The 112744-nt window shown below is 67.3% G+C and carries 95 protein-coding genes and 1 pseudogene; 36 read left to right on the top strand and 60 right to left on the bottom strand.

Going from position 1 to position 112744, the window contains the following annotated elements; all coding sequences use genetic code 11:
* Positions 1–846: 846 nt before the first annotated feature.
* Positions 847–1746 (top strand): SDR family NAD(P)-dependent oxidoreductase, encoded by a 900-nt coding sequence (locus tag AB0H56_RS28025; RefSeq protein ID WP_357168695.1) that lies wholly within the window; start codon positions 847–849, stop codon positions 1744–1746.
* 87 nt (positions 1747–1833) lie between these two features.
* Complete coding sequence (locus AB0H56_RS28020) at positions 1834–2826, top strand: zinc-binding dehydrogenase (protein ID WP_357168693.1); 993 nt, start codon at positions 1834–1836, stop codon at positions 2824–2826.
* 132 nt (positions 2827–2958) lie between these two features.
* Here AB0H56_RS28020 and AB0H56_RS28015 read toward each other — a convergent pair whose 3' ends face one another.
* Genes AB0H56_RS28015 through dctP form a run of 3 tightly spaced genes read right to left on the bottom strand, consistent with a single transcriptional unit; the run spans position 2959 to position 5947 of the window.
* Positions 2959–4242 (bottom strand): TRAP transporter large permease, encoded by a 1284-nt coding sequence (locus AB0H56_RS28015; RefSeq protein WP_357168691.1) that lies wholly within the window; start codon positions 4240–4242, stop codon positions 2959–2961.
* Complete coding sequence (locus tag AB0H56_RS28010; RefSeq protein WP_357168689.1) at positions 4239–4898, bottom strand: TRAP transporter small permease subunit; 660 nt, start codon at positions 4896–4898, stop codon at positions 4239–4241. Before AB0H56_RS28010 ends, AB0H56_RS28015 begins: the two co-directional genes overlap by 4 nt.
* Complete coding sequence (gene dctP / locus AB0H56_RS28005) at positions 4895–5947, bottom strand: TRAP transporter substrate-binding protein DctP (RefSeq protein WP_357168687.1); 1053 nt, start codon at positions 5945–5947, stop codon at positions 4895–4897. Before dctP ends, AB0H56_RS28010 begins: the two co-directional genes overlap by 4 nt.
* Before the next feature lie 617 nt (positions 5948–6564).
* Between dctP and AB0H56_RS28000 the strand changes: the two genes are divergently transcribed.
* Positions 6565–7788 (top strand): MFS transporter, encoded by a 1224-nt coding sequence (locus AB0H56_RS28000; RefSeq protein ID WP_357168685.1) that lies wholly within the window; start codon positions 6565–6567, stop codon positions 7786–7788.
* A gap of 65 nt (positions 7789–7853) precedes the next feature.
* On the opposite strand, the gene AB0H56_RS27995 is transcribed toward AB0H56_RS28000, so the two are convergent.
* Genes AB0H56_RS27995 through AB0H56_RS27975 form a run of 5 tightly spaced genes read right to left on the bottom strand, consistent with a single transcriptional unit; the run spans position 7854 to position 14634 of the window.
* Positions 7854–9329, bottom strand: a complete 1476-nt coding sequence (locus tag AB0H56_RS27995; protein WP_357168683.1) for an aldehyde dehydrogenase family protein — start codon at positions 9327–9329, stop codon at positions 7854–7856.
* 33 nt (positions 9330–9362) lie between these two features.
* Positions 9363–10379 (bottom strand): alcohol dehydrogenase catalytic domain-containing protein, encoded by a 1017-nt coding sequence (locus AB0H56_RS27990; RefSeq protein WP_357168681.1) that lies wholly within the window; start codon positions 10377–10379, stop codon positions 9363–9365.
* 29 nt (positions 10380–10408) lie between these two features.
* Positions 10409–12355 (bottom strand): hydantoinase B/oxoprolinase family protein, encoded by a 1947-nt coding sequence (locus AB0H56_RS27985; RefSeq protein ID WP_357168679.1) that lies wholly within the window; start codon positions 12353–12355, stop codon positions 10409–10411.
* A 1-nt stretch (position 12356) separates the two neighbouring features.
* Complete coding sequence (locus AB0H56_RS27980; protein ID WP_357168677.1) at positions 12357–14399, bottom strand: hydantoinase/oxoprolinase family protein; 2043 nt, start codon at positions 14397–14399, stop codon at positions 12357–12359.
* A 25-nt stretch (positions 14400–14424) separates the two neighbouring features.
* Positions 14425–14634: a hypothetical protein gene (locus AB0H56_RS27975; RefSeq protein ID WP_357168675.1), complete on the bottom strand. Its 210-nt coding sequence runs from the start codon at positions 14632–14634 to the stop codon at positions 14425–14427.
* A gap of 189 nt (positions 14635–14823) precedes the next feature.
* Here AB0H56_RS27975 and AB0H56_RS27970 point away from each other — a divergent pair, with 189 nt between their 5' ends.
* The 8 genes from AB0H56_RS27970 to AB0H56_RS27935 all read left to right on the top strand — a co-directional run bounded on the left by AB0H56_RS27970 (position 14824) and on the right by AB0H56_RS27935 (position 24462).
* On the top strand, positions 14824–15804 hold the full coding sequence (locus AB0H56_RS27970; RefSeq protein WP_357168673.1) for an AraC family transcriptional regulator: 981 nt from the start codon (positions 14824–14826) through the stop codon (positions 15802–15804).
* A gap of 26 nt (positions 15805–15830) precedes the next feature.
* Complete coding sequence (locus AB0H56_RS27965; protein WP_357168671.1) at positions 15831–16925, top strand: LuxR C-terminal-related transcriptional regulator; 1095 nt, start codon at positions 15831–15833, stop codon at positions 16923–16925.
* A gap of 131 nt (positions 16926–17056) precedes the next feature.
* Entirely contained in the window at positions 17057–19123 is a 2067-nt protein-coding gene (locus AB0H56_RS27960; protein ID WP_357168669.1) for a hydantoinase/oxoprolinase family protein, read from the top strand.
* 9 nt (positions 19124–19132) lie between these two features.
* Positions 19133–21049, top strand: a complete 1917-nt coding sequence (locus tag AB0H56_RS27955; protein ID WP_357168667.1) for a hydantoinase B/oxoprolinase family protein — start codon at positions 19133–19135, stop codon at positions 21047–21049.
* 18 nt (positions 21050–21067) lie between these two features.
* Positions 21068–21328, top strand: coding sequence for a hypothetical protein (locus AB0H56_RS27950; RefSeq protein ID WP_357168665.1), 261 nt, complete (start codon positions 21068–21070; stop codon positions 21326–21328).
* Between the two features lie 34 nt (positions 21329–21362).
* The gene (locus tag AB0H56_RS27945; protein ID WP_357168663.1) at positions 21363–22121 is read left to right on the top strand and encodes an SDR family oxidoreductase; all 759 of its coding nucleotides are present in this window, start codon (positions 21363–21365) and stop codon (positions 22119–22121) included.
* 44 nt (positions 22122–22165) lie between these two features.
* The gene (locus tag AB0H56_RS27940) at positions 22166–23629 is read left to right on the top strand and encodes an aldehyde dehydrogenase family protein (RefSeq protein WP_357168661.1); all 1464 of its coding nucleotides are present in this window, start codon (positions 22166–22168) and stop codon (positions 23627–23629) included.
* Complete coding sequence (locus AB0H56_RS27935) at positions 23626–24462, top strand: SDR family oxidoreductase (protein ID WP_357168659.1); 837 nt, start codon at positions 23626–23628, stop codon at positions 24460–24462. Before AB0H56_RS27940 ends, AB0H56_RS27935 begins: the two co-directional genes overlap by 4 nt.
* Positions 24463–24527: 65 nt before the next feature.
* On the opposite strand, the gene AB0H56_RS27930 is transcribed toward AB0H56_RS27935, so the two are convergent.
* From AB0H56_RS27930 to AB0H56_RS27890, 9 genes are all read right to left on the bottom strand, one after another.
* On the bottom strand, positions 24528–25913 hold the full coding sequence (locus AB0H56_RS27930; protein WP_357168657.1) for an MFS transporter: 1386 nt from the start codon (positions 25911–25913) through the stop codon (positions 24528–24530).
* Positions 25910–26338 carry a MarR family transcriptional regulator gene (locus AB0H56_RS27925; RefSeq protein ID WP_357168655.1) on the bottom strand — a complete coding sequence of 143 codons (429 nt, stop codon included), beginning with the start codon at positions 26336–26338 and terminating at the stop codon, positions 25910–25912. The genes AB0H56_RS27930 and AB0H56_RS27925 overlap by 4 nt, the downstream gene beginning before the upstream one ends.
* A 117-nt stretch (positions 26339–26455) precedes the next feature.
* Positions 26456–27610: a beta-propeller fold lactonase family protein gene (locus tag AB0H56_RS27920; protein ID WP_357168653.1), complete on the bottom strand. Its 1155-nt coding sequence runs from the start codon at positions 27608–27610 to the stop codon at positions 26456–26458.
* Positions 27611–27733: 123 nt separating this feature from the next.
* Complete coding sequence (locus AB0H56_RS27915) at positions 27734–28156, bottom strand: nuclear transport factor 2 family protein (RefSeq protein WP_357168651.1); 423 nt, start codon at positions 28154–28156, stop codon at positions 27734–27736.
* Between the two features lie 103 nt (positions 28157–28259).
* A complete protein-coding gene (locus tag AB0H56_RS27910; RefSeq protein WP_357168649.1) occupies positions 28260–28829 on the bottom strand; it encodes an ATP/GTP-binding protein in 570 nt (189 codons plus the stop codon).
* Between the two features lie 19 nt (positions 28830–28848).
* Positions 28849–29232, bottom strand: coding sequence for a DUF742 domain-containing protein (locus AB0H56_RS27905; RefSeq protein ID WP_357168647.1), 384 nt, complete (start codon positions 29230–29232; stop codon positions 28849–28851).
* A complete protein-coding gene (locus AB0H56_RS27900) occupies positions 29229–29660 on the bottom strand; it encodes a roadblock/LC7 domain-containing protein (RefSeq protein WP_357168645.1) in 432 nt (143 codons plus the stop codon). Before AB0H56_RS27900 ends, AB0H56_RS27905 begins: the two co-directional genes overlap by 4 nt.
* 12 nt (positions 29661–29672) lie before the next feature.
* Positions 29673–32048: an ATP-binding protein gene (locus AB0H56_RS27895; RefSeq protein WP_357168643.1), complete on the bottom strand. Its 2376-nt coding sequence runs from the start codon at positions 32046–32048 to the stop codon at positions 29673–29675.
* Positions 32049–32113: 65 nt separating this feature from the next.
* Entirely contained in the window at positions 32114–33244 is a 1131-nt protein-coding gene (locus AB0H56_RS27890; RefSeq protein ID WP_357168641.1) for a beta-propeller fold lactonase family protein, read from the bottom strand.
* 234 nt (positions 33245–33478) lie between these two features.
* Between AB0H56_RS27890 and AB0H56_RS27885 the strand changes: the two genes are divergently transcribed.
* A complete protein-coding gene (locus tag AB0H56_RS27885; protein WP_357168639.1) occupies positions 33479–34630 on the top strand; it encodes a beta-propeller fold lactonase family protein in 1152 nt (383 codons plus the stop codon).
* Positions 34631–34700: 70 nt separating this feature from the next.
* Here AB0H56_RS27885 and AB0H56_RS27880 read toward each other — a convergent pair whose 3' ends face one another.
* On the bottom strand, positions 34701–35072 hold the full coding sequence (locus AB0H56_RS27880) for a hypothetical protein (protein WP_133734080.1): 372 nt from the start codon (positions 35070–35072) through the stop codon (positions 34701–34703).
* A 100-nt stretch (positions 35073–35172) separates the two neighbouring features.
* Positions 35173–35892 (bottom strand): GntR family transcriptional regulator, encoded by a 720-nt coding sequence (locus AB0H56_RS27875; RefSeq protein WP_357168697.1) that lies wholly within the window; start codon positions 35890–35892, stop codon positions 35173–35175.
* 352 nt (positions 35893–36244) lie between these two features.
* On the opposite strand from AB0H56_RS27875, the gene AB0H56_RS27870 reads away from it, so the two are divergent.
* From AB0H56_RS27870 to AB0H56_RS27850, 5 genes and pseudogenes are all read left to right on the top strand, one after another.
* Complete coding sequence (locus tag AB0H56_RS27870; RefSeq protein ID WP_357168637.1) at positions 36245–36958, top strand: acyl-CoA thioesterase domain-containing protein; 714 nt, start codon at positions 36245–36247, stop codon at positions 36956–36958.
* Positions 36959–37048: 90 nt separating this feature from the next.
* The gene (locus AB0H56_RS27865; RefSeq protein ID WP_357168635.1) at positions 37049–38167 is read left to right on the top strand and encodes an NDMA-dependent alcohol dehydrogenase; all 1119 of its coding nucleotides are present in this window, start codon (positions 37049–37051) and stop codon (positions 38165–38167) included.
* A 24-nt stretch (positions 38168–38191) separates the two neighbouring features.
* Positions 38192–38401, top strand: a complete 210-nt coding sequence (locus tag AB0H56_RS27860; protein WP_357168633.1) for a hypothetical protein — start codon at positions 38192–38194, stop codon at positions 38399–38401.
* Positions 38398–38688 carry a WhiB family transcriptional regulator gene (locus tag AB0H56_RS27855; RefSeq protein WP_357168631.1) on the top strand — a complete coding sequence of 97 codons (291 nt, stop codon included), beginning with the start codon at positions 38398–38400 and terminating at the stop codon, positions 38686–38688. The genes AB0H56_RS27860 and AB0H56_RS27855 overlap by 4 nt, the downstream gene beginning before the upstream one ends.
* Before the next feature lie 14 nt (positions 38689–38702).
* A pseudogene (locus tag AB0H56_RS27850) lies at positions 38703–38843 on the top strand (hypothetical protein); the annotation flags it as partial.
* 651 nt (positions 38844–39494) lie between these two features.
* On the opposite strand, the gene AB0H56_RS27845 reads toward AB0H56_RS27850, so the two are convergent.
* The 7 genes from AB0H56_RS27845 to AB0H56_RS27815 form a co-directional block, all read right to left on the bottom strand.
* Complete coding sequence (locus AB0H56_RS27845) at positions 39495–40850, bottom strand: aromatic acid/H+ symport family MFS transporter (protein ID WP_357168629.1); 1356 nt, start codon at positions 40848–40850, stop codon at positions 39495–39497.
* A 256-nt stretch (positions 40851–41106) separates the two neighbouring features.
* Positions 41107–42051 carry an alpha/beta hydrolase gene (locus AB0H56_RS27840; protein WP_357168627.1) on the bottom strand — a complete coding sequence of 315 codons (945 nt, stop codon included), beginning with the start codon at positions 42049–42051 and terminating at the stop codon, positions 41107–41109.
* Positions 42052–42115: 64 nt separating this feature from the next.
* On the bottom strand, positions 42116–43624 hold the full coding sequence (locus AB0H56_RS27835; protein ID WP_357168625.1) for a sugar ABC transporter ATP-binding protein: 1509 nt from the start codon (positions 43622–43624) through the stop codon (positions 42116–42118).
* Positions 43625–43629: 5 nt separating this feature from the next.
* Positions 43630–44712 carry a hypothetical protein gene (locus AB0H56_RS27830; protein WP_357168623.1) on the bottom strand — a complete coding sequence of 361 codons (1083 nt, stop codon included), beginning with the start codon at positions 44710–44712 and terminating at the stop codon, positions 43630–43632.
* Complete coding sequence (locus AB0H56_RS27825; RefSeq protein ID WP_357168621.1) at positions 44709–46877, bottom strand: SMP-30/gluconolactonase/LRE family protein; 2169 nt, start codon at positions 46875–46877, stop codon at positions 44709–44711. The genes AB0H56_RS27830 and AB0H56_RS27825 overlap by 4 nt, the downstream gene beginning before the upstream one ends.
* Positions 46878–46883: 6 nt before the next feature.
* A complete protein-coding gene (locus AB0H56_RS27820; RefSeq protein ID WP_357168619.1) occupies positions 46884–47957 on the bottom strand; it encodes a substrate-binding domain-containing protein in 1074 nt (357 codons plus the stop codon).
* Between the two features lie 45 nt (positions 47958–48002).
* Positions 48003–49022 (bottom strand): ABC transporter permease, encoded by a 1020-nt coding sequence (locus tag AB0H56_RS27815; RefSeq protein WP_357168617.1) that lies wholly within the window; start codon positions 49020–49022, stop codon positions 48003–48005.
* Between the two features lie 251 nt (positions 49023–49273).
* Here AB0H56_RS27815 and AB0H56_RS27810 point away from each other — a divergent pair, with 251 nt between their 5' ends.
* Both AB0H56_RS27810 and AB0H56_RS27805 read left to right on the top strand, forming a co-directional pair.
* A complete protein-coding gene (locus AB0H56_RS27810; protein ID WP_357168615.1) occupies positions 49274–50317 on the top strand; it encodes a response regulator transcription factor in 1044 nt (347 codons plus the stop codon).
* 105 nt (positions 50318–50422) lie between these two features.
* Positions 50423–51853, top strand: a complete 1431-nt coding sequence (locus tag AB0H56_RS27805) for an MmgE/PrpD family protein (RefSeq protein ID WP_357168613.1) — start codon at positions 50423–50425, stop codon at positions 51851–51853.
* 152 nt (positions 51854–52005) lie between these two features.
* On the opposite strand, the gene AB0H56_RS27800 is transcribed toward AB0H56_RS27805, so the two are convergent.
* Entirely contained in the window at positions 52006–53607 is a 1602-nt protein-coding gene (locus AB0H56_RS27800; RefSeq protein WP_357168611.1) for a helix-turn-helix domain-containing protein, read from the bottom strand.
* A 196-nt stretch (positions 53608–53803) separates the two neighbouring features.
* Between AB0H56_RS27800 and AB0H56_RS27795 the strand changes: the two genes are divergently transcribed.
* The 3 genes from AB0H56_RS27795 to AB0H56_RS27785 all read left to right on the top strand — a co-directional run bounded on the left by AB0H56_RS27795 (position 53804) and on the right by AB0H56_RS27785 (position 57577).
* Positions 53804–54682 carry a helix-turn-helix transcriptional regulator gene (locus tag AB0H56_RS27795; protein WP_357168609.1) on the top strand — a complete coding sequence of 293 codons (879 nt, stop codon included), beginning with the start codon at positions 53804–53806 and terminating at the stop codon, positions 54680–54682.
* A gap of 439 nt (positions 54683–55121) precedes the next feature.
* A complete protein-coding gene (locus AB0H56_RS27790; protein ID WP_357168607.1) occupies positions 55122–56258 on the top strand; it encodes a beta-propeller fold lactonase family protein in 1137 nt (378 codons plus the stop codon).
* 104 nt (positions 56259–56362) lie between these two features.
* A complete protein-coding gene (locus tag AB0H56_RS27785; RefSeq protein ID WP_357168605.1) occupies positions 56363–57577 on the top strand; it encodes a CoA transferase in 1215 nt (404 codons plus the stop codon).
* Positions 57578–57822: 245 nt separating this feature from the next.
* On the opposite strand, the gene AB0H56_RS27780 is transcribed toward AB0H56_RS27785, so the two are convergent.
* The gene (locus AB0H56_RS27780; protein WP_357168603.1) at positions 57823–58995 is read right to left on the bottom strand and encodes a CoA transferase; all 1173 of its coding nucleotides are present in this window, start codon (positions 58993–58995) and stop codon (positions 57823–57825) included.
* A 212-nt stretch (positions 58996–59207) separates the two neighbouring features.
* On the opposite strand from AB0H56_RS27780, the gene AB0H56_RS27775 reads away from it, so the two are divergent.
* Both AB0H56_RS27775 and AB0H56_RS27770 read left to right on the top strand, forming a co-directional pair.
* A complete protein-coding gene (locus AB0H56_RS27775; RefSeq protein ID WP_357168601.1) occupies positions 59208–60689 on the top strand; it encodes an aldehyde dehydrogenase in 1482 nt (493 codons plus the stop codon).
* 24 nt (positions 60690–60713) lie between these two features.
* The gene (locus AB0H56_RS27770) at positions 60714–62108 is read left to right on the top strand and encodes an MmgE/PrpD family protein (protein WP_357168599.1); all 1395 of its coding nucleotides are present in this window, start codon (positions 60714–60716) and stop codon (positions 62106–62108) included.
* 58 nt (positions 62109–62166) lie between these two features.
* Here the strand turns inward: AB0H56_RS27770 and AB0H56_RS27765 are convergent, their stop codons facing one another.
* From AB0H56_RS27765 to AB0H56_RS27720, 10 genes are all read right to left on the bottom strand, one after another.
* Entirely contained in the window at positions 62167–62385 is a 219-nt protein-coding gene (locus tag AB0H56_RS27765; RefSeq protein WP_157101987.1) for a hypothetical protein, read from the bottom strand.
* Between the two features lie 94 nt (positions 62386–62479).
* Positions 62480–63697, bottom strand: coding sequence for an acetyl-CoA C-acetyltransferase (locus AB0H56_RS27760; protein WP_357168597.1), 1218 nt, complete (start codon positions 63695–63697; stop codon positions 62480–62482).
* A gap of 13 nt (positions 63698–63710) precedes the next feature.
* Entirely contained in the window at positions 63711–64859 is a 1149-nt protein-coding gene (locus AB0H56_RS27755; RefSeq protein ID WP_357168595.1) for an acyl-CoA dehydrogenase family protein, read from the bottom strand.
* 36 nt (positions 64860–64895) lie between these two features.
* Positions 64896–65552 carry a GntR family transcriptional regulator gene (locus AB0H56_RS27750; protein WP_357168593.1) on the bottom strand — a complete coding sequence of 219 codons (657 nt, stop codon included), beginning with the start codon at positions 65550–65552 and terminating at the stop codon, positions 64896–64898.
* A complete protein-coding gene (locus AB0H56_RS27745; RefSeq protein WP_357168591.1) occupies positions 65552–66727 on the bottom strand; it encodes a CaiB/BaiF CoA-transferase family protein in 1176 nt (391 codons plus the stop codon). Before AB0H56_RS27745 ends, AB0H56_RS27750 begins: the two co-directional genes overlap by 1 nt.
* On the bottom strand, positions 66724–67515 hold the full coding sequence (locus AB0H56_RS27740) for an enoyl-CoA hydratase/isomerase family protein (RefSeq protein WP_357168589.1): 792 nt from the start codon (positions 67513–67515) through the stop codon (positions 66724–66726). Before AB0H56_RS27740 ends, AB0H56_RS27745 begins: the two co-directional genes overlap by 4 nt.
* An 11-nt stretch (positions 67516–67526) precedes the next feature.
* Positions 67527–68672: a CaiB/BaiF CoA-transferase family protein gene (locus tag AB0H56_RS27735; RefSeq protein ID WP_357168588.1), complete on the bottom strand. Its 1146-nt coding sequence runs from the start codon at positions 68670–68672 to the stop codon at positions 67527–67529.
* Positions 68673–68683: 11 nt separating this feature from the next.
* Positions 68684–69853, bottom strand: coding sequence for an acyl-CoA dehydrogenase family protein (locus AB0H56_RS27730; protein ID WP_357168586.1), 1170 nt, complete (start codon positions 69851–69853; stop codon positions 68684–68686).
* Positions 69854–69855: 2 nt separating this feature from the next.
* Positions 69856–71811 (bottom strand): AMP-binding protein, encoded by a 1956-nt coding sequence (locus AB0H56_RS27725; protein ID WP_357168584.1) that lies wholly within the window; start codon positions 71809–71811, stop codon positions 69856–69858.
* 39 nt (positions 71812–71850) lie between these two features.
* The gene (locus AB0H56_RS27720; protein WP_357168582.1) at positions 71851–72312 is read right to left on the bottom strand and encodes a MaoC family dehydratase; all 462 of its coding nucleotides are present in this window, start codon (positions 72310–72312) and stop codon (positions 71851–71853) included.
* Positions 72313–72442: 130 nt separating this feature from the next.
* Here AB0H56_RS27720 and AB0H56_RS27715 point away from each other — a divergent pair, with 130 nt between their 5' ends.
* From AB0H56_RS27715 to AB0H56_RS27695, 5 genes are read left to right on the top strand one after another with little or no spacing between them, the layout of a single operon-like run.
* Positions 72443–73606: an acyl-CoA dehydrogenase family protein gene (locus AB0H56_RS27715; protein ID WP_357168580.1), complete on the top strand. Its 1164-nt coding sequence runs from the start codon at positions 72443–72445 to the stop codon at positions 73604–73606.
* Positions 73603–74502, top strand: coding sequence for a CoA ester lyase (locus AB0H56_RS27710; RefSeq protein ID WP_357168578.1), 900 nt, complete (start codon positions 73603–73605; stop codon positions 74500–74502). The genes AB0H56_RS27715 and AB0H56_RS27710 overlap by 4 nt, the downstream gene beginning before the upstream one ends.
* The gene (gene fabG, locus AB0H56_RS27705) at positions 74499–75245 is read left to right on the top strand and encodes a 3-oxoacyl-ACP reductase FabG (protein WP_357168576.1); all 747 of its coding nucleotides are present in this window, start codon (positions 74499–74501) and stop codon (positions 75243–75245) included. Before AB0H56_RS27710 ends, fabG begins: the two co-directional genes overlap by 4 nt.
* Positions 75242–76105: a MaoC family dehydratase N-terminal domain-containing protein gene (locus tag AB0H56_RS27700; RefSeq protein WP_357168574.1), complete on the top strand. Its 864-nt coding sequence runs from the start codon at positions 75242–75244 to the stop codon at positions 76103–76105. The genes fabG and AB0H56_RS27700 overlap by 4 nt, the downstream gene beginning before the upstream one ends.
* A gap of 12 nt (positions 76106–76117) precedes the next feature.
* Positions 76118–76570 (top strand): MaoC family dehydratase, encoded by a 453-nt coding sequence (locus tag AB0H56_RS27695; RefSeq protein ID WP_357168572.1) that lies wholly within the window; start codon positions 76118–76120, stop codon positions 76568–76570.
* A gap of 54 nt (positions 76571–76624) precedes the next feature.
* Here the strand turns inward: AB0H56_RS27695 and AB0H56_RS27690 are convergent, their stop codons facing one another.
* From AB0H56_RS27690 to AB0H56_RS27675, 4 genes are all read right to left on the bottom strand, one after another.
* Positions 76625–77518, bottom strand: a complete 894-nt coding sequence (locus tag AB0H56_RS27690; RefSeq protein WP_357168570.1) for a CoA ester lyase — start codon at positions 77516–77518, stop codon at positions 76625–76627.
* Between the two features lie 58 nt (positions 77519–77576).
* The gene (locus AB0H56_RS27685; RefSeq protein WP_357168568.1) at positions 77577–78812 is read right to left on the bottom strand and encodes a beta-propeller fold lactonase family protein; all 1236 of its coding nucleotides are present in this window, start codon (positions 78810–78812) and stop codon (positions 77577–77579) included.
* Positions 78813–78981: 169 nt separating this feature from the next.
* Positions 78982–80481 carry an aldehyde dehydrogenase gene (locus tag AB0H56_RS27680; RefSeq protein ID WP_357168566.1) on the bottom strand — a complete coding sequence of 500 codons (1500 nt, stop codon included), beginning with the start codon at positions 80479–80481 and terminating at the stop codon, positions 78982–78984.
* A gap of 131 nt (positions 80482–80612) precedes the next feature.
* Positions 80613–81326 carry a GntR family transcriptional regulator gene (locus AB0H56_RS27675; RefSeq protein WP_357168564.1) on the bottom strand — a complete coding sequence of 238 codons (714 nt, stop codon included), beginning with the start codon at positions 81324–81326 and terminating at the stop codon, positions 80613–80615.
* A gap of 250 nt (positions 81327–81576) precedes the next feature.
* Between AB0H56_RS27675 and AB0H56_RS27670 the strand changes: the two genes are divergently transcribed.
* Positions 81577–82674, top strand: a complete 1098-nt coding sequence (locus tag AB0H56_RS27670; protein WP_357168562.1) for a helix-turn-helix domain-containing protein — start codon at positions 81577–81579, stop codon at positions 82672–82674.
* Between the two features lie 493 nt (positions 82675–83167).
* On the top strand, positions 83168–84313 hold the full coding sequence (locus tag AB0H56_RS27665; protein ID WP_357168560.1) for a low temperature requirement protein A: 1146 nt from the start codon (positions 83168–83170) through the stop codon (positions 84311–84313).
* Between the two features lie 224 nt (positions 84314–84537).
* Here AB0H56_RS27665 and AB0H56_RS27660 read toward each other — a convergent pair whose 3' ends face one another.
* The 3 genes from AB0H56_RS27660 to AB0H56_RS27650 form a co-directional block, all read right to left on the bottom strand.
* Entirely contained in the window at positions 84538–85473 is a 936-nt protein-coding gene (locus tag AB0H56_RS27660) for an alpha/beta hydrolase (protein WP_357168558.1), read from the bottom strand.
* Between the two features lie 367 nt (positions 85474–85840).
* Complete coding sequence (locus AB0H56_RS27655; protein WP_357168556.1) at positions 85841–87319, bottom strand: aldehyde dehydrogenase family protein; 1479 nt, start codon at positions 87317–87319, stop codon at positions 85841–85843.
* A gap of 26 nt (positions 87320–87345) precedes the next feature.
* Positions 87346–88899, bottom strand: coding sequence for an aldehyde dehydrogenase family protein (locus tag AB0H56_RS27650; protein ID WP_357168554.1), 1554 nt, complete (start codon positions 88897–88899; stop codon positions 87346–87348).
* Between the two features lie 363 nt (positions 88900–89262).
* Between AB0H56_RS27650 and AB0H56_RS27645 the strand changes: the two genes are divergently transcribed.
* Positions 89263–89532, top strand: coding sequence for an antibiotic biosynthesis monooxygenase family protein (locus AB0H56_RS27645; RefSeq protein WP_357168552.1), 270 nt, complete (start codon positions 89263–89265; stop codon positions 89530–89532).
* Positions 89533–89624: 92 nt separating this feature from the next.
* On the opposite strand, the gene AB0H56_RS27640 is transcribed toward AB0H56_RS27645, so the two are convergent.
* The 8 genes from AB0H56_RS27640 to AB0H56_RS27605 all read right to left on the bottom strand — a co-directional run bounded on the left by AB0H56_RS27640 (position 89625) and on the right by AB0H56_RS27605 (position 99629).
* The gene (locus tag AB0H56_RS27640; protein ID WP_357168550.1) at positions 89625–90962 is read right to left on the bottom strand and encodes an SLC13 family permease; all 1338 of its coding nucleotides are present in this window, start codon (positions 90960–90962) and stop codon (positions 89625–89627) included.
* 197 nt (positions 90963–91159) lie between these two features.
* The gene (locus tag AB0H56_RS27635; RefSeq protein WP_357168548.1) at positions 91160–92041 is read right to left on the bottom strand and encodes a LysR family transcriptional regulator; all 882 of its coding nucleotides are present in this window, start codon (positions 92039–92041) and stop codon (positions 91160–91162) included.
* On the bottom strand, positions 92041–93510 hold the full coding sequence (locus AB0H56_RS27630) for an MmgE/PrpD family protein (RefSeq protein ID WP_357168546.1): 1470 nt from the start codon (positions 93508–93510) through the stop codon (positions 92041–92043). Before AB0H56_RS27630 ends, AB0H56_RS27635 begins: the two co-directional genes overlap by 1 nt.
* Complete coding sequence (locus AB0H56_RS27625; RefSeq protein ID WP_357168544.1) at positions 93507–94280, bottom strand: N-acyl homoserine lactonase family protein; 774 nt, start codon at positions 94278–94280, stop codon at positions 93507–93509. The genes AB0H56_RS27630 and AB0H56_RS27625 overlap by 4 nt, the downstream gene beginning before the upstream one ends.
* Positions 94281–94303: 23 nt before the next feature.
* Positions 94304–95767 carry an aldehyde dehydrogenase gene (locus tag AB0H56_RS27620; RefSeq protein ID WP_357168542.1) on the bottom strand — a complete coding sequence of 488 codons (1464 nt, stop codon included), beginning with the start codon at positions 95765–95767 and terminating at the stop codon, positions 94304–94306.
* A gap of 200 nt (positions 95768–95967) precedes the next feature.
* Positions 95968–96192 carry a hypothetical protein gene (locus AB0H56_RS27615; RefSeq protein WP_357168540.1) on the bottom strand — a complete coding sequence of 75 codons (225 nt, stop codon included), beginning with the start codon at positions 96190–96192 and terminating at the stop codon, positions 95968–95970.
* Between the two features lie 2 nt (positions 96193–96194).
* Positions 96195–98579, bottom strand: a complete 2385-nt coding sequence (locus tag AB0H56_RS27610; protein WP_357168538.1) for a hydantoinase B/oxoprolinase family protein — start codon at positions 98577–98579, stop codon at positions 96195–96197.
* 135 nt (positions 98580–98714) lie between these two features.
* The gene (locus AB0H56_RS27605) at positions 98715–99629 is read right to left on the bottom strand and encodes an alpha/beta hydrolase (protein WP_357168536.1); all 915 of its coding nucleotides are present in this window, start codon (positions 99627–99629) and stop codon (positions 98715–98717) included.
* Positions 99630–99942: 313 nt separating this feature from the next.
* Between AB0H56_RS27605 and AB0H56_RS27600 the strand changes: the two genes are divergently transcribed.
* Positions 99943–101163 (top strand): CoA transferase, encoded by a 1221-nt coding sequence (locus AB0H56_RS27600; RefSeq protein ID WP_357168534.1) that lies wholly within the window; start codon positions 99943–99945, stop codon positions 101161–101163.
* Between the two features lie 14 nt (positions 101164–101177).
* On the opposite strand, the gene AB0H56_RS27595 is transcribed toward AB0H56_RS27600, so the two are convergent.
* Positions 101178–101318, bottom strand: coding sequence for a hypothetical protein (locus AB0H56_RS27595; RefSeq protein WP_357168532.1), 141 nt, complete (start codon positions 101316–101318; stop codon positions 101178–101180).
* A gap of 1251 nt (positions 101319–102569) precedes the next feature.
* On the opposite strand from AB0H56_RS27595, the gene AB0H56_RS27590 reads away from it, so the two are divergent.
* Positions 102570–103508 (top strand): alpha/beta hydrolase, encoded by a 939-nt coding sequence (locus AB0H56_RS27590; protein WP_357168530.1) that lies wholly within the window; start codon positions 102570–102572, stop codon positions 103506–103508.
* Positions 103509–103642: 134 nt separating this feature from the next.
* On the opposite strand, the gene AB0H56_RS27585 is transcribed toward AB0H56_RS27590, so the two are convergent.
* Genes AB0H56_RS27585 through AB0H56_RS27560 form a run of 6 tightly spaced genes read right to left on the bottom strand, consistent with a single transcriptional unit; the run spans position 103643 to position 109343 of the window.
* Complete coding sequence (locus AB0H56_RS27585) at positions 103643–104797, bottom strand: CaiB/BaiF CoA-transferase family protein (protein ID WP_357168528.1); 1155 nt, start codon at positions 104795–104797, stop codon at positions 103643–103645.
* A complete protein-coding gene (locus tag AB0H56_RS27580; protein ID WP_357168526.1) occupies positions 104790–105956 on the bottom strand; it encodes a CoA transferase in 1167 nt (388 codons plus the stop codon). Before AB0H56_RS27580 ends, AB0H56_RS27585 begins: the two co-directional genes overlap by 8 nt.
* A 51-nt stretch (positions 105957–106007) precedes the next feature.
* Positions 106008–106430: an OB-fold domain-containing protein gene (locus AB0H56_RS27575; protein ID WP_357168524.1), complete on the bottom strand. Its 423-nt coding sequence runs from the start codon at positions 106428–106430 to the stop codon at positions 106008–106010.
* Between the two features lie 18 nt (positions 106431–106448).
* The gene (locus AB0H56_RS27570) at positions 106449–107654 is read right to left on the bottom strand and encodes a thiolase family protein (protein WP_357168522.1); all 1206 of its coding nucleotides are present in this window, start codon (positions 107652–107654) and stop codon (positions 106449–106451) included.
* Between the two features lie 4 nt (positions 107655–107658).
* Positions 107659–108162, bottom strand: a complete 504-nt coding sequence (locus tag AB0H56_RS27565) for a MaoC/PaaZ C-terminal domain-containing protein (protein WP_357168520.1) — start codon at positions 108160–108162, stop codon at positions 107659–107661.
* Between the two features lie 35 nt (positions 108163–108197).
* Positions 108198–109343, bottom strand: coding sequence for an acyl-CoA dehydrogenase family protein (locus AB0H56_RS27560; protein ID WP_357168518.1), 1146 nt, complete (start codon positions 109341–109343; stop codon positions 108198–108200).
* 337 nt (positions 109344–109680) lie between these two features.
* Here AB0H56_RS27560 and AB0H56_RS27555 point away from each other — a divergent pair, with 337 nt between their 5' ends.
* Both AB0H56_RS27555 and AB0H56_RS27550 read left to right on the top strand, forming a co-directional pair.
* Positions 109681–111036: an AMP-binding protein gene (locus AB0H56_RS27555; protein WP_357168516.1), complete on the top strand. Its 1356-nt coding sequence runs from the start codon at positions 109681–109683 to the stop codon at positions 111034–111036.
* A 79-nt stretch (positions 111037–111115) separates the two neighbouring features.
* Complete coding sequence (locus AB0H56_RS27550) at positions 111116–112057, top strand: LysR substrate-binding domain-containing protein (RefSeq protein ID WP_357168514.1); 942 nt, start codon at positions 111116–111118, stop codon at positions 112055–112057.
* Positions 112058–112744 lie beyond the last annotated feature (687 nt).

Genomic DNA, 112744 nt, shown 5'->3' with positions numbered 1-112744 from the left:
GTGGAGATGGAGGCCGCGCACTACGCTCAACACTCAGCCCAGCACACCGTTGGGCTGTCACACCGATAGGTCTCCGGACTCACCGGGGCGGTTCAACCAGGGGACGACCAGGACGCCGGCAGGATTCACCAACACTTACAGCTCCAGGCGTGCGGCGGCGAGATGACATCCCGACGGATCTACTCGCGGGCGACCCGGCAGTGCCGTTGCCGGTATCAATTGCAGCAGCACCCGCAGTGCCTCACCCACCTCAGCACTCAGCACCGTCGGTAGGCCCGCCCTCTCCAAGCCGCCAGACTTGATCTTGGGGGCGTACTCCAATACGCAGGCGTTGCGGAAAGCATCGGACGCGCGCCGATGCGGTCGCGGGGCACTCCCGGGTTACCACGGGCCGTGGAGCGGTTGTTCTCGGACAAGATCGCCGAGGGCATGCTCCGGCGAAGCCGGTGTCGCAGTAGGAGCAGGGGCTGCTACAGGATCGGTATCGACCGAGATGGCTTGCCGAGCGCAGGCCCGGGACCACCCGCCGTCAAGTCGGCGCGACGGCCGCCATCTTGGGTGTCATGCCAACGGCCGATAGGTGACATCCACCTGCTTGGTCAACCTGCCTCCGACAACCCGCACCGCGCCGCCCGTCGCGGGCCGAGCGACCCGAGCCGATCCAGTAGCGCGACCGTTCGCACCGCGCCGACCTGGTCACCGCGCCGTCTTGTCGGCCGATTTCGCCTGATCCTTGCACCACCATCCTTGAGTCGACATATACTATTAAATATATTTAAACCAGATGGGCCGCCGCGCGACCCGTCGACCTGCGTCCATGCCATGCATGGAGGGAAGTGAGAGACCATGTTGCGTTTCGACGGGAAGGTCGCCATCGTCACGGGCGGCGGCCGGGGGCTCGGCCGTTCGCACGCGCTGCTGCTGGCCTCACGGGGAGCATCGGTCGTAGTCAACGACTTCGGATCTTCTGCCGCCGGGCAAGGATCCGATACCTCTCCGGCCGACGACGTGGTCTCCGAGATCATCGCAGCGGGTGGAAAGGCCGTGGCGAACCACGACAGCGTGACCACCGGAGCTGAGTCGATCGTGCAGACCGCGATCGAGGCGTTCGGGCGTCTCGATATTCTCGTCAACAATGCCGGCATCAACCACATGACCCCTTTCGGGCCGGAGGCGATCGAAGGCATCCGGCAGCACATCGAGGTCAACTTTCTCGGCACCGCGGCCGTGACGGCCGCCGCCTGGCCGCATCTCATCGCGTCGGGCGCGGGGCGAGTGGTCAACACCGCGTCACCGACGCTGGTCGGCTTCGAACAGCAGAGCGCCTACGTGGCCTCGAAGGGTGCGGTCTTCTCGTTCACCCGCACTCTCGCCATGGAGGCGCTCGCGGTCGGTATTCGCGTGAACGCGATCGCCCCCACCGCTTACACGCGCATGGCGGCGGAAGCGGAGATCCCCGATGATCTCAAGAAGAAGCTCGAGGCGACGATGACCACCGAAATGGTGTCTCCGACGGTCGCCTACCTCGCGCACGAGGACTGTTCCATCACCGGCGAGACCCTCCTGAGCCAGGGCGGTCTGATGCAGCGCTTCGCACTCACGATGAACGACGGGTATACGAACCCCGAGGCGACGCCGGAGGACATCCAGGCGAACCTCGACGCCATCCTGGATGATGGCAGCAGCACGCCGGTCGGAATCATCGGGTCCGAGAACGAGGGCTCGCTTCTCGACTTGTTCAACTGATCCTGACCGGGCCGGGGTGGGCATCGACCTCACCCCCGGCCCGAGAGCCGTCGGGCGCCGCTGACCCAGCTATCGCCAGGAGCACGCTTGACCGACACGATGCGCGCACTCGTTTCCGGAATCGGCCCCGACTGGGTACTGCGAGAGGTTCCGCGCCCGCAGCCCGCGGCAGGCCAGATCCTGGTGCGTAATCGGGCCGCCGCCACCAACAATGCCGACCTGCCGATGCTCGCCGCCGCAGACCCGACTCACGGCGGACACGGCAACCAGTTCATCGCCGGTTTCGAATACGCCGGTGAGGTAGCCGCGCTCGGCGACGGCGTGGACGGGTGGCAGGTCGGCGATCCGGTGATGGGGTCGATTCCGGCGTCGTTCGCCGAATACATCGTCGCCGATCAACGCTTCGTTCTCCCCCGCCCCGGCGATCTCGATCCGGCCGTGGCGTGCGCGCTGCCGACCGGTCTACTCACCGAACACGGCGCACTCACCGCCGCGGGATTCACTGCCGGACACAGCGTGCTCATCATCGGCGCGTCCACCGGCATCGGACTCATCGGCGCCCAATTGGCAAAAGCCCTCGGCGCTGCCCAGGTCATCGGCACCACCCGCCGCGCCGCGAAACGCGAGCTGTTGGAGGGGGCGGGGGTCGACACGGTCATCGCCACCGACGAACAAGACCTCACCGAAGCCACCCTCGATGCCACCGACGGTCAGGGCGTCGACGTGGTGCTCGACCACGTCGCGGGCCATACCTTCGCCCGATGTCTGCCCGCGACCAAGGTCGACGGTCACGTCGTCAATATCGGCCGCCTCGCCGGCCCGGCCTCCACCATCGACCTCGACGCCGTGTCCTACCGGCATCTCACGATTCATGGAGTCTCTTTCGGCTTCACCCGCGACCAGGAGATGGCCGAGGTCATCGCCGCGCTCCTGCCCGAGGTGATCCCGGCCGTCGCTCGCGGGCAGATCCGACCGGTGATCGACAGCACCCTGCGCCTGACACAGAGCAATACAGCCGCCGATCGGCTGCGATCCGGCGAAGCCGTCGGAAAGATCGTGCTGGTCATGGGGAACGGCTGAGCACGCGCGCCCCGGTTTCGATTTGCCGTCGTGATCATCGGCGCGGGAGCGCAGGCGCGGCATCGAAGTCGACCTGCCGGCCTGCGCTCACCTCTGGACATCGGTGTCTCCGACAGCCCGTGACGCCGGCAGCTATCGCGAATCCGGTAGCCAGGTCACGACATCGGGCCACAGGATGAAGCCGATGGCGACGATCACCATGGCGACCGCGTAGGGCGCGGCACCCCGGAACACTTCGACGGTGTCGCGGCCGGTCGCGCGCGCGACGACGAAGACGTTCAGTCCGAGCGGTGGGGAGATCAGGCCGATCTCGCCCATGAGGACAACGAACACGCCGAACCAGATCACGTCGTAGCCGATCGTTTCCACCAGTGGCAAGACGATGGGCACGGTGAGGGCGATGATGGCGACCTGGTCCATGAAGAAGCCGAGCACGATGTACATGACCAGCAACGCGAGCATGATCGCGATCGGCGGAACCGGCAGACCCTCGATCCAGGTGACCATCGAGGCCGCGACCTTGGTCTGCGCGAACGCGTAACCGAACACGTGGGCCGCGATCACGATGGCGAAGATCATCGCGCTGGACTTGACCGAATCGATTACCGCGTCGACGAGACCGGTGACGGTCATGCGGCCGCGAATCGCGACGAGCAGTGCGGCGACCAGGCAACCGATGGCCGCGGACTCGGTGGGCGTGACGATGCCGAAGTAGATCAGCCCGACCACCGCCAGGAACACGACCGCGATCGGCAGGGCCTCGAGGATCGCCTTGATCTTGGTCAACCAGGAGGACCGCTCGCCGCGCGGCATCCTGGACGGGTCGCGCAGGGCGGGCAGCAGCATGGCCGCCAGCAGCGCCGCGGCGATGATCAGCCCCGGAACCAGGCCGGCGACGATCATGTCACCGACACTGGTTTCCGCGGTGACGGCGTAGAACACGAGGATGACGCTGGGTGGGATCATGCCGCCGAGCGTGCCGACCGAGGCCACGATGCCGGTGGCGGTGGTCGGGCGGTATCCCTCGTCGATCATGCGTTTGCTGGTCGTCTCGGCGAGTGTCGCCGCGGCGGCGGTCGACGAACCGGAGATGGCCGCGAACCCGACTCCCGCTGCGGTGGAAGCGATTCCGGTGCCGCCCGGGATCCGGCCGAACATCGTTCGCCCGGCGTTGAACAGCGAGTCCATCATTCCCGACATCAGCATCAGATGTGCCATCAGGATGAACAGCGGAATCGCCGACAGGGACAGCGACTGCACCGACCCCACCGGTATCGCCTCCAGGACTCCGAGTCCGGCCCCGACCGACAGCTGTAGCGCCAAGCCCGCCAGACCGGCGCCGAGAATCGCGAACGACACCGGCACTCGGACGGCGATCAGCACGATCAGCAGTACTGCCATGACCAGCGCGATCATCGCGCACCTCCCGCGATGTCGGTACCGGAACGGCTTGTAGCCACCGGGGTTTCAGGGGTGTCGCCTGGGTCGTAGTCGGTGGCGAGGACTGTCCATGGCGCGATCAGCTCGCGGATGAGATCGATGAGCACCACGATCATGCCGAGAACCATCGAGACGGGCAGAATCGCGCGCATGAACCACCCGGGTATGAGCAGTTCCGACGACCCGCGGATCGGTCCTTCGTCGATGGCGATCGCGAACCCCAGGCCTTCGATGCCGGCGACGAGCAGTGCTCCCATGCCGATGAGCAGCACCAGGTACGCCAGAATCAGCAGAACTTTCCGCATCCGCACGCCCAGGCGATAGAAGAGGCTGGTCACGGCGACGTGGGCGCCGCTGCGATAGGCGGTCACCAGTCCGAAGAACGCCACGATGGTGAGCAGGTACATCTCGATGAACGCGACCGCCCAACCCAATGTGACGGAGAAGAAGGTACGCAGGACCACGTCGACGAGCGTCAACGCGACGATCGCGACGATCGCGATGCCGGCGACGACACCGCAGACCGCCGAGATGCCGTTCTGGACGCGGTCCAGTCCGGGGTGTTGCTCGGTGCGATAACCGAACATGGTGCGCTGGGCGGCGCCGTGCCGGAAGGGGTGAACGATACTCATTTCGCCGCTTCCCCGACCCGGGCTTCGATCGCGTCGAGAACCTCGCGGGCGTCCAGGCCGGCTGATTCCAGGTCGCGAACCCATTCTGCGCGCACGTTCGCGAGCGCGGCGTCCCACTGTGGGCGGGTCTGTGGGCTGACCTCGTCGAAGTGGATTCCGGCCGCCCGCATCGCGTCGACGGCCTTCGTGTCGGCCGCGGCGATCGACGTGCAGGCTCCGGCGCGCGCCACTTCAGCGGCTTCTTGTACCACCCGTCGTTGCGCATCGTCGAGCTCGGCCCAGGCATCGGCGTTCATGGTGAACCAGATGCTGCTCGAGCCCAGATTCGCCCGCAGCGTGCCGTACCGCAGCACCTCCTGGAAGCTGTAGGAGAGCACGGCATAGCGCGGCAGCAGCGCACCATCGATCGTTCCGCGTGAGAGCGCCTCGTACATGTCGCCGACCGGCAACGAGACCGGGGCCACGCCAAGGCCTTTCGCGACCCGGTCACCCACGCCACCGGGCGAGCGCACCAACAGCCCGGCGAGGTCGTCGGGTCGGGTGACGCGGCGGTCGGCGGTGAAGACCTCGATCCCGGAGACGGCGGCACCCCACAGTGGCACGACACCGCGCTGCTCGATCTCCTTGTCATAGATGATCCCGCCGGGTTTGACCAAGGGATCGAGCACCTGAACGGTCGTGCACGGATCGTCGGTCAGCCCCGGAAGATCACCCACTCCGGTCAGCGGCAACTCGTCGGCCAGGTAGGCCGGCAGGACGAATCCCATGTCCACCGCGCGGGTTCGGACGAGGGTGAGCATTTCCTGGGTCTTGCCCAGTTGTCCGGCACCGTAGTAGTCCAGGTGCAGGCCGACCTCGGGACCATGCTCTCGCAGATAAGCGAAAAACGGAGCGGAGCCACCTTTGCTGACGGGATGCCCACCGGAGAATCCGTCGGCGACCACCAGTGTGATGCCTTCGTCGGAGCCATGCTCCGCCGAGCCGCAGCCGACGGTGGCGACCAGGATCGCGGCCAGCGCTGCCAATGCCGCTTTCGGACGACGCGTCATGGCTTGCCACCACCCGGGCAAGCTCCGGGCAGCCGTCGAAGCGAGGTAGTCGGCGCTGCCGGATCGCTCCCGGGTGGGGTGGCTCGATGGTTGAAACCCACGCTGGTCTCCGTCTTCATCAAAGGTGGCCGACGCCACAGTTTCGTATAATATATAAAGCACTGTATCAAAGAGTGTGACGTATCACTGGCGATCCGACCAGACTGGCGTCGAAGCCGCGGTTCGGACGAAGTTCTCGAAAACCCGATCCGGAATCGCGCGTAGCGAATATATTATGTTTTCTGCTCCGATCCGCTTGCGGGTTGATGCAGATCTCGCGCTGTCCGGTGGCAGTTTCTGCCCACCAGCAACCGGTCCGACCGCGGCGAGATCCTGGCCGGCGCTCCGGTGGCGATCGCGGCCGTCATCCGATACCAGGACACGGTCGACGCCCCCTTCCCCAGCCAGAAACAGACGGCCGGTGGGCGGCTCATCGGGGCCGCCCACCTCGTGCTGAGTACAGCGACCCCGAGCCCTCGAAGGACACGCACATGACACAACTCGCGCAAGAGCAAACCTCGCCCAGCACACCACCACCGACCCCAGGCCCTGGGATAACCGGGTGGGGTCTGACCGGGATGCTGGTGGTGCTCTACCTCCTCAATGCGTCCGACAAGGCGGTGTTCGGGCTCATCGCGCAGCCGCTGCGCGAGGATCTGGATCTGAGCGCCTCGCAGATCGGGTTCACCGGCAGCCTCTTCTTCCTCGCTTTCACCGTCGGGGGGTTCCTCGCGGGACCGATCAACAAGCTCATGGCGCTGCGCTGGTCGATCGCGCTCATCGCGGTGCTGTGGGGTCTGGTCATGCTGCCGCTGGTGGTGTGGGCGACCTTCGCCGTGCTGCTGCTGAGCAGGATGCTGCTCGGTTTCACGGAAGGACCGACCTCGGCCCTGCTGCACACCGCGGCGTACTCGTGGCATCCGCCGAACAAGCGCGGACTACCCAGTGGGCTCATTCTCACGGGCAGCATGCTGGCCAAGATGGCCGTCGTCCCCCTGCTGGCGCTGGTCGTCGCGGAATACGGCTGGCGCGCGGCGATCATCGTGCTCGCCGCCGCGACCGCCCTCTGGTGCGTCCCATGGCTTTTGACGTGGCGGCCGGGCCCGTATCAGGTGGGCGGAAAGCATGCCGCGCCCGAAGACGCCGCGATCGAACCCGCGGTGCCGTGGCGGCGGCTGCTGACGTCGAAGACCTTCGTGTCGGCGGTCGTCGTCGCGATCACCGCGTACGCCCTGATGTCGGTCGTGTTGACCTGGCTGCCTTCGTATTTCGAACAGGGCCTCGGTTACTCGCGACTGGAGTCGGGCACACTGTTCGCCGCCCCGAGTTTCGTCGGGATCGCCACGCTCGTCGGTGGTTCGTGGCTCAGCGATCGCGGCGTGAGTCGTGGCCTGTCCACCCGGCTGGTGCGGGTGGTCGTGCCGTGTGTCGGTGTCATGATCGCCGGTGTGCTGCTGCTGAGCCTGCCCGTGCTCGGATCGCCACTGCTGGCGGTGATCGCGGTGTCGGTGGCCTACGGCCTGGTGGTGGCGATCTTCCCGCTGCTCAATGCCGCGGTGATCGCGACGTGCCCGCCGCGTCAGACCGCTGGGGTGATCGGCGCGTTCTTCGCGCTGCAAGCGATCGGCGGCATCATCGGTCCGTGGTCGATGGGGATCGTGGTCGACGCGTCGTCGAGCAAGGTCGACGGCTATACGGCCGCCTTCCAATGCCTCGGCGTGGTGGGCGCGATCGCCGCGGCGGCGGCGTTGTTCCTCGCCGATCCGATCCGCGATCGCGAACGGCTGCGCGTGACTCGCTGATCCTCGACGAACAAGACGAACTGCCGGGAGACTTCATCGTCTCCCGGCAGTTCTCGCTGGGCGGCTCAGCCCAGGTTCATGTAGACGGCCTTCGGGTAGAGGTAGCTCTCCACATGTTCGCGGCCGCCCTTCCAGCCGTAGCCGCTCATCTTCGTTCCGCCGAATCCGACCGACGGGTCGAGGATCCCGTAGCAGTTCACCCAGACGGTGCCCGCGTTGATGCCGCGCGATACTTGGTGCGCGGTGCTGAGATCCCTGGTCCAGACCCCACCGGCCAGCCCGTACGGGGTGGCGTTGGCCAGGCGCAGCGCCTCCTCGGTGTCGTCGAACGGGATCACCGTCGCCACCGGGCCGAAGATCTCCTCCTGCGCGATGGTCATCTCATTGGTGGCCGAGGCGAACACCGTGGGCTCGACGAAGAAGCCCGATGCGCGGTCGCCGTCGAGCCGCTTACCACCGCTGACCAGTTCGGCTTCACCGGAACCGATATCGATGTAGTTCAGCACCCGGTCGAGTTGGCGCTGTGAGATCAGCGGGCCCAGTTGGCTGTTCGGCTCGAGGCCGTCACCCACGCGGATCGTCTTGGTGAATTCGGCCATGCGCGAGACGAATTCGTCGTGAATCGAGCGCTGGACGAAGATGCGGGTGCCGGCCACGCAGACCTGACCGCTGTTGGTGTACACACCCATCGCCGCGCCCGGCACCGCCAGGTCCAGATCGGCATCGGCGAAGACGATGTCGGGCGACTTGCCACCGAGCTCGAGTTGCAGCCGCTTCATGTTCCCGGCCGAGGCGCGCACGATGGTCTGGGCGGTACCGACCGACCCGGTGAACGCGATGCGGTCCACACCGGGGTGCTCGGCCAACGCCGCGCCCGCGTCCTTGCCGTAGCCGGTGACCACGTTGACGACACCGTCGGGAACGCCTGCTTCGGTCAGCAATTCGGCCACCCGCAGCACCGACAGCGACGCGTCCTCGGCAGGCTTGAGGACGGCGGTACAGCCGGTCGCCAGGGCCGGGCCGAAGATCCACCAGAGACCGATGAGCGGGCCGTTCCACGGGATGATCCCGCCGACGACGCCGACCGGTTCGCGGTAGCGCAGGGTCAGGAAGTCACCGGGCAGCGAGTTCGGCGGAGTGCTTGCGGTGCCCGCGTCGACCTGGGAGGCGAAGAACTGCAGTACCTGCGAGGTCCACTCGCGCAGGCCGCGGGTGCGGGTCAGCGGGGCGCCCATGTCCAGGGTCTCGATGGTGGCGAGTTCCTCGAAGTTCTCGAGGACCAGGTCGTGGACGCGCAGGATCAGCGAGCGCCGCTGGTGCGGGGTCCAGCGACTCCATTCGCCCTCGAAGGCGGTGCGGGCAGCCGCGACGGCGGCGTCCACATCGGCGGCGCCGCTCGCGGCGATGGTGCCCATGGTGGCACCGGTGGCGGGATTGACGACATCGATGGTCTCGCCGGATGCGGCGGGCACCCAGCGTCCGCCGATCAGGTTGTGTTTGGCCGTGCCGACGAAGGCGGGCACCGGATGGGTGGTGGTCATGGATCTCTCCGAATCAACGAAAGGACGTGGGGGTCAGTCGAAAAGGAAGACGCCCTTGCCCGCGTCCTGCTTGTCGAACCATCGGTAGGCCTCTTCCGCCTGCTCGAGGGTCCAGGTGTGCGAATACAGGTCGTCGACCGGAAGATTGTGCGCCGTAACGTAATCGGCGCAGCGCGCCTGTTCGATCGTCGACATGGTCCAGGACGTCATCAGCGTCCACTGGTTCTTGTAGACGGACTGGGTCGCGAACTCGACGTGTCCGGGCAGGCCGATGAACACGGCCCGGCCGAAGGTGCCGAGCACGGCGAGGGCGTCCGCACCGGCCCGGCCGGAGGTCTCCAGCACGACGTCGGCCTTGCGGCCGCCGGTGTGTTCGGCGACGACGTCGGACACGGACTGCTCGCGGGAGTTGACGACGATGTCGGCACCGAACCGTTCGCTCTCGGCGAGTCTGCGGTCGTCGACGTCGACGGCGATCACGCGGGCGCCCATCGACGCCGCGAACATCGTCGCCGACAGGCCGACCGGCCCTTGGCCCAAGACCACCGTGGTCGTGTCCGCGACGCCACCGGCGCGCTTGATCGCACCCCACGCCGTCCCGGTGCCGCACCCGATGGCCGCGCCTGCCTTGAACGACAGTCCTTCCGGCATCGGCAGCAGCGCCGCCGTCGGCACCAGGGCGAAGGAGGTGTGGCCGCCGTTGACGTGCACCGCCATGGTCTTGCCCGGCGCGGTCTCACACATCTGCGGCCAGCCCGCACGACAACGGCGGCACGTGTTGCAGCCGAAGTAGTGGTGGATCATCACCCGGTCACCGACGCCGAAGCGGGCCGGGTCGACACCGTCGCCGACCGCGTACACCTCGCCGCACGGTTCGTGACCCTGGATCACCCCGTGGTCGAAATCGAAAGCGCCGTGGTAGAAGTGCAGGTCGGAGCCGCACATTCCCGAAGCGCGGATCCTGACCACGACTTCGCCGTAGCCCGGTTCGGGTTCGGGGAAGTCCTTCAGCACCGTGGTGCCGTCTCCCGGGAACAAGATCCCCTTCATCAGTTCTTCTCCTGTCTCGTGCGGGCAAATCAAGCGGAGGGGTGGGCGCGCAGCCGCGCGGTCGCCTCGTGGTCGATGCGCAGTCCTTCGGGGTCGAGATGCGGGTCCCCCTCGATGACGACCCCGTAGTCGCGCGCGGCGCCCGCGACGCTCACGTACTCGTTGCGGACGTCGGCGAGCACCCGTTCGGGATCGCGGTGCAGCGGGTCGCCCCATCCGCCACCACCATTGGTGAGACAGCGCAAGATGGTGTTCGGTCCTGTCGACCACACCTGCTCGGCGGCGAAGTAGTGGTAGCGGCCGTCAACCGGGTCCAGCGCCTTGGTTTCCGGGTCGAGAACTCCGGCGACCGGCACGCTGTCGGCGTAGACATGCGCGTCGGTGCCGAGCAGGCCGGGGGCCGCGCCGTCCGCACCCGGCGGGAACAGCCACATCGCGCCGGTGGGCCCGGCCTGTCCGCCGTTGGCACCGACGCCCGAGGGATGTTTCGTTCGGAACGGTGACAGGTAGTGCGCGCCGGCGGTGAGCCACAGCGCGTCCTTGAGATTGGCCGCGCCGCCGCGAAAGGTGCCCGCGCCGCCGGTGTCGATGGCGTGTTCCTTGCGCAACAGCACCACCGGCGACTCACGTTCGATCGTCTCGGTCGCGGGGTCGAGGTTGTTGAGCGTGAACAGGACGGTGTAGCTGTCGCCGTCGCCGACGTGGGTGGCACCCCAGGGTCCGTGTTCGCCGCCGCACTGGGTGGCCGAGGTCCACGGCGTGCCGTCGGGCCGCAGGCCGGAGGCGTTGTGTGTGTTGGTCGAGCCGTAGTCACCACCGACGCCGTGCTTGCCGAGGACGGGGTTGAGGGCGTCGAAGATCGCGGACGCGACGGCGCCGGAGGCCTCCCAGAACATCATGATGCCACCGTCGGGTGGCAGCGAGGAGACGATGGTGCCCGGGGGAACCGCGAGGTCGACATTGCGCCAGGTGCCGGAGGTGAACGGCACCTTCGGGTCGAGCAGCATCGTGAGCGCTACGCCCACAGCGGTTTTGGCGTCGAGCACACCGCAGTTGATGCAGGTCCTGGCCTGGGGCGAGGTGCCGGACAGGTCGATCTCCATGTCCTCGCCGCGCTTGCGCACGAGCACCCGCACGGTGTAGTCGACGGTGTCGTCGAGACCGTCGGCGTCGATCAGCGCCGAGCCCGCGTAGTCGCCGTCGGGTACCAGGGCGATCGCGTCGCGCATGCGCTCGGCGGAGGTGTCGCAGGAGTAGTCGAGTGTGCCGAGATAGGCTGCGAGTCCGTATCTTTCGATGTTCTCCAGGATCAGCCGCTCCCCCAGCTTCAGCTGCTGGAAGATGCTCTTGAAATCGGGCAGCAACATACCGCCCCAGCGGGTGTTGTCGAAGATCAGGCTGAAGGTGGAGCGCACCGGTTCGTCCTGCGACCACAGCAGCATCGGCGGAATGACGAGGCCGTTCTCGTAGACGTTGCTCTTGGTCGCGGAGAAGCCGCCGGGCACCGTGCCACCCATGTCGAGTTGGTGCGCGCACATGGTGACGAAGGAGACGATCTCCCCGTCGACGAACACCGGGCGGGTGAAGGCCACGTCGTTCACGTGCCTGCCCCCGCGGTACGGATCGTTGCAGATCAACACGTCACCGGGACGCAGGTTCTCGGGCCCGTACTCCTCCACGGCGTTGCGGACCGCGTCACCCATGGTGCCGAGGAACACGACCAGGCTGTTGCTGACCACGGCCATCGGGTAGCCCTTGTTCGCGGGACCGCTGATGGTGCAGGCGAAGTCGTACCAGTCGCGGATGATGGGTGAGAACGCCTCGCGCATGAACCCGGTGGACATGTGCTCGACCACATAGCGCAGCCGGTTGGTGATCACGGTGGCGCTGAATCTGTCGGCGCCGTAGCGCTCACGGAACTGGGCGTCGGTGAGGTCGCGCAGCCGGGGGGTGGTGGGAATGGTCGGACGGGACATGTCACTTCCTCCGGATCACGATTTCGCCGTACTCGCCGACGGTGGCCTGCTGGCCCGCGCCGATATGAGTGGTGGACAGTTCTTCCTCGACCACGGCGGGACCGTCGAGTACGTCGCCTGCGCGCAGGCTCGTGCGGTCGTAGACGTGGGCCTGCTGGGCACCGATACCGTCCGAGTCGAGGTCACCCAGGTACCGCAGCGTGACGGTGCGGCGAGGGGTGAGTGGGCCGTCGCCCGCGGAACGGGCCGGGAGCTCGGCGTATTCGACCTTGGGGGTGTCGAGGATCGCGCGCACCCGGAACGTCACGCCTTCGACGGGCATGATCTCGAAGCGGTTGCCCGAGCGGGCCTCGTAGGTGTCGTGGAACGCCGACACCATGGTGGCGACGGCGGCCTCGTCGATGGTGCCGCTCGGCACGGGCACGAACGGGGTCTCCCAGCTCTGTCCGGCCAGGTGCGCGTCCATGCTGCGCAGCATCCGCACCGAGCCGCCACCGGTGCGCGCCCGCAGCTTTTCCTCCATCTCGGTGAACAACGTGTCGATCGCGGGAGCGGCGTCGCCGGTGAGCATGAGGTAGGCACTGCGGTCGACCGTGAAAACCTGGTCGGTGGACAGCAACCCGACCGCGGAGAACAGGCCGGGATTCGGCGGTACGATCACCTGCTTGCACTGCACGGTGTCGAGCACCGCGGGCAACAGCATCGGGCCCGCCGCGCCGAAGGCCACCAGGCTGTAGTCGCGGGGATCGACACCGTTCTTGATGGCGACGTTGAACACGCCCTCGGCCATGTTGTTGACCGCCATCTCGTAGGCGTAGCGGACCCGGTGCGCCAGGTCCAGCTCGGTATCGAGGGACTCGAACGCCCGCCGCGACGCGTCGGCGTCGAGCTGCAGTTCGCCGCCCGCGAAGTCGTCCGCATCGAGGATCCCGATCAGCAGGCAGGTGTCGGTCGTTGTCGGCTGGGTGCCGCCACGGCCGTAACAGGCCGGTCCGGGCTGTGCCCGCGCGCTGTCGGGGCCGACCTGGATCTCGCCCGCGGCACCGATCGATACGATACTGCCGCCGCCCGCGCCGATGCTGGAGATGTCGTTGGCCAGCGCATTGACCACGAGGTCGTGCTCGAGTTCGAAGGTGGTGTCGACGAACGGTTCGCCACCGCTGACCACGCTGATGTCACACGAGGTGCCGCCCACGTCGGCACACAGCAGGTCGTTCTCCGCGATGAGCGCGCCGAAGTGCGCGCACGCGACGGTTCCGGCGGCAGGGCCGGAGAAGACGATGCGGAACGGCTGCTCCATCGCCTGCGCGGAGGGCACAAGGGTTGCCGCGCAGTCGGCGAAGTTGAGCTGGCCGGCGAATCCGAGTTCGCTCAGGCCCTTCTCCAGGCCGGCGGTGTAGTCGGAGTAGATGATCTTCATCAGTGTGTCGATCACGGTGGTTGACGCCCGGGCGTATTCCTTGGCCAGCGGTGACACCTCGCTCGAAATCGAGCACGGCACGTCGCCGAGCACCTCACGCACCAGCTCACGCAGCCGCAGTTCGTGCACGGGATCGACGTAGGCGTTGATCAGGCAGATCGCGACGCCCGCGACCTCGCAGCGGCGCAGCACCTCGAGCTCGGTCCTGGCCTGGTCCTCGTCGAGGGCGAACAGCACGCCGCCGTCGGCGGTGATGCGCTCGTGGATGCCGCGCCGCAGGTAGCGCTGCACCAGTGGCCGCGAGGCGTCGCCGAAACTGCGCCGCCAGTGCGGGTCGAGGATGGCTTCGGCCGGGCGCCAGACCCGACCCATGTCGAGGATGTCGCGGTGGCCCTCGGTGGTCAGGAAGCCGATCTTGGGCAGCTGGCGGGTGATCACGGCGTTGAGCCCGTGCGTGCTGGCGTGGTTGAACACCGTGGCGTCGGCGACGCCGAGCACCTCCGCGCCGCGCAGTACGGGGCCGGCGACCTCGGTGTAGTCGGTGGAGATCTTGGCGGTGTGGATTCGCCCGTCGCGCCAGGCGACGACGTCGGTGAACGTGCCGCCCACATCGACTGCGATCATGGTGTCTCCTGAGGTGATTCAGTGCTCAGACGAGGTCGGCGAGCAGCTGGATGGGGCCGAGGCGGTGCCAGGGTTCCCGCGACACGGAGTGCAGGCAGCGCTGGCACTTGACCACCTGCACCCAGCCCTGCTCGCCGACGACGGGATACGCGCGAAGTTCGGCGGCGCCACATCGTGGGCAGGCGCCGTCGCGGGGTTCGCGATCCACCTCGAGTGGTGTGGGTGCGTCAGCCATGGCTGGGTCCTCCTACGGCGATGAATGTGCGGCCGGGATGCCGTGAGGACGACGGTAGGATCGGGAGACCTGGGTCACAATCCGCTCGGCGAAGGTGCACTGTCCATCGAGCGAAGCATGACTCGAATCGAAGAAAGTATATTATATTAGTTATGTGATACCCATCACGCCTGAAAGGAGGGTCTGCCGTTGTCGCCAGCACCCGCGGCGTGCGTGAGCGCCTTTCGCACGGAGGATCCGGCCGCCGCACACGATCACGTGGCCGCCGCCTTCGCCCACCACGAACTCGTCCTCGACGAGCGGCACGGGATCGACTTCGCCCTGGAGACGGTCCGGTCCGAGAGCCTGACGGTCGGCCGGATGGCGTACGGCACCGATGCCCGCATCGACGGCCCCCCGATGCAGACGTGCTATCACCTGAATCTGTCCGTAGCCGGCCAGAGCACCGTGGCGCAACACGGCACCCGCCGATCGTTCGGCGCGGGTGAGGCCGGCGTGGCGTTCGTGCACGACGCCCCGGTGTCCATTCGCTGGAGCGCCGACGCTGAGCACTATCACATCAATCTGCGCCGCGTGCCGTTCGAACGCCACGCGGCTCGGCTGCTCGGTCGCCGGGACACCGAGCCGGTCCTGTTCGACCTCACCTTCCCCATCGACACCCCCGCGGGCCGCGCCCTGCTGGCCTCGACCCGGTTCGTCTACGACGAATTGGCCCGCGAAGGCGGTGTGGCGACGATGCCGTTGGCCTGCCGTGAGCTCGAGTCGACGCTGATGACGCAGATTCTGCTCACCGCACCGAGTCAGCTGACCCCGGTCCTCACCGGTTCCGCGCCGAGTATCGGGCACACGCGGGTCCGCGAGGCCGTGGCCTACATCCACGCGCACCCCGACGCCGACATCTCGACCGCCGAGCTCGCCGCCCGCGCCGGGGTCACCGCCCGGGCACTGCAATTGGCCTTCCGCGACGCGGTCGGCATGTCGCCGAGCGCCTACGTCCGCTCGGTGCGGCTGGACCGGGTGCGCGACGAATTGTCTTCCGGCCGAGCCGCTTCGGTGAGTGACGCGGCGATGCGGTGGGGCTTTTTCCATCTGGGCCGCTTCGCCCAGCAGTACCGCGAACGGTTCGGCGAACTGCCGTCGGAAACCGCGAGCCGGACCGGCCTCGATTGAGTGCGGGCGGAGTACAGGAGCCGAACATGGGCAGCGCATCGAATCACGGCGGTCTCGCCGAGCTGAACGCCACCATCGCCGAAATCGCCGAGCACGCCGATGCCGTGCTCGATCGGGATCCGGTAGCGCACCAGCTCGACCCCGGTGGAGAGAGCCTCGGCGCCCTCTGGGACCTGGTCACCACCCACGCATTGCGCGACGCCGCGGCCGCGGGCTCCTCGCCCACCCGGCTGGCCGAACTGATCGGTCTACTCGACCGGATCAGGGCGGCGGAATCGATGCAGGCGCGGCTTCGGCTCGCGAACCGGACCCAGCGGCTGAGCAAGGTGCACGCCGCGCTGTCGGAACTGAGCTCGGTGACCAGCGTGGATTCGCTGCTCACCGCGATCCCGGAGGCGACCTGCGGGCTGGGGTTCGACCGCGCGTTGGTCTCCACGGTGGACGGCGCGTGGCGCCTGCACACGATGCACGTCGTCCGTGATCCGCAGTGGGCGGCCGACATCGTCGCGGTCGGGCGGGAGAACCCGCCGATTCTCGACCACGGGCTGGTCGAGAACGACACGGTCGTCCATGCACGCGCTGTACTCGTGCACCAGGTGCAAGCCAATCCACGGGTGAACCGCCCGCTGGCGGAGATCACCAAGTCCTCCTCGTACGGGATCGCGCCGCTGCTGGTCGACGGTGAGGTGGTCGGCCTCGTGCACGGGGACTGCTATCACCAGCAGCGCGTGCTCGACGACGTCGACCAACTGTTGCTGTCCACCTTCGCTCAGGGGGTGAGCCAGCAGCTGGCGCGCGTGTCGATGCTGGAGGGCATGGCGGCGATCCGCGCCCAGCTCGAGGGGCTGGGGAGGTGGTCGACGCCGGGCCGCACCGTCACCCGATCGATCGCGGTGAGTCGTGACGACGACGAGGTTCTCACCCGTCGCGAGGTCCAGATCGTCCGGTTGCTCGCCGAGGGTGACTCCAATGCCCGCATCGCCCGCAAACTCACTGTTTCCGAGGGCACGGTCAAGACCCACATCACCCGTGTGCTGCGCAAGCTGGGTGCCGCCAATCGGGCGGAAGCGGTGTCGATCTGGTTGCGGAACTCGGAGCCGTCCGGGTCGCTGCGCGCCTGATGCGTCGCGAACCGGCCGAAGGTCGTACGAAACTCCTACCCGCGCCAGATGTCGGCGTGCCCGCCGGGCGGAAAAGTGACGTGTGACATAGAGCGGCAGCACAGCCGCCGCACACGGCACGGAGGCGCGGTATGACACAGAGCGAACGGGAAGCCGACTGGATCGTCGGCATCGACGTCGGTGGCACGTTCACCGACATCATCGGGCTCAACCAATCCACCGGTGAGGTCCGCGACGGCAAGGTGCTGTCCACCACCGAACAGGAAGTCGGCGTCCTCGCGGCGCTGGCGGCGATCGAAGTCGCCGTGCCCGAGGTCGCCGAGATCGTGCACGGGCACACCGTCGGCATCAACGCGCTGCTGAGCCGCACGGGCGCGCCCACCGGCCTGATCGCCACCGGTGGCCACCGCGATCTGCTCGACATCGGGCGCATGCACCGCGAATTCGGTGACCGTTTCTACGATCCGACCTGGTTGCGCCCGCACCAGGAACGCCCGATCGTGCGTCGCGAATCCCGTTTCGGTGTCCCCGGTCGTCTGCGCTACGACGGCACAGAACTGCTCGCGATCGACGAGGACGCGGTACGCCGCGCCGCGCGCGAACTCGGCGCACAGGGCGCCCGCTCGGTGGCGGTGTGCCTGATGAACTCCTACATCGACACCGCCCACGAGCAGCGCACCGCCGAGATCGTCGCCGAGGAACTGCCCGACGCCTACATCCAGACCTCGGCGCTGTACCCGGTGACGCGCGAACACGAACGCACCACCACCGTCGCGCTCGACGCCTACGTCGGCCCGGCAGTCGTCGGTTACCTCGAGCGTTTGATGGCCCGGCTGTCCGAGCAGGACTACCGGGGCACCTTGTGGATCATGATGATGAACGGCGGCGTGGCGACTTTCGCCGATGCGGGCCGCGCACCGGTGTTCCAGCTCGTCTCCGGCCCGGTCGGCGGGGTGAGCGGTAGCGTCAAACTCGCCAACGAGAGCGGCGCGCCGAATCTGCTCACCATCGATGTCGGTGGCACCAGCACCGATGTGGCCGCGATCCGCGGCGGTAAGACCCCGCTCACCGACACCTGGACGCTCGAGACCGGGCTGACGCTGACCATGCCGCTGGTCGACGTCGAGAGCATCGGTTCCGGCGCCGGCAGCCTCATCCGGCCCAGCGCCCTCGGCACCGTCGCCGTCGGCCCGGCCTCGGCCGGATCGAATCCCGGCCCGGTCTGCTACCAGCGCGGCGGCGTGGAACCCACGCTCACCGACGCGTGTGCCGCGCTCGGCATCCTGCAACCGGACCTGTTCGCCAACGGCGCGATCCAGCTCGATGTCGACGGTGCCGTCGAGGCCCTGCGCACGACCGGCAAGCAGTGGAACATGTCGGCGCTCGAACTCGCTTCGGCCGCTTACGAAATCGCCTGCCAGGACATCGCGGCGAAGGTGCGCAGCATCTCGGTGTACCGCGGCCTCAACGTCCGCGAGTTCGCCCTGCAACCGTCCGGTTCGGCGGGGCCTATGCTCGCCGACCGGGTCGGTCAGATCCTCGGGCTGGACAAGGTGATCGTGCCGCGCAGCCCCGGTCAGTTCTCCGCGCTCGGTCTGCTGCGCAGCGATCTGATGGTGACGCGCGCGCAATCCATCATGACGCCCCTGGCGCCCGACCGCGCCGAGGCGGTGGAGGACGCGTTCACGGCTTTGCAGGACAGCATCCGGACCGATCTGCGGGACCAGGGCATCGACGTCTCGCGTCTGCGTTTCGAGCGTGCCGTGTTCGCGATGTACCGCGGCCAGACCTGGGACAACCGCCTGCCGATCGAGGCGGGCGCGATCACCGCCGAGCGGGTCGGTGAGCTGATCCCCCGATTCCACGAGTTCTACCAGGAATCCTACGGTTTCGCGGCCCCCGAGATCCCCGTGGTCGTCTCGACTGTCGAGGTGACCGCGGTGATTCCGCGCGAACTCGGCGCCGCGGACCACACCCCCGAGCAGGGCGAGTCCTTCCTGCGCACCACCCGGCTGACCGTGCCGGGAACCACCGAGCCCGTCGAGGTTCCGATCCACGTCCGCGAACGTCTCGCGCCGCACCACCCGGTGCCCGGCCCCGCCCTGATCGCCGAGAAATTCGCGACCACCCTCGTGCTGCCCGGCCGGGCCGCACACGTGGACGACGACCTCAACCTCATCATCGAGCCGCAGGCCTGAGGAGCAACCATGACCACCATCGAAACCCCCGGCCCCGCCGTCGACGTCGAGCTCGACATCCTGCGCTACGGCCTCGTCGAAGTCGCCCGCGAAATGCTGGATTCGCTGATGCGCAGCGCCTTCTCGCCGGTCTGCCGTGACATCCTCGACTGCACCAGCGCCGTCCACATGCGCACCGACGACGGCTGGGAGACGGTCGCGCTGTGGGAGGGCTGCATGCAGCACGCCTTCACGGCACCGCACATCGCGAACTTCGTGATGGACGACTGGGACATCGACACGATGCAGCCCGGTGACGTCATCTTCGTCAACGACCCGTGGCGCGGCACCATCCACCAGTCGGATGTGAACCTGCTGCGTCCGGTCTTCGTGAACGGCCGCGTGGAATTCCTGCTGCACTCCACCTCGCACCTGGTCGACCTCGGCGGCGCGATCCCCGGCGGCTTCTCCAACGGCACCCAGACCCACTTCGAGGAGCAGCTCAAACTGCCGCCGACGCTGTTGTACGCCAACGACGTTCCGGTGCGACCGACCTTCAACTTCATCCTCGAGAACAACCGGGTGCCCCAGCTGGTGCTCGGCGATCTGCGCGCGCTGCACGGCTGCCTGGTCGTCGGCGAACGCCAGCTGCAGGAGCTCGTCGCCCGCAGCGGCCTGGACAAGATCCGGGCGGCGGGACGCTATGCGATCGAGTCCACCGAGGCGAGCATGCGCCGTGGAATCGCGAGCATCCCCGACGGTGACTACACGGCCGAGGACTTCCTCGACGAGGACGGGGTCAGCGACGAGGCGATCCCCGTGCACGTCACCGTGAAGGTCCGCGGGGATTCGATGGAGATCGACTTCTCCGGCTCGGGGCGTCAACCGCTGGGCAACTGCGGCACCGCCTGGTGTGAGGCCACCCGCTGCATCGAGGCGGTCAAGCTGATGGTCGACCCGTCCACGCCGGTCAACAGCGGCACCCTGCGACCGGTCGAAACCATCCTGCCGCCCGGCAGCGTGGTGCAGGTGCTGCCGCCGTCGAGCTGCTCCAACCACGCCGATATCGGCGCGCGCGGCATCAATGTGGTGACCCAGGCGCTGAGCCAGGCCACCGACGAGGCCTTCGCCTGTGACACCGGCACCGCGGTGGTCGTCAGCCTCGGCGGCATCGACACCCGCGCCGGACACGAGGGCACACCATGGGGTGCGTTCGCACTCGCCGGCGGCGGTTGGGGCGGTACCTGGAAAGAAGACGGCGTCTCGTTCTGCGTGATCCCGATCGGCAACTGCCGCACCTCCGTTCAGGAGCACCTCGAGATCGAGAGCCCGCTGGTCGTCGTCCAGCACGAGATGGTCGTCGACACCGCCGGTGCGGGCCGGTACCGCGGCGGTGCCGGTTCGGTGTATTCGATCTACGCCGAGTCCGACACGATGGTCACCGTCACCGCCGACCGGATCCGCGTCGGCGCGCCCGGGTCCAACGGCGGCGGCGCGGGCGCACCCGCCTTCGGTTGGTACATCGAGAATTTCGATCTCGCCCGGCACGGCGATCCGCTCGATCTGCGCGGGATCGAGCCGTTGTTCGGCATGTTCGACGCCGACGGCAGACCCGACCCCAACCACGGTGAGTTCGGCCGGGGCGCGCGCTATCAGACGGGCAAGTTCTCCGGCCTGATCCTGAAGGCCGGTGACGCCCTGCGGTTCGTCATCGGCGGTGGTGGCGGCTGGGGTGACCCGCTCGAACGCGACGCCGATCGCGTCGCGGCCGACGTACGAGCCGGGCTGGTGAGCCCCGAATTCGCCGCTGCCGGTTACGGAGTCGTGCTCGCCGACGGCGACGTCGACGAAGCCGCGACCACCGCCCAGCGTGCGCGCCTGGCGGCCGAGCGTGCCGGGGGGCGCTGGCAGGTGCCGGTCGCCACTCCCCTCACCTGGACCCTCTGAAAGACAAGGACCACTGACATGTCAGTCGATCGACTCCTGTTCCCCCGCCCCGAGACCGACCGCGTGTACGTCGAGCGCGTCCCCGTCGACGGTGTGTGCCCGGCCTGCGGTGCGCCCGAACTGGCCCGCTATCCCGTCGCCAACTTCCTGGGGCCGCGCATGGTCGTGAAGTGCCAGCGCTGCTTCCACCACGTGTCGGTGACCCGGCCCGAGCCCGAAGACAACTGGCCCGCGTGGCGGTCGCCCGCCCATGACTGGCCCGCCTCCCGCGTCGGATAAACCCTCCCCCTTCTTTCGCTCCGAAAGGATCCACATGTTGCTCGACGGGAAAATTGTCCTCATCACCGGCGCCGCAGGCGGGATCGGTACGGCCACCGCGCTGCTCGCGGCCGAGGAAGGCTCGCGGCTCGCGCTCACCGATGTGTCGAAGGATCGCCTCGAAGCCACCGCCGAGCAGGTGCGCGCCGCGGGCGGGGAGGTTCTCGCCTTGCCCGCCGACCTCACCGACGGTGCCGAGGTGAACGCGCTGATCGACGCGGTCGTCGCCGAATACGGCCGCCTCGACGGCGCGTTCAACAACGCCGGGGTCAGCGGCGGACAGATCGGCCAAGGCGGCCGCCGCGTCGGCGAGTGGGACGAGGACGCCTTCGATCGCGCGATCGCGGTGAACCTGAAGGGCGTATGGCTCTGTCTGCGTGCGGAATTGGCGCAGATGGAAGCCCAGGGCGGCGGGGCGATCGTGAACACCGCGTCGCTGGCCGGGCTGTCGGGCTTCAAGACCACCGCCGGGTATTCGGCGGCCAAGCACGGCGTCATCGGACTCACCAAGACTGCCGCCCTCGAGTACGCGCCGACCATCCGGATCAACGCGGTGTGTCCCGGCTACACCGACACCGACCTGATGAAGGACGCCAAGCGCCGCAGCGGCGACACCATCATGGCGCGCATCCCCTCGGCCCGGCTCGCCCAGCCCCGGGAGATCGCGGAGATGGCGTGCTGGCTGCTGTCCGATCGCGCCGGCTACGCCACCGGCGGCGAGTTCGTCGTCGACGGTGGCTATCTGGCGGGCTGACCGCCCGCTTCTCGAATTGATCTCTTCCCGAAAAGGATTCACGCATGACAACCATGATCGGCGCGGCGGCCAGTTACATCGACGGTCGCTGGCGCGATGGTGACGGCGAGCCCATCGCCACGATCAACCCCGCGACCGGGCTCCAGGTGGCGCTCACCCCCGCCACCGGCCCCGCGCAGGTGAGCGAGGCCGTCTCGGCGGCCCGACGCGCCTTCGACGGGGGCGAGTGGAGCCGTCTCGGTCCGGTCGAGCGCGGCGCCCTGCTGCACCGCCTGGCCGACCTGCTGCAACAGAACCGGGAGTCGCTGGTGCAGCTCGCGGCCACCGAGATCGGCACCCCGATCAGCAGCGGACCGACTCTGCACGTCGACCTGCCCGCGAAGTTCTTCCGCTGGTTCGCCGACGCCGCCATCCGTGGACCCCGCGACGGCTACGAACAGCCGATGCCGCTGGACCACGACCCGATCACCACCAGCAGCCTGCTGCTGCGCCAACCCGCCGGGGTGGTCGCCGCGATCGTCGCCTACAACGTGCCGATCATGATGAGCGCCTACAAACTCGGCGCCGCCCTCGCCGCCGGGTGTTCCACGGTGCTGGTCACCTCACCCAGGTCCGTGCTGCTCACCGCCGCGTTCGTCAGGTGGGTCGAGGAAGCCGGATTCCCGGCGGGCGCGGTCAATCTGGTGTTCGGACCACCGTCGGTCACCGAGCAGGTCGTCACCGCCGCCGAAGTGGACATGGTCACCTTCACCGGCTCCCCTGCCGTCGGCAGCAAGATCCTCACCCTGGCGGCACCGACGCTGAAGAAGGTGGTTCTCGAGCTGGGCGGCAAGTCACCCAACATCGTGTTGCCCGGCACCGACCTGGAACGCGCGGTCCCCGCCTCGGCGCTGCGGTTCACCCGCAACAGCGGCCAGGCCTGCGGAGCCACCACCCGAACCCTGGTGCCCCAGGCCGACTTCGACGAATACGTCGAGCGTTCCGGCGCTTTCCTGCACACCCTCACCGTCGGCGACCCGCTCGCGGCCGACACCGTCCTCGGCCCGCTCATCACCGGTGAACACCGCGCCGATGTCGAAGGGTTCCTCGCCCGAGCGCGTGACGCGGGCGCCGCCATCCCCGTCGGTGGCGGCCGACCGGCAGGCCTCGACGACGGATTCTTCCTCGAGGCGACCCTGGTCACCGGGGTGCCCAACGAAGCCGAGATCGCCCAGGAGGAGCTGTTCGCACCCGTCGGTGTGGTCATGCCCTACACCGACCTCGACGACGCGGTCCGCATGGCCAACGACGTCAAATACGCCCTCAACGCCAACGTCTGGGGACCCACCCCGCAGGCCATCGAATTCGCCCGGCGTCTGCGCTCGGGGACCGTCACCATCAACGGCGGCGGCGGTATGCGCCCCGACGCCCCGTGGGGCGGCCCCGGTCACAGCGGCATAGGCAGGGAGGGCGGCGAAGAAGGCTTCCGCGAATTCTTCGAAGTCAAGCACCTGCAGTGGCCGCTGTGAACCTGTTGGACGGCAAGGTCGCCGTCATCACCGGTGCGGCGAGCGGGATGGGTCTGGCCACCGCGGAAACCTTCGTCGAACACGGGGCGAAGGTGGTGCTCGCCGACATCCAGGAGGAACGCGGCGCGGCGGCCGCCGCCCGCCTGGGTGATTCGGCGCTGTTCGTGCGCACGGATGTCACCGTCGCGACACAGGTCGAGTCCGTCGTCGGCGCCGCGGTGGACACCTTCGGCCGCTTCGATGTCATGTTCAGCAATGCCGGTGCCGCCGTGGATCTCTCGCCGATCGACGACCTCACTCCGAAGGGACTCGACCGCACGCTGGCGCTGAACCTGCAAGCCCATGTCGCAGCACACAAGTACGCGGCCAGGCAGTTCCGTGCGCAGGGCGTTCCGGGCTCGATCATCACCACCGGCAGCGTCGCGGCGTTGCAGGCCGGGTGGAACGGCGGCGCGTACTCGATGGCCAAGGCCGCGGTGCTGGCCTTGGTACGGCAAACGGCCGTGGAGAACCAGGGCACCGGTATCCGTTCGAACGCCATCCTGCCGGGCGCGGTGCTCACCTCGATCATCACCGACATGTTCGGGGTGAGCCGCGAGCGCGAGGAGGAGTTCCTCACCGGGATCGGTGACCGGATCGGTGGTGAGACGTTGATCGGGCGCGCGGGCCGAGCCGGCGATATCGCCGACGCCGCGTTGTTCCTCGCCAGCGATCTGTCGGGGTGGATCACCGGCGTCGCGCTGCCGGTGGACGGCGGCGCGACCGCGGTCACCAAGGACGCCACGGTCTCGCTCATCACCGAGTTCGCCACGGAGTTCCACTCCGGTTCGTGAGCAAGGCCGGTCCACGGCATCGGCCGCGGTTGCCAGGTGGCGACCGCGGCCGATCTCGCTGCCGGTCAGGTTTGTCGTTCGCGGCGCGTCATCAGGTGGGCGACCAGGAGAACAGTGAGCACCGCGGTGCAGCCGACAGCGCCGACGGCCAGGGCGATCCCGATGCCGGTGCTGCTCGGGTAGCCGTCGGAGGCGAGGTGCGCGGCGAGGACCGCGCCGGACATCGCACTACCGAACGAACCGCCGACGGTGCGCAGCACCTGGTTGAAGCTCACCGCGCTGCCGAGCTCGCGGTCGGCCACACTGCGCGCGATCAGCGCGGGCATCGCCGCGTAGGTCGTCCCGATGCCCGCACCGAAGCCGAACATGCCGAGCAGGATCTCCCAGAGTTCGTCGTGGGCCAGCCACAGCAGCAGGCTGGACGCAGTGACCAGGGCCGCACCGGGAATCAGCAGAGCGCGCATGGGGATACGGGCCGAGACCACCCGCACGACGCGGTTGGCCGCGAAACTTCCCACCGACAGCGGAAGCATGACGAAGCCGGCCCAGAACAACGGCATCGCGATGCCGTAGCCGGTGCCGGCGGGCGCCTGCGCGATCAGACTGGCGATCGACAGACAGGCGTACATCGCGGCACCGAGCCCGATGGCGGTGCCGTTGGCGACGAGTGCGTCTCCGGCGCGCAGCACCCGCAGGTCGACCAGCGCGTGCTCGGTGCGCAGTTCCACCAGGGCCCATACGGTCAGGATCACCGGCGAGACGACGAGCAGGCCGATCGTCCAGGGCGAACCCCACCCCCACCGCGAGCCCTCGCCCGCGACGAGCAGCAACGCCGCGAGACCCGCGCCGAGCAGCAGGGCGCCGCGCAGGTCGAACGGCATGTGCGGGGCTCGCTCGTCCGGGCCGTCCGGCACCACTTTCCAGACCACGAGCACGGTCGTCAGCAGGAACAGCGCCGCCGCCCAGAAGGCGAAGCGATAGCCGAAGACATCGGCGAAGATCCCGGTGAGCGGGTAGCCGAGTCCGAGACCGGTGGTCACCGTGACAGACAGTGTCGAAATGCCGTTACGCACTTCGTCGGCGGGCAGATATCGGCGGGCGAGGGCGATGGTCACCGGCACGATGCCGTAACTGAGCCCCTGCAACGCGCGCCCGAGCAGGAACACCGCGAAATCGGTCGCCACGGCCGCGACGACCGACCCGATCAGGATGATGATCAGCGACCACAGCAGCAGCCGCTTCTTGTGCGGGCCGTCGCTGAGCCTGCCCATGACCGGGGTCGTCACCGCGCCGACCAGCAGGTTGACGGTGAGCATCCACTGCGCCGCGCTGACGTCGACCTGCATCTCATTCGAAATCGCGGGTACCAGCAGCATGCCGAGCGAGCTGACGATGGCCGAGGTCAGCGCCGTGTACACGAGGGCGGGGGTCAATCGGCGCGCGGCGATCATTCGGCCGACCCCGCGGCAGCCAGTTTTCGCAATACGGGCAGCGCCTCGTCGAGGACCGCACGTTCCTCGTCGGTGAGTCGTTCAGCGAGAGCGCGCGCCAGCCAGTCCTGCCCGACCGCCCGCTCTTCGAGGAGCCGGGCCCGCCCCGCATCGGTGACTTCGACCCAGACGCGACGCCGGTCCTCGCTGTCGGGGGTGCGCAGGACCAGCCCGAGTGCTTCGAGTTCGCGCACGGCGGTGGCGATGGCCTGGTGACTGACCGTCTGGACAGTGGCCAGCGTGCTGGCGGTGGCGCGTCCATGAGTGGACAGGTACACGAGCACGCCGAGCTTTCCGCTGGAGATCGTGCGGCCGGTGAACAGCCGCCGGGCGATCGGATGCAGGACTTCACCCAGCTCGCGGGCAGTGGAGGGTGCGGAAGTCATTAGCCAACCATACAACTAAATTGCACAACTTAGTTGCATAGCTGTCATGATGCCGCACATACCGTGGACATGCGAAAGGCCCCTCCGATCGCAACCGGAGGGGCCTTGGTCGATGGGTCAGCGTCGCGGAACCAGCGACATCGTGCGTCCGTTGGCGAAGAAGGTGCCGGTGTAGACCCCGACCGATTCATCCAGATCGAGGACGCCGTCGGCGCCGATCGTGAACCTCCGCAGGATCTCCTCACCGCCGCGCGCCGGGTCGGTGCCGAGCGCCCACAGCACCTCGCCGCTCGGTGACATCACGGTCGATTCGGCGAACGTGCCCGGCTTCTCCGGTGCGAAAGCGATGTCGGGCAGCGGGGTCAGCACACCGTTCGGCGCCACCGCGAAGGACGTGATGTGGCCCGACCCCATGTTCGGCACATACAGGAACCGGCCGTCGGGGGTGAAACTCGGGACGTGCGGCAGGAAACCGGTCGGCCACGGCGACCCCTCGATCTCGGTGAGCGTACCGTCGGCAGCGCGCCTGAAGCCGGTGACCGAACCCATGACCTCGTCGATGACGTACACGTGCCTGCCGTCGGGGGTGACCCGCGGATAGATCGGATTCACACCCGTCGCCGCGCGCTGCTTGGCCGGGGAAACCGATCCGTCGGCGGCGACGTCGAACACCAGCAGCTGCTGCGGCAGCAGGGTGGCCACGTACAACTGCTTGCCGTCCGGCGAGATGGTGCCCGAGGCGATCCCGTCGGCCGACTCCCCGAACGGTACGGGGGAACCGTTGAGAGCCGGCGTGCCGTCCGCCCCGATCCGAACCGGGACGACCTGCGCGTTCTGCAGGCCGACGACGACGAAGGCATCGCGGTTGTTCGGCGAGATGATGATGTCGACCGGGACATCGGGCATAGCCAGCGGCGTCCCCGCGGTGAGTTCGCCGCCTGGACCGATAGCGTGGGGGATCAGCTGACGGTTCGAGCCGGGAGCGACGAACAGGAAGCGGCCGTCCGGCGTCGGTGTCTGCGGCCAGTTCAACGCGCCCGGCATGGGCTTACCGACGACCGGTGTCGGCCGGCCGGTGTCGGAGGCGGCGAAACCGGCGATGCCGTTGCCGAGGAAACCGTGCGCGTAGATGTGGTAGCCGACCGAGTCGGCCGCCGCGGGTGCAGCTGTCGCCGTGAAGCCGGGCAGAACAGTCGCCGCGAGAGCGAGCACCCAGCCCGCTCGCGCGCGCCGTGTCCCCGAGCCACTTGTCGACGTTGAATCAGAGGTCATCTCTGGACGTTATGACGCGCACCACCATCGAAATGTCCAGAAAATTGCACACCTGCGACCGACATGGACAGCGAACGACCCCTCCGGCCGGCACCGAAGGGGTCGTTCGCGGAGATGGGTCGGTCAGCCCTGGGCAGGCATCAGCCCGAGCTGAGTCAGGAAGCTGACGTTGTCCCAGTACACGCGGTGCTCGGCGACCTTGCCGTCGCGCAGGGTGAAGGTGTCGATGAGCGGGAAGGTCACCGTGCGACCGGACGGCGGCACCTCACCGTCGGCGGTCGCCAACGGTCCGGTCTGCACACCGGTGAAGACGATCTCGGCGATCGCGGTGTCACCGTCGACCCAGGTGTTGCGACGCTCGATCTTCATTCCGGGGAACGCGGTGATGAAAGCGCCGATCATGCCGCGCAGCGCCTCGATGCCGGCGAGCGGGCCGGACGGGAACTGCGCCGCCACATCCTCGGTGAACGGGCTCGCGGCCAGTTCCAGATCGCCGCCTTCGAGTCCGGCGTAGTGCACGTTGACGAGGTCGAGCAGATCGCTCATGGGTTGGACCTTTCGGTGAGGTTCGCATCCGGAGTTCCGGATACCGAATAATATATATTCTGCTTTCGTAATCTGTGTCAGAGTCATTGTGCTACTTGATAATTCACACCGAACGTGGTCGCTGCGCCGTAGTGCTCGCCATGATGTACTCGAACAGGCAGACCAGCACCTCCTTGCACGACGCCCGGTCACGCGCATCGCACAGCATGATCGGCACGTGGGTCGGCACGCCGAGGGCGGCGCCGATCTCCTCGGGGGCGTACCGGTCCGCGCCGTCGAAGCAGTTCACCGCGACCACGAACGGGATCCGCCTGGACTCGAAATAGTCCACCGCGGCGAAACTGTCGGCCAGCCGTCGGGTGTCGACCAGCACCACCGCGCCGAGCGCGCCACGCGACAGCTCCGGCCACAAGAACCAGAACCGGTCCTGCCCCGGCGTGCCGAACAGGTACAGGATCACCCGCGGATTGATGGTGATCCGGCCGAAATCCAGTGCGACGGTGGTTGTTCGCTTGGCTTCGATACCGCGCAGGTCGTCCACGGAGCTACCGAGTTCGGTGAGTTGCTCCTCGGTGCGTAACGGGGTGATCTCGCTGATCGCACCGACCATCGTGGTCTTCCCGACGCCGAATCCCCCGGCCACCAGGATCTTCACCGCCAGTTCGGTGGACATGACCGCCGGACCGCGTCCGTCAGAGGTTACGTATGCCATCCAGTACCGCCTGCAATAGTTCGGGGTCGGGGCCCGCTTCGGCCCTCGGTGGAGATCGGAAGATCACATAGCCTGCCGCGATGAGGTCACTGACCAGCACCTTCACGGTGACCAGCAGCAATTTCAGGTGGGCGGCGATTTCAACGATCGACATCGGCTGATGGCGGCACAGCTGAAAGATCTGGGCGTATTCGCGGTCGAGCTTGTTCACGTCGGAGTCATAGCCGACCGAGATCACCAATGTCAGGATGTCCAGGTCCGGCAGATCCCGGCCGGCGCGACCTCGGGTCAGCGCGAACGGCCGAACCAGGGGCCCCGGGTCCTCGTCCTCGTAGCCCCACACCTCGGTCGGCCCCTCACTCACGGCACTCGGGTCGACATCGAATTTCTCGGCGCGGCCGACAGGTGCTCACGCACCTGGCCGACGATCACGTTCATCTCGTAGGCGATCAGGCCCAGATCCGCGTCGGCGTCGGTCAGCAGGGCCAGACACGCGCCGTGGCCGGCCTCGGTCACCAACAGATAGCCGTACTCCAACTCGACGACGGTCTGATGGAGCGGGCCCTTGGCGAAGCGCGTGCCGACCCCACGAGCCAGACTGTGCAGGGCCGACGACATGGCGGCCAGATGTTCGAGAGCCTCCCGCTCGAAACCGTCGGATCCGGCCAGTGCCAGTCCGTCCGCGGACAACACCACCGCGTGTTCGGCGCCGGATGTCGTTGTCACCAGGTTGGTGAGCAACCAGTCGAGCGTGCCTGCCGGGGCGTGACGAACCATCATGTCCTCGTTCATGTTCTGACCGTTCTACGGATGGGAGTTGGGTGGTCGCACGCGAGCCCGTCGCGTGCCGTTCTGCAGCGAACTCATCGCCGTGCGCACCGTCTCCGGCGCTCGGACGCGTGCTGCCCCTCCAGGCGCCGGGTTGTACGAATCCTCTTCTCCCACATCGGCACTGAGTTGCGGCGACAGGTGCGTGAGCCGTTCACGTCTCGGCAGGGCGGGCCGGTGGTCCACCTCGGCGAGCGAGGGACCGTCGAGCCTGGCCGGCGGCTCGTCGCCCGCCGCGTGATACCCGTTGCGCCGCACCGGCTCGGCCCTGCGGATCTGCTCCGGTAAGGCAGGCGCCGGATCGGGCCGGGGCGCGCCGGGCAACGCGGCGACGCCGGCAACTCGGTGCACCGCGTCACGGCTGTGCACGGGTTCGACCGCCGCTGTCGGGTTGTCGTCCCCGGCCTCGAGCACGGCCCACGGCACCAGCACGGTCGCGCGCACACCACCGTACGGCGATTCCTGCAGGGTCACCGAGATGCCGTGGCGCGCCGAGAGCCTGCTCACGACGAACAGCCCGAGATGGCGATGCCCCGCCAAGGCCATCTCCTGGAACTGTGGCGGCTCGGTCAGCATCGCGTTGAGGCGTTCCCGTTCCTCGAACGAGATCCCGAGGCCCTGGTCGTCGACCTCGACCACCACTCCCCTGCCGACCGAGTTGCCGTGCACCGCCACCGGCGCGTCGGGCGGGGAGAACGCGGTCGCGTTGTCGATCAGCTCGGCCAGCAGGTGGATGAGGTCGGCGACGGCCGCGCCGAGCACGCTGACCGCGGGCAACCGGATCGCGCTCACCCGCGCGTACCCCTCGGTCTCGGACACCGCGCTGCGCACGATCTCCTCGAGCGCCACCGGGTTTCGCCAGCGCCGTCCTGGTGCGCGACCACCGAGGATGAGCAGGTTCTCGGAGTTGCGGCGCGCGCGAGTGGCCAGGTGGTCCAGCTGGAACAGCAGCTCGAGGTCTTCCGGGTCGTCCTGGCGGGCCTCGGCGACGTCGAGCACGTCGAGTTGCCTGCGCACCAGCGCCTGACTGCGGAACGCGATGTCGAGGAAGACCTTGTTGAAGCCGTTGCGGGTGCTCGCCTCACCCACCGCGGTCTCGAGCGCGGTGCGCTGGGCGACAGCGAAAGCCTCTGCCACCTGGCCGATTTCGTCGCGCCCCAGGTCGACCGGGGCGGTTACGGCCTGCGTATCGATTTCTTCTCCGTTGTGGATGCGACGGATGAGATCGGGCAGCCGGTCGTTGGCGAGCTCGAGGCTGGCCGAGCGCAGGGTGCGCAGGCGGCGCAACAACCGGTTGGCCAGAACGAGCGAGCCCGATACCGCGAGAACGGTGACGACGAGCATGATGGCCGAGACGAAGAGCAGCCGGTCGATCAAGCGGTCGGCCGCCGCGCTCGTCGCGTCGACCGTCACCCGGAACTGATCCCGGATCACCGCGATCAGGCGGGTGTCGACCGCGCGTTCGGCGGCCAGCCATTGCTGTACCGGCATCGACAGCTCGCCACGCTCGGCCATCTCGTCCTCACCGGTGGTGCCGATACGCCAGTCGGCGCCGCCGGTCAGGGAGCGGACGCCGGTGCGCACGGCGGTCGACAAGCGGGTGTCGACGAGCTCGAACTGTTCGCGGTAGACACCGATATGTTGCGCGAGCACTCGCCGCTCGTACGGCGACAGCCTCTCCCCCGCCGCGGTCCCCGCGGCCACGAGACTCACCACGCGTGAATGGCTTTCGGCCGCGCGCAGCAGCTCGATCGCGGTCACCTCGGCGTCCATCGTCGTGGTGTCGGAGGACTTCAACCGTGCGGAGTCCTGGCCCGCGCCGAGCATGGCCGCGATGAGGTCGCTGAAATACTGGTCGACGTCGCCGGAGGTCGCCCGCCTGCCGTCGACCGATTCCCGGATCACCTGCATCCGGCCGATGAGATCCGACAGCGCCTGGATGGACTCGGCACCGGTGTCCTGATCCATGTCCTGTGCCGCCGAGGCGATCCGGCCCGTCTCGGCGATCGCGCGGTCGGTGTCGTCGCGGCTGGTGCGCAGTTCCGCGTCCGCGCCCGGTGCGTGCTGCTGTGCGGTAACGCTGGCCAGCCGTTCCGCCTGGATCGACGTGACGAACCGCAGCAGCGGGTCGATCACTGTGCCCCGGTAGTCGGACCATTCCTTGACCGACTGTGCCCGGAGCCCGACCAGCGTCACCGCGACCGCGCCGGTCGCCAGCAGCACCAGACTCGGGATCAGGGCGATCGCCAGCACGCGGGTTCGCACACTCGTGCCGAAACGGCCCCGCAACGGGCGCCGTGAGCTGGCGGAACGGGTGTCCTCGACGCTCGACTCTGCATCGGCCGACGGCACAGCGGTTCTCCTCGGGGTGGACTGGCGTGGACGTCGCGGTGGGCCGGGCGGCCCACCGCGAGGCGTCATCGTGCTGGGCTCAGGTGGGCCGACGGGCCGTCGTGGAAGACCACGCCGGTGTCGACCGCGGGCAGGTCCGACGGGGCGACGCTGCCGTCCGCGGCGACGTTGTAGGTGTGCACCCTCGCCGTCCCGTTCACGGTGAGCGAATCGATGACCCAGAGCTCGTCCTCGTCGGCACTGAGCACCACCCGGCCCGGGATCGTGCCGCCCGGTGCGGGGTAGGGCGAACCCGGCAGCGGCGAGAGCGCGCCGTCGGCACCGATGCGGAAACCGTCGACCCGGCCACCGCTGGACGCGGGCACATACATGCGTGTGCCGTCGGACGTGATCGCCGAGCCGTGCGGGGTGGCACCGGTGGGGTACGGCGAGCCCGGCGCGTTCGACAGGCTGCCGTCCGGTGCGATCACGTACCCGGACAGGGTGGCGCTGCCTTCGTTGCTGATGTAGAGGTAGCGACCGTTCGGGGTGATGGCGGGCAGCGCGGGGCGCTCACCGGTCGCCATGGTCGGTCCGACCTGGGTGAGCGAGGCATCGGCATTGATGGCGTAACTGGTCACCGTGGCGCCGATGAACGTGCTCACGATCAGGTTGCGTCCGTCGGGAGTCACCTGCGGCAGGCTCAGGCCGCTCGTTCCGGGTACCGGCGTGGCGGGCGCGCCGGTGGGAACGAGCACGCCGGAGGCGGTGATGTCGAAGGATCGGACCTCGGTGGTCAGCGAGCCGACGGTCGCGAACAGCCGGGAGCCGTCCGGGGTGATCGTCACACCGATCACCGGAGCGCCGAAATCTATTCGGCTGCCTGCGATCTCGTGCATCGAACCGTCGGTGCCGAAGTCGTAACCGATGATCGAACCGGAGACCACGTGCCCGGTGTAGACCCGGCGGCCGTCCGGGGTGATCTCCAGCGTGAGGGAGCCGGTGCCGGTCGCGAACGGCGCACCTGGCACCTGGGTGAGCGCGCCGCTGTCGTCGACCCGCAGAACGCTGATATTCGACGAACCTGTGCCGGTGACCAGCAGATAGCGCGGCGCCTCGCCGGGGGCCGAATGCGCGAAGGCCGGAGACAGCGACAGGGCGAGCGCGACGGCCACGCCCGCGGCGACCCGTCGCGGTGTGAATGCGTACCTGAGCATCAGGATGAGGTACCTCCTGTATCGGCAAGCCTCGTCGCCTGCCCTGAATTCTGCACAATATACTGTGCGTTCCACGGCTGGGCTGTTATTTGAAATCGGTTGATGAGACAGCTCACCGGTTGTCACGGCGCACAACCAAGGTTGTCAGATCATGGACAAAATGTGATCGTTCCGGGTTGTCCGCGATCCTCTTGTCTCGATCGTCGACTCCGAATCCCATCGAGGAGATCACCGATGACTCCCTTCCCCCCGCCCTGCCACCCCCGGCCCAGCAGGCGACTACGCCGCTGCGCCGCCATGGCCTTCATCGCAATGCTGCTCAGCGTTTTCGGTTGGAACACAGCACCTGCCCCCGCGTCGGCCACGGATTCCCGCTTCCTGGTCGTCGCGGGCACCGCGTCGATGGGCATCGGCGTCCTGCGCGTGGCCGAGGACGGGACGTTGTCGAACGTCCCGAACAGCCCCTTTCCGACCGGCTTCGGCGTCCTCTCGCTGGTGCTCGCCCCGGACGGGCGCACCGTCTACGTTCCGCACGCCGGCGACTTCGGTGTCTCCGGATACCGCCTGGACGACAACGGGGCCCTGCATCCGCTCCCGGGCGCTGACATCACCGTCGGCGGGCCGCCGACCGCCGCGACTCTCAGCCCGGACGGCAAGCAGTTGTTCGTCGTGGTCGGCGGAGCGCCGGGCCACGTCGAGTCGTTCGCGGTGCTGCCATCGGGCGCGCTCGTTCCCACCGGAGCGCCGACCGTTCCGGTGGACGGGTTCAGCGCGGTCGGTATGGCGGCCGTCGACCCCAGTGGGCGGTTCCTGCGCGTGGTCACCTACCTCGGAAACACCATGTCCAATTACGCGATCTCGCCGGACGGCACGATGACCCCGCTCGGCGCCGTCGAGGTGAAGCTCGGCCCCGTCGCCCCCGGGTTCAGCCCCGACGGCCGATACCTCTACGTGAGCAACGAGTTCGGCTTCGATCTGTCCGGCTTCGCGGTCGGTGACGACGGGCAGCTGACGCCCACTCCCGGCTCGCCCTACCCGACCCACGGCGTTCCACACGGCGCGGTGGCGACCGCGGACAACACCCGCCTGTACGTCCCCAACGCCGTGGGTCAGTCGATCGCCGGATTCGCTCTGCACCCGGACGGGCGACTGGTCGAACTCCGCGGCTCACCGTACGCAGCTCCCCCGGCCACCCTGCCCGGCCAGGTCGCCCTGCATCCCGACGGCAAGACGCTGTACCTCGTCGACGTGCTCACCGCCCAGGTGACCACGCGGGTGCACACCTACACGATCCGTGACGACGGCAGCCTCACCCCTTCCGGCCGGCCGTCGGTCGACACCGGCGTGGTGATGTCCGACGGGCCGGTGGTCGCCATCACCCCCTAGGCGAGCGAAAAGGGCCGGTGTCGTGACCATTTCGGTCACGACACCGGCCCTCAGCGCGAAGAACCCGGGATCAGGGCTGGACGCCCATCTCCGGGCCGATGTACTCACGTACCCGCGCGGCCTTGCCGTCGCGGACCTCGACGTTCTGCAGCAGGTGCAGCTTCATCTCCTGACCACCGATCGATACCTCGGTGGTGCACTCGTGAAAGAAACCGTGCTCGGTGTAGGTGACCCCGAGGGAGACGAAGGTCGGAACGGCACCGCCCGCGGAACGCTCGTAGACGGCCGCGACGGCATCGGCCACGGTGACCCACTTGTCGTCGGCGCTGTGCCACACGAGGCAGTCGTCGTGGCTGATCTCCTTGAAGAGATCGATGTTCGTGAGGGCCTTGACCCAGTTGTCCGCGAGGTCTTTGGTGGCCTGATCGGGGGTAGTGCTCATCGTTGAACGGTGCCTTCCTGTCCAATTGCTGCAGGGTCCTGCTCCACCCATGCTGCGCGTGAACCGGTGCGCCGACTGTCCAACTTTCTGGACACTCGATCTAGGCGGTCGACTTCTCCGGCGTGGACCACATTCCCTGCTTCTCCAGCATGGCGATGAGTTCGTCGGCGCCGGACATGATGTGGTCGCGCATCAAGCTGCTCGCCGTCTTCGCGCGACGCTTCTGCAGCGCCTCGAGGATCGCCGGGTGGAAATCGAGGGACTCGTTGGCATGGCCTTCGATATTTCCGTAGAACCGATTGGGCAACTGTTTGACGATCGAACGCAACAGCAGCGCGAGCCGGCGGGAATCGGCGGCCAGGTTCACGGTGCGATGGAACTCGTGGCCGAGCGCGACGATACGGTCGAGGTCGGCCCCCTCGGCTACCGCCTGTTCGTGCTCGGCGACCACATCGGCGAGATGGGCGAGCTGTCGCGCAGAGATGGATTTCGCCGCGCGCGAAGCCAATTCGCCCGCGAGGGTGGCCTGCGCCCAGAACAGGTCACGCACGTCCTGCCTGCTGAACGCCGACACCATGAACCCGCGCCGCGGGACCAGTTCGACGAATCCCTCCCCGCTGAGCAACAGAAGGCCTTCACGCACGGGCGTGTTGCTCACTCCGACCGCTTCGGCGATCGGCTCGGCTCGCAGGAACTCACCGGAGCGCACACGTCCGGAGATGATCAGTTCCCGCACGTAGCTCGCGACGTCTTCGGACAACTGCTGACGCTGCGAATTCGCCCGGCGGGGTAACTCCCGCGGCCACGAATCGGCGTTCAGTGGGTCTTTGTCGTTCGGCACTTACGCATTATGCGGCCCGGGAGCACGATCGCGCAGCACCGGCCCATGGAAACGACGTCGGTCACCGGAGGAATGGGGCGCGTGGATGTGGCATGCGCCGTCGGTGACCGACGTCGTGGCCCGAGACCCCCGGGCTCAGAAGGATCTCGGGAAATCTACTGTTCAGACCACGACCTTATCATATATTTAATATTATAGCCGCGCCGATCCGAGAGGGGCATTGATGACCGGAGCATTCTTCCGCACTCAGCACAGCCGAGCTGGGATCGAGTTGATCCCCCAGGCCGAGGCTGCGAGCGGGTGGGGCGAGGAGCATATGCGCGGACTCGCGGTGAGTTCAGCCTTGGCACGCGCCGCCGAGCAGCAGATCCACACCATCGAGCGCACCGATCTGGCACCGGTGCGGTGGACTGTCGACCTCTTCCGGCCCGCCCGGTTACGTTCGTGCACCGCCTCGGCGACCGTCGTCCGGGAAGGCAGGCGGCTGTGCTTGATCGACACCGTGCTCGAACAGGACGGGCGGCACGTCGCCCGGGCCTCGGCGCTGTGGCTGGCGCCCGGCCAGAGCCCGCCGGGCGCGGTCTGGTCGGGGGGTGCGCAGCCGGAGCCGCCACCGTTCGGCACCGCACTGGTCGAAGCCCAACACCGGCTCTACTTCACCGAGCAGACCGGATGGGGCGACGCCGCCGAATCCACCAACGACGCTCGCAACACGATCTGGCACGAGCAGATCCCCGTAGTCGAGGGCGAGAAGGTGACGCCGTTCCAGCTGGCCGCAGGCATCGCCGATGTGGCGAATGTGGCGGTCAACCTCGGCAGCAACGGACTCGAATTCATCAACGCCGACGTCTCGTTGGCTTTGGGCCGCCTGCCGGTGGGGCCGGCGGTCGGCTTCGCCACCACCGAGCGGATCGAAGAGGCGGGCATCGCGGTCGGAACCGCCGTCGCCTTCGACCGGGTGGGCGTCTTCGGTACCGCGACCTTGTGCGCGCTGGCCGACGCGCATCGCGCCGTCGACGTGCGAAGCTTCCGGCCGATCGCGTGACGAAGGTCGCATAATATATTATACTGAATCAAAGAACCCGAGGAGCGTACCGATGACCAGCCGCGCGAACACCGACGACAAGGCCACCTCGTGCTGACCCGGGGCGCGGTGCTTCGGCAGACCCCTGGCGCCTACGAGATCGTCGAACTCGACATCGAAGACCCCCGCCCCGGCGAGATCCGGGTCAAGATGGCGGCGGCGGGCTTGTGCCACTCCGACGACCACTTCGCTGTCGGCACGCAGACGCCGGGGATCCTTCCCCTCGCCGGCGGGCACGAGGGCGCGGGCGTCGTCGAAGCGGTCGGCCCCGGCACCAAGGGGTTCGCCGAAGGCGACCACGTCGTGTTCTCCTTCCTCCCGGTGTGCGGCCGCTGCCGGTGGTGCGCACACGGGCACCAGAACCTCTGTGACCTCGGCGCGTTCCTGGCCACGGGCGCGCGTTTCGACGACCCGACCTCGTATCGCCTTTCCCTCGACGGCGCACCCGTCGGTCAGCTCGCCGGGCTCGGCACCTTTTGCGAGTACACCACCGTCTCCGCGGTCTCGGCGATCAAGATCGATCCGTCGATCCCGCTCGACATCGCCTGCCTCACCGGCTGCGGTGTCGGCACCGGATGGGGTGCGGCGGTGAACTCGGCCGAGGTGAAACCCGGGCACGTCGTGATCGTCATGGGCATAGGCGGGATCGGAATCAACGCCGTGCAGGGTGCCGCGCACGCGGGCGCCGCCGCGGTGATCGCTGTCGACCCCGTGCCGTTCAAGCGGGACTCCGCGCTGAAGCTCGGCGCCACTCACGCCGTCGCCGACATCGAGGAGGCAGCCGAACTCGCCCGCGCCATGACCAACGGTCAGGGCGCCGACTCCGCGATCGTGACCGTCGGCATCACCACCGGCCGTCACGTGGGGCAGGCGCTCGGCGCGGTACGCAAGGCAGGCACCTGTGTCGCCGTCGGGCTCGGCGACGCCACCGTCGGAGCGGGTGACATCAACCTGCACGAGCTCACGCTGTACCAGAAGCGCCTGCAGGGCTCACTGTTCGGCGCGAGCTCGCCCACCGCCGACATCCCGGCGCAGCTGGCGATGTACCAGCAGGGTTCGCTGAAACTCGACGAACTCGTCACCACCCGCTACTCCCTCGACGACATCACGCAAGGCTTCGCCGACATGAACGCCGGTCGGAACCTGCGGGGCGTCGTCGTCTACGACTGATCCCGGCAAGTCGGAGGACCGATCATGAACGTGCTGATCGAAATGACCGCGTTGTGCCTGACCCGTCCCGCGCCCGGCGCTGACGCGCAAGCGCTCGCCGCCTGGTACGCGGCGAAGGCACGGTTGCACGACCATCTGGCCGGTCTCGGCGGACCCGACAGCGCGCGCGAACGGGAACTGGCCGCGGCCGCGTATCGGCGCGCACTCGGCGTCACCGTCGGTGAACCGGTATGAGACCGGCGGGCGAGAAGTCCTTGCAACTGCCCGCGCCGCGCGCGGAAGCCTGGGCCTGGCAGATGCACGCCACCTGCCGCGCCTACGACGTGAACGACTTCTACGACACCGGCCAGGAATCTCGAAAAGTGCTCGCCGCCAAGAAGATCTGCGCGGACTGCCCGGTGTTGACCCATTGCCTGGACCACGCGGTCACCACCAACGAGCCGCACGGCATCTGGGGCGGGATGACGCCGCGCGAGCGAGCCAGGTACCGCTGGGTGCACTACTGGCCGAAACGGCTGTGACGCCAGCCGAACATCCCTACCTGGTGATGCCGTATCACGCCCGTGGGCCGCTCGAGCAGCGCATCCGCACCGTCGGTCCACTCGACCAGGCGGCGACGTTGTCGCTCGGTGCGAAGATGGCGGGTGCGCTGGAGTCGGCGCATCGGGCGGGCACGTGCCTGCCGCGGTCCGGTCGGTGATCGAGCACGCGACGGCTTCCGACCCAGCCGACCGGCCCGCCGACGCCTTCGGCGCGCAACTGTGTGCGGCGCGACGGACTACGGGCACGACGAGCTCGTAGAGCACGGTGCCACCGTCGCCTGGCCCACCGTCGACGAGGACGACGACAGTGTCGCCTGGTTCTCGCCCACCTCGTCCAGGCGGTCCGGCCCGCGTCGCGAAGAGCCGTTCGGCTCGTATCACCGCGTGTCCGTACTCGCCCGCGCGGCAACAAACGGATGGCGGCATCCTCGTCGAATTCATCGACAGCGGCAACGATTTCGTTGTCGTGGCGAATCACGCGCGGGGTCGTGATTCGCTCGGCCTGACCCAGGTCGAGGCCGAAACCCGCGCGCACCTCCTCGTTGTGCAGGCCCGCCGCGAGGCGGGGCAGCTCGAAGCGTTCGGCGGCGCGCGGACCCTCGGTGACATCGACGCGGACCGTAGACCGCCGGCGCGGCTACGCGCCGGGTTGCTGTTCGGCACCGTGCTGCGGCGGGCCGGGCGGCCGGCCGAGGAGGAAACCGTTCCGACGCCGGCGACGCGACGGTGTACCCGACTCGGCCTGACCCGCCTGCTCGTCGACAGCACGGCGAGCTGGGACGGTCCTAGCGCACCGGTTCGACCAGGTCGTCGGGGCCAGCCTCCAGGGTGCGCACCTCGGCGACCTCGTCGTCGATCGTCGAGGCGGGCATCAGGACCACGATGATCGCGGCGATCACGGCCGGGATCGCGAAGGCGTAGAAGTTCCACTGGTTGCCCAGGGAGGAGCCGACGACCCAGCCGCCGATGGACGGGCCGAGAATGGAACCGACGCGGCCGAGCCCCATGCTGGCGCCGACGGCCGAACCACGGCACGGGGCCGGGTACTTCGCGGCGACATAGCCGTAGGCGAGCGAACTGCTGCCGATGGAGCCGAGCCCGGCACCGGCGACGGCCACCATCAACACCGCGGTGTCGAGTTTGCGACTCAACGCCAGCAGCGACACCGCGCCGATCAGGAAGAACAGCACGAGGATTCGCCGTGACCCGTATCGGTCGGCGAGCATCGACCCGCCGATCATGCCGACGATCGCGCCGACCTGCAGGACGAGCAGGAATTGCAGCGAGGAGCCGAGCGGGTAGCCCGCCTCGCGCATCAGCACCGGCAGCCAGGTGTTGAGGCCGTAGGTGATCAGCTGGGCACAGACGCAGACCACGACGAACAGCAGCAGCGACGGCAGGTACCGGCGGGTGAGCAGCATGCGCCACCCGCCGTTCTTCTCGGCAGCGGCGGAGGTCTGGAGCTGGAGGCGCTGTTCGGCGCGAATCACGTCGATGTCGAGGCCGTAGGCCCGCGCGACGTCGGCGGCCTCGGCGTCTTTGCCGCGCGCCACCAGCGAATTCACCGATTCGGGCAGCCAGAAGTACATGGCAGGCACCACGATCACGCACAGCGCGCCGACCGCGTAGAGCATCCGCCAGCTGTGGTCGGGCAGCAGGGCGATCGCGACCAGCGCGGCGATGATGCCGCCGAAGGAGTACCCGGTGAGCATCATGCCGTTGTAGATCTGTCGACGATTGCGCGGCGCGAACTCCATCGTCAGGGCCACCGCCGACGGAACGACACCACCGAGCCCGATGCCGGTGAAGAACCTTGCGGCGCCGAGGAATTCGGGTGAGGCCGCGACCGCGCAGACCGCACAGCCGACAGAAAACCACACGACCCCGACCATCATCACCTTGCGTCGTCCGATGCGGTCGGCCAGCGGCCCCGCCAGCAGGAAGCCGACCATCAGGCCGACCAGGGTCCAACTGCCGATCAGACCAGCGGTGCCGGCTGTCATGTCCCAGCCCGGCTCCGCCAGCAGACTCGGCACCGTTGCCCCGTAGACGATCAGGTCGTAGCCGTCGGCCACGATCGTGAGAAAGCAGAGCATGACCACGACGAGGCCGCTGCGTCGACGCGGGGCCGGACCATCCATTTTCGTACTCCTTCGAACGTGCGAGCGCGGCCGACAGCCGCGCGACGCACATCACAATATCGCACAATATATGATCCGTAATACGTTTTCCCCGCCGTCGATGATGGTGGCGATGTCGACCGTCTCGGTCGCGCGCACCTCGACGATCGTGTCGTCGTCGGCCTTGCCGTCCTCGCCGTGCAGGTCACCGATGGACTCCGCGTAGACGTCGGGAATCGATCTCGGTGTCGGGCATGGTTTGACAAGGCCGGATCAGTCAGAGGTTGGCCGTGAAGAAGGGCGTCAGGGCGGCCATGGCCTGGCCGACGTACGCGGGGCGGTCGTAGAGACCCACGTGGCCCGCGCCTTCGACCAGTACGAGGTCGGTGTTCTCCGGCAGGCGCTTGTGCAAGGCTTCCGCCTGCCACAGGGAACCGGCGGCCGACCCGGCGATCAGCAGCACCGGCTGGGTCAGGAACTCGGCACCGGCGAAAGCGTCGTAGTCGAAGATCCGGGTGACGCTGGCGGTGAACAGCATTCGGTTGTCGGAGTTGGGGTGCTGCGCGCGCGGAGTGCGGTAGTACTCGTGCGCTTCGACCATGTCGGGATGGGTTGTGTCGTCCAGGGTTTCGGGCACGTAGGTGATTTCGGCGATCTCCCCGCCCGCGGCTTCGATCGCGCGCTGGCCCGCGACGGCGTCCAGCGTGGCGAGCTGTGCTTCCAGTGGCAGCGAGCCCTCCCAGCCGCGCCGGAAGGTGGCGCCGATGTCGACCGGGCTCACCGTGCCGACGGCCTTGATCCGGCGGTCGGATTTGGTGGCGTCGATCGCGTAACCGCCGCCGGCGCACACACCGAACGCGCCGATCCGGTCGGCGTCGACGAAGTCGAGGGTCGAGACATAGTCGACTGCCGCGCGAACGTCCTCGACCCGGGCGAAGGGGTCCTCCAGCCGTCGGGGAATTCCGCCGCTCTCGCCCTGGTGGGAGGCGTCGAAGGCGAGAGCGACGAAGCCCTCGGCAGCCAGCTTCGCCGCATACAGGCCCGCGGTCTGCTCTTTCACGCCCCCGCCCGGATGAACGCACACGATCGCCGGGTAGTACCGGTCGGCGGAGAAATTCTCCGGCAGGTACAGATCGCCTGCCATGGTGACCGTGGCGTTGGGGAAATCGATGTGCTGCACGATGAATGACCTCGGCTCGTCGGGGTTCTTTCCGGATGACATCAGTCTTCGTCATCCGGAAAGCCCCTGGCAGGACGACTCCGTTCCTGGGAAGGATCCCTCCCCCTCAGTGCACCGCCGCGAACATCAGCTTCGCGTCGTCGGCCTCGGCGGGATCGAACTCGGCCACGATGCTGCCCTGCTTGGCGACCAGGATGCGATCCGAGAGCGCCCGGATCTCCGGCAGGTACGACGAGATCACGATCACCGCGACACCGTCGTCGGCCAGGGCGCGGATCATCGCGTGGATCTCGGTGATCGTCCCGAGGTCGACGCCGCGGGTCGGTTCGTCGATGATCGCCACCAGCGGCTGCCTGGTCAGCCCCTTGGCCAGCACCACCTTCTGCTGATTGCCGCCGCTGAGTTCCTCGAGGTTGGCCCGCTCGGGTCGCAGCGTGCGGACATGGAACCGTTCGACGAAGCGCTGGGCCACGGTCTTGCGCTCCCCCGGTCGCACCAGCAACGGCAGCCGTGGCGCGCTGCACAGGTGCCCGAAGTAGATGTTGTCGGCGATCGAGAAGTGGCCGAAGAAGCCCGAGGCCTTGCGGTCCTCGGTGATGTACACCAGGCCCGCGCGGCGGGCGTGCCGTGGGGTCCGGAAACGCACTTTGCGACCGGCCAGCCGGACGGTGCCGCCGCGCAGACGCCGTCGCTTGGTCACCCCGGCGACGATCATCGCGGTCTCGCTGCGCCCGGCGCCGACGAGCCCGTAGATGCCGACGATCTCGCCCGCGTGCGCGGAGAACGACATATTGCGGACGGCCGGAAGCAGGGTGATGTCCTCGACCTCGAGCACCGGTGCCGGGTCGGGCTCGCGGTTCGGCGGCACCCGTTGGTATTCCACGCTGCGCCCCACCATCATCCGCACCACTTCGGCACGGTCGAAAGCCGGTTTGTCCAGCGTGCCCTGCACCTCGCCGTCGCGCAGCACGGTGATGCGGTCGGCCTCTTCCATCGCCTCGTCGAGCATGTGGGTGATGAACACGACCCCGATGCCCTGCTTCTTGAGCCTGCGCATCGACAGGAACAGTTGCAGTCGTTCCTCCGGGGTCACCGAGGCGGTCGGTTCGTCGAGGATGACGACCTTGGCGTCGCGGTGCACAGCGCGGGCGATCTCCACCATCTGCTTCTGGGCGATGCCGAGCGCACCTGCGGGCACCTCCGGCCGGATGTGGAAGTTGTGTGACTCCAACAGTTCTCGGGCCACCACATTGAGCTGGGAGAGGTTGTTGAAGGCCTTCTCGTCGCCGAGGAACAGGTTCTGCGCCACGGTCATCGACTCGACGAGCGAACCTTCCTGGTACACCATCGCGACCCCGGCCTCGGCCGATTCCTTGGGGGTGCTGAAGTTGCGCATCCGTCCGGTGACCTGCAACGTCCCGGCGTCGTGTTCGATCGCGCCCGAGATCACCTTCACGAGAGTCGATTTGCCCGCGCCGTTCTCACCGAGCAGGGCGTGGATCTCCCCCGGTGCGACTTCGAAGTCGACGTCGCGCAACGCGTAGGTTCCGTTGTAGTGCTTGCTGATCCGGTTGAGCCGGATCACCGGCTCGGCGGCGACGGCGGTGTCGCTCACGGTGCTCACCTTTCGTTGTCTTTCTGCGGCTCGAGTAGGTTGCGGAAACCGCTCGCCGCCACCACGATTCGTCCGTCACGTGACGCCACGCCGGTGACCCCGTGGCGGTCGCTGTCCGCGCGTGAATGCACACTTTCGGCGATCCGTCCCCGCTGATCGATCCGGAATGCCAGACCGTAGGAGCGGGCCGGTGCCCACGGTTTGATGACGCCGTGGACGCGCAACTGGCCCAGTTGCAGGGTGTCGGTATACGGATCCGGACACCGCAGGCGCGGGACGAACCATTGGTCCTGGCGGATCGTGGCGGTCATCTCCCGCAGCAGATCCGGTTCGTCGAGCAGCAATTCGGTGAAACGATTGCGCGCGTACGGCGCCGCGACCCACCATCCGTCCGTGCAGGTCGCGATTCGGCCCGGATACACCGGCAGATTCGACCCCACTGCCGCCCCTGCTCTACCCAGGGCGGTGACGGCTCGGCGTTCGACCCGATGGTCGAAACCCAGCGACACCAGAACCTCACCGGCTCCGGCGTTTTCGATGCCCCCCGGCCAGCCGAGACCGTCGGCGACCACCTCGGCGTGCGAGCCGTCGACGCGCACGATGCGCCCGCTGCGATCGGCGGCGACCAGGGCGGCCGACCAATCCGGCACCGCTCGCGAACCGATGGTCGCCAGCACGATGCCGTCGGGAAGCAGGGTCAGATCGGTGACGCCAGCGGCCAGCTCGGCATCGGTGCAGAGATCGGCGGTCACTCCGTCCGCGTCGATCGTGACGAGACCGACGCCCTCGACCGCGGCGATCATCCGATCCTCGGCGGGCAGCAGACTCCCGACCTGCCCGCCGAGCGTCGCCACTCGGGTGACGACACCGTCGGTCAGCGAGAAAATGCCGTCACCACTGGAGAAGACGAGCTCCCCATTGTCGCGGATGATCACGTCATCGGGTTCGAATTCGGCCTCGGGCAGCAGGGTGGTGCCCTCGTCGAGTCGGCGATTGGGCCGCAGACCCGCCTCGAACGGCGGCACCGAGCGGTGCCGGGCCCAGTCGGGGTTCAGCCATTCCTTCAGGGCGCTGATCGTGCGATTCACCGTTGGACCTCCACCATCGATCGCCCGGGCACGATCAGCCCGGGAACCGCGGCCGGATCGATCGTTCCGACCTCGCTCGGGTCGAGGGCGAGTCGACCGATTCGGTTGTTGCTGACGCCGCACAGATACAGCTGACCGGCGCGTTCCTTGACCGCGGTCACCATCGGGTAGTTCGCCAGCGATGAATCCCACAGCACCTGAAGGACTTCGCCGCGGTCGTTGAACTTCATCACGCACGAGACGTTGAGCTGCGGGACCACCCAGCTGTCGAGCGGCACCTCCTTGGTCATCCGCCTGCGCACCGCCGGGTAGCGGTTGAGCAGGTCCGACATCGGCGTGCGCATCGACACGAACGGCAGCCAGTAGTTGCCGTCGGAGGAACGGTTGAGGTTGTCGGGGTTGCCGGGCAGGTTCTCCAGCACCGGTTCCAGCTGTCCCTGCTTGGGTCCGGCGATCCAGAGCCGGTCCACCCGGCACAGGCCGGTACTGGCGATGAGGATCGACTGGCCGTCGTGTGCGGTGCAGATGCCGTTGGGGAACACGCTGTTCGAGACGACCACCTCGGTGCCACCGTCGGGATCGATGCGGACCACCCGGCCGTTGGCCCGCGATTCCACCAGTTCCACCAGGTATTCGGCGGCGTTGGTTCGCGTCGAGAAGTCCGAGACGTAGATCGAACCGTCCGGTGCGACGTCCAGGTCGTCGACCGCGCGCAAGGCGGAGTCGTCGAGCAGGGAGAATCGGCTGCGCTTGACCTTCGTCGCGATCGGTTCGGACTCACCGTCCGGGGAGATCCGGTAGATGCCCATGCCGCCGACCGCGACGAGCAGTTGCCCGTCCCGATCCCAGCCGTGCCCGAGCGGGAAACCGCCTGTGCGAGCGAAGATCTCACCCTCGTCCGGGTTGTCGGCGCGGAAACGCCACACCCAGCCGCGGCGATCACCGCAGTAGACGTTGCCCTCGGGGTCGACCGCGCAGTCCTCGGCGCCTTCGATCTTGCCGAGGCCGATCGGGGGTGCGTCGGTGGTCCGGTTGTTGATCGTCCACACCGTGCCCGGCTCGGTGACATCGACGAGGGGGCCGAGTGTGATCCGGCCCGGATCGATCTTGAGTTTGTCGGCGGTGCGCTGCCGGTACTTGCCCCACTGCAGGTCGAGCACCGCGAACACGAGCAGTGCGGTGGCGAGAATGACCGTGTAGTAGGAGCCCTCGAGTCGCAGCGCCACGGTGGCCTGCTGGATCACCTGCACGACGATGATGCCGACGGTGGCCCGCAGCACCGAGCCGCGACCGCCCTTGAGGCTGACACCACCGAGCACCACGGCGGTGAGCGCGATGATCTCCCAGCCCTGACCGACATCCGGGTCGGTGCGCCCGACCCGCGCCGAGGTGAGCAGGGCGGCCAACCCGGCCAGCGCGCCGGACAGGACGTAGACGAAGAAGGTCACCCGGTCCACGGGAATGCCGTTGCGTCGCGCCGAACGCCGATCGCTGCCGACCGCCGCGACCCACCAACCCCAGCGCGACCGGGTCAGGCCGACATGCACGGCGATCAGCACACACCCGAAGAAGAACCAGCCGGTCGGGATCAGCGCGATGCTGCCCTCGCCGAGGAAGTCCCAGACGATATCGGGCTTGGGCATGCTCAGCTCGAAACTGAACGCCGACTGCAAGGCGGCGGCCGCGCCACCGAACGCGACCAGGGTGACCAACGTCGTGATGAACGGACGCATCTTGCGGTAGGCGATGAAGTAGCCGTTCACACTGCCGAGCAGGGCGCCGAACACCACGGCACCCGGCGCGACGACCGCCATCGGCCAGTCCCAGGCACGGGAGGCGACCATCGCGCCGATCGCGGTCAGGCCGACCATCGAACCGATCGACAGGTCGATGCCGCCGCAGACCAGCACCACGGTGAGCCCGATCGCGAGCAACCCCTTCTCCGACACCTCGTCCATGATGATCGGGGTGTCGGCCGGGCCGACCGGAGTGAAGAAGACGAACAGCAGGCTCAGCAGCAGGGCCAGGGCCAGTGGAACCGCGCCCTCCATCCAGCGTTTCTCGAACAGGTCCGACAGGGTCCTGGCCGGCGCGAGCCGATCACGCCACTTCCCGCCGGTCAGGGGGAACGCGTCGATTCCCCGTGTGCGTGACTGCAGTTTCATCGCCGCTCACTGCCCCTTGTAGCAGGCGATGGTGGTGTTGTCGACATTCGCGCGGTCCACGATGGTGTGCGGGACGAACGCGACCGTGTGGCTGCTGCCCGCCGGCGCACCGGTCTGGATCAGCTGCTGGGTGGTGACCACCGCGGCGGTGCCGACGCCCTGGACATCGTAGGAGGCCGAGGCCGTCACCTTGCCCGCGCGCAGCGCGTCACACCACACGGTGTCGGCAGCCATCGTGTACGTGCCGAGGGAATCGGCGGGGATCACCCCGCGCGAGACCGCGCTCTGCACGGCGTCACCGACCGCGACGGAGTTGAGGTCGTAGGTGACCAGGAATCCGCAGAAGTTGTTCTTCTGCTGCTGGATGATCGACTCGGCGGCCTGTTGCGCGAGCGAGTTCTGCCACTGGGTGTGGGCGGTGGTCACCACTTCGAAGCCGGCCGGGTCGAGCACGTTGCGCACGCCCTTCGACCACAGCAGCGAGGCCGCGTCGTTGCCGGGACCGTCGATGATCGCCAATCGTTTGGGAGCACCGCGCTTTTCGCAGTCCTGCACCGCGCGCTGGGCGATGTCCTCGGCGGCGGCGAGGTTGTCGACACCGATGTAGGCGTCACCGAGGCGGCTCGAGATCATGTTGACCACCACGGTGTAGATGCCCGCGCGCTGGGCGTCCTCGATCTGCTTGGACAGCACACCGACATCGGGGTTGTGCAGGATCAGCACATCGACGGCCTTGCGGGCGATCAGGTCGCTGATGATCCTGGTCATCTTGTCGGTGTCGAAATTGGGGTCGTGGATCTGGAATTCGGCGCCGAGATTGCCGAAGGCACGCTCCATCGAGGCGCCCCAGTTCATCGTCAGGTTGTAGCCCTTGTAGAGGATCGGGACGAAGGCGACCCGCTTGCCCTGCATCGACTCGTGCACCTTCTGCGTCGCGTCGAACAGTTGCACGTTCTCACCGAAGGTCTGGCCCTCACCTCCCGCGGGGCCGGTGGACGAGGTGCGGGCGCCGGTGGAACAGCCCGCGAGCACGACGGCCGAGACCGAGGCGAGAGCGAGGGCGATCATCTTCTTCTTCATCGTTGAAGACTCCTTGTGAGCGAGGGTATTTCGAGGCGAGAGCATTTACAGTTCGCCGCTCTTGGCGGTTTCCTCGTCGCGCGGATGCAGCCACGAGTCCAGCGCGATGGCCGCGATGAGCACGCCGCCGCGGATCAGGTCCTGCACCGCGGAGGTGAGGCCGTGCAGCACGAGCAGGTTGTTGAGCACGCCGATGAACAGCGAGCCCGCGAGCACCCCGAGGATCGAGCCCCGGCCACCGGCCAGGGAGATGCCACCGATCACGGTCGCGGTGAGCGCGGTGAACAACAGGGGGTCGAAGGAGGTGACGGTGGTCTGCACGCTGCCCTGGATGGACACCGTCAGGTATCCGGCGAGCAGGGCGAGCAGCGCGGAGATCACGTAGGTGAGGACCTGCAGCGGCCGGACGGGGGCGCCGGTGGCGCGGGCGGTGGCGAAGTTGTCGCCCATCGCCCGGATCAACCGGCCCGCCGAGGTGTAGGTGACGAAGAGCCAGGCCAGCACGAAGACGACGGCGGCGATGACGATCGGCCGCGGCACACCGAGGACCGAACCGTTGCTCAATTCCGCGATCCACGAGCCGCCGGGCAGGGCATAGTAGTTGCTGTCGAGCAGCAGCATGTCCACCCCACCGATGACGAGCAGACCGGTGGCCAGGGTGACGAACAGCGACGGCACTTCGACATAGGCCACGAGCACGCCGTTGACGAGCCCGACGATCAGCGCGACCGCCGCGGCGATCGCGATCGCCTGCCACTCCGGCATGCCGCTCGACATCAGGGCGAGCGTGGCCTGCGCGCTGCCGAGCGCGACACCGGCGATCGAGAGATCGATGCCTTTGCCGAGAATGACGATGGCGACGCCGACGGCCAGAATCCCGAAGGCCGCCGACAACCGCAACAGGCTGGCGAAGTTCCCGGTGGTCAGGAATCCCGGCGTCGTTGCGGCGCCGACGACACACAGCACGGCGGTGATGCCGAGAACGAAATAGGCCTGCTCCGAACGACCGAGCTGGTCGCGCAGGCTGGGGCGGGGCTTGGTTGCCGCCGCGGTGGACGTCGTCATGATGCTCCCCGCATGGGTTTCTCCTCTGAGACTCAGATCACTTTCGCGAGCTGTGCGGAATATTAAATATGCAGTGGTGCAGCTCACCGGCGGTTCGACGCGGGATCAATCGAAGGGATTATGGCGCTACGACCAGCGGTCGATGCCGCGCGCAAGATTCGGACACGATTCGGACGCATCCATCCGGATCACCAGATATATTGCATATTCTGTTCGGACGTGGTACGAGGATTTGATACGTGGTGATCGACATGAGGACACCCGGCGGCGGTGCCGTACTCGAAGCCGAGCTCGTCACCCTCGCCGCCGAGGCTTCGGAGATCCTCGGCCGCCGGATCCAGCCACCCGGCGCCGACTCCACCGACGCGGCCAAGCGCGTGCTGGCGCGGCTGTGGGACGAGGCCGTGGCAACCCTGTCCGACGCCACGAACCGAGCAGACATCCAGCGAACGACCGCACTCCTGGCCCGCATTCGCGCCTTCGAGGCCGACCTGGCGGCTGCCGACGCCGCCGGTTCGGCCACCCACCTGCGGATGGCCGCGCAGGCGATCGCACGACTACACGGCGCACGCGGGGTCGACGACCTCCTGAGCCGGGCCGCGGAAGCGATGGGCGCGATGGGTTTCGACCGCGCGCTCGTGTCGACCACCGAAGGACAGCGGTGGCACCTGCACACCATGTTCGTCGTCGACGACAAGCCCTGGGCCGACGCGATTCTGGCGGCCGGGCGCGAGTCCTCACCGACCCTGGACGGCCATCTGGTCGAGAGCGATATCGTGCAGCGGGCACGGCCGGGACTGGTCTTCGATGTTCAGCACAATCCGCGCGTCGTCCGGCCGCTGGTGGAGATGACGCAGTGCAGCTCCTACGCCGTGGCCCCACTGACGATGAACGGCGCGGTCGTGGGGTTGGTGCACGGCGACTACTACTTCCAGCGACGCGAAGCCGACGCGACGGCGCGGGCGATGCTCGCCGTCTTCGCCGCCGGCCTCGGCCATGCACTGGCGGGGGCGAGCCTACTCGACGGCGTGACCGCGCTGCGCAGCGGATTCGATCGGTTGACCGGTTCGGCGACCGCCGCCCCTGGCCACCCCGAAGGCCCCGCGCTCTCGGCGCGCGAGGTCGAAGTCGTCGAATTGCTGGCGGCGGGCCGGGCGAACCGCCAGATCGCCCGCGACCTGGCGATCTCCGAGGCGACGGTCAAGACCCACATCACCCACATCCTGCGCAAACTCGGGGCGGCGAACCGCGCGGAAGCTGTCGCGTACTGGCTGCGCGGAAGCGTCGTATCCTGAGCCGAGAGGTTGCCGGAAACCCGTTCGCGATGCTTACATAATATATAGTGTAGCGACTGGTGCGGGCAGGTCTGCTGTCCTCGCACCCCTGTGAGAGGACAGTCCATGGCCGACACCATCGTCGAGCAACTGGCCCGGTTCACCACCGGCGCGAACTACGACACGCTGCCGCCCGAGGCGGTCGACGAAGGCAAGCGCTTGCTGCTCGACGCGATGGGTTGCGCGCTCGGCGCCGTCGAGGAACCCAAGGGCAGGATCGGGATCCAGTACGGCAAGCTCACCGGCGGCACCGACGGCGACGCCACGATCATCGGCACCGACGACCGGGTGTCGATCTTCGGTGCCTCCTTCGCCAACGGCGAGCTGATCAACGCCCTCGACTTCGACGCGGTGCTGCCGCCCGGACACGTCTCGCCCTATGTGCTGCCGACCACGATGGCCATGGCCGAGAGCCGGGGCCGCTCCGGCCGCGAGGTACTCGCGGCCGTCGCCCTCTCCCACGAGATGTCCTACCGCTTCTACAAGTCGATGGACTATCTGCGCGACGTCCAGAACGATTCGATGGACCTGTCACCGGTGATCGGCTACAGCGTCACCGTTTTCGGTGGCACCGCGGCCGCGGGCAAGCTCGCGGGCCAGTCCACCGAGACCCTCGCGAACGCGCTGGGCATCGCCGCCGCCACCGCCCCGGTGAACGCAATGCGGCCGTGGATCAAGCACGCCCCCAGCTCCACGCTCAAGTACCTGCTCGCGGGCACCCTGACCCAGGCCAGCCTGACCGCGGTGTTCATGGCCGAACTCGGCCACACCGGCGACCTGGAAATCCTCGACGACGCCGAGGTCGGCTTCCGCACATACATCGGCACCCGACGATGGGAACCGCAGAATCTCACCGACGCGCTCGGCACCGAATGGCGCTTCCTGGCCGAACAGTCCTACAAGCCCTACCCGCACTGTCGCATCCTGCACGCACCGCTGCACGCGCTCACCGAGATCCTCGAGACCAACGACATCCGGCCCGAGGAGATCGACGCCATCCGCTGCTGGGGCGAGGCCGCGGTGATGCACCCGCTGTGGCAGAGCCGGGTCATCGAGAAGACCCACGACGCGCAGTTCGACATCGCCCACGGGCTGTCGGTCGGCGCACACCGGGTCACCCCCAGCCGGGCCTGGCACGCACCGGAACTCGTGTTCAGCGATTCGGTGCTCAGCCTGATGGACAAGGTCACGTTCGCGCCACACCCGGACTACTTCAAGGCACTGTCCGCGCATCCCTCCGCGCGCCCGACCAAGGTCGAGGTCGACGCCCGAGGGACCACCTTCGTCGCGGAGCGGACCTACCCCAAGGGCAGCCCCTCCCCCGACCCGAGCACCAGAATGACCACCGACGAACTGGTTGCAAAATTCCGGATCAACGCACAAGAAGTGTTGTCCGAGAACAGGATCGATCAGGTGGTGGAGACCGTGCTCGGCGTCGACAAGATCGACGACTTCGGCACCGTGATGCGTCTGCTCGCGCCGAACAGCCCCTGCTGAACATTCCACCCCATAGCCGAAAAGCCCGCTCGCCCCCTACGCGCGCGGGGCTTTTCGTGTCCGGCCTGCTGCTCGCCTGCCGTGCTGTCGACTGTAGACATGACTGCGGCCGGGGCATGTCCAACAAACTGGACATGCCCCGGCCGATCCGCTCAGGCGATGCGCAGTGCCCTGATCCGGTTGTAGAGCGTCGAGCGGCTGACGCCGAGTGCCCGCGCGGCTTGCAACTTGTTTCCACCCGCGGCCTCGAGCGCCGCCATGATGACCTCCCGCTCGGCCTCGCGAATCGGTGAGCCGGGCGCCTGGCCACCTCGGTGCGAGGCGGGCAGGTCGGTCGGAATGATGTCGCCGGCCGATCGGGCACTCGCCACCAGCTCCACGACGCGGCGCAGTTCGGCGAGATTGCCGCGCCACGGTTGTGCGGCGAGCACCCGCATCGTCTCGGCGGTGAACCGTGTCCCGGTGTGGCCGGTGACCTCGGTCAGCATCTGCTGGGCCAGCCCCGGTACCTCGTGCCTGCGCCTGCGCAACGGGACCAGTTCCCTGCGGTCGTTGCACAGCGCGGGCAGCGCGGCGTGCACCGCGTCGAGGTGCTCGCCCGGCGTCGAGGTGAGCACGACTTCGCGCGACGTTTCCCGCAGCCGCTGCGCGAGCAGCGCGGTGAGTTGCTCGGACAGCAGCTGGATGTTCTCGATGACCACCGGCGGGCCGCCGGCCTCGAGCGTCTCGCCGAGCTGAGCCGCCCACGTTGTGTCACCGATGAGCACGATGTCGGTTGCGTCGAGCGTGCGGGCCGCGGGGCCGACCAGCCCCAGCGCCTCGGTGGTTCGGCCGGTTCCCGTCTCGCCGACCACGAGCAGCGGCCACAGCGGCATCCGGTCCGAGGCCACTCTGGTACGTCGAACACCGGACTCCTGGGTGATGTCGACGAGCACCCCGTCGGTTCCCTCGATCGACTGACACACCAATCGCACGGCACGACCGGAAGTCAGGACCAGTTCCCGGCTGTCCTGGCCGCCGACGGGAACGGCTTCGGCGCAGGCACGCAACGCCGCGTGGTCGGCCGGCTCGAGCAGGTCGACCGCGGCGGGGGTGGCAAGGACCAGCCCGTCACCGATCACGACGACGGCCCGGCCTCGGCGGCCCGCGGCGGCCTGGAAGGCGCTCATCAATCTGCTGTGCGCGCGGGGTGAGTCGCGCTGGAGCCGCTCTTGGATATCGCGGACCATGCGGCGGGCCAGCAGCGCCGACAACCGGTGGTCCGCACTGGTTGTCGCGCCGATCCCCAGCACCCCTTCGAGGCGGCGGGTGACCGGATGGAAGATCGGATGCCCGTAACAGGTGAAGCCGCGGAACAGTGCAAGATAGTGTTCGTCGGCCCGCACGAGCAGGCTGCGCCTGGTCTCCAGCGGGGTGCCGAGCGCGTTGGTACCGATGCGATCTTCACCGAGTTCGACACCCGGCACGATGCCGATGTCGGAGACCGCGCGCCGGATCGATCGGGCGGCACCGTGGATGTCGACCACCCGGCCGGCCTGATCGGCCAGCACCAACGCGACCGGCGTGCCTTCGAGTTCACTCGCGACCCGGCGCAGCACCGGGCTCGCCGCTCGCGCGAGAAAACTGTCGGCATTTCTGCTCGCGAGGTCGAACGGCGGCATCGCGTCCTCACGGATGCCGTTGAGCCGCGATCGGGCCCACGCCGACTCGATGTCCGGTCGAGTCGAATCCCGGTAAGCCTGCAACACAGTCATGGATACTCAACACCACCTTGTCCCGGCCGCCTGAACATGCGGTCGACGCCCAGTCCTCTGTGACCGAGCACACTCGTATTTTATACACAATATCTGCTAGGTTCCTCGGGGTTTGCCGCGATCCCGACCATTTTCCGGTCGGCGTGGGAAGGATTTGTCCCAGGCACCGCGACACCGCCGGGCATATCGTGGAGAAATGACCGAGAGAGCGCCCCACCTTCGCGAGCTGGGTGGATTCCTGAAAGCACGGCGTGCCGAGCTCAGCCCCGAGGACGTGGGCTTGAGCGTGCACAGTGCCGCCGCTCGCCGGGTGGCAGGTCTGCGCCGAGAGGAAGTCGCGGACCTGGCCGCGATCAGCCATGACTACTACACGAGGATCGAGCAGGGCCGCCTGGCACCGTCGGAGCCGGTGCTCGACGCGCTGGTGCGCGTCCTGCGATTGGACGACGCCCAGCGGGACTACGCCGAGAACCTCGTCCGCCGCGCGGACCGCCGCCCCGCCAAGCGAGGCCAGAAATCCGTGCGTCCCCAGCTGCAGCGCCTGCTCGACCAGCTCACCGAGACACCGGCCCTGGTGTTCGGCCGCTACCTCGACATCCTCGCCTGGAACCACCTCGCGGCGGCCTTGATCACCGACTTCGGCCAGATGCCGCCGAGGCAGCGCAACTATGTGCGGATGGTCTTCACCGACCCCGCGATGCGCACCCTCTACGCCGACTGGGAAAGTGTCGCTCGTACGTGCGTCGCCATCCTCCGCATGGATGCCGCGGCCAATCCAACCGATCCTCAGCTGACGGCACTGGTCGGCGAGCTGTCCATCGCCGACGAACAGTTCCGGCAGTGGTGGGCGGCGCGCAACGTGGCCCGGCAGGAGTTCGGCTCGAAGACACTCAACCATCCGGATGTCGGCGAGATGACCCTGAATTGGGATACTTTCAGCTCGTCGGGTGATTCCGAACAGCACCTCGTCCTCTGGTCGGCCGAGCCGGGCACGACCTCCCATGAGAAGTTGCGCATCCTCACCTCATGGTCGGCACCGGTCCCGCGACGGGACCCGGCAGACCACCCGAACTGACCCTTTCGAACGAACCGGTCCCAGCCTCCGGTCATCACACATTGACAGTCTTAATATATTATGCGTAATAATCCGGCGGACTCGGACCGAGATCCCCGCACTTCCGCGGGGCGGGAAACACCGGCCCCGGTCCGCACCACCGTCCACGAGCTCCTCGACTACTTCGGGCGATGCGGCGCCTGCGGCTACCCCGCTTCGGCTTCGAGAGTCGTCAAGCACTTCGGCGACGACTCCATCCAGCACGAGGTCATAGCGACCTGCGGTCTCCCGTGCGGCTGGCGCGCCCCCGTTTCCATGCGCCGGATGACGGGCTCCCCCTGAACTGTGTCCGAATTCCTGGACACTTCGTGCGACCGAACCTTCCTACATTCGAACGCCCCGGGGCCGCGGAGCCCTGCGGCCAGCCGGAAACAGCGCTCACGCGCCGGAAGGAACGTCGATGACGAAATCCACGACAGGGACAACAGGTTTCGCCGTACGGACCAAGAAGGCGGCAGTCGCGGTGGCCACTGCTCTGTTGAGCGCGGCGGGTATGTCCACGGCAGCGGCCGGACCTGTCGAGGACCCACAGTTCCTCCTCGTAGGCGGCACAGTCAGCGGAGACGTGACCGTGCTGCGCGTGGAACCGAGCGGCGGGCTGACGAAAGTGAGCCAGACGCCGGTCGGCCTCGGCGTCATGTCCCTGACGCTCGCACCGAACGGGCGCCACGTCTACGTCAGCCAGGCGGGCGAACAGCGAGTCACCGGATACCAGATCGACTACGCGGGCGCACTGCGCCCGATCCCAGGCGGTGCGGTGGAGATCGGCGGTGGCGTTCCGATCACCTCGGCCCTGTCCGCTGACGGCAGCCTCCTGTTCGTCGCCGTCGGCGGCGTGCCCGGGCACGTCAGGACCTATGCGGTCGACCCATCCGGCGCATTGACGCAGACCGCCTCGATCTCCGTACCAGGTTTCAGCACCATCCCGATGATCCGGGTCGACCCGGACGGCCGGTTCCTGCGCTTCGTCAGCCCCTTCGACAGCCTGATCTCCAGTTTCTCGATCGGGCCCGATGGTGAACTCACGTCGATCGGCGCTCCGGTGTCCGGCGGTGCGCTGCCGGTGAATCCCGGCTACACCCCGGACAGCCGCTTCGTCTACGTGAGCAACGAGTTGGGCGGCAACATCTCCGGCTACTCCATCGGCCCGGACGGCCACCTCACCCCCACCCCCGGGTCTCCGTATGCCAGCGCGTTGATGCCGCACGGCACAGTGGTCACCGCCGACGGCGCGCGGGTCTACGTGCCCGTGGTCGCCGGCGGAGGTGTGGCCGGATACTCGATCGGCGCGGATGGCGCGCTGGCAGCCCTGCCGGGTTCGCCCTATCCGGCGCCTCCCGGCTCCGGCCCCGGCACGCTGGTGCTGAGCGACGACGAGCGGCACGTCTACGCTGCCGACGTGCTGACCACGGGAATCACCACCCGGGTACACACCTACGACGTGCGGCCCGACGGGACATTGACCCTGTCCACCCTCCCGTCGGTGGACACCGGCACCGTGCTGGGCGACGGACCGATCATGGCGCTCACACCCTGACGCTTGAGATATATTATATTTCAAACAGGTGCGGTCCGCCGCGGACGAAGGAGTAGCGCGATGCAGATGCCAGGTCATTTCACGATTTCCCTGGTGGCGCACGCGTGAGCGGGCAGCCGCTGGCGGGCCTGCGCATCGTCGAGTTCGCCAGTTTCGTAGCGGGACCATCGGCAGGGATGACCCTCGCGCAACTCGGCGCGCAGGTCATCCGGGTCGACCCGCTCGGCGGCGGGCCCGACTACCGCCGATGGCCCGTCGCCCGGAGCAATGGCGAAAGCCTGTACTGGAATTCGCTCAACCGCGGTAAGCGGTCGATCGCCGTGGACGTGCGCAGCGAGCAGGGCCGGGAACTGGTGCTGGCACTGGCGACCGCGCCGGGCAAGGACGCGGGGATCGTCGTCGACAACGCGGTGGGGCGGCCGTGGTTCTCCTACGAGGCGCTCGCGGATCGGCGTGCCGATGTCATCAAAGTGCACATCGGCGGTCAGGCCGGCGGCGGTCCCGCGGTGGACTACACGGTCAACACCGAGGTCGGCGTCACCGACCTCACCGGGCCCGCCGATTCACGCACCCCGGTGAATCATGTGCTTCCCGCGTGGGACCTGGTCGCGGGAATGACCGCGACCACCGCCCTGCTCGCCGCCCTGCACGGCCGGGAACGGTCCGGCGAGGGCGCGCACCTGCAGATCGCGCTGGCCGATGTCGCCCTGGCCGGTGTCGCGAATCTGGGGTGGCTCAGCGAGGTTCGGGAACGCGGCGACCGCCCGCGCCACGGCAACTACATGTACGGCTCGTTCGGCGCCGACTTCGTCACCGCCGACGAGGGGCGCGTCATGGTGGTCGCGCTCACGCCGCGGCAGTGGCAGGCGTTGTGCACGGCGACGGGGACGGCAAAAGTGATCGCCTCGCTCGAACAGACCCTGGGCGTGGACTTCGCCGACGAAGCGCACAGGTACATCCACCGGGAGACGATCGCCGCGGTGATGCGGCCGTGGTTCGCCGGGCTGCCTCTCGATGCCGTGGGTGCGGCGCTCGCCGAAGCCGGTGTGTTGTGGAGCCGCTACCGCCAGATGAGCGATGTGGTGGCCGATTTCGAGGCGGGCGTCGGCAGCCGGGTGCTGACCGAAGTCGACCAGCCGGGTATCGGCCCGGTCATCTCAGCACACAGCCCGATCCGTGCGGACAGCGAGTACGGCCCGGTGCGCCCGGCCGCGGCCCTCGGCGCCGACACCGATCAGGTGTTGGCCGAAGTCCTCGGTCTCACCGACAGCGAACTCGGGAAATTGCGTTCCGCGGGAGTTCTCGGCACCACCGAATAGCCTCGCGGCCCGATATCGCCGGACTACAGCAATAGGGCCGGTGCTGAAGAAACATCGTCTTCAGCACCGGCCCTACGAAGCTACTCGCTACACCAGGTCACGACCTCGTCCAACGGTGCGCGCCTGGTGCGATAGTTGATGGCGGGAACGCGCCCGGCAGCTCCACCACGTGGTGAGCAGGTCGGCCAGTGCACCCGACTTGCGTTCTCCCACAAGGTGTTCCGCTACATTCTGTGTGCTCATGGTCAGCCGTCTGCCGAGAGCACGCCCAAGGCAACGAGTTCGTCGATCTTATCGGCCGGGTACACCTCGCCGGCAACGGCACGGGTGTCCGCGCCAACTCGCGGAGCGACGCCGGGACGCTCGGGCCGTTCACCGGCGAAGCGCCACGGCGGACGCACCAGCGCGAGCCCGTCGTCCTGCGGCTCGATCATGCGCAGCCAATCGACCTGCTCGTGCTCGACATAACCGGTCATCGACAGCACCGGCGCGAACGGCACGTCCTCGGCGGTGAGCCGCTTCTCCCACTCCGCGAACGAGCGCTGTTCGAATTCGGCCTCGACGATCTCGACGAGCTCGAAATAGTTCGCCTCCCGTGGCCGGTATTCGGCGAAGCGCGGGTCCACGGCCAGGTCGGCGCGGTCCATCGCCCGGCACAGCGATTGCCAGAACTTCTGCGACGAGGACAGGTGCACGGCGATGTACTCCCCCGAGGCGGTCGGCGCGCAGAAGTTCTGCGCCTGCGGATGCCTGCTGCGCCGGGTCGGGTCGGCACCGAGTTCGAAAGCCTGGGTGATGCCGTCGGTGACGAGGACACTGACGGCCTCCATGATCGAGGTCTCCACGTGCTGCGGTTCCCCGGTGCGATACCGGCCGACCAGGGCGGCGAGCACGCCCGCTGCCGTGCTCAACCCGGTGACCAGATCGGCGCTCAGGCCGCCGGTGAGCTGAGGATGCCCCTCGTCGCCGAGCAGCGAATACAGGCCACCGAAAGCCTGCCCGATGGTGTCGTAGGCGGGCCGGGCCGCGAGCGGACCGCCCGCGCCGAAGCCGGTCACCGAGCCATAGACGATGTCGGGGCGTAGCTCGCGGCAGACCTCCGGCCCCAAGCCCATCGCGGCCACCTTGCCGGGACGCATGTTCTCGAGCACCACGTCGAAGCGCGGGATCAGCGCCTTCACCAGGGCAATGCCTTCAGGCTGCTTCAGGTCGACGGCCAGGCTGCGCTTGCCGGTGTTGTACTGACGGAAGTACGGGCTGGCGTCGTTCTGGTGACGGCGGAAATCCTCGCCCACGACGGGCCGCTCCACCTTCACGACTTCGGCACCGAGGGCGCACAACATGGAGGTGGCGAACGGGAGCGAGATGTAGCCCCCGATCTCCAGGATCCGGATTCCGTCGAGCGGCCTGTGCTGCATAGCCTGTCTCCCTCTAGTCACGTGCTCATATTATATATTATCTCATAGCACAGTGACAGCGAGCACAGCAGCCCTGGCCTGTGGGCTAAGTTATATCATATACTTTACATGAGCCGGGTCACATGGCCATGCGAGACGCTGCGCACGAACCTATCGCTGACCAGCGTATTCCCACCCCGGCACAATCGCCGACGAAGACGATAGGTCTACCCATGAGTGTTCAGACAGAGTTGTGGCAGGGACAGTTCGACAAGCTGTTCATCGGCGGCGGGTGGGTGAATCCGGCAACGCAGCGCACGTTCGAGGTGGTCTCCCCCGCCACCGAGGAGCCCCTCGCCCGCATCGCCGAGGGCAGCGAGGCCGATATCGACGCCGCTGTCGCCGCCGCGCGCATCGCCTTCGACAGTGGCCCGTGGCCCCGGATGGAGCTCGCGGAGCGGATCGCGGTACTCACCCGGGTGAGTGAGATCCTCGCCGACCGGCAGGACGAGATCGCTCGGCTGATCAGCGCCGAGATGGGGTGCCCGATCACGCTGTCGACGCGGATGCAGTCGATGGGCACCCGCATGTTGCTCGACGCGTTCCTCGAGCTCGCTCCGCAGTACCAGTGGTCCGACATCCGCCGCTCGGTCACCGGCAACGCGCTCGTCACCCGCGAACCTGCCGGAGTCGTCGCGGCCGTGGTGCCGTGGAACGCGCCCCTGCAGATCGCCATGATCAAGCTGGCGCCCGCGCTGCTGGCCGGATGCACCGCCATCCTCAAGCCCTCGCCGGAGACCGCGATGTCGGCGTATCTGCTCGCCGAGATCTTCGAACAGGCCGGACTGCCCGACGGCGTGGTGAACATCGTCGTCGCGGGCCGCGAGGTCAGCGAGCACCTGGTCCGCCACCCCGGCGTCGACAAGGTCTCGTTCACCGGCTCCACGGCCGCCGGCCGCCGGATCGCTGCCATCTGCGGGCAGGACCTGCGCCGGGTCACCCTCGAACTCGGCGGGAAGTCGGCCGCGGTGCTGCTCGACGACGCCGACCTCGATGCCGTGGTCCCGGTGATCCGGGCGCTGTCGCTGCGCAACACCGGTCAGGTGTGCAGCAACAAGACCCGCATCGTGGTCGCCCGTTCGCTGCGCGACGAGCTCTACGACCGGTTGCGCGACATGGTCGGCTCGATGCCGATCGGCGACCCGTTCGATCCGGCGACCGAACTCGGCCCGCTGGTGACCAGCGCCCAACGGGAACGCGTGGAGAACTACATCGCGCAGGCCAGATCCGAGGGCACCCAGGTGGTCGTCGGCGGCGGTAGGCCCGAGGGCCTGGAGCGCGGCTGGTACGTCGAGCCGACGATCTTCGGCGACGTCGACCCCAACGCGAAGATCGCGCAGGAGGAAGTGTTCGGTCCGGTACTCACCGTGCACACCTTCGACACCGAAGCCGAGGCGATCGAGATCGCCAACAACTCCGACTACGGCCTCAACGGTTCGGTCTTCGCCGCCGACCCCGCGCACGCGCTGGCGGTGGCTCGCCACATCCGTACCGGCACTGTCGAAGTCAACGGCACTCCGGCCGGCTTCTTCGCTCCGCTCGGTGGCTTCAAGAACAGTGGCATCGGCCGCGAAGCCGGGCTCGAGGGTTTCGACGCCTATATCGAATGCAAGTCCTACGGCCTGCCGCAGCCCCTGCTCGACAGCTTGGCCTGACGCCCACTTTCCGAAAGGTCCTTCATGCCTTCCCTACCCCCCTTGGAAGCCGCCGTCGCCCGGCTGGTCACCGACCTCGAATACGACTCGATCCCTGCCGACGCGCTGGCCGGCGCCCGGCGCCTGATGCAGGACCAGCTGGCGGTGCAGATCGGCTGCGCATCACTGTCGTGGAGCCGGGCGGTGCTCGAGCTGACCAAGGCCTCGCACGCACCCGGTTCGGCGCACGTCACCGCGTCAGGTGACGAAATGAGCGCCGCCGACGCCGCTTTCGTCAACGCGACCTACGGGCACGGCTTCGAGTACGACGACGCCCACCGCTCCAGCTCCAGTCATCCGGGCAGCGCGGTGGTCTCAGCGGCCGTCGCCGTCGGTGAGGAACTCGGCGCCTCGATGGCGGAGGTCGTCACCGGCATCGTCGCCGGGTACGAGGTCTACACCCGGATCGGCATCCTGGCCGCCCCGCAGTTGCTCGAACGCGGCTTCCATCCGCACGGGGTACTGTCGGCGTTCGGTGCCGCCGCCGTGGTCGCGAAGATGCGCGGATTCGACGCCGAGCGCACCGTGCACGCGCTGTCGATCGCGATGAGCCACAGTTCGGGCACCACCGAGTACACCTCGACCGGTGGCTCGGTGAAGCGGCTGCATTCGGGCATCGGCACCCGCAACGGTATCCGCGCCGCGGAGATGGCGGCGGCGGGCATCACGGGCCCGACCACCTTCCTCAGCGGCGGCAAGGGTTTCTACCGCACCTTCGTCGGCCGCCCGGTCGCCGAGAACGCGGTCGAATTGTTCTCCCCGACAGCGCCTTTCGAGATCACACGCGTGTGGATCAAGCCGTACTGCTGCTGCGGCATCAACCACGCCTACATCGACGGCGCCCAGCAGCTCACCGCACGGGCGTCCGAGGTCGAGTCCGTTCGGCTCGGCATCCAGTCCGGCGGTGACGTGATCATCGGCAACCAGAACGCCAACGCCTACGCCCCGCAGATCATCGAGCATCTGCAGTACAGCCTGCCGTTCCAGTTCGCCTTGGCGATCCTGGGCCGCGGCAACGGTTTCCGCGCACACCACGATTACATGGCCGGACGCCTGGACCTGAGCGAGGGCAGCGAGGTCGCCGAGATGGCGCGGCGGGTGAAGATCGAGGTCGACACCGAACTCGACGCCGAGTACGCGGGACGCTGGATCGCCGACATCACGGTCACCTACCGCGACGGCTCCACCCAGCACGTCTTCGTCGACAACCCGCGGGGCACCGCCGAGAACCCGATGACGCAGGCCGATCTGGACGCCAAGTTCCGCGACCTCACCGTCGCCGACCTGGGTGCCGAACGGAGCGAAGCCCTGCTGACCGCGATCAACTCCGGGGATCCCGCCACCCCGGTCGGTGAGTTCGCCGCGCTCTTGCGCGACTGACCCGATGGAGAAGCGTGGCCCGACTCGGATTATCAAGTCGGGCCACGCTTTTCCTATGTCAGGGCATCAAATACAAGCGTTCGTTCGGCAGACGGGGCAGGTCTGCATAGTGTGCGGCTGCGACCGTGATGTCACAGAGATGACGACCGGCCACGTCCTGGACGAAAACCAGCGCGGCCGTCAGGCACGCCACGAATTCCATTCGGATGGTGGCGAACTGGACCATCAATCGAACATCGGGTTCGTGCGGACAGGGTGATCGCTTGTCGGATTTCATCGGCTGTCGACCTGCATGTACTCGTCGTTGCGAATGACTGTGCCCCGGCGGGCCTGTTCGGTTCGCCGGGGCACGGTCGGTGCCTGAACGGTGATCAGGCGGTCTCGAAGGTGGCGGCCATCCCTTGGCCGCCACCGATGCACATCGTGGCGATGCCCTTGCCGCCGCCGCGGCGGCGCAGTTCGTGCAGCAGGGTGGTGACCATGCGCACGCCCGTGGCGCCGATCGGGTGCCCCAGCGAAATGCCGGAACCGTTGACATTGAGCCGGTCGTGATCGCGCCAGCCCCAGCCTTCCAGGACCGCGAGGACCTGCACCGCGAACGCCTCGTTGACCTCGACCAGATCCATCGAGTCGAGCAGCGAGACGGTGTCGGTGCCCCGGCGCGCGGCGAGTTTCGCGACTGCCGGAACCGGTCCGATACCCATCCGGGAGGGCTCGCAGCCCGCGGCCGCCCAGCCGGTCAGGTAACCGATCGGCTCGAGCCCGAGCGCGTCGAGCTGATCCTCGGCGACGACGAGAAGGCCTGCGGCGGCATCGTTCTGCTGGCTCGAGTTGCCCGCGGTGACCGTGCCGTCGGGCATGATCGTGCGCAGCTTCGACAGCGTCTGCGGCGTGGAGTCCGCACGGATGCCCTCGTCGGCGGCGAAGACCACCGGATCACCCTTGCGCTGCGGCACCGTCACCGGAACCACTTCGTCGGCGAAACGCCCTTCCGCCCACGCCGCGGCCGCCCGCTGGTGGCTGCGCGCGGCGAAGGAGTCGGCTTCCTCGCGCATCAGCCCGTAATCCTTCGCGAGGTTTTCGGCCGTCTCGATCATTCCGGAGATCTTGCCGAACCGGGCAACCGGCTGGGAGCGTTCGCGACCGCGGTCGAGCCGGTCGAACAGCTGCACGGTGCCCGCGCGGGCACCCCAGCGGGTGGTGGTCGAGTAGTACTCGATGCGGCTCATCGACTCGACGCCGCCGGCGAGCACCACATCGGCGGCACCGGTCTGCACCATCATCGCCGAGGTGGCCAAAGCCTGCAGGCCACCACCGCAGCGGCGGTCGAGCTGCATGCCGGGCACAGAGATCGGCAGCCCGGCGTGCAGCGCCAGCCAGCGACCGACGCACGGGACTTCGGAATTGGCGTAGGACTGGGCGAACACGACATCGTCGATGCGTTCGGGATCGATTCCGGAGCGCTCGATCACCGCGTTCACGACGGTGGCGCCCAGGTCTTCGACCGACACATCACGCAGGGAACCGCCGAAGGTGCCGACGGGGGTGCGGGTGGGCGCGACGATCGCGGCCCGGCGCAGGGTTGACATCCATCGACTCCGATCAGATCGCGTTGCGCGCGATGAGCTGTGCGGCAATGACATTGCGCTGGATCTCGTTGGTGCCCTCACCGACGATCATCAGCGGTGCGTCGCGGAAGTAGCGCTCCACGTCGTACTCCTTGGAGTAGCCGTAGCCACCGTGCACACGGATCGCGTCGAGCGCGATCTGCATCGCGGTCTCGGACGCGAACAGCTTGGCCATGCCCGCTTCCATGTCGGCGCGCACGCCCGCGTCCAGTTTCTGGGCGGCGTCGAGGGTCAGCAGGCGGGCGGCGCGCTGCTTGGTCGCCATGTCGGCCAGCAGGTTGCCGACGGATTGGTGCTTCCAGATCGGCTTGCCGAAGGACTCGCGCTCCTGCGCGTAGCGCACCGCGGCGTCGAGTGCGGCCTGGCCGACACCGAGTGCGCGCGAGGCGACCTGGATGCGCCCGACCTCGAGGCCGCGCATCATGTGGCTCCAGCCGAGGTTCGCCACGCCGCCGAGGATGGCGTCGTCGCCGACCTTGCGGCCGTCGAACACCAGCTCGCACGCTTCCACACCTCGGTAACCGAGCTTGGGCAGCTTCTTGGAAATGGTCATCCCGTCACCGGGTTCGACCAAAATAACGCTCATACCCTTGTGGGCGGGCTCGGCGTCGCGATCGGTGATACACAACAGGCCGATCAACCCGGAGTGCGCGGCGTTGGATATCCAGGTCTTGGAACCGGAGATCGACCACTGGTCGCCGTCGCGTACGGCGACGGTGCGCATGGCTTGCAGGTCGCTGCCGCCCGCGGGTTCGGTCAGCGCCATGGTGGCGCGGATCGCGCCCTCGGCCATCTTCGGCAGGTACTTCGACTTCTGTTCGGGGGTACCGAAGGTCTTGATCAGGTAGGTGATCACGGAGTGGCCGCCGATGGCGCCCGCCAGGCTCATCCAGCCCCGCGCGAGTTGCTCGGTGACGGCCGCGAAGCAGGCGGTGCTCACATCGACACCACCGAATTCGGCGGGCGCGAGCAGGCCGAAGAAGCCGAGCTTCTTCATCTCCTCGATGAACTCCTCGGGGTAGACATCGTCTTCCTCGAACTCGCGAACGCGATTCTTGACCCGCTGATCGACGAAATCGGCGACCAGATCGACCATCTGCTGCTCATCGGCTGTGAGGCTCATGCCTACCCTTCCCTAGTTAACGCATAAAATATTATATCACTGCCAGAACCCGCGGGATTCGAGCATGTGCACCGCCCGATCCCCGCCGTGCCGGAAGTGCTCCTCGGTGACGGCGCGCGCCGTGTCCGCGTCTCGGGCCCGTAGCGCGGCGAGGATCTCGCGGTGATCGCGGTCGGCGGTGTCGGACCAGTCGTCGTGGGTCTCGTAGAAACCGTGCGGGCCGGCGCTGCCGAGCACCTTGAGTTCGGTGAGCAGACGCCGGGACCCACTGGCGCGGTTGATCATCCGGTGGAATTCGAAGTTCAGCGTTTCGCGGTCCCGGCTCGACGCGGCCGGCATCCGGTCCAGGATCACGCCCAGCGCGTCGAGCGAGGAAATGCCGATCCGCTCGGCCGCGCGGGCGGCAGCCAGCCCGGACACCACGCCGAGCAACCAGTAGTGGTCGCGGACGTCGTCACGCGTCATCGGAGCGACGAACGCACCACGCCGGGGTGGCATGTCGACGATGCTCTCCAACTCCAGGGCGATCAGCGCCTCGCGCACCGGCAGCTTGCTGATGCCGAGCGAATCCGCGATCTCGTCCTGGTCGATCTTGTCGCCGGGACGCAGCTCGCCCGCGAAGATCCGCCGCCGGATCTCTTGCACGGCGGTGGTTTTCAGGCTGGTCGGCGGGGCGACGCGCGGCAGGTCCATCAGGTCTCGCTCGGCTGGGCGATCCGTGGCGCGAACTCGGCCCGGATCGCGTCGGTGTGCGCACCGAGCGCGGGCACCGAACCGTGGGTCACCGGCCAGTCCCGTGCCGTCCCCGGCGGCAGCAGGGCCGGTACGGGGCCGGAGGGAGTGTCGATCTCGCGCCACCGGCCGCGTTCGCGCAGCTGGGGATGCTCGGCGAGTTCCCGCACGCCGTTGAGCCGCGCGTTGCCGATGCCCGCCTGGTCGGCGGCATCCTGAATCTCGGCGAGGGTTCTTGTCGCACACCACTTCTCAACCATCTCGTCGACCTCGTCGCGGCGGGCGACCCGGTCGTCGTTGTGCAGATAGCGCGGATCCCCGGCGAGTTCGGGGCAGCCCATGAGCTCGGTCATCCGCCGCCACTCCCGGTCGCTGGTCGTGCCGAGGACCGCGGTCTGCCCGTCGGAGGTCGGATACGCGCCGTACGGGGCGATCATCGGCGAACCCATTCCGACCGGCACCGGCTCGGTGCCCGCGTGCAGCACCTGGTTGAGCGCGAACCCCATCATCTCCGAGACCACGTCGAGCATCGCGACCGGCACGACCGCGCCGCGGCCGGTGTGCTCACGGTCGTAGAGGGCGGCCAGGACCGCGGAGTACGAGTACAGCGCGGTGCCGATATCGGCCACCGGGATGCCGGGCTTGGCCGGATATCCGGGGGTGCCGGTGATCGCGCACGAACCCGCCTCGGCCTGGATCAGCAGGTCGTAGGCGCGTTTGTGGTCGAGCGGGCCGCCACGGCCGTAGCCGGAGATGTCGACGATGATCAGCCGGGGAAACCGGCGCGTCAGCTCGTCGACACCGAGACCGAGCCGGTCCAGCGCACCGGGGCCCAGATTGCTGACCAGCACATCGGCCCCGGCCAGCATCGCTTCCAGGACCGCGAGGTCCTCGGCGGCGCGCAGATCCAGCGCGGCGGATTCCTTGCCGTGGTTGAGCCAGGTGAAATGCGCCGACAGACCACCGACGACCGTGTCGTAGTGCCGAGTGGAGTCGCCGTATCCGGGCTGCTCGACCTTGATCACCCTGGCGCCGAGGTCGGCGAGGTGCCGGGTGCACAGCGGTGCGGCGATGGCCTGTTCGAGGCCGATCACCGTCACCCCGGCCAGCGGAGCACGCGTAGGTTCGGTGCTCATGAGAACTTGGGCTCCCGCTTCTCCCGGTGTGAGCCGACGCCCTCGACGACATCGGGGCCGCCGAAGTGATAGAACTCGAGGCCGAGCGACGCGTCGAAGATCGGCATCGCCTGCCGGTACCAGCCGTTGAGCGCCATCTTGGTGCCCTGGACACCGGCCCGCGAACCGGCGGCCAGCTTCTGCGCGATCTCCATCGCACGGTCCTGGACCTGCTCGTCGTCGACGCACAACGACACCATGCCGATGCGCTCGGCTTCCTCGCCGGTGAGCACCTCGTTGGTGAGCAGGTGGTACTTGGCCTTGGCCATCGAGGTGAGCAGCGGCCAGCAGATCGCGGCGTGATCGCCCGCGGCCACCCCGAGGCGCACGTGTCCGTCGACGATCTTGGCGCGCCGACCGGCCACCGAGATGTCGGCGAGCAGCGCCGCGACCAGACCGGCGCCCGCGGCGGGACCGTTGATGGCGGAGATGATCGGCTGGGGCACCTCGATGATGTTGCGCACCAGGTCCCGCGCCTCACGCATCACCCGGGTCCGCGAGGCGTAGTCATCGATCATGGCCTCGACCAGATCGAAACTGCCACCTGCGGAGAAGGCCCGCTCCCCCGCTCCGCGGATGACGACGGCGCGCACCGATTCGTCGAGCGCGATCACCGGCCAGATGTCGGCGAGGTGCCGATGTGCCTCGGCGCCGACGGAATTCAGGTTCGGGCCGTCGAGCACGATCCGCAGCACGCCGTCGGCGGGGCGGTCGATCGTCAACGACGAGAACTCCTCGTAACCGGGCACTTGTTGTCCTTTCATTCGCTGATCGACACCGTGTCGGCGCCGGTGGTCGCCCACCGCGTCAGGATGTCGTCGAGGTCGCCGAGTCCGGCGGGTGGGCGCGAGGGGGTGCGAGCCGGGGTGCGGTCGAACCGCGGTGCGGGCGCCGGGTGCAGCACGCCCGAAACACGGTGGAACACTCCGCGTTCCACGTTGTGCGGGTCTTCGGCGGCCTCGTCGAAGGTGAGCACCGGTGATACGCACGCATCCGTGCCCTGATAGATCTGCCACCACTGGTCGCGGGTCCGCTGCGACACGGCATCGGCGATGAGTTCACGCAGTCTCGGCCACTGTTCGCGGTCGTCCTGGCCGGGCCAGTCCGTGGTGTCGACGCCGAGTCGGCTCACGAATTCGCGGTAGAAGTCGGGTTCGAGCGCGCCGACCGCCAGGTACCGGCCGTCGGCGCACCGGTAGGTGTCGTAGAACGGGGCGCCGGAGTCGAGGAAGTTGGTTCCCGGCTCGTCGGAGTACAGCCCGGCGGCGCGCAGGCCCTGCAATTTCGCCGTCAATACGGCGACGCCGTCGACCATCGCCGCGTCGATGACCTGACCGCGGCCGGTGCGCGCGGCCTCCACCAGCGCGCAAGCGATGCCGAATGCGCCGATCGCCCCGCCACCGGCATAGTCGCCGAGCAGGTTGATCGGCGGTCGCGGCGCCCCGCCTTCGCCGGCGAGGGCGTGCAGGGCGCCGGACTGGGCGACGTAGTTGATGTCGTGTCCGGCGTCCTTGGCGCGGGGACCGGTCTGGCCGTATCCGGTGAGCCGGACGTAGACCAGACGCGGGTTGCGCGTGGTGGCGACGTCGGGGCCGAGACCCAGCCGCTCGGCGACACCGGGACGATAGCCCTCGATGAAGACATCGACCGAATCAGCAAGGCGCAGAACAGCTTCACGCCCGTCGGGGTCCTTCAGATCCACCGCAACCGACCCGACACCCCGGTTGACCACATCGGTCTCCTCGGTCAGGCCGACAGTCTGGCTCAGCTCACGCGCCGAGCGGTGCGGTGGCCGCACCACCCGGACGACCTCGGCGCCCATGTCGGCCAGCAGCATCGAGACATAGGGCACCGGTCCCATGCCCGCCAGCACGACGACGCGCACACCCGCCAACGGTCCCGTCATCGGTTCTCCTCCTAGTAGGAACGGGGTAGGCCGAGCACCTGCTGGGAGATGTAGTTGCGCACCATCTCCTGGGAGAACGGCGCATTGCGCAGCAGACGCACCTCCCGCCACAGCCGCTCGATGTGGTATTCCTTCGCGTAGGCGTACCCGCCGAGCGTGGAGAACGCGCGATCACATGCCTCGAAACCGGCTTCGGCACCGAGGTACTTGGCCGCGGCAGCCTCGGGACCACAAGGCAGACCCGCGTCGAACAGTTCCGCCGCACGCATGATCATGCCCTCAGCGGCTTCCAGGCGGATCCAGGAATCGGCCAGCGGATGCGCCACGGCCTGGTTCTGGCCGATCGGGCGGTCGAACACCACGCGGTTCTTGGCGTATTCGGCGCCGATCTCGAGCGCGGCACGGCCGAGGCCCACGCCTTCCATGCCGACCACGATGCGCTCCGGGTTCAGGCCGTCGAGCAGGTAGTAGAAGCCCTTGTCGACCTCGCCGACGAGCCGGTCGTCGGCCACCTCGAGGTTGTCGATGAACAGCTCGTTGGTGTCGATCGCGGCACGGCCGAGCTTGTCGATCTCGCGGACGGTGACCTTGGAGCGGTCCATGTCGGCCAGGAACAGCGACATCCCCCACAGCGGCTTGTCCGCACGCCGCGGCGATGTGCGGGCCAGCAGCAGGATCTTGTGTGCGTTCTGGGCGTTGGTGATGAACACCTTCTGCCCATTGATCACCCAGCCACCGTCGACCTTGGTCGCCTTGGTCTTGATCCGCGAAGTATCCACGCCCGCAGTGGGTTCGGTGACGCCGAACGCCATCAGCAGCTCACCCGAGGCCAGCTTGGGCAGGTACTCGCGCTTCATCTGCTCCGAGCCGTACTTCACGATCGGCGCGGGCGGGAACACGTAGAAGTGAATCGCCGAGCCGCCGCTCATGCCCGCGCCGGAGGACGAGATCTCGCCGAGCATCACGGCGGCTTCCTTGAGACCGAGGCCGATCCCGCCGTACTCCTCGGGAATCATCGCGCCGAGCCAGCCGCCCGCGGCGAAGGCCTTCACGAACTCCCAGGGGTATTCGTGCTTGTTGTCCTTGTCGAGCCAGTAGTTGTTGTCGAACTTGCGCGCGAGTTCACGCGTGGCCTGACGGACGAGTTCGACGTTGTCGTCGGTCGCTGTAGCGGCAGTCATTGCTACTCCTGTTCGTCGCCCGCGGACACGGGGATCGCTTCGAGTGGGGTGGCGGGGTCGAGGGAGGACATGTCTCCGGTCGGCGCCCCGAGATACCGGGACCGAATGGCCCGGCGCATGATCTTTCCGTTCTTGGTCTTGGGCAGGCTCTCCACTACGACGACCGAGGGGGCGAACGAGCGGCCCGCATTCCCGATCGCGGTGTCCTGCAAGTCTTCCGGCGTCTGACCGGTGGAACGCAACACCGCGAAGGCGACCGCGCGCTGGCCGCGCAGTTCGTCGGGCACACCGATCACGGCGACCTCGGCGATCCGGTTGTCGCGCAGCAGCGCCGCCTCGATCTCCGCCGGACCGACCCGGCGACCCGACAGTTTGATGGTGTCGTCGGAACGGCCGTGGATGCGCCACATGCCCTGGTCGTCGATGCTGGCCAGGTCGCCGTGCACCCACACGCCGTCCCACTGACTCCAGTAGGTGTCGAGATAGCGGTCGCGGTCCTGCCAGAAGGCGTGCGTCATACCGGGAAAGGTGTTGCGTACCACCAGTTCACCGATCTCACCGACAACCGGTTGGCCATTCTCACCGAAGACCGCGGCGTCCACGCCGGGCAGCGCGCCGGTGAAGGCCGCCGGGGCGGCGGGCAGGAACGGATATCCGATGAGGAGGCCGCCGCCGACCTCGGTGCCGCCGCTGTAGTTGACGATCGGCCGCGTACCGCCGCCGACCTCGGAGAACAACCACCACCAGGTGGGTTCGTCCCAGGCCTCGCCGGTGGACACGAAGGCGCGCAGGCTCGGCATCGCATGCGTGATCGCCTCACCCGCCGCCTTCAGCGCGCGCGCCGCGGTGGGCGCGATGCCGGCGACGGTGACACCGTTGCGTTCGATGATCTCCCACATCCGGTGCGCGGTGGGGTGCGTCGGCAAGCCCTCGATCATCACGATCGTGGCGCCGAGCTGCAGTGGACCGGTCATCAGCATGGGGCCGACGAGCCAGCCGAGGTCGGTGATCCACGAGACGACATCGCCTTCGTGCACATCGAAGCCGTAGCCGAAGTCGACCGCGGTCTTCACCGCGAAACCACCGTGGGAGTGCACGATGCCCTTGGGACGACCGGTGGTGCCCGAGGTGTAGACGATGGTCAGCGGGTCGTTGGACTCGGTGTCGGCGGTCGGCACCGGGGCCGGGTCGGCGTCGAGCTCGTCGTAGTACACGTCGCGGCCGGCGCGCATCGGCACCTCGGTGCCCAGGTGCCGGACGACGACGACCTTGGCCACCGTAGGCGCCGATTCCAGCGCCGCGTCGGCGGTCGCCTTCAGCTCGACCCGCTTGCCGCGCCGCGTCGTGCCGTCGGCGGTCACCAGCAGCACCGCTTCGGAATCCTGCAGGCGGGTTGCGAGCGCATCAGGCGCGTAACCGCTGAAGGTGGGTACCGAGACGGCACCGATCCTCGCGATCGCGAGGAAGGCCACCGCAGCTTCGGGCACCACCGGCATGAACAGCACCACCCGGTCTCCACGCCGCACACCCAGCTGGGTGAGGTTGGCGGCGAACCGGCGCACCTGTTCGTCGAGTTCGGCGAAGGTCAGCGTGCGCCGTTCACCCTCGTCGCCCTCGTAGACCACCGCGAGGCGATCGGCGGCGGAGCCCCGCGCGTGCCGGTGCGCGGCCAGCTGCGCGATGTTGACGCCGCCGCCGGTGAACCACCGGGGGAACGGCTTTCCGGCCGAGTCGTCGACGACACGGTCGAACGGGACCGAGAAGTCCACGCCCAGATCGGTCGTCGCGGCCCGCCAGAACCATTCGGGTTCGGCGATGGCTCGCTCGTTGAGCGCGGCGACCGCCGCGGCATCGTCACCGAATCCCCAGGCGCGCATCGCCGCGAGCAGACGGCTGCGCTCGCGGATCTGTTCGTCGGGCACCCAGGCCGGTTGCTCGGCAGGCTGAACGTCCACCATGACGTGTCCTCCTCGTTGCTTGGTTCGTCGGGTGGCGGATCAGGCCTGCTCGGCCGGACGCTTCATCATCAGGCCAACGCGCACGGCGTCACAGACCACCTCGTCGCGCTGGTTGATCCCGAGATGACGGAAGGTGACGATGCCGGAATCGTTGCGGCTCTTGGATTCCCGCTTCGCCTCGATCTTGGTCTGCACGTGGATGGTGTCGCCGTGGAACACCGGCTTCGGGAACTTGATCTGCTCGAAGCCCAGGTTGCCCAGGGTGGTGCCCTGCGTGGTCTCGGGCACGGTGATACCCGAGACCAGCCCGAGGATGAACAGGCTGTTCACCAGACGCTGGCCGTAGATGGAGCCCTTGCTGTACTCGGCGTCCAGATGCAGCGGCGCCAGATTCAGCGTCATCACACTGAACAGCGTGTTGTCGGCTTCGGTGACGGTGCGACGGTTCACGTGGTCGATAACCATCCCCGGCTCGAACTCCTCGAAATACAGGCCAGCCATGTCGCGTCCTCTCAGAATATATTATGTACTAGACGGTGTCGAACGGATGCTACCTCACCGTTCGGCTCATCGTATATTATATCATTGTATATTATATCTAGTATCAGACTCAACCACAGAGGAGCCGAGAGTGTCCGAACTCAGTGCCGAGGACTTCGAGCCGATCCTGGCTCACGTCCGTACGTTCATCCGTACCAAGGTGGTCCCGCGCGAGCAGGAGATCCTGGAGACCAACGCGATCCCCGACGACATTCGCCAGGCCGCCGCCGAGATGGGCCTGTTCGGGTACGCCATCCCCCAGCAGTGGGGCGGCCTCGGTGTCGACCTCACCCAGGATGTCGAGCTGGCCATGGAGTTCGGCTACACCTCGCTGTCGCTGCGGTCGCTGTTCGGCACCAACAACGGCATCGCCGGTCAGGTACTGGTCAACTACGGCACCGACGAACAGAAGAAGCAGTGGCTCGAACGGATCGCTGCGGGCGAGGTGCTGGCCTCGTTCGCGCTGACCGAGCCCGGTGCGGGTTCCAACCCCGCCGGACTGCGGACCCGTGCCCGCCGCGACGGTGACGACTGGGTGATCGACGGCCAGAAGCGGTTCATCACCAACGCACCGCTGGCCGATCTGTTCGTCACCTTCGCACGCACCGCCGAGCCCGGCCCGGACGGGCCCGGTATCGCGGTGTTCCTGGTTCCGGCCGACACTCCGGGCGTCATCGTCGGCCCCAAGGACGCGAAGATGGGCCAGGAAGGCGCCTGGACCGCCGACGTCACGTTCACCGATGTCCGAGTGCCCGCCGATGCGCTGGTCGGTGGCTCCGAGGATGTCGGCTACAAGGCCGCGATGGCCTCCCTTTCGCGGGGTCGGGTGCACATCGCCGCGCTGTCGGTCGGTACCGCCCAGCGCGCACTCGACGAATCCGTCGCCTACGCCGCCACGGTCACCCAGGGCGGTACGCCCATCGGCGACTTCCAGCTGGTGCAGGCGATGATCGCCGACATGCAGACCGGGGTGATGGCCGGGCGCGCGCTCGTGCGCGACGCCGCGGCCAAGTACGTCTCGGGCGAGGACCGGCGCATCTCCCCCTCGGTGGCCAAGCTGTTCTGCACCGAGATGGTCGGCCGGGTCGCCGACAACGCGGTGCAGATCCACGGCGGCAGCGGGTACATGCGCGAAGTGACCGTCGAGCACATCTACCGCGATGTCCGCCTGCTGCGCCTGTACGAGGGAACCAGCGAGATCCAGCGCCTGATCATCGGCGGCGGGCTCGTGCGCGAAGCGAAGAAGCGCGCGTGAGCACCAGCACCACGACGGAGCTGGCGACCCGGATCCGCGTCGCGTCGACCCTGCTGTTCGTCCCGGCCGACCGTCCCGAACGCTTCGCCAAGGCCGCCGCGGCGAATCCGGGTCTGGTCGTCCTCGACCTCGAAGACGCCGTGGCACCTGATGCCAAGGCAGCCGCCCGCGAACACGCCGTCGCCTGGATCGCGGCCGGCAACGAGTGCGCGGTGCGTATCAACGCGGCCGGAACCGACTGGCATGCAGACGATCTCGCCGCGCTGGCACCGTTGCGCTGCGCGGTCGTGCTACCCAAAGCCGACATCGGGAATGTCGAGGGTGTCATCGATGCCCTCACCGAAGCGCGAGCGAGTGCCCCTTACCGCCCGAAAGCCGCCGGCAGCCAACCATTGCTCATCGCGTTGATCGAAACGGCGGCGGGCGTCCTGCGTTCCGCGGCCGTCGCAGCCACGCCGGGCGTGGACCGGCTCGCGGTCGGCACCTTCGATCTGGCGGCCGAACTAGGAGTCGACCCCACCGACCGCGAGGCACTCGCCGGAGCCAGGCACGCCTTGGTGCTCGCTGCCGCCGCCGCCGGGTTGCCGGGCCCGATCGATGGCGTCACCGGCGCCGTCGACGACACCGACCTCGTCGAGGACGACGCCCGCTACAGCAAGCGGCTCGGCTTCACCGGCAAACTCTGCATCCACCCACGTCAGCTCCACCCGGTAGCGACCGCGTTTCGCCCAACCGACGCCGAACAGGCCTGGGCACGAAGGATCTTCGCCGCGATCACCGACACCTCCGGTGTGGTCGTGGTGGACGGTGCCATGGTCGACAAGCCCGTGCTCGACCGTGCCCGCCGCATTCTGGCGCAGCTCGACGCCACCACCGACAGTGAGGAACAGTCATGACCGGACCACTTCTGGCCGACAAGACCGCCGTCATCACCGGCGCCGCCCAGGGCATCGGCTACGCCATCGCCGAACGCTTCGTCGCCGAGGGCGCGCGTGTGGTCATCGGTGACATCGACGGGACCTCCGCCCAAGCCGCCGCCGACAAGCTCGGCGGCTCGACCGTCGCCCGCGGGGTGCGCTGCGATGTCACCGTCGCCGACGAGGTCCAAGCCCTGATCGACGCCGCTGCCGAATCCTTCTCCCCCGTCGACGTGATGGTCAACAACGCGGGCATCACCCGCGACGCGACCATGCGCAAGATGACCGAGGACCAGTTCGACCAGGTCATCGCCGTCCATCTCAAGGGCACCTGGAACGGCACCCGGCTGGCCGGCGCGGTGATGCGCGAACGCGGCAGCGGCGCCATCGTCAACATGTCGTCGCTGTCGGGCAAAATCGGCCTGCCCGGGCAGACCAACTACTCCGCGGCCAAGGCGGGCATCGTCGGCCTGTCGAAGGCCGCCGCGAAAGAGCTCGCGCACCTGGGTGTGCGGGTCAACGCCATCCAGCCCGGCCTGATCCGCACCGCCATGACCGAGGCCATGCCGCAGAAGGTGTGGGATCAGAAGATGGCAGAGATCCCGCTCGGCCGCGCCGGCGAGATCGACGAGATCGCCGCGGTGGCACTGTTTCTCGCCTCCGACATGTCCTCGTATATGACGGGCACGGTGCTCGAGGTGACCGGCGGGCGGTTCATGTGAGCACCTGGCAACCCCACCTCGAGACCTCCACCGAGCTCCTCGATCCCGCGCCGGTGGCAGCGCTGGCCGCTCTACTCGACGACGGTCTCCCCGTTCCTGGCCCCGGCGATACCCTGCCACCGCTGTGGCACTGGGTAGCCCTGCCCCGCTGGGCCGCCTCCGGCGAGCTCGGCCCCGACGGACACCCGCGGCGCGGTTCGTTCCTGCCCCCGGTGGAACTGCCGCGACGCATGTTCGCCGGTGGCGAGATCCGCTTCCACGCACCACTTCTCGTCGGCAGCACGGTTCGCCGTGAGACCGAAGTGGTATCGGTGACCGAGAAGAACGGGCGCTCCGGGGCCCTGGTCGTTGTCGATGTGCAGATCCGGTTGTTCGACGACACGGGGAAACTCGCGATCGAGGAATCGCAGAACCTGATCTATCGGGAGGCAGCGCCCACACCGAACCGCGCCGCGGAACTGCCGTCCGCCGAGGACACCCTGCCCGGTCCCCCACTGCGCCGCGTCGCGGACGACGCGTGGGAGCTGCGCACCGATCCCGCGCTGTTGGCCCGGTTCTCCGCGGCGACCGCGAACGCGCACCGCATCCACTACGACTGGCCGTACGCCACCGGTGTGGAGGGGTATCCGGGGCTGGTCGTCCACGGTCCCTTGCAGGCGATCGCACTGGCCGAAGTCCATCGTCTGATGGGTGGGGCGCCGATACGCGAGCTGCGTCATCGCGGCCGGGCGCCGCTGTTCTGCGGGCAGCCCGCTCGCCTGCTCGCCACCGCGGTACCCGACGGTGTCGCACTCGAATTGTTCGGTCCCGGTGGGGAATCCGCCGGGCCCAACGCCACCGTCGACCTCACCACCGAGTAGCCAGGAGACATCGTGACCCGCGTTTTCACCACCCTCGACGAGGTCCGCGCCGCGGTGGGCGAACCCATCGGCCCGAGTGAACCGTTCCTCGTCGACCAGGCGCGGATCGCCGCGTTCGCCGCCGTCACCGACGACGAGCAGTGGATTCATGTCGACCCGGAGCGCGCCGCCGCCGGGCCCTACGGCACCACCATCGCCCACGGGTATCTCACACTGTCGCTGATCTCGCACTTCCGGCCGGAACTGCTGGAATTCACCTTCGGCTCGGCGCGGGTGAACTACGGCGTCAACAAGGTTCGCTTCCCCGCTCCGCTGCGGGCCGGATCGAACCTGCGAGCCACGGTCACGATCACCGATGTCGCCGAGACCGCCGCCGGTGCCGTCGTGACGGCGAAGTACGTACTCGACGGCGGCGAGGCCAAACCGGCCTGTGTCGCGGAGACGGTCCTGCTGATCGTGAGCTGATCGGCCGCACGAAAAAGCGGGGGTGGCTGCGCCACCCCCGCTTTCGTCTGCCCGTTACGCGTTGGCCGCCACGGCGTCGGCCAGGGCGATGACACCCTCCGCCGTCTTCACATGGGCGAGATCGATGTGCTGGCCTTCGAAGTCGACCGCCGCGCTGCCTACGGCCTCGGCTTCGTGGAAGGCCGCGATCATGCGCCTGCAGTAGTCGACGGTTTCCGGCGACGGCGAGAACACCTCGTTGGCGATCGCCACGTGCGAGGGGTGGATCGCCACCAGCCCGCGGTAGCCGAGCTGCCGGTTGTCCAGGCAGAAGCGCCGTGCGCCCTCGAGGTCCTTGATGTCCTGCCACACACCGGTCACGGGGTGGTGCAGCCCGTTCGCCTTGGCCGCCAGGATGATCCGGCTGCGCAGGTACAGCGTCTCCAGGCCCGCGGGGGTGAACTCGAAGCCGAGTTCACGGCCCACATCGGCATTGGGGCCGGTGGCGCCCAGCAGCGAGGCCACCCGGGGGCTCGCGCCCGCAATGTCCTCACAGTGCGCCATCGACACCGCGGTCTCGAACGACACGATCAGTTGCACCGTTCCGACCTCGATGCCCTCACGCTGCTCGATGTGGCTCAGCACCGCGTCCAGGCGCACGATCTCGTCGGCGGTGAACACCTTCGCCAGGAACAGTCCGGCCAGGCCCGGCCGCACGATGGCTTCCAGGTCACCGCCGAGCAGCCCGCTCACCTCCGGGTTGGCCCGCACCCACAGGTCGGGACGCACGCCTTCGGCCGTGAGGCGGTCGATCGTCGCCGCGACCGTCCCGCGCGCCTCGACCTTGTCCGCTGCGGGTACCGAGTCCTCGAGGTCGAGGATCAGCGCATCGGCGCCGGAGGCGACACCCTTGTCGGCCCAGGAACCCTTGTGACCGGGGACGAAGAGCATCGAGCGGTACGGTTTCATCGTGTGCCTCCTTGGCAACTACTGAGCGAGTCTTCTCAATATAATATATGTAATATCATCACTGCACCGCCACTACCGCGTTGGCGCCGTCGGCGAAGATCAGCCCGGTGTCGACGGACTGCTCCCCCGTCGGGGTGAGCCGCCCGTCGGGCGCCATCGTGTACGGATGCACGCGCGCGGTGACACCGGTGGTGAGCGTGTCGACGAGGAAGACCCGCTGCGATTCCGAGTCGACCACCACACGGCCCGGCAGCGTGCCCGCCGGTGCCGAATACGGCGCCCCGGGCAGCGGGCTCAACGATCCGTTCTCCGCGATCTCGTACCCACCGATCTTTCCGGCCATCGCCTCGGCGATGTACATCCGGCGGCTGTCGGCGGTGAACTGCGCGGCGTGCGGCAACGACATCAGCCCGGTACTGAAGGGTGAGCCCGGCACGGGGCTCAGCTTTCCGTCGGCACCGATCGCATAGCCCGAAATACTGCCGCTGGCCTCATTGCTGACATAGATGAACCGGCCGTCGGGCGTCACACCGGGCAGGGTCGACATCAGACCCGCCGGGACGGAGTCGACGAGGGCCAGCCCGCCGTCGGGCCCCACGGCGAAACTGAAGGTCGTCGCCTGCAGCCAGCCGACAGCGAATACGAAACGACCATCCGGCGAGACCGCCATCTGATTGAGCGCACTCACTCCGGGCACCTGAACCGCACCGGTGAACACCAGCCCGCCGGTGGCGGTGATCGAATAGGTGCGGATTTCGTTGGTCACCGAACCGCTCGTCACATACAGCCGCTTTCCGTCGGGCGCGACCACGGCGCCGACACCGGGAGCGCCCAGTTCGAGGTTCGCCTCGGGTATCGGGGTGAGAACGCCGTCGCCGCCGAGGCGGAATCCGTTCACGGTGCCCGACACCGTATTCGTCGAATAGACGTAGCGGCCGTCCGGCGTGACCGTCACCGCGAGCGAACCGGTCCCCGCCGCGAACGGTGAGCCGGGCACTGCCGACAACCTGCCCGCATCGTCGAGGCCGAGCACACTGATACTCGGTGACGCCGTGCCGCCGATCACCAGGAACCTGGTCCCGGGATCCGCCAGGGCGACCGAGGAATTCAGCCAGCTTCCCGAGGCGAGTGCGAGCGACACAGCGAGGCCGGCGGCCGCGCGCCGGGGGCGAATACGCTGGGTGGAGAACATGGATGCTACCTCCGACCGACCGACGAGCACCGCTGCTCCCCGGTCGAATAGACATGCGCGATCTGCGCGGGAACGAACCGGGCGACAGTGTCCGTATGTCACCCTTTCCCGACAAACGGTAGGCGGCTTTCCGTGCACGCAATGTCCAAGAATATGGACAGCACATAATCTTCCGAGATCGCCGTTCCGGATATCGCCGAGCAGCACAAAGGTCCCGCCGACCGAAGTAGACGGGACCTTGCCGGTGAAATATCGGTGCGGGACAGAAGGATCAGTTGCCGAGACCGGGAATATCGGTCGGTTCGTTCTCGAGTACCAACGTTTTGGTTTCCAGGAAAGGCAGCAGACCTTCCGAACCGCCTTCGCGACCGACGCCCGACAACTTGAAACCCCCGAAGGCGATCGAGAAATCGGTACGCGGACCGTTCTGACCGACCGTGCCGGTGCGTAGTTTGCGCGCCACGCGATAGGCGCGGTCGGTGTCGTTGGTGAAGACCGAGGCGTTGAGACCGTACGGGTTGTCGTTGGCCAGCGCCACGGCGTCGTCCTCGTCCTTCGCCGCGATCACCGCCAGGACCGGGCCGAAGATCTCCTCGGTCGCTAGCACCGAGCGGTTGTCCACACCGGCGAAAACGGTCGGCTCGAGGAAGAATCCCCGGTGGTGGCCGGCCGGTCGGCCACCGCCGGTCACCAGGCGCGCGCCGTCGGCCTTGCCCGCGGCGATGTAGCTTTCGACGCGGTCGCGTTGCCGAGCGGAGGCGAGCGGCCCCATGGTCACGCTCTCGTCGAACGGGTCACCCACGCGGACGGCGCTCATCGCGGCGCCGAGCGCGTCGGCGAGTTCGTCGTGGCGCTTCTCGGAGACGATGACGCGCGTCAGGCTGTGGCAGACCTGGCCCGCCAGGTAGCTGATGCCACCGGCGAGGACCTTCGCCGCCGTGCCGATGTCGTAGTCGTCGAGCACGAGAGCGGGCGACTTACCGCCGAGTTCGAGGGTGCAGCGCGCCATCCGATCGGCACAGATGGCGCCGATCGTGCGACCGGCCACGGTGGATCCGGTGAAGGTCACCTTGTCGACGCCGGCGTGGCGGACGAGTGTTTCCGACACCTGCCGGTCGGCGGTCACCACATTCACCACCCCCGGCGGCAACCCGACCTTGTCGCAGATCTCGGCGAACAGATACGCCGAGGTCGGTGCCTCCTGCGGGGGCTTCAGCACGATCGAGCAACCAGCCAGCAGAGCCGGCGCGCACTTGTAGGCCATCAGGCCCGCGGGGCCGTTCCAGGGGACGATGGCCGCGACCACGCCGACCGGTTCGCGCACCAGCAGCCCGGCGCCTCCGGCGGCGGGTGTGTGCGACTCCCGGAACGGGAACGTTTCGGCCAGCCCGGCATAGGCGTTGAACGCCCCGGACAGGAACAGCGGAAGCCTGGTCTTGGCCAGCGAATACACGATGCCCGATTCGATCGACCACAGCCGGGCGAAATCGTCACCACGCCTGGTCAATTCGGCGGCGATCGCACGCAGGTACCCGGCGCGCTCGGTCGGCGACATCAACGGCCAGGGGCCGGTGTCGAAGGCCTTGCGCGCGGCCCGCACCGCGGCATCCACGTCTTCGACGGTCGCCGCGCCGACGGCGGTGACGACCTCCTCGGTGCTGCAGTTGACGACCTCGAAGGTCTCCGACGACGACACCGGCACCCAGTTGCCATCGATATAGGACGCCTCGGGGTGCACGGGCAGCACGCCCGCCGCAACCGACTTCGTCATTGAAAGTCCTCTCACCACTGTGACGCATGTAACGTACTAAAATATATACTATATTCAGTATCGATACACCAGGCCGTTCATCAGGCACAACGTAGGTGAACGAGGACTTCCCGCGTTGATGCCGACCGTGGTCAGGCCGTGGACTTGCGGGCCGCCTCGGCCCAGAGACCCTGCTTCTCCAGCATGGCGACCAATTCGTCGGCACTGGACATGATGTGGTCGCGCATCAGCGTATTGGCGGCCTTGGGGCGCCGTTTCTGCAGTGCGTCGAGGATCAGGGGGTGATCCCGCAGCACGTCCTCGCCATGTCCCTCGATACTGATGTAGAAGCGATTCGGCAGCTGTTTGACGACCGTCGCCAACAGCATCGACAACCGGCGCGAGTCCGCCGCGAGGTTGATCGAGCGATGGAACTCGTGACCGTAGGTGACGAGCGCGTCGTCGGATCCGCTCTCGGCCGCTTTCGCATGCGCTTCGACAACGTCGGCGAGATGGTCCAGTTCACGTTGGGAGATCGATTTCGCGGCCCGGCTCGCCAGTTCACCGGCCATCGTCGCCTGCGCCCAGAACAGGTCGCGCACATCCTGCTTGCTGAACTGCGACACCATGAAGCCGCGTCGAGGCACCAACTCGACGAAGCCTTCGCCACTGAGCAGCAGCAGACCTTCGCGCACCGGGGTGTTGCTGACACCGACCGCCTCGGCGATCGGTTCGATCCGCAGGAACTCACCGGGACGCGCGCGGCCCGAGATGATCAGTTCACGGACGTAGGTCGCGACATCCTCCGACAGCTGATGGCGCTGCTTGTTCGCGCTGCGAGGCAAACGCTGCAGGGTGGTGTCCATCGGGGTCCTTTCGGTCGCCTTTTCATGCATTATGCCTCATATGTGACATCAACCCCAGGCGTGACGCCAAAATTCTGAGCGTTTGTCCAGTTGAGGGTGTCCAAATTGCTGGACACCCGACGACGCGAGCACGGCTTAGGCTCGCCGAACGTCGCCCCTTCTTTCGGGCGAGCACCCGGCAAGCTCCAGCATGCCGGGATCGACGAGGCGCAGGACGGGAGTTCACGAGGTGAACCAGACAATCACCCGGATGGTCGACTCCGCAGTCACCACACACAGCGCTTCCGGCGAGGTGCGTGAACAGCTACTCGTCCTGGCCTCCCGATCTTTCGCCTCGGCCGGCAAGCTCAGTGAAGACGGCGAGGCGGTGGCAGGTCTGGAACGGGCCGTGACCGCCTGCGTCCGGTTGGGCATCGACCTCGACACGACCTTGTCGATTGTCATCGGTGCCATCGAACTGGTCGTCGACGCCGCGCCCGCGGCGTCCCCCTTCGCCGCCGGGTCCGGGCAGATACTGCGGACGGTCCGCGTGGCCACCGGGATCGTCGCTCGCGTCTACGGGCAGGAGGGCAACCCGACCCACGACAGCGTCCAAGCGGCACAGGAAGTCGCCGCCGCACTGCTACGCGGCGATTCGTCGAAAGTGCTCGGACAGTGCAACCAGATAGCCGTCGCCGACGCCTACGCGATCATCGCCGTTCATCTGCCCGCACGCCGCGGCAGACCACACGACGCGCCGCGTAGTCTGGCCGAACCCATTGTGGCGCGGCTGTATTCGGAGCTGCGCCGACGATTCGGCCCGAGCGCACTCGCGCTGCTGGGTGCCGCCGGCGCGACGGTCCTCGTTCCCGACACGACGTTCAGCGAGTTCCCCGCCCTCACCGGCTTCGTCGAAACGCTCCGTACCGCGGAGGGCGACATCCCGACCGGGGTGATGATGTGTGCGCCGACCGCCGACGTGCCGACGGTGGCCGAACAGGTGCACGCCGCCCTGGACGTCGTCACCCGACTCGGGATGACCGAGCGTCTGCATCGCTTCAGTGACATCGCGGTGGAATACCAGCTCACCCGCCCCGGCCCCGGACGCGACGCCCTGTCGGCCTTGCTCGACCCACTCGAGGACCACCCCGATCTGATCGAGACCCTGCGGACCTACGTGGAGAGCGGCCTCGACCGGCGTCGTACGGCCCGCCGACTGCACCTGCACCCCAACAGCGTGGACTACCGGCTCAAGCGGATCTTCCGGCTCACCGGCTTCGATACCACCGACCCCGCCGGGCTGTGGAACCTGCGCTCGGCCTTGGTCATTCGCGACCATCACACCGAATACACCGCCCTGCGCGCCTGATCGAGCGTCGGCGCGGAGTGTCCCGGCGCCGCGCCGGACGGACTGCGCACTGCCGACGACATCTCCGACATCCTTTTGCACCTCGGGAACCACCGGGCAGCCCACGGGAGTGATGCTCAGCCATGACGGGCTGCACCGCGCGCCTACGGGTCGGCGCTGTGCCGTGCGCTCCGGTGACAGCAATCGTGTGGTGTTCGCTCACCGGCCGCCGCGGTGCCGACGTCGTGGTCGAGCTCTACGAAACGCGGCGCACTACTGCTGCACGAATTGGTCACCGAGACATTCGGTTTCGACGACATCGCCAAGGCTGTGGACTACTGCGCCGGGGAGATCGGCGCCCGCGCGGCCGTCCGCTCCTGAAGGACGCGGTCGGAGCGTGGCCGGTTCCGCGATGCGGGCGCTCACCGGCGTGGCGACAGGCGGATCCGGACCGCACCGCTCGGTATGCTGAGACTTCGCTGGGCACCGCTGGAGAACAGCTACGGAGGAAGCCATGAGCGCACCGCGTCTTCCGCTCGCACGCGCGGTGTCGCCGCTGGAACTGTTCTTCGACCTGGTCTTCGTGCTGGCACTGGGCCAGCTCACGCATCATCTGGTGTCCCATCTGAGTTGGCGGGGCGCGGCCGAGACGCTGGTCGCGTTGATCGCGGTAGTCGGTATCTGGACGTTCACCACATTCGAGATCACCATGCTCGACGTCGAACGCAAGACCACCCAGATCATCACCGTGGTGGTGATGGCGTTCGGCCTGTTCGCCAACGCCGGAATCGAGCACGCGTTCGACGACAGTCCATGGCTGTTCGTGGTGCCGATGCTGGCCGCGCTGATCGGCCCCTGCATCTGTGCCGCGGTGACCGCGCCCGCGGGCGCCCTGCGTGAGCACTTTCTGCGGGTGCTGCTGTGGTTCGCGGTCTCCACTCCCCTGTGGCTGATCGGCGCGGCGACCGAACCCGAGACCCGCCTGTGGTTCTGGGCAGCCGCAGCCGCGATCGACCTGATCGGCACCTGGGCGGCGCACCCCATCCCCGGGCGACGGATCCACTCGCGCGAACTGGCCTTCGACGCCGAACACATCGTCGAACGCATGCGGCTGTTCCTCATCATCATGCTCGGCGAGACCGTGCTGACGCTGGGCCGGGTCATCACCGAGCACCACGACGACGCCCTGGTACTCACCCTCGCCTTCGGCTGCTTCCTGGCGCTGGTGTGCCTGTGGCAGATGTACTTCGCCCGCGCCGAGCGCCAAGTGGTCCGTCACATCACCCGGACCGCCGACCCGATCGCCGCCGTGCACCTCGGACTCAGCGCGATATACGGAGTGGTAGCCGGGCTGGTGATGTTCGCCGCGGGCGCGGAAACACTGCTCGGTCACGCGCACACCACGCCCGCCGGTATCGCGGGCGTACTCGTCCTGACGGGCCCCGCCGTCTACCTGCTCGCGCAGGCCTTCTACTTCTTCCGTGAGACGCGCGGTGATTGGGTGCCCCGCGTGGTCGGCGCGGCCGTGCTGATCACCGTATCGATCGTCGCCTACCACCTGCCGCCGTGGTCGGTGGTGGTGTTGCTCGTGGCGAGCCTCGGCGGACTGGCCGTTCAGCTGTCCCGCACGAGCACGCCTGCGACGGCGCCTACCTCATAGAGCCCGCCGCGCCCCACCAGCATCATCACCACCCGGGACACCTCACCCCGTACGAGCGCGATGCCCCGCATCCGTGCCGATCGCCCGTGCCGAACTCCTGGAAGCGGCGAGGTGGCTCGCGGGATGGCGCCGCGGACACTCGATCAGCCCGTCGCCACACGTCACGAACAGAGCGAGGGCCACCGGCGCTCCGGTGGCCCTCGCTTCGTGTACCGAGCTGGCGATCAGCCCAGGTTCTTGTGGAAGAACGGCACCAGGCTCGCCAGCGCTTCGCCGGTGGGGCCGGGCTGGTCGTACAGGTCGTAGTGCGAGGCACCCTCGACCACGACGAGCTGCTTGTCCTTCGACGCGGCCCGACCGTAGAGCTCCATGCTCAACCGCTGCGAGGCGAAGGCTCCGGGCTTGTCACCGATCACGACACACAGCGGCTGGGTCAGGAAGACCTCGACCCGGTCGTAGGCATCCCAATCCGCCAGGGCCGCCTGGCGACCGAAATTGAAGCTGGTCTTGCCGCCAGGGGCCTGGCCGCGATCGGTCTTGTAGTACTCGGTGGCCTCTAGCACGTCGATATCGGTGACACCCGCCTGCTTGGCCGCCTCGACCGAGGGCGGCAGCAGGTCGTTGATCACCTGCGCCTGGCCACGCGCCTCCGCGGTGCGCTGGGCGGCGATGGCCTCGAGCATGCCCATCGGGTTGTACTCCGAGAAACCCTCACGCATCAACCGGCCGACATTGCTCCCGACCACGGTACCCAGCGCCTTGATCCGCCGCTCGATCTTGGTCGCTGCCACGGCGTACCCCGCACCACCACAGATCGCGAGCACACCGATATTGTCGGCATCGACATACGGCAGCGTGACCAGGTGGTCGATCACGAAGCTGAAGTCGCTGGTCCGGAAGCCGGGGTCCTCGACAGAGCGCGGGTCGCCCCCGCTGTCACCCTGGAAGCTGGCATCGAAGGCCGCCACCACGAAGCCCGCCTCAGCCAGCGCCTTGCCGTAGATGTTGCCCGACGTCTGCGCCTTGCAGCTGCCCGTCGGATGCGCGGAGACGATGGTGGGATAAACCTTGGACTCGTCGAAACCCGGCGGGAAGTAGATGTCGGTCGCGATGTCCCAGGCCCAACCCTTGACCGCCACCGTCTTGATGTCGTCTGCCATGACCTTTCCTCTCCCGTTCTGTCAGCTAATCGTTCGATCAGCTATCCGCTGGCTACAACTGACGGTAGGGCGGTTCCGATCGAAGAAGAAGGTCCAAACTCTGCCTAGGAACGATCCTTCCCAGCCTCATGGTCCAGCATCACGTCTACCGACAGCTCGGCCTGAAACTGTCCTACAACGACAAACACGGGTGGTGGTCGCCGAAACGACACCATCCGTGCGCGTGGAGAAAGTTCCCGGAGGCCCATCCGGGTTCGAGAAGGGCGACCGACACCTACAATCGGCGTCCTGCCCCTTGCAACCCGGCGGACATCAAGCCGAGCCAGCCCACCAATGCCGTTGGACCCGGCTCGCGCGACAGAGGCCGTCAGCGGTCGAGCAAGGTGACGACCGATTTGGTCTCGAGATATTCCTCAAGCGCCTCGGGGCCGTTCTCTCTGCCCCACCCGGACTGTTTGAAGCCGCCGACCGGCATCTGGACGCCACCGGCACGGTGGATGTTCACACCGATGCGACCACTACGCAGCCGACGGGCGACGCGATGAGCCAGGGCGGCATCGCGCGTCCAGACACTGCCCGCCAGCCCGTATTCGGTGTCGTTGGCCGAGGCGATCGCGGCGTCGAGATCGGTGAACGACATGGCCGCGAGGACCGGACCGAAGATCTCCTCGCGGACGATCCGCATGTCCGGTGTCGCGTCGGCGATGACGGTCGGCGCGTAGTAGAAGCCGCGTCCGTCCAAGCGTTCGCCGCCGCTGACGACCCGCGCCCCCGCCGCCCTGCCGTCGTCGACGTATCCCGCTACCCGGTCGAGTTGACGCTGCGAGATCAGCGGGCCGAGCAGCGCGTCCGGGTCGGTGCCGTAGCCGACCTTCATGGCGCGGCCCTGCTCGGCGATGCCCTCGACCAGCTCGTCGTAGATGTCGGCGTGGGCGAACAATCGCGTGCCCGCGCTGCAGATCTGGCCAGAGTTCCAGAACACGCCGATCGCGATACCCGCCGCGGCGGCCGCAATGTCGGCATCGGGCAGCACGATCACCGGCGACTTGCCGCCCAGTTCCAGCGACACGCGCTTCAGGTTGCCGGTGGCCGCGGCGACGATCTTGCGACCTACCGAGGTGGAGCCGGTGAAGCTGATCTTGTCGACGCCGGGATGCTCGGCCATCGCCGCGCCCGTCGCCCCGAAACCGGTGACGATGTTGACCACACCGGCCGGAACGCCTGCTTCCAGGAGGATCCGCCCGAGGGCGAGCGCGGAGAGCGGGGCCTCCTCCGACGGCTTGAGTACACACGTGCACCCCGCCGCCAGCGCGGACGCCAGCTTCATCGACATGGCGATCAGCGGTGCGTTCCACGGCACGATCATCGCCACGACGCCGACAGGTTCACGGTAAGTGGCGCCCTGGAGCCGACGCTCCGCAGTCCCGATGTCGACGGTCGTGCCCTGAATCTTGTCCGCCCATCCGGCGTAGTAGCGGAACTGGTTGATCGCCTCGGCCACCATCAGTTTCGCCTGGGAAACAGGCATTCCCACGTCGAGGCTGTCCAGCCGCGCCATTTCCGCGGACTTCGCCTCGAGCAGGTCGGCCACCCGCCACAGCACCACACCGCGCTGCGCCGACGACAAACGCAGCCAACGTTGCTCGTCGAACGCGCGCCGGGCCGCGGCGACCGCGGCGTCGACATCGGCGACCCCCGCCTCGGCGACCCGGCCGACGACCTCTTCGGTACCGGGATCGATGACATCGAACGTCGAACCCGCCGCGGCGGGCACCCACTCACCGTCGATGAGCAGGTGCCCGGCGCCGGAACCGAGCGCCGACCGCACCATTTCTTCCACTGTCACGACCGAGCTCGTTCTGTGGGGACGTGCTACTCGGCCGCGGGCGGGGTGCCGAGCACCAGGCCGTAGGCACGGCGGCTGACATCACCGGACAGATCGATGGTGATGCCCTTGTCCTGGGTGAATTCGTTCAAGGCGTCGAGCCCGAGCTCACAACCGGTGCCGGACTGTTTGAATCCGCCGAAGGGCAGGTACTGGGAGATGTTGTGGTAGTCGTTGATCCACACCGAACCGGCCTCGATCTGGCGGGCCACCTTGAGCGCGCGCTGGTTGTCGCGGCTCCACACCGCGGCGGCCAAACCGTACTCGGTGTCGTTGGCGATCTTGATCGCCTCGTCCTCGGAGTCGTACTTCAGCACCGAGAGCACGGGGCCGAAGATCTCCTCGCGGGCGATGGTCATGTCGTTGGTGACACCGGTGAACACCGTGGGCTCCACCCAGTAGCCCTTCTCGAAACCCGCCCCGGTCGGCACGCCGCCGCCCGCGACGACGGTCGCGCCCTCGGCCTTGCCCTTCTCGATGTAGCCGAGGATCCGCTCGTGCTGGGTCTTGTTCATCACCGCGCCGATGTCGGTGGCCGGATCCAGCGGGCTGCCGATCTTCAGGGTCTTCAACCGCTCGACCAGACGGGCGACGAACTCGTCGTGGATCGAGGCGGGCAGCAGCAGCCGGGTGCCGGACTCACACGCCTGACCCGCGTGCAGCAGGAAGGCGTAGATCGAACCATCCACTGCCGCAGCCAGATCGGCGTCGTCGAGGACGATGTTCGGGCCCTTGCCGCCGAGTTCGAGCAGCACGCGCTTGACGGTGCCCGAGGCGTCGGCCATCACCTGACGGCCGGTGGCGGTGGAGCCGGTGAACGACACCAGCCGCACGTCGGGATGCTTCACCAGGTGGGCGCCGACCGTCGGGCCGTCACCGACGACGACATTGAGGGCACCGTCGGGCAGCCCGGCTTCCTTCAGCATCTGCGCAAGCTCGAGGGCGAAGATCGGGGTCTTCTCGTCGGTCTTGAGGACCACGGTGTTGCCCGCCGCCAACGCCGGGATCGACTTCCACACCGCGATGACCGCGGGGAAGTTCCACGGGACGATGCCCGCGCAGACCCCGACCGGCTCCTTGCGGATGAAGCTCGCCGAAAGCACCTGCCCGGTAACAGGTCCCGGGCGCTCCCACTCGTAGGTGCGGGTCAGTTCCGCGTAGTGGCCCAGGTGCATCAGCGGGAAGCCGACGCCGATGGCGCCCGCCAGCCGCACCGGCATGCCGGTCTCCCTGGCGCTCAGCACCGCCAGCGCCTCCATCTCGCCGCTCAGTGCGGCGATCACACGGTCGATCACGGCGGCCCGCTCGGCTGGCGGGGTATTACGCCAGACGCCGGACTCGTGCGTCCGCTTCGCCGCCGCGACCGCCGCGTCGACGTGGCTGGTGTCGGCAAGCGCGACGGTGACCACAACCTCTTCGGTGGCCGGATCGATCACCGGAATCACGGTATCGGTGTCGACCCACGCACCATCGATGAACAACCGGTAGTGCGGCACACCGTCACGGTCGACGGCGGCGGTTTCGGGGAGGGTGGCAGTCATTTCTCACCTCTGTGTCGAGTTGCCGGCGAATCCGGCGGGGCGGGAATATGTGGATGATTCGGTCGTCCGCCAGGCAGACGTTTGCCGATGCCCAGCGGCGCAATGTCGACTGTAGGGAAACACAGATCACACTAGCGTCCAGATTCTTGGACACTTCGTGTCGCGCGCGTTGCTATCGGCGAGGGGTCGCAACCCCGCGCCGGCTACCACTCTTCACCCGTTTCGAATCACCGATTTCCGAAACATCAATTGGCATCGAATGTGATGCGCGTACGGTCGTCTCGTTCGCTGCTGGATTTCCGCCGAACATTCCCCATTCCATAACAGGAGCGCATTCTCATGGCTATTCAGGTGACAATCGACATGACGGCAAAAGAGGGCCGAATCGATGATCTGCGCGAATGGTTCATCAAGAACCTGCCGGGCACCCGCAACTATCCCGGCAACATCAACGTCGAGGTCGCGCGCAATCAGGACGAGCCCGCCCGCATCCTCTTCGTCGAGAAGTGGGACAGCCGTATAGATTTCGAGGCCTACCTCGCATGGCGCGACGAGTCCGGCGTGATCGCCGAACTCCTCGAGATGCTCGACGGCGACATCACCTTCCGCTACCACGATTTCCTGGGCATCTGACCGAGCAAGCACGTTCACCCCGCACAAGGATCACCTGTGCGGGGCAGACGTTCGGATGAGCGGGTCCGGGCATCGGCCTCGTTCCCGCCACGCTAGATCGAGGTCGGAACGACCACCAGCGCCCACACGACCAGCGGCGCGAGGAGGACTATGATTCCGCAGTACGCCAACATCTTTCGCTGGAAGCGCACCTTGTCCTCGACTTCCGCATTGGCCAGAATCATGACTCCGTGCAACGAGAACGGACTCACGTCGACCACCGTCGCCGAAAAGACGATCGCGGCGACCATGCCGAGGACTCCGATTTCACCGGCGAGCAGCAACGGCATCGCGAGCGGCACGGCGATACCGATCGTCGCGGTCGACGAGGCGAACGCGGAAAGAATCGCGACCGCGTAGCAGAGGACCAATGCCGTGAACAACGGCGCGATGGCGGAGGTGACCGAGGTGCCGATGAAATTCAGGGTTCCGTTCTTGGTCAGCACCGCCATATAGGTGAGCATGCCGCAGACCAGGACTACCGCAGGCCAAGCCACCTCGTCGATGATTTTCGGATGCGCGGTGGGAGCCATCAGGAGCAACACCGCGCTCACGCAGATCGCACTGACGCCGATGTCGATGCCGAAACCGATCGAACCGACTGCCAGAAGGACGATTCCGACCATCGTCGCGCACTGATGTCGGTCGAGCCGAGGAGCCGCCGCGGCGGTATCGGGTCGGCTCTTCGTCATCACCACTGCGGCGGGAGCGGAACCATCCGGTGCGAACGACTGCGATGTCCCGATCCGAGGGGCCGGCTCGTCCACCGCCGGGGCGTCATCGCGCAGAGCGCCGTTGCCAACCAGATCGCGACCGAGAACCAGGAACAGGACGACACCGATCGCGACGTTCAACACGAACGGGACCAGGAAGATCGCGCCAGGATTGGTCGGCAACCCCGCGGACTGCATGATGCCGGTGACGAGTGCGCCGTACAGGTTGATCGGAGAGAAGACACATGCCAGCCCGCCGTGCGTGATCATCATGCCCATGAGGAAGGGGTTGATGCGGTTTCGCGCGGCCAACGGCATCGCGATGGGTGCGAGCATTCCCACCGCCAGCACCGCACCCAATGACATCAGCAGACCCGACAGCGCGAACAACATCCACACGATCGCCCATCGTCGCCCGCGCACGAGCTGGAGACATCGTTTCATGATGTAATCGAGCGTTCCGTTCGCCTTCGCAATCGCGAACAGCAATGTGATTCCACCGACGATGAGAAAAGTTCCTGATGGAAACGCGTCGACAATATCCGCGATGGGGATACCCGACACCCAGGTGCCCACCATGAAAGCCGCCGCGAACGCCAATATTCCCATGTTCACCGGAGTGACGGAGGCGACCGTGAAAACCGCAGCCAGGACGACAACAGAAATAGCGTAGGTCATGTGCAATTGCTTACTTTCGCGAGTCGGGCACGACCGGCTCCCATATACGGTGCGCGCGTGAACCTTTGTATGACGTAGCGCCCCAACTCACATTCTCAGTGCGTTGTGATCTGCGCCTCAACCAACTATGTAGTGACACATCACAACAGTCAATTGCCGATATGGCAGGCAAGCTTTGATATTTTCGAAACCCGCCCTCACAACGCCCGGCTGCTCAGGCATCTGGCGAAAGCCGCCGCCGTCGGGGCCCCGAGCATCCGCTTCGCGGTAGCGACGACGATGTGTCGCACTGCCCAGCTTTCGTCCAGGACCCGAACCGACATTTCGGAATCGGCAGCTTGGCTCACCATTCCCTGTGGGAGGATCGTGGCGCCCAGCCCCGCCCTGACCATGCCGAGTGCTACCTCGCCCGTGCGAACTACGTGCCGAATGTCGCTGGTACGCGCACCGTGTGCGCGAAATATCTCGGCCGTCGTATGGGTCGCGATGAGCCCCTCGGCGGCGACTTCGCCGAATCGCACCGAGTTCAGAGTCGAAAGACGATGCTCTCGTGGCAGCACGGCGACGAGCGGTTCACTGCCGAGGAGTTCCATCTCGGCGGCGGAACATTTCGGTTCTCCGACACAGGCGAAGACACCGATATCGCATTCTTCGGCTTCGATTTCGCGGACGACCTCATGGTTGTCCACCTCATGCAGCATCAGTTCGACAAAGGGGTGCTCGTTGATGAACATCCGAGCCGCCGGCGCGAGCAGATCGATGATCACCGAATGCGCTGCGGCGACCACCAGCCGATCCGCCGGCTGACCGTGCAGGGCAGCGATTTCCGAGCGCAGATCGTCGAATTCGGCGAGCATGCTCCGTGCGTGTCGGGCTACCACTTCGCCCGCCTCGGTCGGCACCACACCCGTTCGTGTCCGCTCCAGCAGCGGGAGTCCGACCATCGTTTCGAGTGCTTGGATACGCTTGGTGGCGGTCGACGGCGCGATATGTTGGCGGGCTGCCGCGAGTCCGATCTGGCGTTCCTCGACGGCCGCGAGGAAAAGTCGCAGACTGAATACGTCGACCTGCCATTGCATCACGGAATGCCGGCGTGCGCCGCCGCACCACGCAGACTCCGCGCTGCGGCCAGGTTCCGGGCCTCCGACCACAGGGCCGCCGCGAATGCCGACGGATCGGCGTCGGCGCGCCAGATCGCGGCGGCCAACCGTGCACCGCAACCATCGGCCCCGGCGGGGGCGAGACCGGCGGCTTTGGCGGTGATCTGCTCGACCGACATCGGGTGTTCGGCTGTTCCGACACTGTCGACGACCCGTGCCGTGCGAACAGTTCCGTCGCGCAGTTCCAGACGGACCGCGGTCGCGAAGTGCTCAGGATAGAACTGGGCCTCCATGGCGTGGTCCACCTCGAACCGGACCCTGTCGAGGACGCTCGAAACCTCGGGGTTCCTGAGGTTTTCCTCGCTGTAGGCGTCGTAGCGCTCAGGGCCGTGCACGATTGTCGCCGCCACCACGAAGGGGCAGCTGTACTGCGCGGTCATCGACGAGTCGGCACGGGTGAGGTGTTGCTCGGCGATCAGTCGGGGGCCGGTCACCAACACGCCTCCGATGTCGTCGGCGGACATCGTGAATCCGTCGGTCACCTCACGAAGCGCGTCGATCGTGGAGTGGAACAGCCGACAGCACGCGTACGGCTTCAGGCTGATCTGATGGATCCCCGGCCCTCTGTCGAGCCGGACAGGGGTGAGGTCCCCACCGAAGCACGCCGCCAGGCCGTAGGTCCCCTCGAGCGCGAGCCGCGGTGCGCTCACCGCGGGCAGGGCCGCGAAGTCGACCGCCCGAATCGCATTGTGCGCGCCGAGCCCCGCGTGCACCCGCTTCACCTCGCCGCCTCGCGGTTCGGCCGAGAACTGCATGGAACCGGAGGGCTGCGACAGCGCATGACCCCAGGTGGTCTCGAGCGTCACCGGGTCGACTCGATCACCCGCGCGCAGGGCTCGAAGGACGAGCGCGGTGGTCGCGCCCCCGTAGGTTCCGAGTAGGGAGGTCGGGTGGAAGCCCCGGTGCACGATACTCATGCCGCCCGCCGCCTCACCGAGCAACGCCATCGTCTCGTACCCGGCCGTGATCGCCTGGAAGAAATGCTCCCGAGACACCGGTGGGCCGTTCTCGGCGGCGATCGCGAACGCGACCGCCATGATGACCGAGCCGGGGTGGCTGGCGGTCGCGTTGTGGGTGTCGTCGAGTTCGAAAGCATGCGCCGCGGTGCCGTGGACCAGGGCGGCGATCGACGGGTCGGTAGTCCACTCACGCCCGAGCACAACACTGTTGCCGGTACCGGCGAACCGAGCTGTCCAGTCCGCGAGTTCGGTCGTCACGGGTCGGGTCATCCCCCACAGCGAGACGATGAAGTTGTCCAGGAGCAAGCGGCGTAGCGCCTCGACGTCCGCTGCTCGCGGCGGCGTCTCGGCGACCGTGGCGACGTGGCGCGCGATCTCGGCCGTGGTCGTGGCGAGATCGCGGGTGACGATGTCCATCGAATCGCTCATGAAATCGCACCAGCCGCAGCGAACTTCGCCCAGTCCTCCGGGTCGTGCAGGACCCAGATCTGCGCGTTCTGGGCGGTGGCGAGCTGCTTGATGCGCTGGATCGAGGTGATCGCTTCGTGCGCGTTGTAGTCGACCGGGCACGGGCACTCGTATTGGAGACCGGAGCGCAGGTGCACGGTGTCGCCGGTGATGAGGAACTTGCCGGTCTCGGCGAGCTCCACCATCATGCTGATCTCACCGGGGGTGTGTCCCGGCGTCTGATACAGGACGATGGCCCCGTCACCGAACAGGTCGAGATCCTCACGCAGCGGATTCCAGGCGTAGTCACGGACGGCTTCGAAATCCGCCGCGCGATAGAAGCCCCGGAAGTAGGGGTCGGGCCACATCGCGTAGCGGATGTCGACCTCCGACATGAAGAACTGGGCGTCCGGGAACAGGTACATGCCGCCGGTGTGGTCGAAATGCGAGTGCGAGATGACGACGTGGGTGACGTCGGAGAGGGTGTATCCGGCCAGCTCGATCTGGTTCTCGAGGGTGTTCTCCGGCGGGCAGTCGAGCTCGAACATGTCGACCAGATCGCCGTAGACCGCACGCGGATCCGACCACGCCTCCGGCACGAGACCGGTGTCGAAAAGCACCAGTCCCCGCTCGTGTTCGATGAGAAAGGTCGGAATCGGCACCGTCAGCGGACCTCGGGTTCCCATCGTGATGAGGCCACTGTCGAGGGTGATCGAGGCCCCCGCCAAAGGGATGAGACGTCGTGCGGGCATGGCGATGTCCTTTCGAGGTGTGGTCAGGCGAGTGCGTCGGCCAGCGTCGCGGGGACACCGAACGAGGTGATCTCGGTGAAGGCGTCGAAACCTTCCAGGCCCGCCTCTCGACCGATGCCGCTGTGCTTGAAACCGCCAAGGGCCGCGTGGAATCCGGTGCTCGCCCCGTTCACCTCGACGCTCCCGGTCGCGAGCCGCTGCGCGACCAGCATCGCCCGCTCGTCGTCGGCGCTGAACACCGCGCCGGACAGGCCGTAGAGCGAGTCGTTCGCGACGGCGACGGCCTCGTCCACGTCGTCCACGGCGATGACCGCCACGACCGGACCGAAGATCTCCTCGCGCGCGATCGTCATGTCGTTGGTGACGCCGGTGAACATCGTCGCCTCGACGAACTGACCGGCGTCGAGTCCGGCGGGTCGACCGCCACCGACGGTGAGAGCCGCTCCCTCGTCGAGTCCGGCCCGGATGTAGCCCTCGACGCGGGTGCGCTGCCGATCGCTGACCAGCGGACCGAGTTCGGTGGCAGGATCGCTCGGGTCGCCCACCTGAATAGCGCTGATCTCGCTCGCCAGCGCCTCGACCAGGTCGTCGTGCATCGAACGTTGTACCACGATCCGGGTCTTGTTGGTGCACGCCTGGCCGTTGTAGCGGAAGGAGAGGGTGCGCAGGGCATTGGCAGTCGAGGCGATGTCGGCGTCGTCCAGCACGATGGCCGCGGACTTTCCGCCGAGTTCCAACGTGTACCGCCGCACGTCGTCGCCGCACAGCGAGGCGATCCGGCGGCCGGCGGCCGTCGAGCCGGTGAACGACACCTTGTCGACGCCGGGATGAGTGACCAGGTATTCGCTCTCGGCCCGGTCTGCGGTGACGATGTTCAGCACACCGTCCGGCACACCCGCGGCCGCGGCCGCCGCGGCGAGGTGGTTGGAACTCAGCGGTGCCTCCGGTGAGGGCTTGAGGATCACCGTGCAGCCCGCCAACAGCGCGGGAGCGAGCTTGAGCATTGCCACCGAGATCGGCGCGTTCCACGGGATCACCGCGGCGACCACACCGATCGCCCGCCGCACGACGAGCGCGTTGCCCAGCGCCGAACGGCGCAACGACCGCCATGGATACTGTTCGGCCAGTTCGAGATTCGTATCGAGCAGCGCGAGTGCCGCCCCGGCCTGCGACGCCGTGGTCTGTGCGATCGGCACCCCCATCTCGGCTGTCACCGTCTCCGCGATCCGCGGCGCGTCGGCGGCCAGGTTCTCCCGGAAGCGACGAACCAGGTCGGCACGTTCGCCCAGGGTCATGCGGGGCCAGGGCCCCTTGTCGAAGGCCTCCCGGGCCGCGGTCACTGCGGCGTCGACGTCGGCCTTCGACCCGGCCGCGACCGTACCGACAAGCTCACCGGAGAAGGGCGAGACGACATCGAACGTCGCATCCGATGTCGCGGCCACCCAATTGCCACCGATGAAGAAATGTGCCGCGTTGTCGAGACGCACGGTTAACCGCCTGTTCTACTTCGAAGGGAGGGCGACATTGTCGTGAGCACTGTCACTCCGCCCGGAAAATGTGATGCAAACCTCTCACCAACGATCTGCTGCCGCGCGGCCACAGTCAATTGGCGATTGGGAAATCCGGATTTCGCCGTACCGAAACGAGATCTGTCGTCGACCTCGGCCAGAGCGAGCTTCGCGCCCGGTCACAGCCGGTCGGAAAGCAATTCGACGACGCCGAGCTTGGACCCGGGCTCCCGGGAGACCGAACAGAGGCAATTCGCGCATTTCACCACGTCGAACCAGCCGTCCTCGGCGACGACGGGGTAGCGCCGCAACGATGCACTGGCGCATTCCGGGCAGGTGCCGGTGACGGTCTCGCGGTCGACCACCAAGGTCGGTTCTGTGGGTCGCGGAAAATGAATGGGCATGGCTACCTACTCCTCGTCGGCGTTGCGCAGCCGCAACGCGGTGGTCTTCTCGATGTCCACGTGCAAACCCTCGGGGTCGTGGTCGGGTCGCCGACGATGACGACGCCGTAGCGCTCGGCCGCCGCCTCGATCGACACATAGCCGTCGCGCACATCGGTTTTCACCGCTTCGGGGTCTCGCGTGAACGGATCACCCCAGCCACCGCCGCCGTTGGTCAGATAGCGAAAGGTGGCGCCGGGCTTCGTCGCCCAGGTGCGTTCACTGGCGTAGTACGCGTAGACCCCGGCAGGGTCGAGCTGGTTGGACTCCGGATCCATCACTCCCGCAACAGGAGTCGCGTCGCGGTAGGCATCGTCGCGGTCGGGGACGAAGCCGAGGTCCGCGCCGTCCTGACCGAAGATCCACACCCCACCCTGGACGCCGTCTTCCCCGCCGTGCACACCGATCCCGCTCGGTTTCCGGAAGCGGAACGGCGCGACCTGATGCCTGGCCGGACCGGTCCGCATGATGTCCTTCATGATCGCGGCACCGCCGCGGTGCAGACCGGTGCCCGACGTATCGGCGGCATACTCCTTGCGCATCACCATCACCGGGAACTGCGCTTCGATGCCTTCGGTCGCCGGGCTGATGATGTTGATCAGGTACGGGCAGATGTGCCCCTCGCCGTCGGCATGGCGGTCGGCACCGACGGGTCCCGTCTCCGCGCCTGCCACCGCCGAGGCGGCCCATGGTGTGCCGTCGGCGGTGACCCCGAAGGCGTTGTGCACGTTGTTGGAGCCGCAGTCGCCACCGATTGCCCGCTCCCCCAACGCATCACGCAACGCATCGATGAGGGCGGTCATCACCGCGTTGGCGACTTCCCAGTAGAAGAAGATGGCGCCGTCGGGCGGCAGCGCACTGGCGATGGTGCCCGGCGGGATGACGATGTCGATGTTGCGGAACGAACCCGAGGTGAAGTGCCCGAGCGGATCGAGCAGCACCTTCAACCCGACCCCGACAGCGGTCTTCGCGTCCAGCGCGCCGGCGTTGATCGCGGTCCTGGCCTGGCGGGAGGACCCGCTGAAGTCGGCTTCGATACGGTCGCCCCGCTTCACCACCGTCACCCGCACGAGGTATTCCTCGTCGGCGTCCTCGGCATCGGCGTCGATACTCGCCGTGCCCTCGTAGTCCCCATCGGGCAGTGCGGCGATGGCCAGCCGCATCCGCTCGGCCGTGGTGTCACACAGATATTCGAGGGTGCCGAGGTACGCGTCGAGACCATAGCGATCGACACTCTCCACGATCAGCGATTCACCGAATCGACAGCAGCTGTGGATCGTCTTGTAGTCCGGCAGCTGGATTTCGCCGAAGCGGGAGTTGTCGAAGATGAGCGTGAACGTCTCGCGCACCGGCTCCTCGGCATGGAACAACAGTCGCGGACCGATGAGCAGTCCGGTCTCGTAGATATTGCGCTTGTTGGTGTCGAAGCCGCCCGGGGTGATGCCACCGATGTCGATCACGTGTGCGCGCAGGACCATGAAGCTGACGACCCGGCCACTGTGGAAGACCGGGCGGATGAAGCAGACGTCATTGGCGTGATTGCCGACCCGGCTCGGATCATTGCAGATCAGCAGGTCGCCGGGGCTGAGGCGATCCACGCCGAATTCCTCGACCGCGGCGCGCACACCGTCCTGGAGGGTGCCGAGGAATAGCCCAATTCGACCGGCACCCCATACGGCAGCCGAATTGACAGCCGCACCCCATCCGGTGCTGACCGCGCAGCCGACCAGACACGCCTTGTCGAGCGGAATGTCCTTGTCCACCTTGATGACCGAGTCCAACGGCGCGGTCGTGGTGTCCACGAAGGTCGAGATCCCGCACAGTTGTCCTACGGGTCGACCGTCCGGCAGATGCAACCGGTAGGTGCCGTCGGTCCATCGTGGCCCCGCCAGAATCCCGGCTGCGAGATCACACAGATTCGACATTCCCGTGGCACACCAACGACAGTGCCCACACGACGGTATGCCCGAGAAGACGACATGATCGCCTTCTTCGATGCCTTTGCTGTTGAGCCCCACCTTGGTGACGATGCCGGCACCCTCGTGTCCGAGCGCGAAAGGGCAACCGGTGAGCGGTGAATCACCTGTCACGTGATGATCGTCCGAATGACACATGCCAGAGGCCACCATTTTCACCTGAACCTCGTCGGGTCGAGGATCAGACAATTCCATGTCGACGACATCCAGATTTCCGGGAGATTCCCAGATGATCGCGCCTCGTACCTGCATGACCCGTCTCCTCACCAGTTCTACTGTGCGACAGGGAGATTCACCTATCGACGTCGAGCAGTAACCTTTTGAGACGATGCTAGGAGTGCTGCGACGCACGTCACAATCCAGAATGCGCATGTCGCTATCCCGAATGCGCTCAGCGAGAAGTCACAGTGCCGAATGGTCGCCTCCGTTATCGGCCCTCGGCAGGCGTCTGCCCCGCACGAGGATCACCCGTGCGGGGCAGACGTCGGTATGAACGAAGACCCGGGATCAGCCGGCCAGACCCTTGCCGAAGAACTCGTCGAGCTTGTCCACGGCCTGGGTGACGTACTCGTCCACGTCGTAGAGGTCGATATGGCTGGCGCCGTCGACCACGAACAGTTCCTTCGGCTCGGCGGCCTTGGCGACGGCCTCCTCGCTGAAGTAGGCGGTGTCGGCCTTGGAACCGGCGATCATCAGCAGCGGGCGCGGGGAGATCATCGCGATCTTGGCGTACGCGTCGAACTGGGCGATGCGGTCGATGCTCTGCAGCAGCCACTTGTTCTCCGAGCGCGGGTGCTGCGCGCGGGGGGTGCGGTAGTAGTCATGCGCCTCGCGGTACAGATCGGGCGCGTCCTCGAGACCTTCAGCGCTCGGCGGCGCCCAGATCTGGTAGGTCGGCTCCGCGCCCTGCGCCTCGGCGGTGCGCAGCGCGCCCGCGGCGTCGAGCATCTCCTGCAGCACCGACGGGTCCTGGGCGCGGTGCAGGCCGTTGCTCAGGTAGTCGCCGATGTCGAGACCACTCACGGTGGCCACCGCCTTGATGCGGTGATCGGTCTGCGCGGCGAAGGGCACATAGCCGCCGGACGCGCAGATACCGAGCGCGCCGATGCGGGCGGGGTCGATGTCGTCACGGGTGGTCAGGAAGGTGACCGCGGACTTGACGTCCTCACTGCGCTGGAAGGGGTCTTCCAGGAAGCGCGGCTCGCCTTCGCTCTCACCCTGGTAGGCGGCATCGAACACGAGCGCGGCGTAGCCCTTGTCGGCCAGCCGCTGCGCGTAGATGCTGGCGGTCTGCTCCTTCACACCACCGCCGGGGTGCGACACCACAACGGCCGGCAGGCGCTCGCCGCCACGGTTGTCGGGGGTGAACAGGATGCCCGCCGGACGCAGGCCGCTGCTCGGGAAGGTGACGCTTGTGCGCATCAGGCACGATCCTTTCGATGATCTACTCCGGCTGGGAGCCGATGCAACAACCTTCTCTCCGGCAGAACCTGCCGACAATGGGAAAGATTCTTCCTATGAAGGGTCGAACCCAGTAATAACTACTGGCCGCGTGTGATCACCCGCGATTCGACCACCGCGAATTCCCGGTTCGCGACTTGTCACTGGGTTCGGGCAGGTCACCGGCCTACGATGAGGGCAGCCGGTGACCGGACCTGGGGTTCTCCCGGCACGATTCACGACCGCTGCCGGTGAGTTGCCTCGGCCGCGTTCCCAATGACGAAAAGAGACGACCATGACCGGACCGCTCGAGGGCGTGCGCATCCTCGACCTCACCTCGAATTTCATGGGCCCCTTCGCGACCCTGCTGCTGGCCGACATGGGCGCCGATGTGGTGAAGATCGAGTCCACGGCCGGGGACACCACCCGCGGTGTCGGTCCCCGTCGCAGCCCCGGCATGGGTGCGATCTTCTTGCACCTCAACCGCAACAAGCGCAGTGTGGTGCTCGACCTGAAGTCCGCCGACGGCAATGCCGCACTCCAGCGCATGCTCGGCTCGGCGGACGTGCTGCTCTACAGCCTGCGCCCGAAATCGATGGCACGACTCGGCTTGTCCTACCAACAGGTCCGTGCGCGCAATCCGCGCCTGATCTACTGCGGCGCTTTCGGTTTCGGTCAGAACGGCCCCTACGCCGACCGACCCGCCTACGACGACTTGATCCAGGCGGCTGTCGGTATGCCGGTCCTGCAGAGCCGCAAAACCGGTGAGCCGACCTACATCGCGACCGCGATCGCCGATCGCGTCGTCGGCATGGCCGCGGCCAACGCGATCACCACCGCTCTCTACCGCCGCGAACGCTCCGGCCACGGCCAAGAAGTACAGGTCCCGATGTTCGAGACCTTCGCCCAGTTCGCCCTGGGCGATCACCTCTACGGGCACACCTTCATTCCGTCGATCGGCACCTCCGGCTACGCCAGGATGATGAACTCCGACCGACGTCCGTACCGAACTCGCGACGGTTATGTGGGTGTGAACGTCTACACCGACAAACACTGGCACCGCTTCTTCGCCCTGGCAGGCAAGCCGGAGATGGCGCAGGACCCGCGCTTCGCGGACATCGGCGGCCGCACCGAGAACATCGGCCTGCTCTACAGCTTCCTCGCCGACGTCCTCGCGACCAAGACGACGGCGGAATGGGTGCAGATCCTGGCCGACGCCGATATCCCAGCCATCGAGATGAACACCCCCGAAACCCTCCTCGACGATCCACACATGAAGGACGTCGGGTTCTTCGTCGAGGAACAACACCCGACCGAGGGGCTGCTGCGATCGCTCGGCATCCCGCAACAGTGGAGCGAGGACACCCCCGAATTGCGTTACCCCGCACCGAGACTCGGCGAGAACTCGGTGCAGGTCCTCCGCGAATACGGGTTCGACGACGAGGAGATCGAGCGCCTCGTGTCCGCCGGTGCCGCCCACACACCGGAGACGTTGGGGGCGGATCCAGTTCGGTGACGGAGTGCGCGGTGCTAGACGCCGGCGAACGAGCGGCTGAACGACTGTCCCGCCGACACCCGATTGCGCATACCCACCAGACGCGTGGCTTCGTATCGCTCGAGACCTTCTTCGACATCGACCCCGTCGAGCGCCTCGGCCAGCGCCACCCGCATCCGCGACCGCTTCTTCGAAACCCGCACCGGTCATGGGTGTTTGAGCATGGGCGGCGTCACCCAGCACGCCGATGCGACCGTCGACCACCTTCCGCGGCAAGTATTCGGTGATCGGTGTGGCCACCACGTCCCGTGCCCGGAACGCCTCGACGACTCCGGTGCGCCATGGTTCGGGCCACCGCGTCTGGGCGATACCGATCATCTCGTCGTACACCTCGGCGGGAATCGCGTCGACGCGCGGGGTGTGCTTCACCTGGGTGCCGTCGATGGCGCCGATCCGCCGGAACAACGACGTGCGCCCTAGATCGAACCAGCCCCATCCGTAGTGCGCGACGCCCCCGTCTCGATCGATCAGCGGGTACACCGCGAGCATGTCGTCCTCGCCGGAGAAGAAGTCAGGGCCCCCGACCCGTTCGCGGTGGGATTCCGGCAGCTCCGACTGACCCAACCACACGACATAGCCCGCGTAGTCGGCGACGGGACGAACCGAATCCACCCGGCGGCGGACCACACTGCGATAACCGTCGGCGCCGAGGAGCACCTCGCCGGTCCACGTCGTGCCGTCCGCCGCCCTGGCCCACGCAGCGGTGTCGTCCTGCCCGACCTCGACGATGTGCGCGTTCTCGACCACCGTGACGAGCCGCTCCGCCTCGGCGCCATCGCGCAAGGCGGAGTACACATCCCACCAGGAATGCGGGTACACGCCCTGGCGCATTGAGGCGGGGCCGAGTGCCTTTCCGACGATCTCCCGCGCCTGCGGCCCCAGCGCCCGGCGCAGACTCGCCCCCGACACCAGAATCGCCACGCCGCGCTGGGTGCGCCCGGATGTTCGCTCGAGGACGGTCACCGCGCTTCCGCGAGCCGCCAGCGCAAGCGCCGTCGTCAAACCGCCCAACGAGCCCCCGACGATCAGGGTCGTCGCGTGCCGCGACATTCCCCCGGAATGATTCGTAGAAATGACCTTCACCTCGATTCGCTCGGCGCGATCCGGCTCCCGCATCAACGCGGCAGGCGCGGTCGGCCCGCAGCACCTGGTCGTGCTGATCCCCGAGTCGATGGTGGCACCGGCACACCGCCCGATGCAGGGGAGAATTCGTTCCCAGGAAGGTCTACGACCACGACCGGCGAATCCAGCGACCAGTAGCGCGGGGCGCACCCGTTGCTAGGAAGAAATCTTCCCTGGCGACCTTTCGGCTAACGCAGGAGACTTCGGACAGGCCGAAAATGTCGGCCGGCGAAAGGAGCTAGCTCATGGCAACCGACAACATCGAGCATCTCAAGTTTCGCAATCCGGATATGGCGTGGGACATCGCCGCGGATCTGTACTTTCCGCCTTCGTTCGACCGGTCGAAGACCTATCCGACCATCGTCTGCGCACATCCGATCGGCAGCTGTAAGGAACAGACCGCTGGCAACATCTACGCGACCCGCTTCGCCGAGGAAGGTTATGTTGCCATCGCCTTCGACGCGAGCTTCCAGGGCGAGAGCGGCGGAAGCCCGCGCCGGGTCGAGGATCCGACCCAGCGGGTCGAGGACTTCCGGCGGGTAGTCGACTACCTGTCCACCCTTCCCTACGTCGACAACGACCGGATCGGAGTCCTCGGCGTGTGCGGTGGTGGTGGCTATTCGCTCAATGCCGTGATGACCGAGCGCCGGTTCAAGGCTGTGGTGTCCGTCACCGGCGTCAACTACGGCCGCATGGTGCGGGAGAACGCGATCGCTCAGGGTGGGCCCGTGGCTGCCCTCGAGGCGGTCGCAAAACAGCGGACGGCCGAACTCGCCGGCGCCGAGGGCGAGGTGAGCGCCGCGCTGCCGCCCTCTGCCGAGGTCGCTCAGCAGATCGGTGACATCGACGTCATCGAGGCCTACGACTACTACTGCACACCGCGTGGTCAGGCACCCAACGGACCGGCGACCTTCGATATCGCACACGGCGCCTCAGCACTGGGCTGGGACGCGTTCCACCTCGCCGAGATTCTGCTGACCCAGCCAGCACTGATCGTCATCGGTGACAAGCCCGGCGCTTTCGGGGCCTACCGCGACGGCTATGAGATCTACAACCGTGCCGCCTCGACCGACAAGGAACTGATCGTGCTGAAGGATGTGTCCCATTACGACCTCTACGACCAGCCCAAGGGTACGGGCGTCGCGCTGGAGAAGGCGATCCCGTTCTTCGGCAAGCACCTCTGACGCACTGATTTCCGAGTCGCCGGCCGACAGCCGGTAGTTGCACAACAACTACCGGCTGTCGCTGATCTCGGGTCTACACCAGTATCGCTGACCGATTTCCACGCCGAGGCCGTCCCACACAGCCAATCGTCCGGTCAGCCGATGGCGCCCTGATCGCGCAGGACCGTGAGCTCGGCCGGGGTGAATCCCCAGTCGCCGAGGACCTCGTCGGTGTGCTCACCGGGTTCGGCCGGCGGTCGCTGGATCGCACCGGGGGTGCGACTGAAACGCGGTGCTGGAGCGGGCTGGACCACACCTTCGATGTCGACGAAGGTGCCGCGTGCCCGCAGATGCGGGTTGCTCGGTGCCTCGGTGAGCGAGAGCACCGGGGTCAGGCATGCCTCCTGCCCCGCTGCGAGAGCAGACCATTCGTCGCGGGTCCTGGTGCGGAACACGGCGGCGAAACGATCCCGCATCGCGGGCCACTGCGCTTTGTCGTGCTGGTCGGGCATGTCCGTTTCGTCGATGCCCGTGATCCGCAGCAGGTTGCGCCAGAAGCGGGATTCGTTGGCGCCCAAACTGATCCAGCCGCCGTCGGCGGTTTCGTAGACGTTGTACCAGGGCGCGCCGGAGTCGAGCCGGTTCACGCCGCGCTCGTCGCTCCAGTAGCCCGCGGCGAACAGCCCATAGAACAGCGTCATCAGCGAGGCCGAGCCGTCGACCATGGCGGCGTCGACCACTTGACCCCGGCCGGACGTGCGGCTTTCCAGCAGTGCGGCGACCACGCCCAGCGCCAGATACAGTGACCCGCCGCCGAAGTCGCCCGCGAGGTTGAGCGGGATGGCGGGCGATTCGCCTGCGCGGCCCACCGAATGCAGCACCCCGGTCAGCGAGATGTAGTTGACGTCGTGGCCGGGGTCGTGCGCGAGTGGCCCGTGCTGGCCCCAGCCGGTCATCCGGCCGTACACCAGCGCCGGATTCACGGCCATACATTCGTCGGGGCCGAGGCCGAGTTTCTCCGCGACCCCGGGCCGAAATCCCTCGAGCACCACATGGGCCTCGCCGACGAGTCGCAGCACCGCTTCGACCGCCGCAGGCTTCTTCAGATCGAAGACCGCACTGCGCCTGCCCCGGTTGAGCAGGTTGAACTTCGCGTCGATCGGTGCGCCGCCGTCGTAGCCCGGCGGGCGGTCCAACCGGATGATGTCGGCGCCCAGATCTGCCAGCAGCATCGCGGCGAACGGTGTCGGCCCGACCCCACCCAGTTCGACGATCCGAATACCGGTGAGTGGGCCGCTGCCGCTAGCCATCGCCGGCTTCGACGCCGCGGTGTCCGAGTAGCGCACGCAGCTCGTGGTCCGCGCCACCGATATCCTGGGCGGCAGGCAGCGCTGGCGGACGTTTGCCGTCGAACGACAACGGGAGTCCCACGACCCCGATCTCGTCCTCGGCGGGAACGCCGATGATGCCGAGGGCCTTGGTCTGCTCGTGGGCGACCATCTCGGCGGTGGTCTGCACCGGTGCGACGGGAACCCCGAAGTCCTGCAACCTTTTCCGCCAGTGATCGCGCGGTTGCTCGGCCAATCGCTCACCGATCAGGCGGTCGATCTCCGCACGGTTGGCCAGGCGACCCGCGTTGGTGGCGAACCGTTCGTCGCCGGCCCACTCGGGTCGGTCCAGCGCCTGGCTCAGCCGGGCGAACAGTCCGTCGTTGCCGCAGCTGATGATCAGATCGCCGTCGGCGGCCGAGTAGGCGCGGTGGGGAACGATGAACGCGACACCCGAGCCGTGTCGTTCACCGGGCGCGCCGTCGGTGTTGTAGCCCGCGACACCGATCGACATCCACGCGATCGCCGTTTCCAGCAGCGACGCGTTCACCGCGGCACCGTCCAGTTTGGACCGGCGCCGATGCAGGGCCGCGAGGATGCCGATGGCCGCCCACATTCCGGTGCCGAAGTCGATGATCGACACCCCCGCGCGAACCGGTGGCCCGTCGTGCTCGCCCGTGATGCTCATGATCCCGGAGAACGCCTGCATCAGCGGGTCGTAGCCGGGCAGGGTGTTCATCGGCCCGGTGTGTCCGAACGCGCCGACCTCACAGTGCACGAGCTCGGGTTTGGTGACGCGCAGGCTCTCGGCGTCGAGACCGTACTTGGCGGCCGAACCGGGTCGCAGGTTGTGCAGAAAGACATCGGCGCGTTCGGCGATCAATTGGTGCAGCAGCGCCAGCTGATCGCGGTCCTTGATGTCGATATTGAGCGACCGTTTGCCACGGTTGAGGGCGTGAAACGCCGCGCCGCTGCCCTTCCACATGCTCGGACCCCAGCCGCGCGACGAATCACCGGTCGGCCGTTCGACTTTCCACACCTCGGCGCCGAGTTCGGCCAGGATCTTGCCGGTGAACGGCGCCGAAGCGCTGTCGCCGAGTTCGACCACGACGATTCCCGACAGCGGAAGTTCGTTCTGCATCGGCTGCTCCTGTCCTGGTCCTGATCGATCGTGAGTGGTCATCATGCACCTCTACCCGAGGCTCGCGGCGGTGAAAACGGGGATGGTCTGGGCGCCCCGTTCGACGAAGCGGACGGTGACGTCCTGGTCGATCGCGACGGCCTCGGGGTCGCCTTCGATCTGGGCGAAGAGCAGGTAGCCCTCCGCCATCTGCACGAACCCGACGGTGTACGGCGTGATCGACGCCCACACCGGGGTCGGGCCGCGCATTACCGTGCTGAAGGAGTAGACGGTGCCGCGCCCGGCCGACTCCTCCCAGTTCAAGGCGGACGACGCGCAGTAGGGGCAGTAGGAGTGCGCGGGCCAGACGGCCTCGGCACAGTCGGCGCAGCGTTGAAAGGTCAGGCGGCGCTCGTTCAACGCCGCCCAGTACGGTGCGGCATCGAGCAGCCGGTACGGCTGTGGCCAGTCGTTGGGGGCGGTGGTCTCGCTCATGATGTTCTCCGATTCCGCTCAGGCCGCCAGCACCAGGACACTGCCCGCCGCCAACATGCCGCCCGCGCCTTGCACCAGCGCGGTCTCCGGCTTGTGGGTCGGCGCCAGCCCCAGTGCCTGCCCGCGCAGCTGGCGCACTGTCTCGATGAGGGTGTCCATATTGCAGGAGATGCCCGGCTGGCCGAAGGACAACCAGCCGCCGTTGGTGTCGGTGGGCAGGTCGCCGTCGACGCCGGTGCGCCCCTCGCGATAGACGTCGATCCCCCGGCCCTTCTTCGCGAAACCCAAGTCCTCCATGATGATCGGGCCCATGTGCGCGAAGTTCACCGACATCTGCACCATGTCGATGTCGGAGGGGCCGAGCCCGGCCATCGCGTAGGCTTGCCGGGCCGCCTCGATGGTGGCGGTATGGGTGAGGTTCGGCAGGGCGCCGAAGTCGGCGAACTTGCAGGTGCGCATGTTCATCCGATCCGACAGGTACTCGTGGGTGGTGGCCGAGCCGTACCCGTGGAGGTAGACCGGCTGCTGATGCGGTCGCACATTGTCGGGTGCGGTGACGACCAGCGCGCCGCCGGTACCACCGCCCCAGGTGGAACACATCCACCGCCGCAACGGGGTGGCCACATACGGTGAGGCGAGCACGGTGGCGACATCGATCTCGCCGTGCTTGGCCTTGGCCGCGTGCGGATGATGCGCGCCCCAGCGCTGGTTGGCGACCGCGACCTCGGCGAGATGGGCTTCGGTGATACCGAATTCGTGGAAGTACCGGCGGGCGGCCTGGGCGTAGAGGGACGGGATCGTCGGTCCGTACATCACTTCGAACTGCGGATCCGCGTCGGCCTCGGCGCCCATGGCCACCGCGTCGACGAACAACTCCGTCGCATCGCTCTGCAGACACAGCACATACTCCGCCTTGCCCGCGGCGATCATCTGCGATGCCTGGGCCAGGGTCGCGGTGAGACCGGCGCCGTGCAGGGTGAGTTCACTGGTGAAGGTCAGCGGCATCTGCATGTGCGAGGCGAAGATATTGTTCCACTGCGAGCGCTTGTCGGCCCACGGCGAGCGACCGGTGAACAGGGCGTCCACCTGGTTCTTCGTGATCCCCGCGTCGGCCAGCGCCGCCACGGTGGCCTCGACGGCCAGCTGCAGTGGGTCCTTGCGATTCGCGCGCGTGGCATAGGCATCGCCCATGCCGACGATCGCGGCGACGGGTTGTGCGGTCATAGAATCAGCCCCGCACCTTCTCGGTCGGCAGCGAGGCGCCGACGAGTGCTTCCAGGTCCTCGCGCTTGCGCAGCATGAGCAGGCTCCACTCGCTGCGCTGGACCACGTCGCCGTGCTGGTTGAGCGCCTTCATCAGGAAGGTGATGACGCCGAACTTCTCGTCCTTGTCCTTCTTGGCGATCACTTCGGCGGTGACGTAGATGGTGTCGTTGATGAGCACCGGCTTGAGGTAGCGCAGGTTGTCGATGCCGTAGTTCGCCTGGATCGACGGGCCGAACTGGATCAGACCGGTCATCAGCGAGTAGGTCAGCGACCCCTGCACCAGCCGCTCACCGAAGCGGGTCTGCGCGGCGTAGTGGATGTTGGAGTGGATCTCGATCCAATTGCCGGTCAGCGCACAGTAGTTCACCACGTCGGCTTCGGTGATGGTGCGTCCGCCGGAGTGGAAGACGGTGCCGACCTCGATCTCGTCGAGCGGCATGTCGATGCGGTTGTTGATGGTTGCCATCGAAGTTCTCCTGGGTAGGCGTGGGTGAATGCGGATCAGAGGCGCATCGACTTGGCGATGATGGTGCGCTGGATCTGCGAGGTGCCACCGCCGATGGTGGACTGCACGCTCTCGCGCAGATAGCGCTCCATGTCGGCCTCGGGCAGGTTGGCGTAGCCACCGAGGATCTGCATGCCGTCGAGGGCACACTGCTTGAGCGTCTCGGAGCCGTAGAGCTTGGCCATCGAGGTCTCGCGGGCCGCGGGCAGACCGGCGGCCTTCATCTTGGCCGCGCGGTAGCAGAGCAGACGCGCGGCGTCGACACGGGTCTGGTTCTCGGCCAACATGTGCTTGAGCACCTGGAACTCATAGATCGGCTTGCCGAACTGGATCCGCTCATGGGCGTACTTGTTGGCGGCTCTGACCGCCTCCTGGGCATTGCCCACGTAGGCGGCGGCCACCGCGCAACGCTCCAGTTCCAGGTGGTCGGTGATGATCTTCCAGCCCTGGCCGACCTCACCCAGCAGCGCGTCGGCGGGGACACGGACCTCGTCGAGGAAGATCTCGGTGGTGCCGGTGGCGTGGCGCGACAGCGTCGGCAGCTTGCGGATGTCCAGGCCGGGAGTGTCGTTGGGGATCAGCAGCACCGACAGGCCGCCGTGCTTGTCGTCGGCGTCGGTGCGCACCAGCATCGCGATGACGGTGTCCTTGGCCGCGGCACCAGAGCACCACAGCTTCTGACCGGTGACGATCCAGTCGCCGTTCTCGGCACGACGCGCGCGGGTCTTGGTGTTGGAGGCATCCGAGCCGGCGTCGGGCTCGGAGATCGACACCGAGAAGCGGATCTGCCCGTCGATAAACGGCTTGACGTAGCGCGCCTTCTGCTCATCGGTGCCGTACTTGAGAATGTTCATCGCGGTGAAGGTGGGAACCAGCACCGAGCAGGCGAAGTCGAAACCGAACTTGCCGAGCCCCTCGGCCATCAGCGAGTAGTCGAAGATGTCGCCGCCGGAACCGCCGTCGGCCTCATCGATCAGGATCCCGAGCCAGCCCTGGGCGGCGATCTTCTCGTACGCCTCGTACGGGTAATCGCGGTTGGTGTCGCACTTGCGTACGTATTCCACGGTGATCTCGTTGTCCATGAACTTGTTCACGGTATCGAGCCAGTCGGCCTGCGCGTCGTCCAGGAAGTTCGAATTCATTCTTGTGCTCCGTATGCGATGAGTTCAGATAAATTGTGCGCCGAACCGTACATTAATTCTGCCCGCACCGATGCGCCAAGTGATGATCTTCGAATTGCCTGTTCGACAGCTGCGAATCGCTGACGCGCACCCCCTGAACCTGCAGGTGAACAGGGCCTTTCAGCGACAGATCGAGGTTTGACTGATGCGCCGACCATTAGCAAGTGAAAAATACCGAAGCGGCGATTCGAAGACTGCGAATTGAATAGCAGTAGTAGCCCAACTATGGTCGGAGAACAATCGTCGCCGGACCACAACGGTAGCGCGGCAACGTTGCAACGGCTATTCGGGAGTCATCATGAGAAATGTTCCTTTCTCGGCGCGGTATTGGAGTGCTGTCGAGACCCTGTCGGCACCAGAGGCGCGCCGGGTTCAAGACGAGCGGCTCCGCGAGCAACTCGCCCACCTGGCCGCGAACAGCGCGTTCTATCAAGCGAAGTTCGCCGAGCACGGCGTCGACTTCGACAAGATCGAGACCGTGTCCGACCTCGCCGCTCTGCCGTTCACCGAGAAGCAGGAACTGCGCGACAGTCTCGCGTCCGCGCCGCCGCTGGGCGCCCACGTCGCCGCCGCCGATGCCGATATCGTGCAGATCCAGGCGTCCTCGGGGACCACCGGCTCACCGTCCTATGTCGGCCTGACCGACAACGACATCCACACCTGGTGCGAACTGGGCGCACGTGCCCTCTACGCCAACGGATTCCGACCCGGCGACCGCCTGCTGCACGGCTTCGGCATGAGCAAAGGCTTCGTCGGCGGCCTACCGATCGTGCAGATCCTGCGCTACATGGGCATCGTCGACATCCCGATCGGCGCGGAAGCAGGCGCCGAGCGACTGCTGCGTGTGCAGGCCGATCAGCGCCCCAACGCCTTGATCGGCACCCCCTACTTCCTCACCCACTTGGCCGAGCAGGCACCGCAGATCGTCGGCCGCACCGCCGCCGAACTGGGTGTGCGCGCGATCAGCGTGGGTGGCGAGCCCGGCGGCGGACTGCCCGCTGTGCGCGAGAGGCTCGAATCGTTGTGGGGCGCCACGGCGCGAGAGATGCTGGGCGGCACCGACATCGCGTGCACCTACTGGGGCGAATGCGAGGTCGGTGACGGCATGCACTTCCTGTCGCCGGATCTGATGATCGCCGAACTCATCGACCCCGAGACCGGCGACCAGGTGGCGCCCATCGAGGGGGCCAGTGGTGAACTCGTCTACACCGCGCTGCGCCGTCAGGCCTCTCCCCTGCTGCGCTTCCGCACCCGCGACCACGTAGTTGTCACCGGCACCGACTGTGCTTGCGGCCGAACGGGTTACAAGGTTCGCTGTGTCGGACGTACCGATGACATGCTGATCGTGCGTGGCATCAACCTGTTCCCGTCCGCGATCAAGGAACTGGTCATGGAACTGGCCCCCGCGACCACCGGCGAGATGCGCATCCGCGCCGACTTCGAAGGCCACTCCACCCAGCGTCCGCTGCCGCTCGTCGTCGAACACGCCCTGGACCTGACCACCGAACAACGCGACAACCTGCGCGCCGACATCGAAAACCGCGTGCGCTCCGCGCTCAACGTTAAGACAATCGTGGAGCTGGTGCCCGACGGGACCCTGAAGCGGCCCGACCACGTCAAAGTCGCCCTCATCGAACGAGTGGCGACCTCCTGAACGCAACATATGAAATATTCTTTGCCCGGCCTCGCAGTATGATCGGAGATACCGATCACGGCCCGACAGCGGAGGTGAGATGGGCACGCTCAACCGGTTGCACCTGATCAGACAGGTCGACCTGTTCACCCTGCGGTTGTTCCTCTCCGCGATCGAGGAACAACAGATCGGCCTGGCCGCTATCCGCGAGAACATCGCCGCATCCACGGCGACCAAACGGATTCAGGTGCTCGAGCACATCGCGGGCGTGAAGTTGCTCGACCGCACTCCCAAAGGGGTGGTGCCGAGTCCCGCGGGGGCGATCCTGGCCCGGCACGCGCGCATGATCTTCGACAGCCTCGACGACATGCGCACCGAATTCGCCGCGCTCACCGAGGGCGTACAGGGCGAATTGCGGATCGTGTCGGCACGATCGGTGATCGTGCCGTTCCTGGCCCGCGAGCTCGGCGAATTCCACCGCGAGTACCCGCTCGTCGATCTGATCGTGCACGAGGTGGAGAATTCCGACATCGTCCAGGAGGTCGCGCGCGGCGAGGCCGACCTGGGCGTCTTCGCCTCGGCGTACGGACTCGACCTGGACGGCGTCGACGTCACCCCGTATCGGCGCGACCGCATCGTCGCCGTGGTCCCGCTGGGGCACCCGCTCGCCGCCCAGAGCAGCGTCACCATCCGGGAACTGTTGCCGAAGAACCTGATCGCACCGAGCGCTCTGGTCGGGGCGCTGCGCGCCGCGGCCCGGCGCATCGGCGAGGACTACGCGCCCAAGCATGTGCTGCGCAGTGGCGGCGCGGCCATCAGCCTGGTCAACGCCGGGCTCGGGGTCACCGTGCAGCCGGAATGTCTGGTCGGCCACGAATGGACCGGCCGCGTCGCTGTGCTCGATCTCGACGAGCCGTGGGCGGAGCGCCGGATCCACCTCGCCACGGCCCGGGGACGGGATTTCAGCCCCGCTACCAAAATCCTCATCGAACAGCTGCTGACGCGCCCCGCCGATGAGGAACAGCCGGCGGACGACCGCTGAGCCGCACCACCTCACCGACACAGAGCCCTTGGCCCCTCGGCCAAGGGCTCTGTGCATTCGCCGGGTAGCTGTGCACCACGAACGATCCTCGGCCTCGCACAAGTTGAGGTTCGCGAGACGACTATGCCCCCAGTGCGGCGCGCGGTTCCGGACGGCCCGTACCAACTCCCCCATCAATCCTTACCCCTCCCAAACCCTCAGAGGGAGTATGCAATTCCGTGCTATCGTAGAATCACCCACTACGGGACCGCCGGACGAACCGCGGTAACGAGTGCGGATCCACCTTCAAGGCATGAGGCATCAACGACTGGCACAACCATTTGGTCCGTGTCGTTCGGCTGCACATGCCGAATTTCACAGGAGTATCCGCAATGACCCAACCGGGTAGCCTCTACAAACTGTTCCTGACACAGTCGATACCGTCGAAACATCGCGTCTTCGCGATCAATAAGCAACCCGGCAGCTGGGATGGCCTTCATGCCATCGCTACATTCGAAACGCGTTGGGAAGAAGTACGGTTAGCTGACGCACTCAACGAACTCTTGAGCGGTACGGGACTGCCCCGGCTTCGGTTGACTCCTGACCTGAGGAGTGAACCGCCCCGGTGAGTCCGGAGACCTATCGGTGTGACAGCCCAACGGTGTGCTGGGCTGAGTGTTGAGCGTAGTGCGCGGCCTCCATCTCCAC

It is taken from the genome of Nocardia sp. NPDC050717, from assembly GCF_040654275.1.
GTDB lineage: Bacteria > Actinomycetota > Actinomycetes > Mycobacteriales > Mycobacteriaceae > Nocardia.
Note: the sequence above shows the minus strand (reverse complement) of the source record. Positions and strands in the feature narration are given on the sequence as shown.

Coding starts and splice junctions, on each gene's coding strand:
- AB0H56_RS28025 (WP_357168695.1), top strand. CDS start 847: ATGTTGCGTTTCGACGGGAAGGTCGCCATCGTCACGGGCGGCGGCCGG.
- AB0H56_RS28015 (WP_357168691.1), bottom strand. CDS start 4,242: ATGATCGCGCTGGTCATGGCAGTACTGCTGATCGTGCTGATCGCCGTC.
- AB0H56_RS28010 (WP_357168689.1), bottom strand. CDS start 4,898: ATGAGTATCGTTCACCCCTTCCGGCACGGCGCCGCCCAGCGCACCATG.
- dctP (WP_357168687.1), bottom strand. CDS start 5,947: ATGACGCGTCGTCCGAAAGCGGCATTGGCAGCGCTGGCCGCGATCCTG.
- AB0H56_RS28000 (WP_357168685.1), top strand. CDS start 6,565: ATGCTGGTGGTGCTCTACCTCCTCAATGCGTCCGACAAGGCGGTGTTC.
- AB0H56_RS27995 (WP_357168683.1), bottom strand. CDS start 9,329: ATGACCACCACCCATCCGGTGCCCGCCTTCGTCGGCACGGCCAAACAC.
- AB0H56_RS27990 (WP_357168681.1), bottom strand. CDS start 10,379: ATGAAGGGGATCTTGTTCCCGGGAGACGGCACCACGGTGCTGAAGGAC.
- AB0H56_RS27985 (WP_357168679.1), bottom strand. CDS start 12,355: ATGTCCCGTCCGACCATTCCCACCACCCCCCGGCTGCGCGACCTCACC.
- AB0H56_RS27980 (WP_357168677.1), bottom strand. CDS start 14,399: ATGATCGCAGTCGATGTGGGCGGCACGTTCACCGACGTCGTCGCCTGG.
- AB0H56_RS27975 (WP_357168675.1), bottom strand. CDS start 14,634: ATGGCTGACGCACCCACACCACTCGAGGTGGATCGCGAACCCCGCGAC.
- AB0H56_RS27965 (WP_357168671.1), top strand. CDS start 15,831: ATGGGCAGCGCATCGAATCACGGCGGTCTCGCCGAGCTGAACGCCACC.
- AB0H56_RS27960 (WP_357168669.1), top strand. CDS start 17,057: ATGACACAGAGCGAACGGGAAGCCGACTGGATCGTCGGCATCGACGTC.
- AB0H56_RS27955 (WP_357168667.1), top strand. CDS start 19,133: ATGACCACCATCGAAACCCCCGGCCCCGCCGTCGACGTCGAGCTCGAC.
- AB0H56_RS27950 (WP_357168665.1), top strand. CDS start 21,068: ATGTCAGTCGATCGACTCCTGTTCCCCCGCCCCGAGACCGACCGCGTG.
- AB0H56_RS27945 (WP_357168663.1), top strand. CDS start 21,363: ATGTTGCTCGACGGGAAAATTGTCCTCATCACCGGCGCCGCAGGCGGG.
- AB0H56_RS27940 (WP_357168661.1), top strand. CDS start 22,166: ATGACAACCATGATCGGCGCGGCGGCCAGTTACATCGACGGTCGCTGG.
- AB0H56_RS27930 (WP_357168657.1), bottom strand. CDS start 25,913: ATGATCGCCGCGCGCCGATTGACCCCCGCCCTCGTGTACACGGCGCTG.
- AB0H56_RS27925 (WP_357168655.1), bottom strand. CDS start 26,338: ATGACTTCCGCACCCTCCACTGCCCGCGAGCTGGGTGAAGTCCTGCAT.
- AB0H56_RS27920 (WP_357168653.1), bottom strand. CDS start 27,610: ATGACCTCTGATTCAACGTCGACAAGTGGCTCGGGGACACGGCGCGCG.
- AB0H56_RS27915 (WP_357168651.1), bottom strand. CDS start 28,156: ATGAGCGATCTGCTCGACCTCGTCAACGTGCACTACGCCGGACTCGAA.
- AB0H56_RS27910 (WP_357168649.1), bottom strand. CDS start 28,829: ATGTCCACCGAACTGGCGGTGAAGATCCTGGTGGCCGGGGGATTCGGC.
- AB0H56_RS27900 (WP_357168645.1), bottom strand. CDS start 29,660: ATGAACGAGGACATGATGGTTCGTCACGCCCCGGCAGGCACGCTCGAC.
- AB0H56_RS27890 (WP_357168641.1), bottom strand. CDS start 33,244: ATGCTCAGGTACGCATTCACACCGCGACGGGTCGCCGCGGGCGTGGCC.
- AB0H56_RS27885 (WP_357168639.1), top strand. CDS start 33,479: ATGACTCCCTTCCCCCCGCCCTGCCACCCCCGGCCCAGCAGGCGACTA.
- AB0H56_RS27880 (WP_133734080.1), bottom strand. CDS start 35,072: ATGAGCACTACCCCCGATCAGGCCACCAAAGACCTCGCGGACAACTGG.
- AB0H56_RS27860 (WP_357168633.1), top strand. CDS start 38,192: ATGAACGTGCTGATCGAAATGACCGCGTTGTGCCTGACCCGTCCCGCG.
- AB0H56_RS27855 (WP_357168631.1), top strand. CDS start 38,398: ATGAGACCGGCGGGCGAGAAGTCCTTGCAACTGCCCGCGCCGCGCGCG.
- AB0H56_RS27845 (WP_357168629.1), bottom strand. CDS start 40,850: ATGGATGGTCCGGCCCCGCGTCGACGCAGCGGCCTCGTCGTGGTCATG.
- AB0H56_RS27840 (WP_357168627.1), bottom strand. CDS start 42,051: ATGTCATCCGGAAAGAACCCCGACGAGCCGAGGTCATTCATCGTGCAG.
- AB0H56_RS27825 (WP_357168621.1), bottom strand. CDS start 46,877: ATGAAACTGCAGTCACGCACACGGGGAATCGACGCGTTCCCCCTGACC.
- AB0H56_RS27820 (WP_357168619.1), bottom strand. CDS start 47,957: ATGAAGAAGAAGATGATCGCCCTCGCTCTCGCCTCGGTCTCGGCCGTC.
- AB0H56_RS27815 (WP_357168617.1), bottom strand. CDS start 49,022: ATGACGACGTCCACCGCGGCGGCAACCAAGCCCCGCCCCAGCCTGCGC.
- AB0H56_RS27810 (WP_357168615.1), top strand. CDS start 49,274: ATGAGGACACCCGGCGGCGGTGCCGTACTCGAAGCCGAGCTCGTCACC.
- AB0H56_RS27805 (WP_357168613.1), top strand. CDS start 50,423: ATGGCCGACACCATCGTCGAGCAACTGGCCCGGTTCACCACCGGCGCG.
- AB0H56_RS27800 (WP_357168611.1), bottom strand. CDS start 53,607: ATGACTGTGTTGCAGGCTTACCGGGATTCGACTCGACCGGACATCGAG.
- AB0H56_RS27795 (WP_357168609.1), top strand. CDS start 53,804: ATGACCGAGAGAGCGCCCCACCTTCGCGAGCTGGGTGGATTCCTGAAA.
- AB0H56_RS27790 (WP_357168607.1), top strand. CDS start 55,122: ATGACGAAATCCACGACAGGGACAACAGGTTTCGCCGTACGGACCAAG.
- AB0H56_RS27780 (WP_357168603.1), bottom strand. CDS start 58,995: ATGCAGCACAGGCCGCTCGACGGAATCCGGATCCTGGAGATCGGGGGC.
- AB0H56_RS27775 (WP_357168601.1), top strand. CDS start 59,208: ATGAGTGTTCAGACAGAGTTGTGGCAGGGACAGTTCGACAAGCTGTTC.
- AB0H56_RS27770 (WP_357168599.1), top strand. CDS start 60,714: ATGCCTTCCCTACCCCCCTTGGAAGCCGCCGTCGCCCGGCTGGTCACC.
- AB0H56_RS27765 (WP_157101987.1), bottom strand. CDS start 62,385: ATGAAATCCGACAAGCGATCACCCTGTCCGCACGAACCCGATGTTCGA.
- AB0H56_RS27760 (WP_357168597.1), bottom strand. CDS start 63,697: ATGTCAACCCTGCGCCGGGCCGCGATCGTCGCGCCCACCCGCACCCCC.
- AB0H56_RS27755 (WP_357168595.1), bottom strand. CDS start 64,859: ATGAGCCTCACAGCCGATGAGCAGCAGATGGTCGATCTGGTCGCCGAT.
- AB0H56_RS27750 (WP_357168593.1), bottom strand. CDS start 65,552: ATGGACCTGCCGCGCGTCGCCCCGCCGACCAGCCTGAAAACCACCGCC.
- AB0H56_RS27745 (WP_357168591.1), bottom strand. CDS start 66,727: ATGAGCACCGAACCTACGCGTGCTCCGCTGGCCGGGGTGACGGTGATC.
- AB0H56_RS27735 (WP_357168588.1), bottom strand. CDS start 68,672: ATGACGGGACCGTTGGCGGGTGTGCGCGTCGTCGTGCTGGCGGGCATG.
- AB0H56_RS27730 (WP_357168586.1), bottom strand. CDS start 69,853: ATGACTGCCGCTACAGCGACCGACGACAACGTCGAACTCGTCCGTCAG.
- AB0H56_RS27725 (WP_357168584.1), bottom strand. CDS start 71,811: ATGGTGGACGTTCAGCCTGCCGAGCAACCGGCCTGGGTGCCCGACGAA.
- AB0H56_RS27720 (WP_357168582.1), bottom strand. CDS start 72,312: ATGGCTGGCCTGTATTTCGAGGAGTTCGAGCCGGGGATGGTTATCGAC.
- fabG (WP_357168576.1), top strand. CDS start 74,499: ATGACCGGACCACTTCTGGCCGACAAGACCGCCGTCATCACCGGCGCC.
- AB0H56_RS27690 (WP_357168570.1), bottom strand. CDS start 77,518: ATGAAACCGTACCGCTCGATGCTCTTCGTCCCCGGTCACAAGGGTTCC.
- AB0H56_RS27680 (WP_357168566.1), bottom strand. CDS start 80,481: ATGACGAAGTCGGTTGCGGCGGGCGTGCTGCCCGTGCACCCCGAGGCG.
- AB0H56_RS27675 (WP_357168564.1), bottom strand. CDS start 81,326: ATGGACACCACCCTGCAGCGTTTGCCTCGCAGCGCGAACAAGCAGCGC.
- AB0H56_RS27670 (WP_357168562.1), top strand. CDS start 81,577: ATGGTCGACTCCGCAGTCACCACACACAGCGCTTCCGGCGAGGTGCGT.
- AB0H56_RS27665 (WP_357168560.1), top strand. CDS start 83,168: ATGAGCGCACCGCGTCTTCCGCTCGCACGCGCGGTGTCGCCGCTGGAA.
- AB0H56_RS27660 (WP_357168558.1), bottom strand. CDS start 85,473: ATGGCAGACGACATCAAGACGGTGGCGGTCAAGGGTTGGGCCTGGGAC.
- AB0H56_RS27650 (WP_357168554.1), bottom strand. CDS start 88,899: ATGACTGCCACCCTCCCCGAAACCGCCGCCGTCGACCGTGACGGTGTG.
- AB0H56_RS27645 (WP_357168552.1), top strand. CDS start 89,263: ATGACGGCAAAAGAGGGCCGAATCGATGATCTGCGCGAATGGTTCATC.
- AB0H56_RS27640 (WP_357168550.1), bottom strand. CDS start 90,962: ATGACCTACGCTATTTCTGTTGTCGTCCTGGCTGCGGTTTTCACGGTC.
- AB0H56_RS27635 (WP_357168548.1), bottom strand. CDS start 92,041: ATGCAATGGCAGGTCGACGTATTCAGTCTGCGACTTTTCCTCGCGGCC.
- AB0H56_RS27630 (WP_357168546.1), bottom strand. CDS start 93,510: ATGAGCGATTCGATGGACATCGTCACCCGCGATCTCGCCACGACCACG.
- AB0H56_RS27625 (WP_357168544.1), bottom strand. CDS start 94,280: ATGCCCGCACGACGTCTCATCCCTTTGGCGGGGGCCTCGATCACCCTC.
- AB0H56_RS27615 (WP_357168540.1), bottom strand. CDS start 96,192: ATGCCCATTCATTTTCCGCGACCCACAGAACCGACCTTGGTGGTCGAC.
- AB0H56_RS27610 (WP_357168538.1), bottom strand. CDS start 98,579: ATGCGCATTCTGGATTGTGACGTGCGTCGCAGCACTCCTAGCATCGTC.
- AB0H56_RS27605 (WP_357168536.1), bottom strand. CDS start 99,629: ATGCGCACAAGCGTCACCTTCCCGAGCAGCGGCCTGCGTCCGGCGGGC.
- AB0H56_RS27600 (WP_357168534.1), top strand. CDS start 99,943: ATGACCGGACCGCTCGAGGGCGTGCGCATCCTCGACCTCACCTCGAAT.
- AB0H56_RS27595 (WP_357168532.1), bottom strand. CDS start 101,318: ATGCGGGTGGCGCTGGCCGAGGCGCTCGACGGGGTCGATGTCGAAGAA.
- AB0H56_RS27590 (WP_357168530.1), top strand. CDS start 102,570: ATGGCAACCGACAACATCGAGCATCTCAAGTTTCGCAATCCGGATATG.
- AB0H56_RS27585 (WP_357168528.1), bottom strand. CDS start 104,797: ATGGCTAGCGGCAGCGGCCCACTCACCGGTATTCGGATCGTCGAACTG.
- AB0H56_RS27580 (WP_357168526.1), bottom strand. CDS start 105,956: ATGCAGAACGAACTTCCGCTGTCGGGAATCGTCGTGGTCGAACTCGGC.
- AB0H56_RS27575 (WP_357168524.1), bottom strand. CDS start 106,430: ATGAGCGAGACCACCGCCCCCAACGACTGGCCACAGCCGTACCGGCTG.
- AB0H56_RS27570 (WP_357168522.1), bottom strand. CDS start 107,654: ATGACCGCACAACCCGTCGCCGCGATCGTCGGCATGGGCGATGCCTAT.
- AB0H56_RS27565 (WP_357168520.1), bottom strand. CDS start 108,162: ATGGCAACCATCAACAACCGCATCGACATGCCGCTCGACGAGATCGAG.
- AB0H56_RS27560 (WP_357168518.1), bottom strand. CDS start 109,343: ATGAATTCGAACTTCCTGGACGACGCGCAGGCCGACTGGCTCGATACC.
- AB0H56_RS27555 (WP_357168516.1), top strand. CDS start 109,681: ATGAGAAATGTTCCTTTCTCGGCGCGGTATTGGAGTGCTGTCGAGACC.
- AB0H56_RS27550 (WP_357168514.1), top strand. CDS start 111,116: ATGGGCACGCTCAACCGGTTGCACCTGATCAGACAGGTCGACCTGTTC.